The sequence below is a fragment of the Streptomyces sp. NPDC006332 genome, from assembly GCF_040612855.1.
In the GTDB taxonomy this organism is placed as follows: domain Bacteria; phylum Actinomycetota; class Actinomycetes; order Streptomycetales; family Streptomycetaceae; genus Streptomyces.
This window is the reverse complement of the sequence record NZ_JBEXRA010000023.1, coordinates 1-115343: the sequence shown is the minus strand read 5'-3', so window position 1 is coordinate 115343 and position 115343 is coordinate 1. Positions and strand designations below refer to the sequence as shown.

Here is a 115343-nt window from a genome sequence, read left to right as displayed (position 1 = left end):
GTTTCCCGTCGTACGGCATCTCAGTCCTTCACCTCCTCGACGGCGCCGGCGTGGCCCGTGACCTCGAAGGGGAAGCCGATCGAGCCCGGGAAGAGGACCGGGACCTGGAGCCGCACGGTGGCTTTGACGTAGCCGCCCTCGGTCACGCACTGCACCTCACCGCTCCACGCGTCCGGCAGCTGTTCCAGGCCCGCCTGGGCGCACGCCCCCTGCCGCTCCCCTGCCGGGACCTCGGTGCCAGCCCGCGCCGCCTCGTCCGCGGCGTTCCCCGCGAGCGTGAACGTGTATCCCAGCAGCACGAACTGCCACATCAGTACCAGGGTGATGAGGATCAGCGGGGTCATGCCGAGGAACTCGACGGTGACCTGGCCGTCGTCCCTCCGCAGCACGGCGTCCCTCCACCCCGGCCGGCGCATCGCTAGTTCCCCAGCTCACGGCGTCGCCGGAAGCCGACCGCGGCCCGGTCGCCGCCGCGCATCCGGCCTGCCCGGTGACCGGGGCTGTCCGGGCCCTTGACCAGGCCCAGTTCGGCCGCGAGGGCCCACAGGGCCTGCTTCACCGTGCTCTTGCCGTCGAGTTCGTGGACGCGGCCGGCGTCCACCGCGCTCTGGAGTTCCTTGAAGTTGGCGGGGATCGCGATGCCCGCGACCGCCGTGCCGGTGATCTTCTGGATCAGCGGGGGCTGGATCTCCGTACCGCGGGTGTGGCGGTTGACGACGACGGTCGTCTCCTCGGCCTTGCGGATCTGCAGCCGGTCCCACATCCGCACGGTCCGCTTGGCGCCGCGGACGGCGACCACGTCGGGTGTGGTGACCAGCAGGGCGGTGTCCGCCATCTCCACGGCGGCGGCGCCCGCGCCGCCGAGCTGGGCGCCGCAGTCCACGACGACGACCTCGTAGCGGGAGCGCAGGGCGCTGACGATCTGGCGGGCGGCGCGGTCGGTGACCTCCTCGCCGCGTTCCCCCTCACCGGGGGCGAGCAGCAGCGCGACGCCGGTGTCGTGGGGGAAGACGGCGTCGGCGAGGACGCGGGGCGAGATGTCGGTGATGGCGGCGAGGTCGACGACCGAGCGGCGGAACTGGACGTCCAGGTAGGACGCGATGTCCCCGGTCTGCAGATCCATGTCGAGCAGGGCCGTGCTGCGTCCCGACGCCTGGGCGGCGAGGGCGAGGTGGATGGCGGTGAGGGTCGACCCCACGCCTCCCTTCGCCCCGCTGACCGTGACGACGGTGCCGCCGACGCCGGTGAACACGTCCCCACCCGCACCCAGATGACGCCGGACGCCCACCGACCACTGGGCGACCGCCTGGACGCGGCTGGCCAGTTCCTCGTAGCCCAGCGGCAGGGCGATCAGGCCACGGGCGCCGTAGTCCATGGCGGCCTGGAAGAGGCCGGGGCTGGCGTCGGAGGTGACGAGGATGACCCCGACGGCGGGGAAGCGGAGGGCGACCTCGCGGATGAGTTCCAGGGCCGGGACCGGACCGATGCGTTCGTGTACGACCACCACTTCGGGCAGTTCGTCGATCGACTCGGTGGCGAGGCGGGCGAGGGTGTCGATGAGCTGGGTGGAGTCGACCACCGGGGAGAGCGGTTCGGCGTCCGGGAGCTGGCTGAGCAGTGTGGTGATGGACCGGGCCGCGTCCGCGTCGCCGACCGCCGGGAGGATCCTCGTGGGCATGACGGCCTCTCACTTGTCCTTGGCGAGTTCGTAGCTGCGTTCCTGCTCCGGGACGGTGGTGTCGGTGCCGGGTGCGACGAGCGCGAGCCGGACCTCCTTGGCGAACGACTCGGCATACGTGATGCGCTGGGCGTCGAGGGTGGTGAGCGCGAAGGTGATCGGGACGGCCTTGGTCTCCTGCCGGGTGCGGTCATCCGTGTCCGGCTTGAGCACGGGAATCTCGCCGACGTCGATGACCCGGGCGTTGGTCACGATGATCTTGGACTGGTCGGGATCGACCTCCCGCTGCCCCTCGAAGGTGGCGTACACGTTGACCGACGCACCCGCCGTGATCTTTCCCGCCACACCGGTCGCCGCGTCGATCATGATGGCGACCTCCTGCTGCCCCGGCCGCAGGGCGGGCTGGTCGACGATCATGTCGCTCTGCAGCAGCGAGCCTTCCCGCAGCGTGGTCACGGCGATCTTGCCGCGGATCCGGGAGAGGTCGGTGACCGCGGTGTCCGGCAGCCAGCGCTCGGGCATCTCGGTCTTCTCGAACTGGCTTGCGCTGAGGCTGGTGTAGGGCTTCACGTCGGACTTCAGCCGGTACGCGGTGACCTCGGGTCCGACCTTGGACTTCACGTCGTTGATGACGGACAGCACGCCGGCGAAGGCGCCGAGCGCGCACAGGACCGACAGAAGCAGGAGTATCACGCCGCGGCGCTGACGGGAGTTCATGAACCGTACGACCTCGTCGGGGGGTTGGGTCTGGCGGAGTGTGGGTCTGGCGGGGCGGGCGGTACGGGTCCGGGTCGGCCGGCCCGGATCACCCGGCGGGGAGTTGGTTCCCGTACACGGGTGATACGTGGGACAGCGAGGATCCGGATGACGCGGGCGTCGCGGATGCGGGTGTTGTGGGTGATCCGGGTGTCGCCGGCGACACGGGCGCCGTCGCGGAGCAGAAGACGCAGCGATCGCCGATGACCTCGATGCCGCACCAGTGGCAGGTGTTCTGCCGTACCGAGGTGACCAGTTGGTAGAGCACCGACAGGTCCGGCAGGAAGGTGCAGAACTCGATCAGTCGGCCGGTGCCCCACCACAGCGCGGACTCGGCGGGCAGCGGCGCCTCACGCAGCCCCTGGACGCTCCAGGACTTGGCCAGGGTCGCGCTGACCCAGTCGGACTGGAGCTGCCCCCGGGCGACCAGCATCGAGGTGGTGAACTCCGGTCCCGCGAGGGTCGCGCCCGGTCCGATGCGGACGAGCTGCGGCTGCGGGTGGGCGAGGACACCGAACTGACTGCCCGGCATCCAGGACTTGGCGTGCGACTTCAGGCCCACCGGGACGCGGTCGAGCTTGGCGACGGAGCCGAGCAGCGCCCCCGCGTGCAGGTAGTGGGTGAGCAGCCGGGCGGCCGAGGCGAGCACGCCGGGGCTCAGGTCGCAGGAGGCGAGCTGCCGCAACTGGCGGGCCAGGACGGCGAGTCCGAGGGGCGGCAGATCAGGCCGGAAAAGAGCAATCCGGTCGGTTTCCAGGAGGGAACGGACGGTGAGCAGTCGCCGCTCGACCTCCCGGGGCACGGCCTGCGAGCACACGACGATCACATGCCCGTGCTGTTCGATGAGCGTCTGCAGAGCGGCCAGCGACTGGTCGAGCGGCTGACGGTCCAGGTCCGGCAGCACGGCGGCAGGCATGGTTCGATCGTCCTGCGGCGGCAGCGCCATGTCGGCGCTGGTCACGGCAATGACAGTTGGCACGCGCAGCTCCCCGAATCCCATGCCCATGAGCCCGCCCGGCGTCACTCCGGCCCGCCCGGTTGACTTCACTGCGTGACTTCCTGAGCACTTTATCCACGCATGTGTGGCCGGAGAACAGCGTTTCCGTGACTTCTCGGTCCCCTTGAGGACCCAAAAGGGGCTTATTTCCGTGCAGATGGGGCGCACTTGCCACGACCTCTCGTGCACGTCGGGCGAGTTGACCCCGCCCTCGCGACGAAACCACCGAGATCGATGAGGCCACCGCCGAGATCGATGAGGCCGCCGCGACCGCCGGACCGCCGGAACCCTTGACAGGTGAATTGGTCTGGACCAACTTGTAGGCACAGCGGTGGCCACCGTCGTCCCATGCCCCTCTCCCCCACCGGAGGCACCAGTGCGCCGCGAAACAGGCATGCCCGGACATCGCCACGAACCCAGACGGTTACGGACCCTCGCCCGATCTCTGACCGCGATGCTCGCTTTCTCTGTCGCCATCGGACTCACGGTCGCCGTCGCGGGCCAGGCGTCCGCCGCGGACGTCAACAACGTGAAGAACGCCGGCTTCGAGTCGGGACTGGCCAACTGGGCCTGCTCCGCCGGGAGCGGTACGACCGTCACCTCCCCGGTACACGGCGGCTCGGCCGCGCTGCGGGCGACGCCGGCCGGCCAGGACAACGCACGGTGCACCCAGACGGTCGCGGTCAAGCCCAACTCGACGTACACCCTGAGCGCCTGGGTGCGGGGCGGGTACGCCTACCTGGGTGCCACCGGCACGGGCACGACCGACGTGTCGACCTGGACCCCGGACTCCTCCTCCTGGAAGCAGCTGTCGACTACCTTCACCACGGGCTCCTCGACGACCTCGGTGACGGTGTACACCCACGGCTGGTACGGACAGGCGGCGTACTACGCGGACGACGTGTCGCTGTACGGCCCGGACGGCGGCGGTGGCGGCGACCCCGACCCGACGATCCCGGCGACACCGACCGGACTCGCCGTGACCGGGACGGCTTCCGCGTCCATCTCCCTGTCCTGGAGCACGGTCTCCGGCGCCACCGGCTACACCGTCTACCGCAACGGCACGAAGGCCACGGCGGTGACCGGAACCTCGGCGACGGTGACCGGCCTCGCGGCCTCCACGTCGTACACCTTCCAGGTCACGGCGACGAACGCGGCGGGCGAGTCGGCGAAGTCGGCGACGGTGACGGGCCGCACGACGGCCTCCTCGGGCGGCGGGGGATCCCTGCCCAAGCACGCCGTGACGGGTTACTGGCAGAACTTCAACAACGGCGCCACGGTGCAGAAACTCTCGGACGTCCAGTCCCAGTACGACATCATCGCGGTGGCCTTCGCGGACGCCACCACGACGCCGGGCGCCGTCACCTTCACCCTCGACTCGGCCGGCCTCGGCGGCTACACCGTCGACCAGTTCAAGGCGGACGTGAAGGCGAAGCAGGCGGCGGGCAAGAAGGTCATCGTCTCGGTCGGCGGCGAGCGCGGCGCGGTGTCGGTGAACGACTCGACGTCCGCGACCAACTTCGCGAACTCGGTCCACGCCCTGATGCAGACGTACGGCTTCGACGGCGTCGACATCGACCTGGAGAACGGCCTCAACGCGACGTACATGACGCAGGCGTTGCGCTCTCTGTCGTCCAAGGCGGGCCCGTCCCTGGTCCTGACCATGGCCCCCCAGACGATCGACATGCAGTCGACGTCCAACGCCTACTTCCGGACCGCGCTGAACCTGAAGGACATCCTCACGGTCGTCAACATGCAGTACTACAACAGCGGTTCCATGCTCGGCTGCGACGGCAAGGTCTACAGCCAGGGCTCGGTCGACTTCCTCACGGCGTTGGCCTGCATCCAGCTGGAGGGCGGCCTCTCCCCGTCCCAGGTGGGCCTGGGCCTCCCGGCGTCACCGAGCGGCGCGGGCAGCGGGTATGTCTCCCCGTCCGTGGTGAACAACGCGCTGGACTGCCTGACGAAGGGGACGGGGTGCGGGTCGTTCAGGCCGTCGCGGACGTATCCGGAGCTGCGGGGGGCCATGACCTGGTCGACCAACTGGGATGCGCGGGCGGGGAACGCTTGGTCTGGGGCGGTGGGGCCGCACGTGCACGGTCTGCCGTAGGCCGGACGTGAGGCCGGGGCGGCGCTGGTGTGAGTGCGGCGCTGCCCTCGACTAGCGTGATGATCCCGGACGTGGTGGATCCAGATGCCAAGGTTTTTCGTCCAGTGACAGCCCGACATGTCTGTCAGTGTGGCCCTGGCCAGGGTGTTCGCCCCCCCGCCAGGGCCACGGTGCCACCCGCTCCGGCCGGACGCGTTCGCCGGCCGTCAGGCGATGTCGTCGCGACGGATCCGGGCGTCACCGCGTGCGAACACGGAATCGCCCGGCCGCTCGTTCGCGGTCAGTCTGCCGAGCCAGTGCCCGCGAACCAACGACTCGGCGGCCAACGCTCTTCGGTATTCAGTCCCTTGTCGATGAACACGATGTTGTGATGCGCGTGCACGCCGGTCACCAACCGCTCCGTGAGGAGGGGAGCGGGGCCGCCCTCCCGCATCTGTTCCTGGTGGTTCAAGCCGTCCAGCAGTGACTTGATCATGCTCATCGAGGTGCCGGAGGCCTTGGGGTCGGGATTCCCGCCCCAGTCCGGCCAATAGGAGGTCTGGAGGTCCTCAACCACGTACATCCCGCCGGGACGCACATGCGGGAGGAGCGCGTGGAACGAGGCGATGACATGGTCACTGATGTGGCTTCCGTCGTCGATCACGATGTCGAACGGCCCGTGCTCCCGGGCCAACGCCTCAAGGAATTGCTGATCGCCCTGGTCGCCCTGCAGGAGCTGGACGCGGGGTTCGGCAAGACCGCTCTTGTCGAAGAGATCGAGCCCGTAGATCATCCCGCGCCGGAAGTAGTGCTTCCACATGCGCAGCGACTCCCCACCGGCGTCAACGGCCTTGTAGCCGCCGACACCGATCTCCAGCACCTTCACCTGCTGCTCGCGGTAGGGCTCGAAGTACCGTTCGTACAGCGGGGTGTACCAGTGCGCGCCCCACTTGTCGGACCCGAATGCGACGGCCAGGTCGGTCAGGCTGCGACGGTGCTGCCCCAGGGCGTCCAGCAACTGCCGGAGTGCGGCGACAGTTTCGGCACGTCGGCGGGTCACCGGATCGGCCGGGTCCATGGCCGGGAAGGTCTCGCCCTCCCTGATCGACACCTCGCGTGTCGCGCCGTGGTTGCCCGCGGGGCCGAAGACCTCCCGCAGCAGATCGACCAGATCCTGCTTGATCGTGGCCTGGGCGTCCTCGCTACTGCCCGCCTCGATGGCGATCTTCTCCGGGCCGAGGTGGACGACGCAGTCGACTCGAGCCGAGCCGAAGGCGAAGTGGCACTGGATGAGTACCTGCTCGGTCGGCCCGGGCAGCAGGGCGGTACGGCCCGTCACCTCGGCCAGGACCACCTCCGCGACGGCAGCCGGACCCAGTTCGGCGACTCGCGCGGAGATCTCCGATGCGGGCGCCGCAGCGGCCGAGACGACGTTTTCGATCAGCAACTGATGATTCTTGTCGGGTGTGGTCACGAATACCTCCAGGGAACCGTCTCGCTGTCAATGAGCGACTTTCACTCTATCCAGGCGAGACCTCCATTCCCTCGAGGCGAGGGTCCCCTATTTCGCGGCCTCCACGGACGGCTGGAAGAAAAGGTTCGACCCTTTCTCTAAAGGCCGTGTGGCGGATTCTGAGCAGGTCTGCGAATCCGTTGATCAGATTAATCCAGGATTTCCTCCCCGGAATGGTGCCAGGAAACTGATCAGGGTCATTGCATGATCGAGATCTGTCTGGGTTCGTCACGTGAGACCGAGGGCTCGGAGGGGTCGGTGGTAGTCGCGGCTGGTGCGGCGGAGGTCGGCGGCGATGTTGGTCTGGCCGCGTCCTGGCGGAAGACGCTGATGGCGAGGTTGCGCAGGGAGGCCATGGCGCGCGGCAGGGTGCCGGTGCGGACCTTGGAGTCGTCCTCGCGGAACGCGCGGTCCCGCACGTGGTGCAGGAGGTTCTCGATCTTCCAGTGGCCTCTGATCCAGGTGGCGGGCTCGGTGCAGGTGGCGTCGAAGACACCCAGGCTGGTGATCAGGTAGACGCGCTCGATGGTCAGCTTCCCGGTGCTCAAGTCGCGTCGCCACCGCACGACTTGGATCGCCTGGCGGGCGTCGAGGGCCGGTGCGACGGGTGATCGCGGTCGATGGCAAGGTGGTTGGCTTTGGTGAGCCTGGCCCGCATCAACGGGCGGGGCTGGTGGGAGCGTTATCGCGGAGCCCTCGCCCCCGGACTCCTGGACATCGCCGAGTTGGAATCGCATGCCGTGCGCATGCGGACGGCCCACACCGCCGGACAGGTTCAGGAGAAGAAGGCGTACAGCCAGCGCTCGGTCGACATCCCAGGTGGGCCTGGGCCTGCCAGCCTCACCGAGCGGCGCGGGGCAGCGGGTACGTATCACCGTCCGTGGTGACGCGCTGGACTGCCTGACGAAGGGTACGGGCTGCGGGTCGTTCTAGCCGTCCCGGACGTATCCGGATCTGCGGGGCGCGGGTCCGTTTCGGCGCCACGCCCGCAGTTCGAGGCGCCGCTGCCCTCTCCTCCCATGCTCGGGAAAATCACCTGCCCACGGCCAAGACGTATCGCTAGGGTCTCCTGTCATGCAACTGACAGTTCTCGGTGGCTGCGGCGCGTGGCCCACAGCGGTCCAGGCATGCAGCGGCTACCTCGTCGAACACGCCGGATTCCGCCTGCTCATCGACCCCGGATACGCCACCCTGCCGCTCCTGCTCCAGCACAGCACCGTCGACGCGGTCGACGCCGTGCTCGTCAGCCATGGGCACCCCGACCACTGCGCCGACCTCAACCCCCTCTTACGGGCCCGGGGGCTGAGCGATGACCCGCCGCCCGCCCTGCCCCTCTACGCCCCGCACGGCGCGCTCGACGCCGTTCTGGCGCTCGACAAACCGAGCATGCTCGCCAAGGCGTACCACCTTCACGGGTTCGCCCCTGGCGACCGGTTCGACATCGGCCCCTTCACCACCGATACCTGGCTCCTGCCGCACTTCGTACCCAACGCGGGTATTCGGCTCACGACGCCCGAGGCCACCCTCGCCTACACCGGCGACACCGGCCCCAGCCCCGATATCTCGCGGCTCGCGCAAGGCGCCGACCTGTTCCTGTCGGAAGCCACGTACATCCACCAGGTACCGACCGCCGACGCCCCGTACCTGCTGACCGCCCGCCTGGCCGGCCAGTACGCCCACCAGGCGGACACCGCCCGGCTCATGCTCACCCACCTCTGGCCGGGCACGGATCCGACGAGCGCCAGAGAAGTAGCCGCGGCAGCCTTCGATCGCCGCATCGAGGTCGCCACCCCCGGCCTCGTCACCAGGCTTCGCGAGGACGGTCAGAGGCCCACCAGCGCGAGCAACACGACACCGGTCAGAGCAGGTGATCGGCCTTGCCCGCCTTGATGGGGCGCGCACTGGTGGAAGGGTTCCGGGGCGCCGCGTCGGATCACCCGGGTGAGCGGTGGTCGCGCTACACCCCACCTCCGCCGCCAAAAACGGACTGGCCAGCCGACACGGCGTAGTGAGCATTGAAGTGCTCTCCCTCGTGTAACGAGGGAGATTCCTGCCTACCTTGCGGTGGCGGGCTTGACGCCACGGGGACGCCTGACGACTGCCCTCCCGGGGCCTGGTCCTCCCGGCTGCCCGGCGTGGTGAAACCACAGGCTGAGCAGCGCAGGGAGGTGCCGGGGGCGGGAACCTTGTGCAAGGCGCCGCCACAGCGGGCGGTCTTGTACGTCAGCATCGTCACGGTGCGGCCCCATGCCTCCTGGCTGATGGAGCGGTTCAGGCCGGACTTCTGGGCGACGTTCTTCCCGGGTTCCCCGATGGTGCCCGGGCGGACTTGACCATGTTCTTGATGTTGAGCTGTTCGACCACGACGGTGCCGTACTGCCTGGCGATGGCGGTGGTGGTCTTGTGCTGCCAGTCAACGGCGCGGCGCTAGCGCTCGGACAGATTCGATCGTACGAGTCAAGGGTGACGGCCACTCGTTCGGCCGGTCAGGGCCCTTTCGCGCTGTCAGACTCCCGGCAGGGAACGCGCCGGTGGGGCGTGGGCGAGGCGGGAGCGGCGAGGCAGGGCGGGCGTGACCGAGCGCGGTACGACCGGTCGTGCCGCTCCGGACGGGGCGGGGCCGGGCGTGACGGACCACGGCGTGCCACGCGCACGCGCGGTGACAGAGGACCAGCCGGGCGGGCGACAGTGCGGTGGCGGACCCGGCGGGCAGCGGCGGGACGAGGGGACGGCGCGTGCGGGGCCGCAGCACGTGGCCTGCGTGATGGACGGCAACGGCCGTTGGGCGCAGCGGCGTTCGCTTCCCCGTACTGCGGGTCACCGGGCCGCGGAGACCGCCGTCATCGACGTCATCGAGGCGGCCCGGGCCGCCGGTGTGGAGTGGCTCAGCCTGTATGCCTTCTCCACCGAGAACTGGAACCGCCCTGGCACCGAGGTCGAATTCCTGATGCGTCTGGTGCGCCGGGTTGTGCGCAAGCATGCGCCGCTGCTGCTCGCGCGCGGCATCCGCTGCCGTTTCCTCGGGGTAGCCGACCCGCGCATTCCCCGTGAACTGGCCCAGGACTTCGACGACTTGGCGGTGCTGACCGCCGACAACCGGGGGATGACGCTGACCGTCGCCTTCGACCACGGCGGGCGCCGGGACATCGTCGAGGCCGCAAGGTCGCTGATCCGCAGCGGGACGCCCGCCGACGAGGTGACCGAGCGGCTTTTCGCGGACCACCTGCCTTTCCCCGACACCCCCGATGTGGATCTGGTCATCCGCACCTCCGGTGAGCAGCGCATCTCCAACTTCATGCTCTGGCAGGTCGCCTACGCCGAGTGGGTCTTCCCCCAAGTGCTCTGGCCGGACTTCCGGGCTCCCGACTTCCTCTCCTGCCTGCGCACCTACCGGCGCCGCGACCGCCGCTTCGGCGGCGTGCCCCACCGGACGAATGGAGACCCCTCATGACCACCGAATCCCCGGGAACGGCCGACGAGCCATCCCTGTTCGGCCCGAAATCGCAGTTCAGCGCCTTCTTCGACGACCCGCGCTGGGCCCTGGCCGTGATCCGCGCCACCGTACTGGAGGCCGCTCACCCGCAGATCGGCGCCGCCCTCATCGACAACTCCACCTTCGTCGCCCACCCCTGGCGCCGGCTGCGCAACACCTTCCTCAGCATGCGGCGCATGTTCGGCACCGACCCGGCGGTACGCGAACGGGAGGCCGCCCGACTCAACCGGCTGCACGCCCGCATGAGCGGCTCCGACTCCCGCGGCCGCGCCTACGACGCGATGGACCGCGCGACCCGCGCCTGGGTGGTCGCCACCCTCTTCGAGAGCGCCGTCACCATGTGCCGGCTGAGCGGCCAGCCGCTCGACCAGGACACGATGGATCGGATGTACGCGGAGTACCGCGTTTTCCTCGCCGCGCTCGACGGCGACGCCGCAGAACTCCCCAAGGACCTGAACGACTTCTGGCGATACTTCGACCGGGTTGTCGAAAACGAGCTGGAGAACACCGAGGCGGCCCGCGTCATCCTTTATCGGCTCTTCGACCACCTGCCCGCCCCTGCGCTGCTCGACGGCGCGCCGACACTGTGGGCGGCCGGCCGCGCTGTCGCCGGTCCGCTCCTCGGCGCGATCACCGTCGCCTCGCTCCCCGAGCCCTACCGGCGCCGGGCCGGCCTGCCCGAGATGCCCGGCGCCCCAATCCTCATGCAGGGCGCCTACCTCGCCGCCGGGCTCGCCCGATTCCTGCCCGAGGGCTGGATCAACGCCGAAAGCATCATCGAAGCCCTCTCACTCTCGCCGGACAGCGACGACCCCCGCGCCCGCACCGTAACCGCCCTGCGCGCCCGCCTGAAGCGGGCATCGGCCCTGCTCCGCCTCCTCACACCACTGAGCGGCGACACCACCCCCGACCCGGCCCCTTCGGCGGGCTCAGAAGAGAACCGACGCTCGGCGGAGGAGTTCTTCCGCCGAGTGCTGGACCAGACCGGCGACGGCCACCTCGACTGGCCTGACCTCGCCGCCATGGCACGCGAACTCTCCACCCGCCTCGACCTGGACGAACCCGAGGAGGCCCGGCTCTACGACGCCTTCGCCGCCTGGTGGCGCGAGCTCCAGGCCGCCCTCGACACGGACGGCGACGGCCGCGTCAGCGCCGAGGAGTACGCCACCGCCGTCCCGTCCCTCGCCGGACCCGCGCTCATCCGCGTTGCCGAGGTCCTCTTCGACGCCACCGACAAGGACGGCAACGGGAGCATCGACGCGGACGAGTACCGGACCCTCTTCCGCACCGCCTTCCACCGCGACCTCACAACCACCGACGGCGCCTACGGCCGGAGCGCCTTCGTGGGCGACTTCCTCTCCTTCATGGCGGGCCGCCGCACGGGCACCCTGTACGACCCCCTCCTCGCCGACGCCTAACGAGCTCGTGCATGGGTTGGCGGCCACGGCTGCACGCTCCTGCACCTACGTCCCTTCTTGCGACTCGGTACCTGCGAAACGCCCCTCAAGGGGTCATGCTGACCGCCGGATGGTCGAGGTCGAGGGCGGTGCGCTGGCTAACGAGCAAGTGGGGATCACTGACTTCGGCGTTTTAGGGTCAGTTCGGTCTGTCGAGGGTGTGGCCGGTGCCGGCGAGGAATCCGCTGAGGGTGTTGTGCCGGTACTGCAGCGCCTTGAGCCGCCTGCGGAGCAGGTTCTCCAGCTCGCTGCGGGTGCGGGCGGCAGGTTGGCCAGGCTCCGCTTGATCTTCGGGGCGCCCGTCTGCCGTAGCAGCGTCCAGATCAAGCTGAGCGGTCCCGCTCCCCCACTGCCTCGGCAGGAGAACGGGGCCGTCGACGACTTGGTCAGTCGATCCGCGCGCCGGCTGGTTCGGCGAAGGATCATGCCAGTTCACCAAGTCGGGCTGGGTCCCGTTCCAAGCCCTTCAGGCTCAGGCGAGGCGGGCTTAGCGGGCGGCGTCTAGGCGGCTGCTGCCGTCGATGACCACGTGGGTGGTGTCCGGCCCGGGTGAGTGTGACGGCTCACCCGGGCCCTGCTGTCGTCTCAGTAGCTGTAGAACGCCCGGTCCGACGAGTACAGGTCGTCGGCCACCGTGGCGAGCAGGTCATCGCTGGCGCCCCGGTCGCACGCATCGCTCAGGCCCTTCTCGAACGCCTCGATGCTGCTCGTCGCCGGGGCCCGGTCGCCCTCGGCGCCGTCCGTGCCCTTCGCGGCAGTCAGCAGCTCCTCGGCCGCGTCCCAGCGCCCGCTGTCGGCCAGGCGCCCTGTCCAGTCCGAGCAGCTCTGCGCCCCGTACGGCACCGCAGAGTCCTCGCCGCCGCCGGAGCCGCCGCACGCGGTGACGGTGGCCGCCAGCACGGCGACGGTCGCAATGATCAGGCCCGTCCTTCTCATCAGGTGTCCCCTCCCAGCCTGACCCTCCCCGGCCCGGCGCGGAGGCTATTGAAGCACCTGGGCCAGCGCGCGGCGGCATTCGGCGATGGCGGGGTCGGGGTCGGGGTCGGGGTCGGGGTCGGGGTCGGGGTCGGGGTCGGGCCAGCAGAACAGGCGGTCCACGCTGCTCAGTGAAGTTCGCGCACTCGACGCCGACCTGACAGCCGGATCCCGCCACGGCCGGTGATCTGCATTGCGTACGACAATATGCCAATGTGATGATCCTGGGCATGGCTGAAGAAGGGTGCAGGGGCCCGGAGATACCCAGGTCACGGCTGTACGACCTCCTGGAGACGGCCGACCCGGACGACACCGTCAGGCAGTCACCGCAGGACAGCGATGAACCGCCATCGTCCGGCGCACCGTTGAGCGCTACCGTGCCGCCGACCGCCGCAGCCCCCTCTCCACGCACCGCGGACGACGTCGCCCGCGCCCGCGCCCGCCAGGAGTTCGCCGCGCTACTCGGTGGGTTCCGCCGTACGCCCGTACTCGTCCCCCTCGACGACAACGAAGACCCCTTGGTCGGTGACTACCGCGGCGTGCGCTGGATCTACGCCTTCTCGGACGAGTCGGCGCTGGCCAGGTTCGCGATCGCGAGGGGTGAAGGTTCGCGGGAGTGGGCGTATCAGCGGGTGCTGGGAGCCCGGCTGCTGGATGCCGCGGTCCCGGCGGTGGGCGTGCCGTGCGGGGTGGCCCTGGACGTGGGGAGCGAGGACGACGGTGTGCTGTTCCCGCCGGTTGTGGGGATCGTGCCGGACGCGGTGGCTGTGGACGTGGAGACGGCGGACGTGGAGACGATGGACGGGGAGGAGCCGCGGTGAGCGGTGGTGGTGAGGGCGGCGGCAAGGACATCAAGGCGGCGGGCCTGGATGGCATCGCCAAGGGGATCAACCTCACGCTGGAGGAGTTGAAGGAACTCGGTACCGACAGCGTTGCCGGGCAGGGCCGGGGTTTCGCGGACCTGGCGCTGTCCGGGCTGGACTTGGGGCATGAGGATCTGACGTCGGCGTTGTCGTCGTTCTGTGAGCGCTGGGAGTGGGGTGTGCGGGCGCTGGTGGAGGAGGGCAACCTGTTCGCGCACCACGTGGGTCTTGCGGCCGGGACGTTGTACGAGACGGATCAGTACGTCGGGGGCACCCTGAAGATCGCCGCGAACTCGCTGGCGGGTAACCCGTATCTGTCCGAGGACGAGGCCGCGAAGCAGGACTGGAGCGACATCGCCACCAGCGGTCTCGACTCCATGAAGAACCCTGACTACAGCAAGGAGTCCTTCGAGCAGGCCTGGGACAACAGCAAGCAGGGCTGGAACGACGCGGCCCGGGACGTGATGACGTCCCAGGCGATGGCCGGGCCGATCCCGAGCCCGCTGAACTACCAGCAGGCCATAGGCGCCGACGATGAGCAGTACGAGGACCTGATGGACGCCGCCTTCACGCCCTCCGCCGAGGAGCGGGCCCAGGCGGCGGCCGGGCAGCCGGAACCGCAGCAGTCCCCGCGGGGCGGGGAGAACGGCTGATGGGCTTCGGTGATGTGGTCGACTCCGGCCTGGGCAAGCTCGAGGACGTCGGAAACGCCGCCACGAAACTCGTCGGCGAGGGCGTCGACAAGGGCTCGGACCTTCTCGCGGACGGTCTGGATTACGTCGGAGCCGACGGCGCGGCCAAGGTGGTCGAGTACGTCGGCGACCAACTCGCCTCCGACCTCGGTGCCACGCCCGGTGAGAAGCAGCTCGGCGAGAGTGACCTGGCCGCCCAGCTGGTCCACGGCAGTGTTTCGGCGATCCGGGCCTCCGCCTCCCACCTGAAGGACTTCCGCACGTCCTTCGACACGGTCGGCGAGGGAATGCGGAAGCTGGACTCCTCGCACTGGAAGGGCGAGGCCGCCGACACCTTCCGTGAGAAGTTCGCCATGCATCCCCCCAAGTGGCTGCATGCGGCGGACGCCTGCGACAAGGCGGGCAAGGCGCTGAGCGACTTCGCGGACACGGTCGCGTGGGCACAGGCCCAGGCACGGGACGCCATCGACCTGTATGCGAAGGGCACGAAGGCGTCCGAGCAGGCGGTGGCGGCGTACAACAAGCGCGTCGACGCCTACAACGCCCGGATCAAGGCGGACGAGGACCCCGGTCCGCGTCCGGAACCCTTCTCCGACCCCGGCGCGGCGGACATCAAGCGGGCCCAGGAGATCCTGGCAGAGGCCCGCCGCCAGCGAAACGACGCCGGCCGTACCGCCGCCGCCTCGGTCCGCGCCGCCCTCGCCCACGCCCCCGCTGAACCGTCGCGGCTCGACCAGATCGGGTCCAACCTCAAAGACGGCTACCTGGCGGTCAACACCGAGCTCACCCACGTCGTGGGCGGTGTGGTCAAGGGCACGGCCGGCGCGGTGACCTTCGTCCGCGGCCTCAACCCGGTCGACGGCTACAACCTCACCCACCCCGCGCAGTACCTCCAGAACGTCAGCATGACGATCACCGGCCTCGTCTCCACGGCCACCCATCCCGATCGCGTACTGAAGTCCGCGTGGGAGGGCTTCAAGAAGGACCCGGCCGAGGGCATCGGACGGCTGATCCCCGAACTGGTCGGGGGTAAGGGGCTGGGGCTGGCTCGGGGCGGGGTGAAGGAGGGGCTGGCGGAAGCGGCAGAGGCAGGGGCTCGCCGGACGGCGAAGGACGCCGCCGAGGACTCTGCCCGGAATTCAGTGTCCGATGGCCCCGAACGGAGGTCCCGCACGGAGGACGCTGTTGAGAAAAGGGGCTCGGACCCGATCGACTTCGCCACCGGCAAGATGTACCTGCCGCAGACGGACGTCACGCTCCCCGGTGCCCTCCCGCTCGAGCTCAAGAGGCGGGTGGAGTCCGGTTACCACCTTGGCCGCTGGTTCGGCCCATCTTGGTCCTCTACCTTCGACCAGCGCCTGGAAATCGACTCCGAGGGCGTCATATTCGTCACTCAGGACGGTTTGCTGCTCGCCTTTCCGCACCCGGCACCCGGTCTGCCCACCCTCCCCTCCCACGGCCCGCGCTGGCCGCTGAATCGCGAGGACGACGGGTATACGGTCACGGACCCGCTCACGCATCGCGTCTGGCACTTCGCCGACCGAGGCGACGACCTGGCGGTCCTGGAACAGATCGACGACCGCAACGGCAACTGGATCACCTTCGAGTACGACGCCGAGGGCACCCCACTCGCCGTTGTCTCCAGTGCTGGGCAGCACATTCGGGTCAGCACCGAGGCAGGCCGGGTCACCGCGTTCCATCTGGCAATTACAGGCGAGGAGCTGAAGCGCTACGCCTACACGAACGGCAACCTCACCGAGGTCATCAACTCATCGGGGCTGCCGCTGCGTTTCACGTACGACGACGCGGGGCGTGTCACTTCGTGGACGGACACCAACGACCGCAGCTACACCTACGAGTACGACGACCAGGACCGCTGCATCGCCGAAGGTGGCGCCGCCGGTCACATGAGCCTGCGCGTCACCTACGACGGCACCGACCCGGAAACCGGCCTTCGAGTCACGACGACCACGACCGGCGAGGGCCACACCAGCCGCTTCCTGATCAACGACTCGTGCCAAGTCGTCGCCGATGTCGACCCAATGGGCGCCGTCACCCGATACCAGCGTGACCGCTACAACCGTCTGCTGTCCCGGACGGATCCCCTCGGCCACACCACGACGTTCCGCTACGACGAGACGGGCAACCTCCTCACCCTGACCCGCCCGGACGGCCGCGAGGCGAAAGCCGAGTACAACGAGCTCGGCCTTCCGGTGAAGGTGGTGAACCCGGACGGCACGGTCATACGCCAGACGTACGACGACCGCGGCAACCGCACCTCGGTGACAGACCCGGCGGGTCTGACCACCCGGTTCACTCACAACGAGGCAGGCCATCTGACCTCGGTGACCGACCCGCTCGGCCACACCACAACGATCGACTGCGACGGCGCGGGTCTTCCGTTGGAGATCACGGACCCGCTCGGCAGGGTGACGCGCTACGAACGTGACGCTCTCGGCCGACCTGTCACGCTCACGGAACCGACGGGCGCCGTGACCCGCCTGGAGTGGACGGTCGAAGGCCACCTGACCCGCCGTACGACCGCCGACGGCACGAGCGAGTCACGGACGTACGACGGCGAGGGCAACTGCACCAGCCACACGGACCCGATGGGCCAGGTCTCACACTTCGAGTACACGCACTTCGACCTGCTGACAGCCCGGACCGACCCGGACGGGGTGCGCTACGAGTTCGACCACGACAAGGAACTGCGGCTGACGAAGGTCACCAACCCGCAGGGTCTGACGTGGACTTACGACTACGACGCGGCCGGACGCCTGATCACGGAGACGGACTTCGACGACCGCACCCTCACATACACGTACGACCCGGCAAACCGCCTCACCTCCCGGACCAACGCGCTCGGTGACATGGTGACCTTCGACCGGGACGAGTTGGGACGAACGGTCCGCAAGGACGCAGCCGGCCGGGTCACGACGTACGCGTACGACCTGACCGACCAGCTCGCCCAGGCGGCGGGACCGGACGGTACCTCACTCACCCTGCTGCGGGACCGCTTCGGCCGCCTGCGGTCGGAGACCGTCGACGGACGCGAACTGACGTACACCTACGACGAGTGGGGACGCCGAACGGGTCGTACGACCCCGACCGGGGCGACAACGACATGGACGTACGACAGCGCCGGGCGCCGCACCGGCATGACCGCCTCCGGCCGCTCCATCGGCTTCACCTACGACATGGCAGGCCGCGAACTGACCCGCCGCATAGGCGAGACGGTCACTCTGGAGCACGACTTCGACGAACTCGGCCGTCTGACCAACCAGTCGGTGACAGGCGCGACCGGCCGCACGGTCCAGTCCCGCACATACACCTACCGCGCCGACGGGAACCTGACCGGCATCGACGACCAGCTGACCGGCTCCCGCCGCTTCGACCTGGACGCGGCAGGCCGGGTCACAGCAGTGCACGCGGCGAACTGGACGGAGAGATACGCCTACGACGAGGCCGGCAACCAGACGTCAGCCTCCTGGCCGACAGCCCACCCCGGCGCGGAGGCAACCGGCGATCGCGCCTACACGGGCACCCGCATCACCAGCGCGGGCAACGTCCGCTACGAACACGATTCCCTCGGCCGCATCACCCTGCGCCAGAAGACCCGCCTGTCCCGCAAACCGGACACCTGGCGCTACGAATGGGACGCCGAGGACCGCCTGACATCGGTGACGACTCCGGACGGCACCCGCTGGCGCTACACCTACGACCCCTTGGGCCGCCGGACGGCGAAGCTTCGCCTGGCGCCGGACGGCGAAACCGTCGTCGAACGCGTCGACTTCACCTGGGACGGGACGACCCTGTGTGAACAGACGACAACGTCCCCGACACTGCCGAACCCCGTCACCCTCACCTGGGACCACCAAGGTCTGCGCCCCATCGCGCAAACGGAACGCATCACCGCGACCGCCGCCGCACAGGATGAGATCGACTCCCGCTTCTTCGCCATCGTCACCGACCTCGTCGGCACCCCGAACGAACTCATCGACGAGCAGGGCGACATCGCCTGGCACACCCGCAGCACCCTTTGGGGCACGACGGCCTGGGCGGCCAACAGCACCACGTACACCCCCCTGCGCTTCCCAGGCCAGTACTACGACCCCGAAACCGGCCTTCACTACAACTACTTCCGCCACTACGACCCCGAAACGGCCCGCTACCTCACCCCCGACCCACTGGGGCTCACCCCAGCCCCCAACCCAACCTCCTACGTTCACAACCCGCACATCGGATCCGATTCGCTCGGGCTTGCGCCAGATTATCCTGACGGCGAAAATTCTCGAGGGCCGTTCGACTTCCGAGAGGCTAACCCAAATTACCCTGCAGACGGAGCGGCAACCGAAGCCATGAGGTCCGCACCAATCGGCGGGAATATCGACTGTTCAGAGATCGCTGAGTACATCCTCAGAGAATCTGGCGGGCAAGGGAAAATAGTCAACTTCACCACACGCAATAGTCCCGCCATCAACATCCCCGAGAATTCAGGGAAGGTAGTTACGGAATATCGATACCACGACGTCTACACAGACGGGAGATATGTATACGACCCTGCAATGAGCCCCAATCCGATTCCGTACGGGGACTTCGAGCGAGCCATTCGACTACTCAACCCAGGAAAGAAACTCATTGTTCAAGATGGAGGGTACTCTGGACCCCTCTGGTGATACGCGAAACGGATTCCGACATGTCATATCGTAGTGAACAAGCGATGCAAACGCTCAGCAGATTCGGAGAACTTGCCTGGTTCGCGCTGCCCGCAGCCACCCATCCCATTTACGGATACCCCCAGGTGCCTTACATGGGGTGGCGCTTCAAGACTCCTGGGGAATTTGTCGGGCGGATTATGGAGGATGCAGTAACCGCGGCGCCGACCCAACTCGAGTGGACAATCGACAGGACAAGGAGAAATTGGCTCCTTCTGCCTACTCGAATCCTAAAAGAAGCGAAAGGAGTCGAGAATCCCGCATTTTCGAACGTCGTTCACTCTATCAATACCCAGGATCAGGAGTTCTGCACCAAAGCGCTATCAGATTTCGAACTGATCATTCACTCTCTCCAGGAATCATCATTCCCGGAAAGCTGATTCGCCTAAATGATGCAGCTATCGATGCCGTTTCGGGAATTCCACTCTCCTACCTGCGGACCCCTCGTTGTTAAATCTTGAAACAGTGTGCGGCCAGATTAGCTGCCGGGAGGCGGAGTGGAAGTCGTGGCCCTATGTCCGAGAAATATCGCGACACACGCCTCGTGAAGGATAGAAAACCTCATGTCATTCGGTCCACCACCTGCCAGTTTCGGGCCCACCAACCAGCCCGTCTGGACACCTCCGACAGAAATCGAGCAGGCATTGTTCGAGGCCAAGTCTCGAGAAGACTGGTCGGCGTACTTCACCACGCTCGCGGAGAACCGGCTGTACTTCGAGGTACGGCGCGACAGGACGGATGCCGAGCCAGGAAATACGTTTCCCGTTTTCGGGCAGGATCTGCGGACCGGTGGTGCGGTGTGGGCCGTGTACACCGAGGGGATGCTTCCCGCGCCCGACCGCGTGTTCGACTGGGACGAGCTCGGGTGGTTCGCGCGTGTCTGGACACCCACGTATCCACCGATGATCGTGGTCAATCCCGGAAGTCCGTACGAGGCGTTCCTTCCTTCCGCGCCCCCGCACTCAGGGGCCTGGGCCCAGCACTCCGAACGAGCGGGTTTCCCCTCGTTCAGGACGACGCTGCGGACACTGCGCGTGGGCGGCCCGCTGCACGGACCTGTCGCCCACGGGCTCGCCTGCGGTGCCCTTCTCTTCGTCAACAATGGCCTTCCCTGGAACGCCATGGCGTATCACGGCCAGGGCTATCCCCACGAGCGCAAGGCCCTACGCGAGTGGTGGGGTGTCACCAGTCGAGGCCAGTGGCAAGAGCAGCAGCGCGCCCTGCTCGCCCTCGACGGGGCCAACCCGGTGTGGGAGTTCGCGCTCAGCCTGCGCCGTACCATTGCCCGCGATTTCCGCGGCCATGTCGACACCGGGTACTGGCGGGACGCTGCCGCCCACGTTCTGCGTGATCGTGCGGCCGGCGAAACCGTCATCACGGCGGACGGTGTCACGAGGACCGAGCCCCGGCCAACAGCGGAGACCGAGGCCCGGATCAAGGGTGTGCAGCACCTCATCGGCCGTATCACGCGGTACGAAGCACGCTTCCGGGCCGACGGCATCCTCGACGAGAACCGGAACGTCAGCTCCGTCGATGCCTGGGATCTCGGTCGGGCCTCAGCCATGGCGCGGTGGGGCTTGGGCTCCCGCTACTGCGATCTGCCGGAGGCCGAGGCGGCGGTCGTCGAGGCCGGGCGAAGTGCTTCGCGGTCGTATCGCTCCTGGCAGGACTTCGCCGCGGGATACATCCTCGGGCGGTGCCTCCACTTCGACGACGAGGAATTCGGGGAGTGGTACACCGACGTGCGCGAAGCTCAGCGAATTTTGATGTCCGACCCAGGTAGCCCCTGGCTCAACATCCCCTTCCGGTAGGCGTTCCGTACATCGCCGCGCCCGCCCTCGGCAGCGTCGCCCACATCCTTGTTCCGCCGCCCGGTTCACGCGACTCACCGAAACCCCATGTGCCGTCGCAGGCGCGGCAGACGCAGGCGAGGAGGCGGAGGGCTGCTCGGCGGCGGGTGTCGCAGGCTGTGGCGAGGTGGGGGTGGGTGTGGCGCGGGTGGCTGTCGTAGGCGATCAGGCGGAGGGTGGCCGAGCGGTAGCGGAGGGAGAGGTAGAAGGTCGCGGACTCCGTGAACTGGGCCGCCGTCGCGGTGAGTTCGCTGACTGCCTGTAGGGCCGGGTCCAGCATGTCGTACAGGTTGTGGGTCCTCAGGACCTCTCGGGTGGCGGCTCGGGCGAGTGAGGGGCTGGCCAGGGCTGCGGGTAGCGTGAGGCTGTAGGACAGGGTTTCGGGGGTGGGGGCTGTCGGATCGGCCGTGAAGGTGGGGGCCACGGGGCAGCGGGAGATGGGCATGGGTAACTGACTCCTCGGGTGCGGGGGCTTTCTTGCGGTGGCGGTCGGTGGCCTGTCTCCCCGGCGCGGGCCCACCCCTCCCAGGGGAGGAGATTCCGGGCAGGCTCGCGCGATGCACTGCCAACTGCCTTATGTAGTCGATGCGTCACTGACTGTAGAGATGTGAGAGTCACTGTGTCCATCAGCTTGGAGGTAATTACCCCCTGAGTGTGTGGCGCACCACTTTCAGCTGCGGGCACACTGTCCGCATGCCAACCAGAACCACTCCAACTGAACGGCAGAAGCGCCTCGGCGCTGAGCTGCGCAAGATGCGACTGGCAGCAGGAGCGACCACGGAGTACGCGGCGAGCCTCTTGGGGATCGACAGGACGCGGCTGTCCAACATGGAGTCGGGTATCCGGCCCTTCTCGCCCGAGCGCATTCGCACCCTGGCCTGCAACTACGCCTGCGTGGAGGAGGGTTACGTCGACGCTCTGATCGACATGGCGGGCAAGAAGGAGCGTGGGTGGTGGGAGCGGCACCGCGGGACGCTGCCTTCCGGGCTCCTGGACATCGCCGAGTTGGAGTGGCATGCCGTCCGCGTCCGGACCGCTCAGGTCATGCACGTCCCGGGACTGCTCCAGACCGAGGAGTACGCCCGCGCCGTCTTCGCCGCCGTACTTCCGCCGCTGAGCCGACTGGAGATCGAGTTGCGGGTCGCCCACCGCATGGAGCGCCAGCAGGTCTTCGAGCGGCCGAGCCCGCTGCCGTATGTCGCCTACGTCCACGAAGCCGCCCTGCGCATGCCGTACGGAGGCACACGCGCGACCAGGCAGCAGCTTGAGCACATGGTTGCCCAGTCCGAACACGAGAACATTGATGTCCGTGTGATCCCCACGTCCAAAGGGGGCTTCCCCGGAGCGGGACACGCCCTGCTCTACGCGGACGGAGCCGTGCCCCAGCTCGACACCGTGCAGTTGGACTCGGCACACGGACCAGAATTCACGCATGCCGAGGCCCAGTTGACGAAGTACCGTGCGCATCTGGACTGGATGGACGCCGCTGCGCTGGACCCGGAAGCGTCACGCGACGTCATCCGCAACATCACCCGTGAGATGTAGGAGACGCCGTGACCGACAGCATCACCTGGGAAGAACCGTTCTGCGGCGAAGGGAACAACTGCTTCCGCCTCGGCACCGACCCCACCGGCAACGCCTACATCGCCATAGCCGGTGCCGAGGACACCTATCTCACCGACAGCCGTGAAGCGCTTCGCTCGCTCATCCTCGGGATCAAGGCGGGCGAAGCCGATCACCTGCTCTGATGCTCTGACCAGCCCTCACGTCGGCGACGCGACTGGCGTTTCCGCTACAGGTCCCGGAGATACGTCATGCCGTCCTTGAAGCCGGTTCGTGGGTCGATCCACGTCAGGCCGGCCTCGTGGATGACCGGCTGGCTGAACTCGTTCTCGGTACCGTCCGTGCGGCGCAGGCCGCGCCGCTCCTCCAGGGCGGACGCGAGCTCCTCGAGCCAGTCGGCGAGGGGCCAGCCGGTGGGTTCGCTCGCCTGGTCGACGGCCCAGGTGCCGACGTTGCCGTAGGTCGGCTCGTCCTTGCGCGCGTCGACGTAGTAGCCGTGCCAGCCGTCGCCCGGGGTGTAGGCGAAGGGGATCAAACCCGGCTCGCGCTCCCAGTGCTGAGTCATCAGCTCGTACTGGTCCCGGACGGACTGGAGAGGCAGCCAGCCCTTGCCGGCAGGCAGCCAGTCGACGTGTCCGTAACTTCCCACGGGGTCCGCGAGTGCGACGCCGGCGGAGCCGTCGTGAAGGCGGTACCAGGCGAGCAGGGCAGGGGGGAACGGGTACCCGATCGCGTCTTCGACCGCGGTGATCTGTTCGGCCGGGGCGGGCGAGCGCAGCAGCGCGGCGGAGGTCGGGGCGTGCTGGCGGAACCAGGTCTCGATCCGTTGCCACGCTTCCTGTGTCTTGAACTTGGCGGCGGCGATCGGCTGTATTGCGGCGTGCATCCGTCCCATGTCGTCCAGCGTCATGAGAGGCAGCGTAGTCAGGGAGGGCGGCTCCGACGCGGCGTTCTGCTGGTCGCCGCGTCGGCCATGACGCACGGGCTCGGCGGAGGCCGTCAGGCGGCCGTTTTCAGGATCTCCGCCGTGATGCGCGCGACGGACTCTCCGACCGCGCCCAGCGCAGCAGTTCGCTCCTGGTCGGTCATGCGGGCCGGGCCGTAGGTGATCACCGGGTCGAGGACCTGGAATCCGACGAACTCCAGCATTCCGCGGTGGATGTGGAAGAGGAAGTCGTCCATGGGGCCGAATTTGCCGCCGGGTTGGAACGACTCGCTTGCTCCGCCGGTCGTGACCAGCAGCATCGCTCGCTTCCCAGCGAGCGCCCCGTCGCCGAGGATCCCGTGGTCCCCGCCGAAGACGCCTCCCATCACGAAGACCCGGTCCACCCATCCCTTGAGGACGGCGGGCAGCGAGAACCACCACATCGGGAAGGAGAGTACGAGCAGATCAGCGGCGAGCAGCCGGTCGAGGTGGTTCCTGACGGCGGTGTCGAGCGTCCCTTCCTTGAGCGCGCGCATCTGCTCGGCCTGCGGTTTGAAGTGGCCGTCCACCGGTGCGAACTCGTCGCGGGCGAGGATCGGGGCCCATCGGTCGGCGTAGAGGTCGACGACGTCGACTCGGTACCCGGCCTCGCGCAGGGCCTGAGCCGCGGTGGTCATCTGGGCGGTGCTGAAGGAGTGGGGCTCGGGGTGGGCGTGGACGATCAGGGCGGTGGGCGCGGCAGCGAAGGTCGACATGAAGAGATCATATCGACGTATTGCGATACGTCAATCAGATGGTGGTGTCGATCACGTGCGCCAGCTGCGCCAACCGCTCCTCGTCGCGCCGGTAGTGGGTCCACTTGCCCACCCGGGTGGGGCGCACGAGCCCCGCCCGTTCGAGTGTGCTCATGTAGCTGGAGACCGTCGACTGGGCGAGCCCCGCCTTCGCCTGGATGTGCGTGACGCACACGCCGACCGACCGACGGTCCGCGATCGGCTCGTACTCGCCGAAGGACGCGTCGGGGTCCTTCAGCCACCGCATGATCTGCAGACGGGCAGGGTTGCCGAGGGCCTTGAACACCTCGATCAGATCAGCCGAGTCCCATCCCGCCGACGTGGCCACGCGTCACCTTCTTCCAGACAGTCCGATACACCACGATATCTCGATATTGGCTCCGTCATGCCTGGCCGGGGGCGGAGAGGCGGGCCCTGGAGGCCCTAGAAGAACTCCCCCCACGGCTGGTCCCAGATCTGCTTCACGCACAGGATCAGGAACAGCAGGCCCGCGATCGCCAGCATGGCGTTGCTGAGCAGGCCGTTGCGCCATTCGCGGGGCGTACGGGAGGAGTTCAGGAGCCACATCAACGTGCCGGCCAGGAAGGGGAGGAACGCGGCACCCAGGACGCCGTAGAGGATGATCAGGCGGAACGGCTGGCCCTGGAAGAGCAGGATGATCGGGGGGAAGGTCAGCCAGAGCAGGTAGGCGCGGAAGGGCCAGGACTTCTCCCGGCCGCCCGACGCGATCGCCTCGCCCGGCGCGACTCCCTCGCCCGACGCGGCCTGGGCGGCGTCGCCCGCCCCGCCCGTCCGGTATCGCGAGACGAAGTCGGCGAACATCAGGCTCACGCCGTGCCAGACGCCGATCAGGGAGGTGAAGGACGTGGCGAAGAAGCCGATCAGGAAGAACTTGGCCGTGGCCGTGCCGTACTTGTCCGCCAGGATGTCGCTCAGCTGGATCAGGCCCTTGTCGCCGCTCGCGATGGCCACGTTCGCGGAGTGCAGCAACTCCGCGCCGACGAACAGCATCGCGACCACGAAGATGCCCGTCGTGGCGTACGCGACCCGGTTGTCGAGCCGCATGACCTTCATCCAGCCGGTGTCGGTCCAGCCCTTCGCGTTCACCCAGTAGCCGTACGCGGCGAGCGTGATCGTGCCGCCGACGCCGCCGATCAGGCCGAGGGTGTTGAGGATCGAGTCCTTCTCGTCGGGCAGGACGGGGAGCAGGCCCGCGAAGGCGTCGCCCAGATTCGGGGTGACCCTGATCGCCAGGTAGACCGTGACGACGAACATGACGCCCACCAGGACCGTCATGACCTTCTCGAAGACCTCGTACTTGTTGAACCAGACGAAGACCAGGCCGACGAGTCCGCAGACGACGGCCCACGCCTTGAGGTCCATCACGTCCGGGAAGAGGGCCTGAAGGGGCAGAGCGCTCGATGACATCGCGGCGGCGCCGTAGACGAAGCCCCAGATCACGACGTAGACGACGAAGAACCAGGTGGTCCAACGGCCGAGGCTCGCCCAGCCGTCGAAGAGGGTGCGGCCGGTGGACAGGTGCCAGCGGCCCGCCGCCTCGGCCAGGGAGATCTTGACCAGGCAGCCGATGATGGCCGCCCACAGGAGGGTGTAACCGAAGTTGCTGCCCGCGATGAGCGTGGCGACGAGGTCGCCGGCGCCGACGCCGGTCGCCGCGACGACGATCCCGGGGCCGATGTACTTCCAACTGGACTTGCGGGGTGCTGAAGTGGGCGCCGTCCCTGTCGATGAGTTCTCCGTGATGTCCGCCATGCGGATCAAGAAAGCGTAAAGCGGACGAGGACACAAGGGGGCGTGCGGTGAGGGAACCGTAGGTCAGCCACACGGTTCTCTCCATCACAGCCCCATGCGGTCTTGACCTGCTCATGCCAGAAGCAGACGATGAGCGGCACATCCGCACCCGCACCCGCACCCACCAGCACGTCGCTGAACCACCCCCCGCTCCACTCCCCGCTTCCGGAGGACCCGGAACTCCCGGAGAAACTAGGAGACTTCATGCGACTTCGCACACGCGGCTCAGGCGCCCGCACCGGCAGACAACGCACCGGCGGACGACGCGCCGCCGTCGCCGCCCTCGCCTGCGTCGCGGCGCTCGCCCTCGCCGCCCCGCTCTCCGCGAACGCCGACAGCGCGCGGAAGGCGGCCCCGTCCGCCGACGACATCCGCCAGTACGAGGTGCACACGCGCTCCGACTCCGCGTCCCGCACGGCGATCCAGCGGGCCGGGGTGACGGTGGACGACGCCGACGACCACTCGGTGTTCGTCTCCGGACGCGCGGACCAGGTCAAGCAGTTGAGGCAACTGGGCTACGACGTCACGCTGACGGGCGCGGCACCGGACCGGTCGAACGGCGAGGACGACGTACGGCTCCTCGACTTCCCCTCGGCCGACTCGCGCTACCACAACTACGCCGAGATGAACACGGAGCTCAACACGCGGCTGGCGGCGTATCCGAACATCATGAGCAAGCGGGTGATCGGGAAGTCGTACCAGGGCCGGGACATCGTCGCCATCAAGATCAGCGACAACGTGGCGACGGACGAGGCCGAACCCGAGGTGCTGTTCACGCACCATCAGCACGCCCGTGAGCACCTGACGGTGGAGATGGCGCTGTACCTGATCCGTGAGCTGGGCGCCGGTTACGGATCCGACTCCCGGATCACCAGCATGGTGAACAACCGTGAGATCTGGATCGTGCCCGACCTCAACCCGGACGGCGGCGAGTACGACATCGCGACCGGCTCCTACCGTTCATGGCGCAAGAACCGGCAGCCCAACAGCGGTTCCTCGAACGTCGGTACGGACCTCAACCGCAACTGGAACTACCGCTGGGGCTGCTGCGGAGGCTCCTCGGGGTCGACCTCGTCCGAGACGTACCGGGGTTCGGCGGCCGAGTCGGCGCCGGAGGTCAAGGTCGTCGCCGACTTCGTGCGCAGCCGGGTCGTCGGCGGGAAGCAGCAGATCACGGCGGGCATCGACTTCCACACGTACAGCGAGTTGGTGCTGTGGCCCTTCGGGTACACCACCGCGGACACGACCACCGGCATGACGGCGGACGACCGGAACGCCTTCGCCACGATCGGCCGGAAGATGGCCGCGAGCAACGGCTACACCCCGGAGCAGTCGAGCGACCTGTACATCACGGACGGGTCGATCGACGACTACCTCTGGGGTACGCACAAGATCTTCAGCTACACCTTCGAGATGTACCCGTCGTCCAGCTCCGGCGGCGGCTTCTACCCGCCCGACGAGGTCATCGAGCGGGAGACCTCGCGCAACCGGGACGCGGTGCTGCAGCTGCTGGAGAACGCGGACTGTATGTACCGGTCCATCGGCAAGGAGTCGCAGTACTGCGGCTAGGGGCTGCAGTCGTACGCATGCACGCTGAGTCGGGGTCGGTCCTGGTCGGGACCGGCCCCGGTGTCACTCAGCCGGCATCCTTCTCGACGGGCACCGCCGCCGTCTTGGACTTCGCTGCGTCGGCCTCCACGGCGTCGGCCTCCCCAGCCGCGCCGTCCTCGACCGCGCTCTCCTCGTCGCCGTCCTCGAAGTACGCGTCGAGAACCGCGTCCAACTGCTCGTCCCACTCCGTGAAACGGCTCCTGGACGTGGCCTCGATCTCGATCGGGTACCAGCGGCGGTCGGGGGTGTGCACGGTGATGGTGAGCCGCTTGCCGAAACGGGGGACCTCCGTCTCCACGGCGCCGATCTCGTCCCAGCGGAACTCGCACTGCTGGTCGTCCAGGGAGAGCCGTACGCCCTTGTGGTCGGCGACTATTCTCGCGCGGCGGTCGGACGCCTCGAAGACCGGCCCGTCGGGCTCCTCGTCGGCGTCGGGCTCCGCCACGGAGTCTCCGGCGGCGGCCGAGGCCTCCGGAGCACCCGAGCGATCAGAGGCGTCAGACGCGACCTCCTCGGACTCGGAACCGGCCTCGTCCGAAACCGTCTCCTCCGGCTCCTCGGACTTGGCGTCCGCCGGTTCGCCGGACACGGGTGCGGTGAGCCCGGGGATGAAAGCCGGGTCGAATCCGGCGCCTTCCAGGGGCTGGCTGCTCGAACCTATGCGCTGCTCCACAGCGGGCAGTATGGTCGACGATCCTGTGGCGGACACAGCCAGCCCCCGATTTCGTTATCAGACGCCTACACGAGACGCCCGCACGAACACGTCGTTGTCAGACGCCTACACGAACACGCTGAGCACCGCCGCCACCACGAACCCCGCCACAGACAGGACCGACTCCAGCACCGTCCACGTCTTGAGCGTGTCCCGCTCGCTGATGCCGAAGTACTTCGCCACCATCCAGAAGCCGCCGTCGTTGACGTGCGAAGCGAAGATGGAGCCGGCCGAGATGGCCATGATGACGAGGGCGACGAAGGCCTGGGAGTGGTCGCCCTCGGCCAGCAGCGGCGCCACGATGCCCGCCGTCGTGACGATCGCGACCGTCGCCGAGCCCTGCGCGACCCGCAGGACGACCGAGATCAGGTACGCCAGCACCAGCACCGGCAGCCCGACGTCGTTGAAGGTGTCGGAGAGGGCCTGGGCGACACCGCTGGCCTTGAGGACCGCGCCGAAGATCCCGCCCGCGCCGACCACCAGCAGGATGTTGCCGACCGGCTTCAACGAGGCCGTGGACACGGTCTCCAGGGACTTGCGGGACCAGCCGCGGCGGATGCCCAGCAGGTAGTACGCGAGGAGCAGGGCGATCGTCAGCGCTACGAAGGGATGGCCGAAGAACTCGATCACCGAGCGGCCCGTGGAGGGGTCCAGGGCGATGGACGAGAAGGTGGCCGCGAGGATCAGGATCAGCGGCGTACCGATGATGCCGAGGACCGTGCCCAGCGGCACCGGCTCCTCGCGCGGTGCGACGCCCTGCTCGCGCTGCTCGTCGATCACCGCCTGCTTGGCCTCCTCCGCCGCCTCCACCATGTCCTGCGGTACGGCGACGAAGATGCGGCGGCCGATCCACGCGGAGAAGGCCCAGGCGGCCAGCACGGCCGGGATGCCGCAGATGACGCCCATCAGGATGACCCAGCCGAGGTCCACGTGCAGGAGACCGGCAGCCGCGACCGGGCCGGGGTGCGGCGGCAGGAACGCGTGGGTCATCGACAGACCCGCGAGTAGCGGCAGGCAGTACAGCAGGATCGACTTGCCGGAGCGCTTGGCGGCGGCGTACACGATCGGCGCGAGGACGAAGATGCCGACGTCGAAGAAGACCGGTATGCCGAAGATGAGGCCGGTCATGCCCATCGCGAGCGGGGCGCGCTTCTCCCCGAACAGGGTCAGCAGCCGGGACGCCAACACCTCGGCGCCGCCGCTGACTTCGAGGATCGCGCCGAGCATGGTGCCCAGGCCGATGATGATCGCGACATGGCCGAGGATGCCGCCCATGCCGGTCTCGATGGTGGACACCGCGTCCGATCGCTGGACGGTGCCGAAGAGTTCGGTGACCGACAGTCCGGCCAGCAGGCCGACGGCTATGGAGACCGCGAGCAGCGCGACGAACGGCTGGAGTCTCGCCTTGATGATGAGGAACAGCAGGAGCGCTATGCCGATGGCGGCGACGGTCAGGAGACCGGCCGTGCCGTCGAGGAGGAGGAGCAGACCGCCGGTGTGGGGTGGGGCCTCGGGGGCGGCGGCCGCGAACGGGAGGGACATGGGGGTCCTCTGGGTAAGTACACGGAACTTTCGGGCAGGGGGGATCGCGGCACGGCACCCCAAAAGGCGCCGTGCCGTGCTGTGTACGTCGTGCGGGAGTTACGGGAGTTGAGGGACCGTCAGCCGGGTTCAGCCCAGGACGGCGAGCGCGTCGATCTCGATGAGGAGTCCGGCGGGCAGGCCGACGTAGACCGTCGTGCGGGCGGCCGGGGGCGCGGTGAGGCCCTGCTCCTCGAAGTAGGTGTTGTAGATGCCGTTCATCTCGGCGAAGTGGTCGACGTCCGTCAGGTAGACGCGGATCATCATCACGTCGTCCCAGCTCGCGCCGCCCTCCTCCAGGATCGCCTTGACGTTGGCGAGGGTCTGCAGGGTCTGCTCGCGCAGGGTCGGACCGGCCGGCGTGGGCGGCTTGCCCTCCTCGGCGGGGAGGAAGCCGACCTGACCGGCGACCTGGAGGATGTTGCCCTTGCGCACGCCGTGGGAGAACTTCGCGGGCGGGGTGGTGTGGGTCTTGGGGGTGAGCGAGACCTTCTCGGTCTTCTTCTCGGTCATGAGGTGACTTCCTTGACGGGGGTCCTGCCGGAGTACTCGCCGCTGATGGCGTCCGCGGTACGGCGCACCAGCGGGAGCAGGGTGAGGAGTTCGTCGGCGGTCACGACGACGTTCGGCGCGGAGACCGACATCGCGGCGACCACGCGGCCGTCGGCGCCCCGGATGGGGGCCGCGACGCAGTTGATGGACTCCTCGTGGCCGCCGAGGTCGGTGGCCCAGCCCTGTTCGCGCACCTTCTCCAACTCGCGTACGAACGCGGCCGCGTTGGGTGTCGAACGGGACGTGTACAGGGGGTAGTCGAGCTTGTCCGCGATGGCGCGGCGCTCGGTTTCCGGGAGGTCGGCGAGGAGCAGTTTCGCCACGGCCGCGACGGTGATGGCGACGGGCTTGCCGATCCGCGAGTACATGCGCACCGGGTAGCGGCTCTCCACCTTGTCGATGTAGAGGACCTCGTCCTCCTCGTAGACGGCCAGGTGGACGGTGTGTCCGCACTGTTCGTTGAGGCCCGCGAGGTGGGGGTGGGCGATCTCGCGGATGTCGAGGTTCTCCATCGCTTCCTGGGCGAGGGCGATGAGGCGCGCGCCGAGGCGGTAGCGCTGGTCGGACTGGCGGTAGACCATGCCGTGTTCGTGCAGGGTGCGCAGGAGGCGCAGCGCGGTGGACTTGTGCACGCCGAGTCGCTCGGCGACCTGGCCCAGGTCGGCGGGGCCCTCGGCGAGCAGCGGCAGGATACTCAGCGCGCGGTCGACGGTCTGGCTCATGGCGTACGTACCTCCTCCTCGGCCCGCTGTGCGGCCTGTGTCCAGCCGGGGCCGAGTCGAAGTGTCCCCCACGCGTCGTCGTCCAGGGCGGACAGTCGGTCGGCGTGGTCGCGGGCGGGGGGCGGGGCGAGGTCACCGGGGGCGGTGAGGGCGGCGGCGGCCCACAGGTGGCCGTGCCGGAGGCGGTCTCGCAGGGGGAGGCCGCGGAGGGTGCCGGAGAGGAAGCCGGCGGCGAAGGCGTCGCCCGCGCCGATCGCCGCGGCGACGTCGACGTGGGGGGCCGGGACGAACGTGGTGGACTCCGCGGCGCCCGGGGGTATCGGGGAGAGGCCGGGCGCGTCGTGCGACTGCTCCCTCGCGAACGCCGTCGCTCCGCGCGCTCCCTCCTTCACCACCAGCACGGACGGCTCCGGCAGCAGCTCCCGGATCGCCCGCGCGCCGCCCGTGGCGGCCCAGGCCTCCTCCGCCTCGTCGGTCCCGACGAAGACGATGTCGGCGCGCCGGGCCAGGTCGAGCAGGATGAGCGGGCTGACGGTGTCCCGCCACAGTCCCGGGCGGAAGTTGATGTCGAAGGCGACCAGCGGCCGGCCGGGGCGGGGGGCGGTCAGCTCCCACAGGAGGTCGAGGCAGTCCTCGGACAGGGCCGCGGTGATCCCCGAGAGATGCAGGACGCGCGCCGTCCGCACGGCCGCCAGGTCGGTGTTCTCCACCGACATCGCCGAAGCGGCCGACCCGGCCCGGTAGTACGCCACCTCGTGCGCGTCCGTCGCCCGGTCCCCGGCCGTACGGAAGTACACGCCGGTCGGCCGCACCGGATCACGCCCCACCGACGAGACGTCGACGCCGTACCCCCCGATCGTCTCGACCAGGTGGTCACCGAACCCGTCGGCGCCGACCCGGCTGACCCACCTCACCGCGTGTCCGGCGGCGGCCAGCACGCACGCCACGTTCGACTCCGCGCCCCCGATCCCCCGGTCGAAGGAGGGAACATCGGCGAGACGGCCCGGCCGGGAGGGCAGGAAGGTCACCATGGACTCGCCGAGCGCGACGACGTCCACGACGTCGGGGGCGTTGCAGGGTCCGCTGGTGGTCACGATCGTCGTAGCTCCTTCGCCGGTGGCGGGTGGCGGCGGCTCCGTTGACCCCGCGTCGCCCGAGATGTTAGACAGCGGTAAGCGATATACGCAACGAGCGTTGCGCATACTGCAATCAAGCTGGCAATCAAGCTGATCAGGGAGGCTCCATGGCCATCGAAGCGCTCGCCGGCCTGGCGGCGGAACGGGTGGATCACCGCTTCAAGGGCCTCCCCCCGGACGCCGACGGCCTGACCGTCGGCGAGCTCGCCGCCCAGCGCCGCAACCTCTTCACCGACGGCTTCGCCACTCCCGTACTGGCCCTCTCCGCCGAGCGCCTGGAGCACAACCTGCGGCTCATGGAGACGTACGCGACCCGGCACGGCCTCGCCTTCGCCCCGCACGGCAAGACCTCCATGGCCCCCCAGCTCTTCCAGCGGCAGATCGAGCACGGGGCGTGGGGCGTCACCCTCGCGGTACCGCACCAGGTCCGGGTGGCGCACGCCTTCGGGATCCGGCGGATCTTCCTCGCCAACGAACTGGTCGACCCTGCCGCCCTGCGCTGGATCTCCGGCCGGCTCGACGCCGACGACGACTTCCACCTGGTCTGCTACGTCGACTCGGTGCGCGGGGTCGAGCTGATGGACGCGGCCCTGCGCGGCGCCCGCCGCCCGCTGGACGTCGTCGTCGAGCTCGCCGCCGGCGAGGGCGCGCGCACCGGCGTGCGTACCGAGGCGGAGTGCGCGGCGGTCGCGGACGCGGTGGCGGGGACCGGGACGCTGCGGCTGGTCGGCGTCGCGGGCTATGAGGGCGAGGTGCCGGGGGCCACTCCGGAGCGGGTGCACGCGTGGCTGCGACGGCTGGTGGCGCTCGCCGTCGACTTCGACAAGGCGGGGCGGTTCGCCGACGTGGAGGAGATCGTGGTCAGCGCGGGCGGCAGCGCCTGGTTCGACGCGGTGGCCGACGTCTTCGCCGAGATCCCCGAACTGTCCGCGCCCGCCCTGAAGCTGCTGCGCTCCGGCGCCTACGTCTCGCACGACGACGGCCACTACCGCAAGATCACACCCTTCAACCGGGTCCCGGAGGAGGGCGCCCTGGAGCCCGCGTTCCGGCTCTGGACGCAGGTGGTGTCCCGGCCGTCCGCCGAACAGGCGTTCCTGAACGCGGGCAAGCGGGACGCGGCCTACGATATCGACCTGCCCTTCGCCCAGGTGGTCCGCCGCGGCGGCGTCGAGCGCCCGGCCACCGGGATCGAGGTGACCGCCCTGTCCGACCAGCACGCCTGGCTGCGCACGGCACCCGAGGCGGACCTCGCCGTCGGGGACTGGGTGGGCCTCGGCCTCTCCCACCCGTGCACGTCCTTCGACAAGTGGCAGCTGATCCCCCTCGCGGAGGCGGACGGCACGGTAGTCGACTACATCCGTACGTTCTTCTAGGAGGCGGGACATGACAGAGCTGGCAGAGCTCGTCATCCGGGACGCGGACGTGGTGGACGGCTCGGGCGGCGCCTCGTACCGCGCCGATGTGGTGATCGACCGCGGCCGGATCGTGTCGATCGTCCAGGAGGCCGCCGCGGCGGGCTGCCAGCGCCCCAAGGCCCGCCGGGAACTGGACGCCGAGGGCCTCGCCTTGTCCCCCGGCTTCATCGACATGCACGCCCACAGCGACCTGGCGCTGCTGCGCGACCCCGACCACAGCGCCAAGGCCGCCCAGGGCGTCACGCTCGAAGTCCTCGGCCAGGACGGGCTGTCGTACGCGCCGGTCGACGACCGTACGCTCGCCGACGTCCGCCGCGCGATCACCGGCTGGAACGGCGACGGGGACGACATCGACTTCGACTGGCGGTCGGTCGGCGAGTACCTCGACCGGCTGGACTCCGGGTTCGACGGGCAGGGCATCGCGGTCAACGCCGCCTATCTCGTCCCCCAGGGCACGGTCCGCGCGCTCGCCGTCGGCTGGGAGGACCGCGAGGCCACGCCCGGGGAACTGGACCGGATGCGGCACCTGGTCGCCGAGGGCCTGGAGCAGGGCGCGGTCGGCCTGTCGTCGGGCCTCACCTACACCCCCGGCATGTACGCCAAGGACGCCGAACTGACCGAACTGTGCCGGGTGGTGGCGTCGTACGGCGGCTACTACTGCCCCCACCACCGTTCCTACGGGGCCGGGGCGCTGGAGGCGTACGAGGAGATGGTGGCCCTCACCCGCGAGGCGGGCTGCGCGCTCCATCTCGCCCACGCCACCATGAACTTCGGCGTCAACAAGGGCCGCGCGCCCGAGCTGCTGTCCCTGCTGGACGACGCGCTCGCCGCCGGAGCCGACATCAGCCTCGACACGTACCCCTACACGCCCGGCTCCACCACCCTCGCGGCCCTGCTGCCGAGCTGGGCGAGCGAGGGCGGGCCGGAGGAGGTCCTGCGGCGGCTGGAGGACGAGGGGACGGCCGAACGCGTCCGGCACGATCTGGAGGTGGTCGGCGCGGACGGCTGTCACGGGGTGCCCGTCGAGTGGGACACGATCGAGATCTCGGGCGTGCGGGACGCCGGGCTGGCGGACTTCGTCGGCCGCACCGTCCAGGAGTCGGCCGACCTGCGCGGCGAGGCCCCCTGGGTGACCGCCCGCCGGCTCCTGATCGACGACCGGCTCGGCTCGACGATCCTCCAGCACGTCGGCCACGAGGAGAACGTGCGGGCGATCATGCGCCACCCCGTCCACACCGGCGGCTCGGACGGCATCCTCCAGGGCGCCAAGCCGCACCCGCGCGCCTACGGCACCTTCCCCCGCTATCTCGGCCACTACGTACGGGAGTTGGGGGTGCTGACGCTGGAGGAGTGCGTCGCCCGTCTCACCGCACGCCCGGCGGCCCGGCTGCGACTGCCGGACCGCGGGCTGGTCCGCGAGGGCTACCGGGCGGACCTGGTGCTGTTCGACCCGGCCAGGGTGGCGGCGGGGTCGAGCTTCGAGAACCCGCGGGAGCTGCCGACGGGCATCCCGTACGTCCTGATCGACGGCCGTTTCGTGATCGAGGACGGCCGACGGACGGACGTACTGGCGGGGCGGGCGGTGCGCAGGACTCCGTAGGCGCCCAGGGCTCTCGCGGTGCTACGGCTTGGGCAGGGTGCAGCCGCTCCGGCTCAGGTCGAGCTTGTTGTCGAGGCCGAAACAGGCCGGGATCTGGTAGGTCTCCTGGGCGTAGTTGATGCCCTTGCGGACGGTGACGGTGCCGTCCGCGGCGACCTCGCAGGGGTTGTTGTCGGTGCAGCGGCCGCCGTCCTCGTTGCCGGTGTTGTTGACGGCGACGACCTTGCCGGTGGCGTTGTCGATGACCGGCGAGCCGGAGGTCCCGCCGATGGTCTGGCAGGCGGAGGTGTAGCGGACCGAGTCCTTCCAGGTCCACTCCCCCTCCTTGAGGCGGTAGGCGAAGCCGTCGACGTTGCAGGCGTAGGTGCGCTTCCAGTAGCCGGAGACGACGGTGATGGCGGTGCCGGCGGTGGGGTGCGTGTTGTTCAAAGTGAGCGCGGTGATTCCGTACGAGCTCTTGATCTGCGCGTACGTGGTGGTGAGCTGGTACAGCGAGACGTCCGTGTCGGTCATCGTCGCGTACGCGATCTTGCTGGCGCGCAGGGTGCCGAGCCGCGAGCCGGCGGAGTTGAGCAGGCCGAAGGTCCGGGTGGAGGGCTGGTCGACGACGACCTCGCCGGCGGCCGGGAACCCGGTCTCCAGGCAGTGACCGTTCGACATCACCATCGCCGGGTCGTCGTCCTCAGAACCCGGGAAGCGGATGACCGAACCGGAACAGTTGCTGAGCGAGACGGTGCCGGCGAAGGTGACGGCCCGGACCGCGGGAGCCGCGGTGTTCTCGGGCTGTGTGGTCTCCTTGGCGGACGCGGTCTTCTCGGCCTGCGGGGGCGCCGCGATCGCCGGTGCCGCGCCGGCCCCGGCGATCACCAGGGCGAGGAGCGCGGCGGCGAGAGGCTTTCTCATGTGGGGGGTCCCCTCCGTATGACGAGGGTGACCGGAGATCTTCCGGCCACCCACAGTTTTGTCATGCGCATTGTTAATGGAGGGGCGCGCGGGGGCAAGGAGCTGTTTTCGGACAGGAACCGAGAACGCCGGGAACGGCAGATCAGACCCTCACCGGCGATACCGGCTCAAACCGACGCGTCTCGCGTGGCGGAAAACACGACCCACCGAGCGTTACCGGGCCGTAAGCTCCCAGACATGCAGGTGATCCAGTCGACCAAGCTAGCCAACGTCTGTTACGAGATCCGGGGCCCGGTTCTCGAGGAGGCGATGCGCCTGGAAGCGGCAGGGCACCGCATCCTCAAACTGAACACCGGCAACCCGGCCGCGTTCGGCTTCGAGTGCCCGCCCGAGATCCTGGAGGACATCCTCCGCAACGTCTCCTCGGCGCACGGCTACGGCGACGCGAAGGGCCTGCTGGCCGCGCGCCGCGCGGTCGTCATGCACAACCAGACCCTCGGCATCGAGACCGACGTCGAGCACGTCTACATCGGCAACGGTGTCTCCGAGCTGATCGTGATGGCGATGCAGGGACTGCTGGACGACGGCGACGAGGTCCTCGTCCCGGCGCCCGACTATCCGCTGTGGACCGCCGCCGTGTCCCTCTCCGGCGGTACGGCCGTGCACTACCGGTGCGACGAGCAGGCCGACTGGATGCCCGACCTCGCCGACATCGAGCGGAACGTCACCGACCGCACCAAGGCGATCGTCATCATCAACCCGAACAACCCCACGGGCGCGGTGTACGACGAGGCGATGCTGCGCGGACTGACGGACATCGCCCGCCGGCACAACCTGCTGGTCTGCTCGGACGAGATCTACGACAAGATCCTCTACGACGACGCCACCCACACGCCGACCGCCAAGGTCGCCCCCGACCTGCTGACCCTCACCTTCAACGGGATGTCCAAGGCGTACCGGGTGGCCGGTTACCGGGTCGGCTGGATGTCGATCTCCGGGCCGCGCGCGCACGCCGAGTCCTACATCGAGGGTCTGACGATCCTGGCGAACATGCGGCTGTGCGCGAACATGCCGGGTCAGCACGGTGTGGTCGCCGCGCTCAGCGGCCGACAGACCATCAACGACCTGGTGCTGCCGGGCGGGCGACTGCGGGAACAGCGGGACGTGGCGTACGAGCTGCTGACGCAGATCCCGGGGGTGAGCTGCGTGAAGCCGAAGGGGGCGCTGTATCTCTTCCCGCGTCTCGACCCCAACGTCTTCAAGATCAAGGACGACCGGCGGATGGTCCTGGACCTGCTCCGACAGGAGAAGATCATGGTCGTCCAGGGCAGCGGCTTCAACTGGCCCGAACCGGACCACTTCCGGGTGGTGACCCTGCCCTCGGTCACCGACCTGCGCTCGGCGATCACCCGGATCGGCACCTTCCTCGACGGGTACGGCCAGCCGTGACATGACCCGGGCCCTCCGATGGAGGGGTCCGATTGCTACAAGGGTTTCAACTTTAGACGAGATCTAAGCTAGGATGGCTTCCTGACAGTCTCAGGAGGCCATCCCATGTACGAACCGATCCGCACCAAGTCGGTCCACAGCACGATGGCCGGCAGCGCTTCCGACTTCCCTCACCGTTCCCGTGAGGAGGAGCTGGACATCCAGCTGGCGGGGCATCTCGCCGCGCTTCTCGCCGCCACGGACGAGCTGCGCGCGGCGGCGCCCTCCGCCGACCTGGACCTGGCCGCCGACCGTCTCGCCGGGCAGGTGGCCCGGCTCCGCGGCCGTACGCCGGCCCGCGCGTCGGTGGCCGGTGACCGCGCTCCGCGCCTTGCGGCCCTGCACCGGCGGGCGCACGCGCTCGCGGGCCGGGCCCTGGTGGTGGCGGCTTCGCGTGCCGACACGGCGGCCGCGATCCTCGCCGCCGAGCGGATGGACGCGCACACGGCGGCCCTGGAGCCGCGCGAGGTGGCGTCCGCCTGAGCCCCGGGAGGGGCTCCCCCTGCGGCGTCGGTCCGCGTGCACCCGAAGCGGCGCGCGGACCGGCTGCCATGTTTGTCAGAGGATCTCTTTGCGTACATTCGGGTGGACCGCGCGCCCCACGTTCCCGCCAAGCGGCGGCACCGTCGGTATGGCCTCGTAACGTCCACGGACATGACTTCGACCGCGACACCCAGGTTCTCCGTCTTCACGCCCAGCCATCGACCCCGTTTCCTCGACGAGTGCCTGGCGACCCTGCAGGCGCAGACCTGTCCGGACTGGGAGTGGATCGTCCTGCTCAACAACGGCGCCCGGTGGCGGCCGGAGCGTCCCGACGACAGAGTCCGGGTGCAGATCGACGACGACGCCGTCGGCGTCGGAGCGGCGAAACGCAGAGCCTGTGAACTGGCGCGCGGCGAGATCCTGGTGGAACTCGACCACGACGACCTGCTGGCGAAGGCGTGCCTGGCGGAACTCGGCAAGGCCTTCGACGAGAACCCCGACGCCGTGTTCGTGTACAGCAACACCGCGCAGATCACCGAGGACGGCAAGCGGGACGACAGCCGCTTCAACGAGACGCACGGCTGGCACTACGAGGACGTGCGCGTCGACGGACGCAAGCTGCTTCAGGTCAGGTCGATGGCTCCGACTCCGCACAACGTCGCCTACATCTGGTACGCGCCGAACCACGTGCGGGCGTTCCGCAAGAACGCCTACGACAAGGCCGGGGGGTACGACGCGACCCGCACGGTCCTGGACGACCAGGACCTGATGTGCCGCCTGTACCACGTCGGCGACTTCCACCACATCCCCCGCTGTCTGTACCTCCAGCGGATGCACCCCGCGAACACCCAGCGCGACCCGGAGACCAACGCGCACATCCAGCGCGAGACGGTCGCCCTGTACGACAAGTACATCGAGGCCAACGCCCTCGCCTGGACCTACCGGAGGGAACTCGTCGCGCTGGACCTCGGCGCGGCCCACCGCAAGCCGCCCGGCTACGTGGGCGTGGACAAGTACCCGGCGGACGGCGTCGACATCGTCGCGACCCTGCCCGGCAAGCTGGATCTGCCCGACGACTCCGTGGGCCTGGTGCGGGCCGTGAGCTTCCTCGAGCACGTGCCCGCGAAGGTGCCGCTGATCAACGAGCTGTACCGGCTGCTGGCACCCGGCGGCATGCTCCTCACGACTACACCCAGCTCCGACGGCCGGGGCGCGTTCCAGGACCCGAATCACGTCGCGTACTACAACGAGAACTCGTTCTGGTACTACACGGACGACCAGTACCGCGCCTTCGTGCCCGACCTCGAGGCCCGCTTCCAGAGTTCGCGGCTCACCACCTGCTTCCCGTCCGAGTGGCACTCCGAGAAGAACATCTCGTACGTGATCGCCAACCTCATCGCGATGAAGGACGGGGCGGAAAGGTGCGGCGGGCCGCTGCTGGTCTAGGGGTGGCGAGCGACCCGCAGCGGTCGATGCGACGTGTCACCACTCGAACGGTGCCCCCGCGGCCGAAGCCTCGGGGGCACCACTCAGAGCGGAGTTACGGCACCAAGGCACAGACCACGTAGGCGGTGACGGGGGTGACCCCGAGGAGGCCCACGCCCTGCCATCCGTTGGGCGGCGTGATGGCGGAACCGCCGACCGGGACGCTCCCGGTGAGAGCGGTCGACAGAGCGCCGCCGCCGGTGGCGACGTCATTGTCCGAGCAGCTGGCAACAACGCTTCCCAGACCGGTGTTGGTGATGACGTAGGAACTGCCGATCGTGCCCTGGGCACCCTGAGCACCCTGAGCACCCTGGGCTCCCTGAGCACCCTGGGCTCCTTGCGCACCCTGAGCACCCTGGGCTCCCTGAGCACCCTGGGCTCCTTGCGCACCCTGAGCACCCTGGGCTCCCTGAGCACCCTGAGCACCCTGAGCACCCTGAGCACCCTGAGCACCCTGGGCACCCTGAGCACCCTGAGCACCCTGAGCACCCTGAGCACCCTGAGCACCCTGAGCACCCTGAGCACCCTGAGCACCCTGAGCACCCTGGGCTCCCTGAGCACCCTGAGCACCCTGCGGCCCCTGGGGGCCCTGGGGCCCCTGCTTGCCCGGCTTGCCCTGAGGGCCGCGAGGACCCTGCGGACCGCGGTCGCCCTTCTGGCCGCGGTCGTGGTCGTGGCGGTTGTCCTGGCCATACTCCCGGTCGGCCCCACCCGCACGCACCATCGCGCGCCCATCGGAGCCGGCCCTGCGGATCGCGTCGGCGATGGCGCCGGTGGGGGCGTTGTTCGCACGCAGGTGAGTCATGGCACGGTCGGAGCCGGACGCGTGCATCGCGTCGGCGGCGGCCATCGTGCTCGGGACGACGCTGAGGGCCACGGCGACCGCGCCGACCCCCACCATCGTGGCTGACCTCAAGCGCGAGATTCGAATCGTTCTACGGTTCAAGAGAACCTTCCTCACGGAAGAGGGATCAGACAGCACATACGCATGTCATGCGCTTCATTTCGCTTGCGTGCCTCATCCCCTACGGACACAGACGAGGCAGGCATTCCCTCTTCGTGAAAGAATGATTATCTATTAACCCGCTTTGTGGACAAGAATCACCCGGGCGGCGTCGATATCTTTGGCGCCCATTCGCCACACCGCCAAAAGGGTGACAGAGATTAAGGTCACCGCGGCCGGCCGTGACGATGCAGCTGGTCAGGGCACGATCGGAGCCGGCCGCGGCGTCTTCGTGGGGCGGTCAGCCCAGGCGCTTCACCAGCGCGTGGTACTCGTCCCACAGCTCCTTGGGCGTGTGGTCGCCGAAGGTGTTGAGGTGGTCGGGAACCAGGGCGGCCTCCTCGCGCCAGACCTCCTTGTCGACGGTGAGGAGGAAATCGAGGTCCTTCTCGTCCAGCTCGAGACCGCCCGTGTCGAGGGCCCCCTTGGCCGGCAGAATGCCGATCGGGGTCTCGACGCCCTCGGCCTTGCCCTCCAGGCGCTCCACTATCCACTTGAGGACCCGGGAGTTCTCGCCGAAGCCGGGCCAGACGAACTTGCCCTCGTCGTTCTTGCGGAACCAGTTGACGTAGTAGATCTTGGGGAGCTTCGCCTGGTCCTTGTCCTTGGCGACATCGACCCAGTGGCCCATGTAGTCGCCCATGTTGTAGCCGCAGAACGGCAGCATGGCGAACGGGTCGCGGCGCAGCTCGCCGACCTTGCCCTCGGCCGCGGCGGTCTTCTCGGAGGCCACATTGGCGCCGAGGAAGACGCCGTGGTTCCAGTCGAAGGACTCCGTGACCAGCGGGACGGCGCTGGCGCGGCGCCCGCCGAAGAGGATCGCCGAGATCGGCACGCCCCTGGGGTCCTCCCACTCCGGCGCGATGATCGGGCACTGCGCGGCGGGGGTGGTGAAGCGGGCGTTGGGGTGGGCGGCGGGAGTCTCCGAGGACGGAGTCCAGTCGTTGCCCTTCCAGTCCGTGAGGTGGGCCGGAGTCTCCTCCGTCATGCCCTCCCACCAGATGTCGTTGTCGTCGGTGAGCGCGACGTTGGTGAAGACGGAGTTGCCCCACAGCGTCTTCATCGCGTTGGCGTTGGTGTGCTCACCGGTGCCGGGCGCGACACCGAAGAAGCCGGCCTCGGGGTTGATGGCGTAGAGGCGGCCGTCCGCACCGAAGCGCATCCAGGCGATGTCGTCGCCGATCGTCTCGACCGTCCAGCCCGAGATGGTGGGCTCCAGCATGGCGAGGTTCGTCTTGCCGCAGGCACTCGGGAAGGCCGCGGCGACGTACTTGGACTCACCCTGCGGCGGGGTCAGCTTGAGGATGAGCATGTGCTCGGCCAGCCAGCCCTCGTCGCGGGCCATCACCGACGCGATGCGCAGGGCGTAGCACTTCTTGCCGAGCAGGGCGTTACCGCCGTAGCCAGAGCCGTAGGACCAGATCTCACGGGACTCCGGGAAGTGCGAGATGTACTTGGTGCTGTTGCACGGCCACGGAACGTCGTCCTCGCCCTCCGCGAGCGGGGCGCCGAGGGTGTGGACGGCCTTCACGAAGAAGCCGTCGGAGCCGAGCTCGTCCAGGACGGGCTGCCCCATGCGGGTCATGGTGCGCATGGACACGGCGACGTAGGCGGAGTCGGTGATCTCGACGCCGATCGCAGAGAGGTCGGAGCCGAGCGGGCCCATGCAGAACGGGACGACGTACATCGTCCGGCCCTTCATCGAGCCGCGGAAGACACCGCCCTCGCCGTTCTCACCCTGGAAGATCTCGCGCATCTCCGCAGGGGCCTTCCAGTGGTTGGTCGGGCCCGCGTCCTCCTCCTTCTCCGCACAGATGAAGGTGCGGTCCTCGACCCGGGCGACGTCGGTCGGGTCGGAGGCCGCGTAGTAGGAGTTCGGGCGCTTGATCGGATCGAGCCGTTTGAATGTGCCCTTGGCCACGAGCTCCTCGCACAGTCGCTCGTACTCGGCCTCTGATCCGTCACACCAGACCACGCTGTCCGGCTGCGTCAGTTCTGCGATCTCGTTCACCCACGAGATCAGTTCTTTGTGGGTGGTGGGGATGACGGGGAGAGCCGCGATGTCACGCGCCACGATCGCTCCTAAAATGAGGGATTTTGTCCTGGTGCCCCGTGGGGGCCTCGACCCGGATGCTTCGCAGCGTCGATTCCCTCTGGCGCTCATCCGGTGCCGACCGCACTCATTTGATCATCCGACGAGTCCGCCCATCTGTCCATAGGAGCGCCCAGGTGAGCAGAGTGAGGATCGCCACGTGTAGAGGCACCGCTTTGCGTCCACATGGGATTCAGATGGCGGTTCCTTGGAAAGACGCCCGAAGGACACCCGCACGAACCCGTGGCGCACGAACCCGTGGCGCACGGACCCGGTGAGACGATGGCCACTCTTCGTCGCCCAACGGGTCACACCGATCCGTGACTTACGGTTCCGTCGGTACGATGCCCCGTATGACTGCGTCCGTCCCCGACGCGCCCACGGACGACCCGGCCGCCGCCGGCCGCGGTCCCGTCGCGCTCTCCCTGCCGCATCCGGTCAAGCCCAAGCTCCGCGGCTGGTTGCATCTCGGAATGTTTCCGGCCGTACTCATCGCGGGCCTGGTGCTCACCGCCCTCGCCGACACCGCCAGAGCCCGTCTGGCCTGCGGAATCTTCGCCCTGACCGCCTGCCTGCTGTTCGGCGTCAGCGCGCTCTACCACCGGGGCGACTGGAGCCCCCGCATGGACGGGATCCTGCGACGGCTGGATCACGCCAACATCTTCCTGATCATCGCCGGCACCTACACCCCGCTGACCCTGCTGCTCCTGCCGGGCTCCAAGGGGCAGTGGCTGTTGTGGAGCATCTGGGCGGCGGCCGCGGCGGGCATCGTCTTCCGCGTCTTCTGGGTCGGCGCCCCACGCTGGCTCTACACGCCCTGCTACATCGCGATGGGGTGGGCGGCCGTCTTCTTCCTGCCCGACTTCATGCACTCCGGCGGCATCGCCGTCCTGGTGCTGGTGATCGTGGGCGGCGTGCTCTACAGCGCGGGGGGAGTGATCTACGGCATAAAGCGCCCGAACCCGTCACCGCGCTGGTTCGGCTTCCACGAGGTGTTCCACTCCCTCACGCTGGCGGCGTTCATCACGCACTACGTCGGGATCTCGCTGGTCGCGTACCAGCACGCGTAGTCACTGCCTCGGGAGGCTACCGTCGCGGCTTTCACTGAGTCTGGGCACCCCCATTGCGGAAGCAACGGGGTGCCCAGCTCACGCCGGGCGCCTTGATCCTCAGCGGCGCGTGACGTCACCCTTCCCGCAGGCGATCCCGTCCTTGTTCCGGTCGAGCCCCAGCGGGTCGTCCTTGCCGTTGATCTTCAGGCGGCCGTAGGCGTTCGCCTTCAGCCAGGTGCAGCGGGCGGCCGTCGTCCCCTTCACCTCGTCCGGGAAAACGGTCGGCACACAGACGTTGATCGAGCCGTAGTGCCGGTCGCAGCCGGAGACCGTGGGGCTGACCTTCTGCGAGGTCTTCTTCTTCCCGGGCGTGCTGACCGTGCCCTCCAGCGAGTCGGCGAAGGAGTGGACGTGCGCCGACGCGTCGGTGGCGCTGAGGGCCGACGGGCCTTGCAGGTGGACCCACTTGGCCACCGACGGCACCCCGTTGGCGTCGACCGCGAAGAGCATGTACCAGCCGGGCGGGGCCAGGTTGGGGTTGCTCGTCACGTTCAGGTCGACGTTGTTGCCGGAGACGGACAGGGGCAGGTCCACGAACCGCTGGTTCGGGTCCGAGGAGTGGGTGACGGCGGCCGGGCGGATCAGCTCGGCCTTGGCGATGGGCCGGTCGACGGTGATCCGCTGGGTGTCGCCGTAGTTCCACTCGGTGTCGATCACCGACGTGATCGACGGACGCGGGCCCTTGAGCAGATACGGCGGGGTGTAGATCGACACGTTGTGGTTCCAGGAGCCGTTGCCCGGGTTGTCGCCGGTCGACATCACCCGGCCGTCGGGAAGCAGGAACGACGACGAGTGGTAGCCGCGTGCCTGCGGGTCGGCGGCCACCGGGTCGAAGGTGTTCGACGCCGGGTCGTAGATCGACGATTCGAAGACCGGGTCGGCCCGGTTGTGCAGCGCACCGCCGGTCTCCAGCACCTTGCCGTCGGGCAGCAGTACGGCGGAGACGTACATCTTGCCCTGGTTGCCGGTCTCGGGGATCTTGCCGTTGCCGAGGTCGACGGTGCCCTGCGGCAGCGGCGGGCCGGCGACGTACGCCGGGTTGGCGGCCTTGAGGTCGATGACGTCGGTCAGCCGGTTGGCTTCGGGGTTGGAGTCGATGTTGCCGCCGCCGAGGGTGAGGACCCGCTGGTCCTGCGCCGGGGGCAGCAGCACGCTCGCCGACTGGTCGCGCTCGTCCTTGTTCCGCAGGCCCGGGATCTGCGTGACCGTGTTGGCGTCGTAGTCGTAGATCGCCGATCCGGTGCCGGGGATGTTGTTGCCGAAGACATGGCTGCCCGAGTAGAAGAGGCGGCCGTCCTGCATCAGGATCATCGACGGGTACAGACCCCAGTACGACCAGGTCTGGTTGACCTTCCACATCGGCTGCCACTGCTGCTCGGCGTCCGACCAGTACTCGGCGGTCACCGAACCGGTGGAGTCCTCGCGCAGACCGCCGAAGGAGATGACGTCACCGTTGCCGAGCTCGGTCGCCGACGGGTACCAGTGGCCGTCGTTCATGTTGTTGGTCTTGCTGTACGTCTCGGTCTTCGGGTCGAAGATGTACGAGTCCTTGTAGCCCTCGTACCCGTGCCCGCCCGCCACCGGATACGCCTTGTTGCCGCTCATCACCAGCACCCGGCCGTCCTGGAGCTGGACGTGCCCGGAGCAGAACATGTCCTTCGGCGTGGGGATGACCTTGTAGGTGCCCTTCACCGGGTCGTACACGGCGGAGGTGAAGGTGCCCGCGTTGAACTGCTCCTCGCTGTTTCCGGAGCCCGCGATCAGCAGCACCTTGCCGTTGTTGAGGACGACGGAGTGCATGGAACGGACCGGGTTCTGCGTGGGCAGCACGTCCCACCTGCCGTTGGCGCACTGCTCCGCGGTGCCGGTGCACTGCGGGGTCGGGACCGGGTCGGCGACCTGGTCCATCGTGTGGTCGTCGGTGGTCACCGAGCCCGTGCCGTACACGGAGACGCCCCACGTGATGCGGTCGGTGCCGGCCGGGACCTCGGGGGTGCGGACGCTCGCCTGGGACCACGTGGAGGACATCTCCAGCGTCTTGAGGTCGGTCCAGTACTGCCAGCCCGCGGTGGCGTCGTGCCGGAAGAGGGTGAGCGACGTGTCCGGGGTGGTCGACTTGTACCAGAGACCGAGGTCGTACTGCTTGCCCGCGGTCACGACCGGCGCGCAGTCGGTGGACTCGGTGATCAGCGCCTTGCGGTCACCGTCGACCCGGCGGGTGAGCGACACCTTCATGGCCTTGGCACCGCTGTGCGCGTCGCTCACGGTCGAGAAGGTGAAGTCGTTGTCGCCCCAGCCGGACTTCTCCCAGCAGAGCGGCATGTCACCGGTGCCGGCGGTCTCGAAGCCGGGGTTCTTGACGAGGTTGGCGGCGGACGCGGACTGGGGGGAGGCCAGCAGCAGGCCCCCGGTGAGGCCGGCCACAGCCAGCAGCGCGGATCTCCTACGGCGTCTTCTCACGGGCACTCCTCGCGGTACGGCCGCCATCGGGGCCCCCGCGGCCCCTGCGCGGCAGATACACCAACGCCTCGGTCCCCGCGAAGCGCAGGACGAAGGTCGTCACCAGGGCGAGCGCGGTCGCGGACAGCGCGCCCATCCCGAACCGGTGGACGAACAGAGCGATCAGCGGGATGCGCAGCACCAGGTCGGCGTTGGCGAGCAGCGCGAACCGTCCCGCGCGATCCCACCAGCGCCGGTGCCGCCGCCGGTCGCGGAACAGCAGATGCTCGATGAGTACGAAGTTCCAGGCCACGCCGAACTGGTTGGCGAGGATCTCGGCCGGGACGTAGTGCATGCCGGCCAGGGTGAGCGCCCACAGCCCGAGCAGGTTCGGCACGAAGCCGGTCGCGCCGATCAGGCCGAAGCCGACCATGCGGGCCACCGGCGACGCGGCACGCAGGCCCGCCAGGTGGCGCAGGAACCGTAACCCCTCCTGCGCGCTGGACTTGGACTCGCCCGCGAACCGGTCCTGGAAGACGAACGGGACCTCGGTGACCTGCCGGGGGCGGCTGCGTACGGCCAGCTCCAGCAGGATCTTGTAGCCGAGGGGCTGGAGCACGTCGGCGGTGACCGCGCTGCGGCGGATCGCGAAGAAGCCGCTCATCGGGTCACTGATGCCGCGCAGTCTGCGCGGGAAGAGCGACTTGGTCAGCCAGGTCGCGCCGCGCGAGACGGCGACCCGGTAGCTGCCGGCGAGTCCGGCCCGACTGCCGCCCTTGATGTAACGGGAGGCCACGACCAGACCGGCGCCTACCCGCTCCCCGGTGGCCACCAACTCCGGTACCAGGGACGGCGGGTGCTGGCAGTCGCCGTCCATCACGACGATCCAGTCGGAGGACGCCGCCCGGATGCCCTCGACGACCGCGCCGCCGAGTCCGCCGACCGGCTCGTCCCGGTGCAGGACGGTCACCGGGAAGGGGCAGTCCTTGGCGGCCTCCTGGATGACCTCGGGGGTGTCGTCGGTGGAGTCGTCCACGAAGACCACCTCGCAGGGCAGCCGGGCGGGCACCGAGTCGGTGATCAGGTGCAGGAGTTCGCGGACGTTGGCGGACTCGTTGAAGGTGGGGACGACGATGGTGACGGCACCGGGCTCGGCCACCTCCGCCGCCTGTACGGCCGGATCGCCGAGTTCTGAGGGGACTATGGATTCCTGGCTCATCGGACGCCTCCCGCGGCGGTGCCGGTGGTCTGGACCTGCCGGATCTCGATCCGGTCCGCACCGGTGCCGAAGGTGGCGACCGGGGTCGAATGCTGGATGGCCGCCTTGACGTTGGGCAGGTCGACCGCGTCCCGCCGCACCGTCGGCGAGGCGACCACGTAGTCGATGTCCTTCCAGCCGCGCGGCATCGTCTTCGTCACCGCGGGGTCGAGGTCGGCCTTGTAGAACCAGATCACGCCGAGTCCCGGCCGGTACCCGGCGTGCACCAGATCCAGCCAGAGCGCGTCGTCGACGAGCACCCGGGTGGATTCGGGCTTCTCCACCTCGCTGCTCAGCCACTTGGAGGCGGCCTTGTAGGGGGCGTTGGCGTCGAGGGTGACGGCGGTGCGGTCGCCGTCGTACCAGCGCGGTACGACATAGGCGCCGGCGGCGACGGCCAGAACGGCCGCGAGAGCGTAACGCCCACCGGTGAACAACCGTTTCTCCCCTTCGCTCCGCCATCTGCGCAGCACGCCATGCGCCACCGAGGCGGTGCCTCCGGCGAGCACCAGGGCGAGGAACGGCAGCGCCTGGATGACGTACATCGCGGGCAGGTAGCCGTTGGGCCGCAGGGCCAGTGCGGCGAGGACCGCCACCGTCAACGCCGGTCCGGCCAGGGCGCGGGCGGTGACCGACCAGCGCCAGGTGGCCAGCAGCAACAGGGCGCCCGCGAGGCCGCCGAGCGGCAGGATCCGGTCGTAGTACAGCCAGGACTCCAGGACCCCGTGGGAACCGGAGCCCGCGTCGAGGATGAATCCCGAACCGGGCCTGGTCATCTGGTACTTGACGCCGTCCCAGAGGGAGACATGGCCGCCGCCGGGCAGCAACTCGCCCTTCAGGAGGGCGAACAGCGGGTACGACATGCCGATCAGCAGGCAGGCCGTGACGGCGCCGGTGACCGCGAACTTCCGGGTGTCGCGGTGGCTGTGCCGCCACATCGTCACCAGGACCGCGGGCAGGACGATGAGGATCGTCTCCTTGGTCAGGACGGCCGTGGCGGCGGCGATGCCCGCCCCGAAGTGGTGCCAGAGGTGACGGCTCGGGGAGGCCGCGAGGGTGAACGCGAGCAGCGTCCACATCACCGCGAGGTTGTCGAGGAAGATCTCCCGCTGGAGGACCACGGACAGCGGCGAGAGCCCGAACAGGAGCATGCCGAATCCGGCGGCCCAGCGGGGCAGCGAGAGGCGACGGCCCAGGACGTAGACCAGGATCGCGCTGATGCCGCTGACGACCAGCATCATCACCCGCATCGAGCCCACGGTCATCGACTCGGGGCTGATCATCGAGGGGATCCAGGTCAGCAGGGCGATCTGGATCCAGCCGAACGGCGGGTGGTCGTACCAGTAGGTGTAGTGGGCGAGGCCGTTGCCCTCCTGTACCGCCCAGGCCTGGGCGAGGTAGGTGCCCTCGTCGTCGCTGAGCGTCGGGTAGTCGGCGATGTTCCAGCCCTGTACGACCAGGATCGCCACCAGCAGCAGGCCGCATAACAGGAGGTCGGAGCGGGAGGAACGCAGTCGGCTCGGCGGGGCCGTCCGGCCGGCCGGAGCGGGCGCGGGCAGCGGCGGGCCCTGCGCGGGGACCGTGGGAGTGGTCGCCGCGGGAAGGGTGGAAGTCACGCGGGGACGTCCTCTCGGGTCACTTCGGACGGTGTGAGATGCGCGCCTACATGTGAGGTCAGCTCCCAGTCGGTGCGGCCGCGTTGCTCACGCCACACGGCGCGGATCGCGGCGCCGGCGAGGAGCACCTGGTAGAAGGGGCCGCCCACGACGAGCTTGAGGTAGTGGACGAGGCGGACGCGAAGGCCGTACTGCCTGCCGAAGTCGTGCAGCCCGACGAGCTCGAAGACGAAGGTCACCATGGCGGTGACGAGCGGCAGGAAGGTGACGAAGGCGATGCCCACGGGCACGTCGAGGAAGAGTGCGATCGCCACGTTCAGCGGGATGATGACACCGGTGAAGGCCTGCATGAACGGCGTCATCAGGGTGTAGCGGGCGAGCAACCGCTGCCCGAGGCCCGGCAGTTGCTTCCAGTCCTTCTTCCGGTACACCTGGAGGAAGCCCTGGTTCCAGCGGGTGCGCTGCTTCAGCATCGACATCAGCGAACCGGGAGTCTCCTCCTTGGTCACCATGTCGGAGTCGTAGGCGACGACGACCTTCTTGCCGACGCTGGACAGCCGCACGCCCAGGTCACAGTCCTCGGCGAGGCACTCTGGGTCCCAGCCGCCGGCGTCCCGCAGGACGCCCGTGCGGACGAAGACGGTGTTGCCGCCGAGCGGGATGAACCCTTTCTGCGCGTGCAGATGCAGCCGGGACCGGAACCAGAAGAAGTACTCCAGGCAGTTACGCAGGCTGTACCAGCTGGAGTGGAAGTTGATGAGCTGCACCCCGCCCTGGACGACGTCCGCGCCGGTGGAGCGGAAGGCGTGGTCGACGTGCGCGAGGAGCTCCGGATGGACCTGGTCCTCCGCGTCGAAGACTCCGACGACGTCACCGCGGCAGTGCGGCAGCGCCGTGTTCATGGCCTTCGGCTTGTTCTTCTTCTCGTGGGTGTCGACGACGACCCGCACGCGCCGGTCGCGCTCCGCGGCGTCGCAGGCGACCGCCGTGGTCTCCGGGTCGTCGTGTCCGACGATCACGATGATCTCGAAGTCGGCGTGGCTGGACTCCAGCAGCCGCTGGATGGTGTGGTCCAGCACGGCCTGTTCGTGGCGAGCCGGAAGCAACAGCGAGAAGGACAGGTGTTCACCCCCCTCCGGACTGTTGAAGCGGGTGGAGGCGAGCACTTCGGGCGTACGCCACGCGTGCATCTGCCACCACAGGGTGAACGCCGCCATCCAGAATAAGGCAAGCGAAACGGCAGCGATAAGGACAGACGTAAGCAAAAGATCCCCCCAGATCCCAAAACCCCCTGCCGCGACGGCCGTGACACATCGATGTGCCACGGCCGCGCGTCACTGTGCCGAGATTAGGGGGGAACTGTGAAGCGCGGGAGGTGTTCCGATAAAGAGTGTGTATCCGAACGGGATATCGGCTACTGGGAGGTATACGCATACCTGGCCCATTTGGGCAGCCTGAACGAACCCCTCCGTTCCGGATATTCTCCGCTCAACACACCGTCATGCGCGACCGTCAGCCGCTCAGTTGCGTGCTCAGCCGGTCCGGATCGGTTGTCGGGGCGTCACAGGTGAAGTTACGGCAGACGTACGCCGTCGGTTCACCGTCGCGCAGCGGCCGGTCGGCGAGCAACGGGAACTCGCCACTGCCCTCGCTACCGAGGGCGACGACCGCGCCCGGCGCGGTACCCAGAAGTGCCGTGCGGTGCAAGGCCCTTGTGGCGTCGTCGTCGAGATCCGGACCGACGACGGCGACCTCGCGCGGCCCGTCCAGCAGAGCCTCACCGACGGCGAGCCCCCAGCCCACGAAGCGGGGGACGCGCGGGCCGAGGGCCTTGACGACGCCGAGCGCCTTCTCGGCGGCGGTGCGGTGCGGCTCTGAGCCGGTGTGGGCGGCGTAACTCAGCAGGGCGCCCGCCGCGGCGCTCCAGCCGGACGGGGTGGCGTTGTCGGTGGGGTCCTGCGGTCGGCGGATCAGCTTCTCGGCGTCGGCGGCGGTGTCGTAGAGGCTGCCGGACTCGTCGGCGAACCGGTCCAGGACGTGGTCCAGGAGGAAACCGGCGAACTCCAGCCAGACCCCCTCGCCGGTCACGGAGGCGAGCGCGAGGAAGCCCTCGGCGACGTCCGCGTAGTCCTCCAACACCCCCGCGTTGGCGCCGGCCTGGCCGTCCTTGCTGGTGCGGGCGAGACGGGCGTGGTCGTCCAGGTGCAGCCGGACCAGAAGGTCGGCGGCGCCGAGCGCGGCCTCGATCAGGTCGGGACGGTCGAAGTAGGCGCCCGTCTCGGCGAGCGCGGCGATCGCGAGGCCGTTCCAGGCGGCGACGACCTTGTCGTCACGGCCGGGAGCGGGCCGCCGGGACCGGGCCTCCAGCAGCCTGCGCTTCACGGAGTCGATACGTTCGGCGTCGAACTCGACGTCCTGACGCGGGAGTTGAAGGACGGAGGCGCCCTCCTCGAAGGTGCCCTCCTCGGTGACGCCGAAGTAGTGCGCGGCGAGTTCGGCGTCCGCCCCGAGCACCTCGTCGAGCTGCTCGGGCGTCCACACGTAGTAGGCGCCCTCGACATGCTTGCCGGTGCCGTCGTCGCTGTCGGCGTCCAGCGCGGACGCGAACCCGCCCTCGGCGGTGCGCAGTTCCCGCACCATGAAGTCGGCGGTCTCCAGGGCGACCCGGCGAGCGAGCTCGCGGTGTTCGTCGGAGGCCTGGTCGTGGGCGGTGGACCGCCAGAGGTGGGCGTAGGCCCGGCACAGCAGGGCATTGTCGTAGAGCATCTTCTCGAAGTGCGGCACGGTCCAGTCGCGGTCGACGGAGTAGCGGGCGAAGCCGCCGCCGAGCTGGTCGTAGATCCCGCCGCGGGCCATCCGCTCACAGGTGTCCCGGGCCATCTGGCGCGCGCCCTCGGCCCCGGTCCGGGCGTGGTGGCGCAGCAGGAACTCGATGACCATGGACGGCGGGAACTTGGGCGCCCCGCCGAATCCGCCGCGCTGCGGGTCGTAGTCCCGGGTCAGCCCGAGCAGTGCCTGGGCGAGCTCCTCCTCGCCGGGTGCCTGGCTGTCGCCGTAGGAGATCTCCCGGCCGGCCAGGTCCCGCACGATCTTCCCGGCCACCTCGGCGACCTCGTCCCGGCGCTCGGACCAGGCCTGCTGGACGCCCTGGAGGACCTGGCGGAAGGAGGGCATGCCCTGGCGCGGGGCGGGCGGGAAGTAGGTGCCGAAGTAGAAGGGCTCGGCGTCCGGGGTGAGGAACACGGTCATCGGCCAGCCGCCCTGGCCGGTGGCCGCCTGCACGGCCTCCATGTAGACGGCGTCGACGTCGGGACGCTCCTCGCGGTCGACCTTGACGCTGACGAAGTGCGCGTTGAGGTAGTCGGCGGTGTCCTGGTCCTCGAAGGACTCGTGGGCCATGACGTGACACCAGTGACAGCTGCTGTAGCCGACGCTCAGCAGGACCGGAACGTTCCGGTTCCGGGCCTCCTCGAAGGCACCGTCCGACCAGGGCCACCAGTCGACGGGGTTGTCGGCGTGCTGGAGGAGGTAGGGGGAGGTCTCATGGGCCAGTCGGTTCGGCATGGGGTCCATCCTGCCGCAGTACCCAGCCCGTCGGTCGGCAGGCGTGTCCCGGACGGGGGCTGGAGTCTTGGAGGGGCGCGCGTCGGCGGAACCGCCTCGTCCTCTTCCGTTTCCGTGATCACGACCATGGGCAGGACATCCCCCTGCACCCATCCCCGTGTGCCGCAAGGCGGTCGGAGATCGACCGCCCCCTCGCAACGACGCGCCGTCCGCAGCACACTTGACCAAGAAACGACCGGAAGCGTTGCCGCCGGAGGGGGACGTGACATGCGGGACAGTCATCGCGCTGAGGCCGAACGGCTGTTGGCGCGGGCCGTGGAGGAGGAGGTGCGGCGCTCCGGCGGACGTACCGACGGCGGCGTACTGCTGTCACGGGCGCGTGGCTCGCTGGACGCCATGGCCCAGACTGCCGCCGAGGAGTACGAGGCCTACACCCGCGCCCTGGAGGAGTCGGAGGCCGGCCGGCTCACCTTCGGACAGCGCTACGCACGCGAGGGCGGCACAACTCCGTTGCTGGTCGCGGGCGTCGCGGCGGTCACCGCCACCGTCGCCGACCTGGCTCTGGGGACCGGCACGGGCACGGCGCTGGGCGTCGGGGCCACCGTGGGGGTGCTGGGCGCGGCGGCGACCGTGGTGAAGGTGGCCGGATCCCATCTGCCCGCGGCGCATCACCGCGCGGGCGCCATGGGGCAGCCCGGCGGCCCCGAGCAGCTGAGGTTGCAATGGCTGACGGCGTTGGAGGTTCGCGGCATCCGCCCGTTCCTGGACCAGCAGCGGGTGCTCAGCGCGTCCACCGGGCCGAAGAAGGTGGGCCCGCGGCTGAAGGGCACGGACAAGAGCGCGGCGGCCCGCGGACGCAGCGTGCTGCAGCAGTCGTTCGGTCAGCTCCCGGAGCCGGCGGGCCCGTTCGCGGGCCGACGCCAGGAGATGGCACGGATCCGGCAGTGGGTGCAGGCCTCCCGGGCGAGCACCGAGACGCTGCCGACGGTGGTGGTGCTGCACGGGACGCCCGGCAGCGGCCGTACGACGCTCGCGGTGCGCGCCGCCCACGACCTGAAGGACTACTTCCGCGGCGCCTGCGTGGTGGACCTGCGCGGCGGCAGCCCGCAGGAGCAGCCACTGTCCACCCGGGACGCGCTGCTGCACCTGCTGAACCGGCTCGGCGCACCCCGTGAGCAACTGCTGTTCAGAGAGCGTTCCTCCGCCGACCAGCAGGTCAGACGGCTGAGTGAGCTGTACCACCAGCATCTGAGCGGGCTGCCGGTCACCATCGTCCTGGACGACGCCTGTGACCCCGAGCAGGTCCGCACGCTCGTGCCCGAACGCTCCGACAGCCTGGTCCTGGTCACCGCCCGCGAACCCCTCGACCTGCCCGCCGACCTCGCCGCCCGGGTGCACCGGCTGCCCGTTCAGACCCTGGACGCGCCCGGCGCGGAGGAACTGCTGAGCGCGGCCGCGCAGGACGACACCGGGCCCTACGACGCCGAGTCCACCGACCGGATCAGAGAACTGTGCGGTGGTCTGCCGTTGGCGCTGCGCGTCGCGGGCTCGTCGCTGGGGCCGCGCTCACCCCGCCAACTCGCCACCGACCTGGCCGCGTACGGACCGGTCGAACCCGCCGAGCGGGTCCTGTGGCTGCGCTACACCGACCAGTCCGACACGGCGCGCCGGCTGCTGCGCCGGCTCGCCCTGGCGGGCCGCGCCTCGCTCGGCGCCGCCGCGGCCGCCGCGTTGCTGGCCACGGGCGAGACGGAGGCGAACAGGCATCTGGAGGCACTGGCCCGGGCGGGCCTGATCGACCATGTCCGCGGCAACCGCTACCGCCTGCACGACGTGGTACGGACCTTCGCGCAGGCCCGCCTCCTCGACGAGGAGGAACCCGCCGAACGTACGGCGGCGCAGGAACGGCTGATCGTGAACTACGCCGACCTCGCGGACTCGGTGCTGCGTCTGGTCGACGGCAACATGTCGACCCGCTCGGACCGCTTCAGCCCGCACGGCTTCCACTCCCTGGACGACGCGCTGCGCTGGCTGGACGACGAGTCGAGCTTCATCACGGCGGCGCTGCGGCACGCGGAGGGCGTCAACCAGGCGGCCGTGCTCAATCTCCTGGGCGCCCTGTGCGACTACTGCCTGCTGCGCGGCGACCTCTACCGCCTGGGTGAGATCAGCGAGCTGGCGCAGGCGGTGGACCAGGGGCTGCTGGTCCGCTCGGTGCAGTGGCGCACGGGTATCGCGGCGCGGCAGCTCGGCGAGCTGGACAAGGCGCGCACGACCCTGACGTCGGTGGTGGACCTGTACATGGAGGCCAACCACGACGCGGGCGCCGCCCGCGCCCTGTGCTCGCTCGGCATCACCCTCCACCACCAGGGCAACCTGACCGAGGCCGCGGCGCGGCTGCGCGAGGCACTGGACCTCCAGGCCGCCCCCGAACTGGGCACCGACCGCGCCTGGACGATGCACGCGCTGGCGGCGGTGGAACGGGACCGGGCGAGGCTCGCGGAGGCCCTGGACCTGCTCACCGAGTCCCTGGTCCTGCACCGGGCCGGCGAGTCCGTGCACGGCGAGGCCTGGGCCCACTTCCAGCTCGGCCAGCTGGGCCTGAGGATGGGCGACGTGCCGCGCGCGGAACGGGAACTGCGCACCGCCCTCGATCTGTACGGCCGCACCCGCGACGCCCGTGGCGAGGCGTGGGCCCTGACTCAGCTGGCGCGGGCCCGGCTGGTCGACGGCGATGCCACGACCGCCCTGGACGCCCTACGCCAGGCCGCCGTCCGGCACCGCGACAACGAGGACGCGCGGGGTGAGGCCTGGACGGTGTACTACCTGGGCCAGGCCCTGGAGGAGACGGGCGACCTCGACCAGGCGGTCCGCGAGTTGGAACGCTCCCGCACGATGTTCTCCCGTATGCGCGACGTCTACGGCTTGGCCTGCGCCCGCCATCACTCGGCCCGGGCCACCCGCGACCAGCGCGCCGCGCAGACGGGGTCGCTGCGCAACTCGGGCTTCGCCCGCCAGCTGCTGGTGGACGCCCGCGCCGACTTCCAGCGGATCGGCGTCGCGCACGGCGAGGCGTGGACGTGTCTGGAACTGGTGGTGGTGGACGCGGGCAACGCACGCACCCAGCAGGCACTGGCCCTCTGCGACGAGGCCGTGGGTCTGTTCACCTCCTACGGCGACCGCCGCGGCGAGGACTGGGCCCGCTTCCTGCGCTGCACCCTGCTCCCCTACGCCGCGCCGGGCGGCGTGGAGATCGGCACGGCGGTCGCGCAGGAGGAACTCACCCAGCTGTCCCGATCCTCCCACCCGGCCCGCGACGAGAAACTGGACGACTACATCCAGGCGTACCAGCTGCTCCTGGAGCGTGGCATCAACCTGGAGGCAGGCTGGCAGGCCTGGCAGCTCGGCATGGTGCCGGGTCGGCACGCGCGGGAGGTCATGGGGGTGACGGTGGCCGCGGCGCGGTAGAAGCCACGCCGCCGCCGGTCTTCGTGGGCGGCGGGGTGCCGCTGCCCGCGTCCACACCCGTACTCACACGCGCTCCGCACCGCCCCCGCCGCTCCCCCTCGCCGATCCCGGCGGTGAGGAAGCCGCGGCGGGCGGTTCGACGCAGAGAGGCAGGGGGCAGCGGGTCAGCCCTGCTTGGCCCTGGGTCCGGCCGGGGCGTCCTCCGGCTGTGCCTTCGCGTCCGGGGACTCCTTGAAGTCGACCTTGTTCATGTGGCGGCTCATCGACCTCATCAGGCCCCACACCGCCAGGGCCATCACCGCGAAGACGATGAAGCCGAGGACGCCGGGGGTCACCTTGTCCTCGTCCACCTCCTTGGCGAGGGTGGCGAGGTGCGTCATTGCCAGGCTTGCGCTAGCGCTCATGTCAAGCATTGTCGCGGATGCCCGCAAAGAGGTCGTCCTCGGGGAGGGAGCTGTCGACGAGGGACTTCGCGAGCTCGTACTCCTCGGTCGGCCAGACCTCCTTCTGGATCTCCATCGGGACGCGGAACCAGCCGCCGTCGGGATCGATCTGCGTGGCGTGCGCGATCAGGGCCTTGTCGCGGATCTCGAAGAAGTCGGCGCACGGGACGTGCGTGGTGAGCGTGCGCTCGGCGCGCTGGATCTCCTTCCAGCGCTCCAGCCATTCCCCGTACGGCGACTCCAGGCCGCGGTCGAGCAGCGCCTGGTGCAGCGCCTCGGTACGGGGGCGGTTGAAGCCCTGGTTGTAGTAGAGCTTCTGCGGCTGGTACGCCGGTCCGAACTCCGCCTCCGGGTACTTCTCGGTGTCCGCCGCGCCCTCGAACGCCACCATCGAGATCTTGTGGGTCATGATGTGGTCGGGGTGCGGGTAGCCGCCGTTCTCGTCGTAGGTGGTGATCACCTGCGGGCGGAACGAGCGGATCTTCCTCACCAGCTCCCCGGCCGCCACATCGACGTCCTCCAGGGCGAAGCAGCCCTCCGGCAGGGGCGGCAGCGGGTCGCCCTCGGGCAGGCCGGAGTCGACGAAGCCGAGCCACTCCTGCTTGACGCCCAGGATCTCGCGGGCTTCGTCCATCTCCTTCTTGCGTACCTCGTGGATGTGCTCCTCGATGTACGCGTCACCCTGCAGCTTCGGGTTGAGGATGGACCCGCGCTCCCCGCCCGTGCAGGTCACGACCAGCACGTCCACCCCCTCGGACACGTACTTCGCCATGGTGGCCGCGCCCTTGCTCGACTCGTCGTCGGGGTGGGCGTGTACGGCCATCAGTCGCAACTGATCAGTCAAGACTCAATCCTCGTAAGTCGGCGCCCGGTGTGAACGGGTGCAATTCGATAGGTGCCGTCCCGCAGGAACGTCGTTGAGGGGTGGCAGTCGGGCGGCGGGCGGGAGGCTTCTATAGTGACCGAATCCGGGGACCAATAATTCCGGGGCCCGGCCTTGCCGAGAGGATGATCATGAGTACGGCGAGCACGCGACTGCCCGAGGGCCGCTACGGCCACTCCTCGGACGAGCGCGCCGACCACAAACTCAAGATCGCCGGAGCCGTCCTCGCGGCCCTGCTGCTCGCCCTCGTCGGCTACTTCGCGTACCACTACGTCGCCCAGAACAAGATCAGCGCCGAGGTGATCACGTTCGAGCCGGGCAAGACCGCGGTCCAGGTCCATCTGGAGGTCCGCAAGGACGCCGGCGCGAGCGGCTACTGCACCCTGCGCTCCCAGGCGGCGGACGGCGCCGTGGTGGGCCGCGCCGACTTCCGCTTCACCGGGGACGCCACCCGCATCGACAAGGTGGTCTCGCTGCGCACGACGTCTCCGGGCACCACGGCCGAGCTCCTGGGCTGTCACGCCGACTGACGGCCCCGCCAATACGCGGGCGATGACCTGCCCCGATGTGATTCTGATGGCTTATGTCCTCCCCCTGGCGCCCTTGAATTGTTAGGCTCGTGGTTTCGCCCTTCCATGAAGGAACATTCTTCTGGGTAGGGCGATGCTTTGTATTCCCAGTACCTACGAGGAGCACCTGTGACCCAGACCAGCGAGAACGTCACCTGGCTGACCCAGGAGGCGTACAACCAGCTCAGGGCCGAGCTGGAGCACCTGTCTGGTCCCGCGCGCACGGAGATCGCCGCCAAGATCGCGGCCGCGCGCGAGGAGGGCGACCTGCGCGAGAACGGCGGGTACCACGCTGCCAAGGAGGAGCAGGGCAAGCAGGAGCTCCGTGTGCGCCAGCTGACCCAGCTCCTGGAGAACGCGAAGGTCGGCGAGGCACCTACGTCCACCGACGGCACGGTGGCGCCCGGCATGGTGGTGACGATCGCGTTCGACGGCGACGAGGACGACACGCTCACCTTCCTGCTCGCCTCGCGTGAGTACGCCAGTTCCGACATCGAGACCTACTCGCCGCAGTCCCCGCTGGGCTCCGGCGTGATCGGCCACAAGGTCGGCGAGGACGCGGACTACGAACTGCCCAACGGCAAGAAGGCCTCGGTGAAGATCCTGAAGGCCGAGCCGTACAGCGGCTGAGCACGACCGCCCCGGTTGCGACCTACCCCCGGCGTCTCGCTGACGCCGGGGGCATTGTCATGCGGTCGCGGATCTGTACTTGCGGACGGCCAGCGTCCTGAACACCAGGACGATCAGGACCGAGTAGATCAACGAGGCCCAGACCGGGTGCTGCATGGGCCAGGCGTCGGACTGCGACTGCCCCGGGTTGGCGAACAGGACGCGGCAGGCCTGGACCGTGGCGCTGAAGGGGTTCCACTCGGCGATGTGGCGCAGCCAGGGCGTCATGTTGGACGTGTCCACGAAGGCGCTCGAGATGAACGTCACCGGGAAGAGCCAGATCAGCCCGCCGGACGTGGCCGCCTCGGGTGTCCGCACGGACAGGCCGATCAGGGCCCCGATCCAGGTGAAGGCATAGCCGAGCAGGAGCAGCAGTCCGAAGGCGCCGAGGACCTTGCCGGCGTTGGTGTCGCCGAACGACCCCACCCGCCAGCCGACCAGGAGGGCGACCACGGCGAGGACCAGGAGCGTCAGCGCCGTCTGCACCAGGTCGGCGAGGGTGCGCCCGGTCAGGACCGCGCCGCGCGCCATGGGCAGCGAGCGGAAGCGGTCGATCAGGCCCTTGTGCATGTCGTCGGCGATTCCGGCGCCCGCGCCCGCGGTGGCGAAGGTGACGGTCTGCGCGAAGATGCCCGCCATCAGGAAGTTCTTGTAGTCGGCTGGACTGGTGCTGCCGCCGACCTGCATGGAGCCGCCGAACACGTAGCTGAACAGCACCACGAACATGATCGGCTGGATGAGTCCGAAGATCACCATCTCCGGGATCCGGGACATCCGGATCAGGTTGCGCTTGGCCACGACCAGGGAGTCGCGCACCGACTGGCCGAAGGGGTTGGAGGGTGCCGCGATCCGTGCGGCATCGGTCACGGCGCTCACTCGGAGGCCTCCTTCTGCTGCTTGGTGTCCGCCGTCGCACCCTTGTCCTCGGACCCGGCCTCGGCCACATGGCCGGTCAGGGACAGGAAGACGTCGTCCAGGGTGGGGCGGCGCAGGCCGATGTCGTCTATCTCGATGCCTCGGACGTCGAGTTCCCGGATGACCTCGGCGAGGAGCTTGGCACCGCCGGAGACCGGCACGGTGATCCTGCGCATGTGGTCCTCGACGGTGGCCTCGCCCTTGCCGAAGCCGACCAGCACCTCCCGGGCGATCGCGATGTGCTCGCGTTCGTGCACCACCACTTCCACCCGCTCGCCGCCGGTGCGGGCCTTGAGCTGGTCGGAGGTGCCGCGCGCGATGACGTGGCCGTGGTCGACCACGGCGATGTCGTGCGCGAGGTGGTCGGCCTCCTCGAGGTACTGGGTGGTCAGCAGCAGCGTCGTACCGCCGGAGACCAGCTGTTTGATGACCTCCCACAGCTGCTGCCGGTTGCGCGGGTCGAGACCGGTCGTCGGTTCGTCCATGAACATCACCGGTGGTGAGACGACCAGGGCGGCGGCCAGGTCGAGTCGGCGGCGCATACCGCCGGAGTAGGTCTTCGCGGGCCGGTCGGCGGCGTCCGCGAGGTGGAACTGGTCGAGCAGCTCACCGGCCCGGACCTTCGCGGCCCTGGCCTTCATCTGGTAGAGCTGGCCGACCATCTGGAGGTTCTCGCGGCCGGTCAGGTATTCGTCGACGGCGGCGAACTGACCGGACAGGCCGATCGAGCGCCGTACCTCGTTGGGTTGCTTGAGCACGTCGAGGCCGGCGACGACGGCCTTTCCGCTGTCGGGGCGCAGCAGGGTCGTCAGGCAGCGGACCGCGGTCGTCTTGCCCGCGCCGTTCGGTCCGAGCAGGCCGAGGACCGTGCCCTCGGGGACATCGAGGTCGACGCCGTCCAGAGCCTTTACGTCACCGAAGGTCTTGACCAGACCTTCGGCATAGATGGCGCCTGGCATATGAGTCTCCACGTCTTCGGGGATTCTTGGGAAAGCTGTGTTTCATGCCGTGATTCGTGCCGTGATTCATGCCTGTTCTTCCGCCCCAGTGGGCGAGTGAGCGATACCACGACACACACCATAACGCGATATATCGCGTCTCTAAGGGCCCTGAGCTGGGGTTCTGCGGCGCGAAAGGCCTCAGTCGATGACCGTGTAACCCGCCTCGCGGAGGGCTCGGCCGACTTCCACGCAGTGCGCCGGCCCCTTCGTCTCCAGGTGCAGCTCGACCTCCGCCTCCGTGAGCCCGAGCCGTGGGTCGGTCCGTACGTGGCTCACATCGAGGACATTAGCGTCCACCACTGACAACACACCCAGAAGTGTCGCGAGTGCGCCCGGCCGGTCCGTCAGCCTGAGGCGTACGGCCAGGTAGCGGCCCTGCGCGGACATGCCGTGCCGCAGGATGCGCTGGAGCAGCAGCGGATCCACGTTGCCGCCGGACAGCAGCGCCACCACCGGTCCCTCGAAGGAACCCGGGTCGCTCAGCAGGGCCGCGACCGGGCTCGCGCCGGCCGGCTCGACCACCAGCTTGGCCCGTTCCAGGCACAGCAGCAGCGCGGCGGACAGCTCGTCCTCCGTCACCGTGCGGACCTCGTCGACCAGCTCGCCGATGATGCCGAACGGCACGTCGCCCGGCCGTCCGACCTTCATGCCGTCGGCCATCGTCGCGGGGTTCTCGATGGAGACCGGGCGTCCGGCCGCCAGCGAGGGCGGGTACGCGGCCGCGCCCGCCGCCTGCACGCCCACGATCCGCACGTCCGGCCTCAGTGCCTTCACCGCGATCGCGACGCCGGCCGCGAGACCTCCGCCGCCGATGCCGACGACGATGGTGCGCACCTGCGGGCACTGCTCCAGGATCTCCAGGCCGACCGTGCCCTGACCTGCGATGATGTCGGGATGGTCGAAGGGGTGGATGAACACCGCGCCGGTCTCGTGCGCGTACTCCCGCGCCGCTGCCAGCGTCTCGTCGACGACCTGGCCGTGCAGCCGTACCTGAGCGCCATACTCCTTCGTGGCGCTGATCTTCGGCAGCGGGGCGCCCTTCGGCATGAACACCGTGGAACCCACCCCGAGCAGCGAGGACGCGAGGGCCACGCCCTGCGCGTGGTTGCCGGCGCTGGCGGCGACCACACCGGCCGCCCGCTCCTCGGGCAGCAGCCCGGCGATACGGACGTAGGCGCCGCGCAGCTTGAAGGAGCCCGTCCGCTGGAGGTTCTCGCACTTGAAGTGGACCGGTGCCCCCACCAGCTGGGTCAGGTGCCGGCTGCCCTCCACCGCGGTCACCCGCGACACGCCCGAGAGCATCTTCTGGGCTCCGCGCACGTCATCGAGCGTGACCGGCGACACGGACTGGGCCTCGCGGTAGTTCATGACCTCAGTCTCGCAGTTCACACCCGCGAGGAGCCGCTGTGACCAACCTCCGAGACCGGTTTCCCCACCGTCGGTACGGCCCGCCCCCCGGCCGCGTACCCTGTCCCCCAACCCAGCACCCCTTTCATGAAGTGAGCCTCCGGCCATGCCCACAACACCTGAAATGTCGATGGACATGACGACACTCGGTGACACCGGTCTCCTCGACACGCTGCAGCACGAGGTGGCGGTGTTCGCCCGCCGTGCCGAACAGACCCGGCTCGGCGGGGTGGGGCAGGTGCGCAACTCCATGGACCGGGCCGCGTACCTGCTGCTCAACCGGCTCGACAAGGAAGGCCCGATGGGCGTCAAGGCGCTCGCCGCGAGCATGGGCATCGACTCGTCGACGGTCACCCGCCAGGTGGCGCCGCTCGTCGACACCGGACTCGTCAAGCGGACCTCGCACCCCGAGGACGGACGTGCGGTGGTGCTCCAGTTGTCGCCGCGCGGCCAATCGCGTCTGGACGAAGTGCGCTCGTCGAGGCGTCAGTTGATGGCCGAGCTGACACACGACTGGGCGCCGGAGGAGCGCGTGGCGTTCTGCACGCTCCTGACGCGCTTCAACAGCGCGCTGTCCTCCCGGATGGCCGCCCAGGGGGTACCGGGCGTACCGGGTGCGGAGCCGCCGTCGGCCTCCTGAACGTCCCTCACGGGCGCGTGACGGGCGCGCCCGGGCTTGGGTGCCGACTCGGGTCCCGCGCTCCGGTCACGGGCTCCGTTCCCGGGCTCCCCGGCTCCGTTCCTGGGTCTCGGTCGTGCTCGGCCGTGCGCGGCTCTTGACCGACAGGCCGGGCCTGCCCTCAGATGAGACGGGGACCTCAGTCGTACGCGGTCGCGTGGTCCGCACGCCATGTGCCGCCCACGCGATGTCCGTACGCGACCGAGTCCCGGACCTCGACAGGATTCTCCCTCAGGCGCGGGAGGTGCGGTGCGAGAACGGCATGCGGCTCAGGACGCCCGCCGGGCCCGGGAGTTCGAAGCGTTCGTCTCGGGCGCGGCGGGGCGGCTGCTGCGCGCCGCCACGCTCCTCACGGCGGAGGACCCGCGCGACAACCCACACGCGCGGCGCCTTCTGACATCGGCCCTCGCCCATACGTACGCGTGCTGGGACACCTCGCGCGGCGACGACCCCTACGACCGCGCGCGCCAGTACCTGGCCGCCCGGTTCGCCCACGGGGCATGGCACCACCACCGCGCCCTCGGCCGGCCCCGTCCGCTCCGCCCCGGCGCACTGGCCCGGCTCAGCCCGCAGGAACGCCTGATCCTGGTCCTGCGCCTGTACGAGGGGGTCGCCGAGGAACAGGTGGCGGCGCTGCTCGGGCTCTCCCGGGAACGCGTCCGCGCGATCTGCGACCGCGCGATCACGACCCTCCTCCACCCACCCCGGGCCCCGGCCGCCAGGACGGTCGGCGCGAAGGTGGTCCCGTCGTGAACCAGCCGAGGCGGGAGTCGGCCGTGCGGCAGATGCTGGAGGGGCCGACGGCGCAGGTGTCACCGGAGCTGTACGCGGACGTCCTGCGGCGCGGCGGGCGGATGCTGCGCCGCCGGAGGGCCGCCCGCCGTCTGCTGTGGCTGCTGCTGCTCGCCGGGACCGTGGCGTTCGTCGTGTGGGCGCTCACGGTCCAGCCCTGGGTGGAGCCGCCCTCCGAGACGACCCCACCCCTCACGGGCTGGTGAGCACCGCGACGCACGGCACGCGGCACGCGGCTCTCTAGCCAAGCGCCTGACGCAGGTCCTCCAGGAGGTCCTCGACGTTCTCGATGCCCACGGACAGGCGTACGAGATCGGCGGGCACCTCCAGGGCCGAACCGGCCGCGGACGCGTGCGTCATGCGTCCGGGGTGCTCGATCAGCGACTCGACGCCGCCCAGGGACTCGCCGAGGGTGAACACCTTGGCGCGGTTGCAGACCTCGACGGCCGCCTCCTCGCCGCCCTCGACCTGGAAGGAGACCATGCCGCCGAACGCACGCATCTGCTTGGCGGCGACCTCGTGGCCAGGGTGCTCCGGAAGGCCCGGGTAGAGGACCTTCGACACGCGCGCGTGCCGGGTCAGCATGTCGGCGACCTTCGTGGCGTTCTCGCTGTGCCGGTCCATCCGTACCGACAGCGTCTTCGTGCCGCGCAGCACCAGCCAGGAGTCGAAGGGCCCGGCGACCGCGCCCATCGAGTTCTGGTGGTACGCCAGTTCCTCCCCGAGCTCCGGGTCACTGACGATCAGGGCGCCGCCGACGACGTCCGAGTGGCCGCCCATGTACTTGGTCAGGGAGTGCACGACGACGTCCGCGCCGAGCGACAGCGGCTGCTGCAGGTACGGCGTGGCGAAGGTGTTGTCGACGACCAGCCGGGCGCCCGCGTCGTGCGCGACCTGCGCGACGGCGGCGATGTCGGTGATGCCGAGCAGCGGGTTGGAGGGGGTCTCCACCCACACGGCCTTCGTCTTCGGGGTGATCGCGGCCCGTACGGCGGCCGGATCGGCGGAGTCGGCGACGGACCACTCCACGCCCCACCGGGAGACGACCTTCGCGAACAGACGGAACGTGCCGCCGTACGCGTCGTTGGGGATGACCACGTGATCACCGGGGTTGAGGAGCGTACGCAGCAGGCAGTCCTCGGCCGCCAGCCCGGACGCGAACGCGAGGCCTCGGCGCCCGCCCTCCAGGGCGGCGAGGTTCTCCTCCAGGGCGGTGCGCGTCGGGTTCGCGCTGCGGCTGTACTCGTAGCCGCCGCGCAGACCGCCGACGCCGTCCTGCTTGTAGGTCGAGACCTGGTAGATCGGCGGGACGACCGCGCCGGTGAGGGGATCCGCGGTGTTGCCCGCGTGGATCGCGAGGGTCTCGAAGTGCTGACTGGTGTGGCTGTCGCTCATGGGCACCGAGGGTAGTGCGCCACGGACCTGATGGCGGACCGCGGGACGGCGGAGCCCCTCGCCGCGGGCGGGCGGACTGGGGTTTTCCACAGGCCGCCGACCGCGGTGGCCAATTGTCCGAGGCGTCTGGAACCCTTGAGGCATGGAAATTCTCTGGGTCCTGATGGCGCTGGTCATGTTCGGCTTCGTGCTGCTTCCCTTCCTGCGGCGCAGGCGCGGCGCGATCGAGCAGGTCCACCCGGGTCACCCCGATGCCGCGGATCCCGCGAACTACGGGTTCGCGCAGCAGGAGGAGCTCGACATCCGGATGCCCGGCCCCGACCAGGACCTGGTGGACGTCCTGGAGGTCGTGCAGCGCAGCCAGGACCACCCCGCGGCCGCCCAGCTCCTGGCGGGCACCGAGACGGAGGGCGAACTGCGCTGGCAGCGTGTGCAGGCCTTCGCGGGCGCCGCGTCCCTGGAGCTGCGGCAGCGGCCCGGCGGGGTCAGTGAGACACCGGGCGGTCAGTGGCTGCGGGTGTGGCGGACGCAGGCGCCCAAGGACCCGGGCGGCGCTGCGGTGCACGCGGAGTTCCTGGTCCAGCAGGCGTGGCGGACGTCGACCCCCGGCACGGACGAGTTCCGGATCATCATGGAGGAGGCCAGGGCCGCGTGCGGCGACGCGGCCCTGCTGGCTCCGGGTGACCCGATCCCGTACATCGTCGAACTGTCCGTGGCGCGCGGACTGGGCTATTCCCAGGGGGAGTTCGAGCAGCTGTGGCTGAAGATCCTGGACCGCGCGCCGAACCACATGGGGGCGCATCTCGCCGCCCTGCACTACTGGTGCGAGAAGTGGCACGGCTCGCGCGAGCAGGCGTACGGCTTCGCCGAAGCGGCGGCCGCCCGTGCTCCCCGGGGCTCACTGCTGGCCGCCATGCCCCTCTTCGCGGTCTTCGAGCACCTGCCCGAGGTGAACCTGGTCAGCAACTTCTACCGGAGCGAGGTCGTCACGAAGGCGGTCCACGGAGCACTGCACGCCGTGCACTCGTCCCGCCCGGACGACCCGATGCTGGCGCACGTCCGCCATCTCCTGGTCTTCTTCCTGGTCCGCTCCGAACGCTGGGCCGAGGCGATGAGCCAGCTCATACACATCGACGGCCACGTCGGCGCCCTCCCCTGGACCCTGTCCGCCGACCCGGCCGCGGAGTTCGCGGTCTACCGGGCGCTGGCGGTCGCGGGCTACGAGGCGAACGGCGGCAGCCCGGCGACACTGCCGCACTGAGGGCGGCCGCACTGAGGGTCCAGCCGCCCTTCCGCCCTGCCGCCTCGCGGTCCCGTCAGCCGTCCCGCGCGGTCAGCCCTCCGCGCGGGCGGGCAGGCGCCATCCGGGGCGCGGGAAGTGGCAGGTGTAGCCGTCCGGGTAACGCTGCAGGTAGTCCTGGTGCTCGGGCTCGGCCTCCCAGAAGGGGCCGACCGGCTCCACCTCGGTGACGACCTTCCCGGGCCACAGTCCGGAGGCGTCCACGTCCGCGATGGTGTCCTCGGCGACGCGCTTCTGCTCGTCATCCACGTAGTAGATCGCCGAGCGGTAGCTGAGGCCGATGTCGTTGCCCTGGCGGTCCTTGGTGCTCGGGTCGTGGATCTGGAAGAAGAACTCCAGAAGCGCGCGGAAATCCGTCTGCGCGGGGTCGAAAAGGATCTCGATGGCCTCCGCGTGCGTCCCGTGGTTACGGTACGTCGCGTTCGGCACGTCACCCCCGGTGTAGCCGACCCGGGTCGCCGTCACGCCCGGGAGTCGACGGATCAGCTCCTCCATCCCCCAGAAGCACCCGCCGGCCAGCACGGCCCTCTGCGTCTGCGCCGCCATCACGACCCTCCAATGTCTCTCAGCTCGGTCACTCGGGCTGCCCGGCTCGCACACCACCGGCGTCCCACGCCCACTGTCCTCAACGCGCGAGGGTTCCACGCGATTCCGTGCCCGCCCAACCCGCCCCAGGGCCGCCGCCGGCCACCCGCCACGAGCGCGCCGACCCAGCCCGCGCCGGTGGCCTCACCCGCGGAGCCCTCGAAAATCAGTGGCCGCCCGAACCGGCCGACTCCCACGCTGTACACCATGGAAGAACCGCACCGCAGGATCCGTGCGGCGCACTCGGAATCCACGATCACCGTCTACCAGGCGTACGCCCCGGAAATCGGCCTGCCCGCCGTCCGCGACGGCCGTTTCCCCCGCCGCCTGGAAGCGCGACAGGATGACGTGGGTCATCAAGCCGTTTTCATGGACCTCAACCATGCTGTCGGCATGACCGTGAACGGCTGCCGGCGTGTTGCTGGTCAGGGCCGCAGGTGGGCGAGCAGTTCGTCACCGGCGGAGTATCGCTGTTCCTGGGGAAGCAGTTGTGTCGCGGAGTCCAGATCGCCGCGATTGACAAGTGTGCGGATTTCTCGGGCCAGTGGAGTCACGTCTCTGATGGACACGATCCACTCGTTCGCGTAACGCGACGATGCCTCGCCCGAGAGCCCCAGTTGCAGCGAGCGGTGCGGCAGGGGACGCAGGTGCAGGTCGCGTTCGGGGTCCCACTGGACACGGGCCGGTGCGCGCTTGAGTTCACGCTGCCAGGCGCCGCGATCGGGATGCAGGCCGCAAACGTAGCTCGACAGGCAGGCGTGGCGCAGCGCCCAGTCGAAGCCGTCGCGAGTGATCTCGACGGCAAGGACGGTCTCCTGCCCGGTGCTCGTGCCCCAGGTGGAGCGGTACATCATCCACATGAAACTGGGCTTGATCCACGTCATGCGGTCAGGCTTCCACGCGGCGGGGAAACGGCCGTCGCGGACGGCGGGCACTCCGATTTCAGGGGCGTAGGCCTGGTAAACGGTGATCGTGGATGCCGTGTGGAGCGCGCGGATCCCGCGGTGCGGTTCTTCCATGGCGTACAGCGTGAGGTCGGCCGGCTCAGGTGGCCACCGATTTTCGACTGCTGCTCGCTACGACGGAGTACGCCGTCTCGACGACGGCCGCAGCACCGTGCGAGTTGCTAGGGGCTGTCGTTTGGATCACGCCGCAGACGCGGGGTCTGGCACGCTCTCCCCCACTCTCGGCTGCGCTCGAGCGGGAGGGACCCCCACCCGCGTTGTGGTCGGTTGCCGACTCCCCCACGCTCGGCTTCGCTCGCGCGGGGGGACCCCCATGACCCCACTCACCGGCATCGACCAGCACCGTCAGTTTCCTGCGGCCTGATCCAAACGACAGGCCCTAGTCCGGATGGCGGGAGTCCGCTGAAATGAGAGCCTCTGCGTGGTCAGTCGAACGCCACGACCAGGCGGACGCCGTCATCACCGAAGCGGTCTGCCAGGGCCTTCATCACGGCGAATACATGCGGCCAGTGTGTTTCCGGTCCCAGGACGGCGCCAACGGTCAGCGGTTCGTATGCGCACATCACTTCGTCGGTGGTCCACTCCACGCGTCCCGTCGCACTGCGCAAGTCCGCGGGCGGCGCCCCTACCGCGGAAAGAGCTTCCGACGGCCAGGAATCGGAAACGAGTTGTTGATGCAGTGTCGACGGCAGCGATTTCGTGCACCAGGTCAGCCGGCCGATGAAGTGATCAGGCGCGGTCGCGCGACCCATCGAAGCAAGCTCCGCCCAGCTGACCCAGGTCGCGCCGTACAGGTCACCCGCTGCAACCCGGGGCCCCAACTGCGAACGCATCCCGCTCGACAGATCGACGGGAAGGCCGCGGTCTGATGCGAGCGGTTGAAAGCCCGCGTAGTTGCGCACTCCGAAAAGACAGCCGAAGGCCGCGTAGTCGGTCTCGTCGTACAGCGGCCAGAGATCCATGGCGGCCACCCATGGCTCACCGTCGTAGTAGTCGGTGCCGACGCCGGGATGCCGAAACTCGATGCCGCCGTGGATGTCCGTACTCACGATGCGGCACCGTAACAGTGCAGGCCTGGACAGGCACGCGCCTTTATCGGCCGATCGGCAACGGAGACGGGCCGTATCCCCGTAGATGCGCAGGATGCGGTCTTTGAAGAGGCCCAGGGGCGCGCTCCCGTCCGAGGGGTGCAGGGTCAGCCACCAGAGCCATCAAAGGCGGATGGCCTTCGCGTGCCGGCTCCCATCGGGTTGGGGCCCTGTACGGCCGCCCACGCCTCGAACAGCGCACTGACGGGCTCCCAGCCCGGCCGGGCAGGAAGTGGCTGGGCCGGTTCTCCGTGGACCGGCCAAAGCTGTCTATTGACATGTACACAATCCTTCCTTATGGTCCAGGCCAATCTTTCTTCATTCGGAACTGTGTTCTCATTCGTGAACAGAAGAGGTCATCGGATGACACGAACCAGAACCGCCCTGCTGAGTGTTCTCGCCCTACTGGCCGGCCTGCTGAGCCTTCAGCTCACCGGCCCGGCCCCACGGGCAACGGCCGCACCGACAACCTTCACCCACCCCGGCGTGCTCGTGAGCCGTGCCCAACTCGACTACGCCCGGTCAAAGGCGCAGGCCGGCCAACAGCCATGGAAGGCCGCGTACGACAGCATGATGGCCAGCTCCTACGCTTCACTGTCGCGTACCGCCAAGCCGCGGGCCGTCGTGGAGTGCGGGTCGTCGTCCAACCCCAACCGCGGCTGCACCGACGAGCGTCAGGACGCCATCGCGGCCTACACCCAAGCGCTCGCGTGGTACTTCACCAGGGACGCCAGGTACGCCCAGAAGTCGATCGAGATCATGGACGCCTGGTCCGCGACCATCACCGATCACACCAACAGCAACGCCCCGCTGCAGACCGGCTGGGCCGGATCGACCTGGCCGCGCGCCGCCGAGATCATCAAGTACACCTACGGCTCCGGCTGGCCGGGCGCGGGCCGCTTCGCGACCATGCTTCGCACCGTCTACCTGCCCGAGGTGATCAACGGCGCAGCGACCAAGAACGGCAACTGGGAACTGGTCATGACCGAGGCGGCGATCGGTATCTCGGTCTTCATCGAGGACCGCGCCAGCTACGACAAGGCGGTCAGCACCTACCTCGCCCGGGTTCCCGCGTACATCTACCTGACCAGTGACGGCGCCCTTCCGAAGCCGCCGGCGGGCAGCAGCATCGACACCAGCGCCGAGATCATCAAGTACTGGCAGGGCCAGAGCACCTTCGCCAACGGCCTCTCGCAGGAGACCTGCCGGGACTTCGGGCACACCGGCTGGGGCATCGCTTCCATAGCCGACATCGCGGAGACCAGCCGCATCCAGGGCCAGGACCTCTATCCGAGGATCCAGGACCGGCTGCGCTACGCGCTGGGCTTCCACACCTCCTACGAGAACGGCACCGCCGTACCTTCCTGGTTGTGCGGCGGCTCGGTCAACAAGGGCCTCGACCAGGTCACGGAGGTCGGGTTCAACGCCCTCCAGAACCGTCTCGGGAACAGCATGTCCAACACCCAGAAGTACACCGAGGAACACCGGCCCTCCGGCACGGACAACTACTTCAACGCCTGGACGACCCTCACGCACGCCGACAACCCCAGCTAATGACCACCGCCGACCCGCCCGGCCGCGCAGGGGCAGCACCTCGGCAGGATCCCTGCCGACCCCTGCGGGCTGGGCGGTACCGGGCTGACGGGCGTGCGCGTCGGCGGTTTGACGGAACTTCGGACGCTGGGCAACCGAGCACGGCGTCCACGGGGTGCACCCCGACCGGGCCACCTGGCAGCGTCAGTTGAAGCGCCCGCCCGCCCGTGTGCAGTGGGACCCGGAGCGCGACCTGCGCCTGAGCCCCTTGCCGTACCGGTTCCTGCAACTCGGCCTCTCCGGTGAGGCCCCACGGCGCTACGCGGACGAGTGGACGGTCGCCATCCGCGACGCGACTCCGCTCGCCCACGAGATCCACGCCCTCGTCAGCAGTGGGGACCTGGACTCCGCCGCCCGACTGCTGCCCGAGGAACGCCCCTGTCCGGCGGGAGACGAGCTTCTCGCCCACCTACGCGGATGACGGGCTGCCGGGGCGGGCCGGCCCGCCCCGGCCCGTGGGGGACGGGACAGTTGTGAGCGGCGGTGCCGGTGTGGTGGGCGTACCCATAGGGTGCATCCGTGACTGCCACCTTGAGTTCCACGAAAGCCCGCGCCGCGCTCCGTACGTCGGCGCGGGTCTCCGTGGAGTCGCTGCTCATAATCCTGATGCTCGCGGTGACCCTGTGGGTCCTGGGACGGATGTGGTCGGTCGTCTGGCCACTGGTGGTCGGCCTGCTGCTGACCACCCTGACCTGGCCACCGACCCGTTTCCTGCGTCGCCGCGGGTGGAGACCCGCTCTCGCCGCGTCGGTCGTGACGGTGCTGTTCCTCCTGGTCACCGTGGGCGTCGTGGCACTGATCGCGGTGCCCGTGGCCTCTCAGTCCGGTCAGCTGACCGACGGCGTGGTCGAGGGGATCCAGAGGGTGCGCGAGTGGGCCGCCGGGCCACCGTTGAACATCGGTGACGCCCAGATCGACAAGGCCTTCGACACGGCGGTCTCCCGCGCGCAGGACGGTGTCGGCAGCATGGTCGGCACGGTCGTCACGGGAGTGACCACCGTGGTGAACGGCTTGGTCACCGGCGTCCTGGCCCTGTTCCTGATGTTCTTCTTCCTCAAGGACGGCCCGCGGTTCCTGCCGTGGCTCGCCCGTCAGCTGCCCGGTCGGCTCGCCACCGACGTCCCGACCGTGGCGGCACGTGGCTGGGACACCCTGGGAGCGTTCGTGCGCTCGCAGGCGGCGGTCGGCCTGCTCGACGCCGTCCTGATCGGCCTGGGCCTGTGGATCGTGGGGGTACCGCTGGTGCTCCCGCTGGCGGTGCTGACCTTCGTCTCCGCGTTCGTGCCGATCATCGGTGCCCTGTTCGCCGGTTTCGTCGCGGTTCTCATCGCGCTGGTCTCCAACGGGCTGACGGACGCGCTGATCGTGCTGGCCGTCATCGTCGTGGTGCAGCAGCTCGAGGGCAACGTGTTCCAGCCCATGATCCAGAGCCGTGGGCTCGGTCTCCACGCGGCGGTGGTCCTGCTGGCGGTGACGCTGGGCGGCAATCTGGCCGGCATCGTGGGCAGCCTGCTCGCGGTACCGGTCGCCGCGCTGATCGCGGTGGTCTGGAACTACGTGCGCGAGCAGCTCCGCGAACCCTCACCGGATCCGGGCGCCGACGAGTCGGACGCCGGCGTCGCCGTGCCGTCGTAGGGCCTCTCATCTGGATCACGCCGTGCCCGCGCCCGGCACTCGCACCATGTAGACGTCGACCGGGTCCTGGGCTTCCACAGTGAACCCGTGGCGCTCGTACAGCCGCCGGGCGGCGCTGCCCCGCAGGACGTTCAGGCGGACGGTCAGGCCGTCGGCGTCGGTCCGGTCCAGCAGCGTTCGCAGGACGGCCGAACCGAGCCCCCGGCCTTGGACGTGCGGGGCGAGGTAGAAGTGCTCCAGCCAGTGCCCGTCCTCGGCCGGCCGCAACGCGACACAGCCCGCCAACGTGCCATCCGCCAGGACGACCGACGTGTGCCGCGAGGAGAAGGCGTCCCGCAGCCGCTGCCGGACCCGATGCTCGTCGAACCGGCCCAGCCGCTCCAGGTCCGGACGCATCACGACGGCCCGGATCTCCACGAGCGCCTCGACGTCCGCCGACTCCGCGGGACGCATGGCCCATTCCATGGGCCGGTCCGGCGCGGTGGAGCGTGACACCGCCCGCACCTCCGGTATCTCGTCCCGCCCCGCCGTTATCTCGTCCGCCTTCGCACTCGCGTTCACGGCTGGATGGTATGACGGCGGCCACTGCGCCGACATACGTGTCAGCCCGCGACGCCCGCCCGCCGTGCGCACGGCGAAACGGCGACCGCTCACCCGGCGGAAAGGGGGGCGCGACCGGCGCCGCCAGGGAACCAGCCCAGGCCGCTCCCTCCCGGCCCCCACGTTCCCCGCGCGCCAAGCACCGCGGTCACGTAGGGTAGCGGTGTCACTACGACAGGACGGGCGGCGCGGCGTGGCCCGGGCGTCCCGCACTTGCACTCGGGCGCGAGGCGGTTCCCTCTCGCCCTCGTGATGCGGCGGGCGTCCGCGGAGGGTGGCGCGCGGGCCCGTCGCGGCTCGCATCCTCAGGAGGGTCCGTGTCAGGACAGTTCGAAGCGACGGTCGAGGTCGACCGGCCCGTCGAGGAGGTGTTCGCCTACCTCGCCGACGGACGCAACGATCCGCAGTTCAGCCCCCGGGTGCTCAGGATCGAGCGGGACCCCGACGCCCCGACCACCGTGGGAACCGTCTTCCGGAGCACGGTCAAGGACGCCGGGATGAAGACCGCCAGGGAGTTCCGGATCACCGCCCTCGAAGCGCCGACGAAGATCCGCTGGGCCGAGGTGTCGAAGAACAGCGTGACGGCACGCGAGGGCGGCTACGACGTGGAGCCGCTGCCCGACGGCCGGACCCGGGTCCGTATCTTCAACGTGCTGGAGGGCCACGGGCTGGGCAAGCTCCTCGTCGGCCTGGCGCTCGCCGCCGCCCGCAAGGACGCCGCCGGCTTCGGCGCCCGGATCAAGGCGGCAGCGGAGGCGGCGATCAATCCCCGCTGACGCCCCGCGGACCGACGGGCGGGCAGCCGGCCGACGGCTGCCGTTCGGATCACCCGGGGCGGCCCTTCAGGTGATTGCCGGACGCCCCGCGAGCCACACGGCCGCCGCGAGGGTACGACGTCTCAGCAGACGTCTCGCCAGAAGTCCGGGCAGACGTCCAAGCAGACGTCTCAGCAGCGTCCCAGCAGAGGACGAGCCCAGAACGCCGTGAGGAGCTTGGGGATGTACGCAGCAGTCCGGCGGTACGAAGGGGTGACCGATGCGGCCGAGGCGGCACGTGTCGTGAACGAGGGGTTCGTGCCGCTCATGCGCCGGGTCTCCGGATTCGTGGCCTACTTCTGGATCGACGCCGGGGACGGAGTGATGGTCTCGACCAGCGTCTTCCAGGACCAGGCCGGTGCCGATGAATCGATCTTGAGGGCGGCGGACTTCGTGCGGGACAACCTCGCGCCCCTGCTTCCCAACCCTCCCCAGGTCATGGCCGGCGAGGTGGTGGCTTCCGCCTGAGGACGGCGTACCGCACGCGGGTTCACAGTGAAGAGCTGGCCCGTATGCGGAATCCGCGCGGGCCGCCGACCGGAGCCTCTATCGTCGGAACGTGATGGACGCACCACGGCGGAACGCCGGACGTGGGGGTGGGTGGCCGCGAGGAAGTTTCCTCGCCAGGCTGGCCGACGCGGCGCTCCAGGACCTGTTGGCGCTGGGACGCCCGCGGGTCTTCGAGGCGAAGGAGGTCCTGGTCCGCCAAGGAGACGTCGACCGCCACGCGCTGTTGCTGCTGTCCGGGTTCACCAAGGTCACGGCCACCGTGGAGAACGGCCGGGAGTCCCTGCTGGCCATCCGGCTCGGCGGGGACATCGTCGGCGAGATGGCGGCGATCGCGGACATGCCGCGTACGGCGACCGTCACCGCGTGCGGCAGGGTGCGGGCCCGGGCCGTGTCCCACGAGGCGTTGCGCGCGTTCCTGCTGCGCTGCCCGGACGCGGCCGTGGTGATGACGGGCATCCTCTCCGAGCGGCTGCGCTGGGCGAACAACCGTCGGCTCGAGTTCCGTGGCTACAACGTCAAGGAACGGCTGGCGAGGATCCTGGTCGACCTCGCGTCGATCCACGGCGTCCAGGGGCGCAAGGGCGTGGAGCTCGGATTCACCCTGACCCAGCCGGAGATGGCGGCCCTGACGGGCGCCGCCGAGCCGACCGTGCACAAGGCGCTCAAGGACTTGCGTGACGCGGAGCTGATCGGCACCGGATACCGGACCACGACCATCCGGGACCTCGACCGGCTGCGCGTCGAGGCGCGGCTGCCCGCACCGGATATCTGCTGAGGCCTCACCCGGGGAACGCCCTCAGCAGCAGGCACAGGCCCGCCGCCGCGGCCATCACGGCGGTGCAGACGACGGCGGCCGTCGCGTAGCGGCACTTGGTCACCGTGACCGCGGCGAGGAACCGGCACGCCTCCCACAACTCCGCCCGTGCGCGCGCCGCGGGGTCCTCACCCGGCGCACCCTGCGGGACGGCGCTCGCGGCCCTGGACAGCACGTGGACGCTGTACCTGTTGAAGGACGCGGGACGCCACAGCCGCGGCCGGAGCACCAGAGCCAGGCAGGTCACCCCCGACAGGAAAGCCACGGCGAACAGGACGACCAGCGTGTCCAGCAGCACCACACCGAACGCCTCGTGCGCCCAGGTGTCCCGCGCGGAACGCACCCAGGACCCGAAGGAGACGACCAGCGCCGCCTGGACGCCGGCGAGGACACCCGCCTTGCCGTCGGCGAGTTGATGGGTCGTCTGCAGCGAGGCCAGCATCGCGGCCGGGTCACCTGACTGGTCGGGCCGCGGAGATCCGCCGCCGTCCGGCGCGTGTGCCATACCGACTCCTTCACCACCGGGGCGGCCTCTTCGGCCGGATGTCACCCAGTAACGCTCCGCCGGTGCCGGAAGACCACCTACTTCTACGGCTTCCCGGAAAGACGTGAATCCCGTATTTCCATGGGTTTCCGCTCGGCGAGGGTCTGATACGACAGTCCCCCGCACTGTGTGAAAGTCAAGAGCCCGAGGCCTTCTTGTCTCATTTCTGCAACAGCGGCACGTGGCAGCGCTCCCGCCTGTGATGCTGCTTTTCCCTTCTCGATCACCGTGCACAGCACCAGGGATTCGACCACGATTTCGAAGGAATAGAACGTGAATCGAATGAAAGGCTTTTCCCGCCGTCCGCTCCTGGCAGTGGACGCCCAGGGATACGGGCGCAGCAGCCCACGCCGTCAGCACTGGATCCAGCAGTCGATACCCCACGTCCTCGACGAGGCGGCTGAAGAAGTGGGCTTCGTGAGAGGCGCCTGGCAGACGCAGGTCGCCGGGGACTCCGCGCTGTCCGTGCTCCCCGTCGAGGAGTCGGAGCCGCTGCTCGTGGACGACTTCATGCGCCATCTGGACAACGCGCTGCGGGCCGTGAACGACGGCCGGGAGCCCGACGCCTGGCTGACGTTGCGCGCCGCGGTGCACCACGGGCCGGCCGTTCCCGCGGCCGGCGGCTTCTCCGACAGCGGGCCGGTGGAGGTGTCGAGGATCCTCAACTGCAAGCAGCTGAAGGAGGCCCTGCGCCTCAGCGCCGGGGCGCGGCTGGCGGTAGCGGTGTCCCGCGAGGTGTTCAACACCGTCGTGGTCCGCGAGTACACGACGCTGCGCACCAGCGAGTTCCGTGAGATCCGGGTCCGGGAGAAGGAGTTCGACGACGCGGTCTGGATCAGGGTGCTGGGCGGTGACATCCACGCACTGGGCGACCTGGAGGGAGACACTCCGCCGCCCGAGGACCCCCCGGCGCCGCCCTCCGGCCCCGCGCCCTCCAACCCCACGCCGGCCGGCCCGACCGGTCAGCACTCGGTCCAGGTGTTCGAGGCCCCGGTGCACGGATCCGTCATCGGAATCGTGAACAACAACCGCCTATGAACGGCGAGAAGTCACACCCCGAGAACCCACAGCACGCGGTGGGACCCGATAACACACAAAACCCTCCGGGCTCACACGTCCCAGAGGAACGAAACCAGGAAGCGGTGCAGTCGGGTCTGGACCAACAATCGACGGACGCTATTCCTGGGACGCCTGAGACCGGTGAGGAGAAACCGCACCGGAAAACACCCGAACCTGAGAAGCCGGGAGTTCCCGAGCCGGAAAAGGGAAAGGCATCGCCACCCGCGAGCGGAAATGCACCCGACGGGGAAACAGCCCCGCCCGACGCGAGGGATCCGTCCCCCCGCGCGAACACGAAGCCCCCCACCGAGGCCAGCGATCAGGTGTCCGCCGTCCACACCACCTACACGACGGTCCACCAGAACCTGTACGGCCCCGTGGGTCCGGGCGGAGTCACGGGTGTCGCCGGGGCCGCCCCTCTCCCCCAGGGCGCGGCGACCGGCCCCGTGCGGAAGGAGGAGATCGACCTCCTGGTGCGGCGCTACGCGGAACCCGACGCGTTCGCCCAGGCCCTCGAAGCGCTGCGGGCCGACAAGGTGGTGACCCTGATCGGCGAACCCGGGACGGGCAAGCGGTCGGGAGCTGTCGCCCTGCTCAAGAAGGCGATGCGCGGCAAGGGCCGCATGATCGTGCTGTCCCCGGACATCACCCTGGAACAGCTGGCGGAGCGGGTCTTCGACACCGGCAACGGCTACGTCGTCCTCGACCGGGTCGACGACGGTGTCACCGGGGTCGAGCAGGCGGACTTCGCCTGGCGGCGCGTGCAGGAACGGGTCCACAAGTGCAAGGCCCACCTCGTCGTCACCACGCGCCCGCGCATGGAACGCACGCTCCCCACGGCGGTCCGCCATTTCTGCTGGGAGGCGCCCGCCACCGAGGAACTGCTGCGCCTGCGGCTCAGTCTGGGCGGCTGCTCCGACGACACGATCCACCAGGCGATCCAGCTGATCCGGCCCAACTGCCCCGTGAGCAAGGCGGTCGAGATCGCCGACAGCATCTGTGAGGGGGGCGAGCCGGAACAGGTCTGGAAGGAGTACGACACCAACACCTACGAGACCGTCCAGCGGTGGTTCAACGCCCCGGGCCGCACCATGCGGGAGATCCTCCAGGTGACCACCGTGGCCTTCGCCGCCGGCGGCGGCATCAGGGCCTGCGAGCAGTTGTTCTCCTTGCTCGACCACCATGTGAGCCGCGCCTACGCGGGCGGAACCAACACACAGGCCAGGAGCAACGCCCTCTCCCCCTCCCTCACCGCGCCCGCCGCCGTTCCCGCCACGGCGGGCAAGGACAAGAACGTCCCGGGGAAACGAACCGGCGGCGTGGAGGCGTCCCTGTTCGACCACCGGCGGGCCATGCTCGACATCGACCTGCTGACCACCAAGCGGATCCCGATGGGCTCCGTCACCCGCGAGGTCGTGGTCTTCGGTACGCCTTCCCACCGGCGCTGGGTCTTCACCGAGCTGTGCGCGCGCTTCGGAATGGAGTTCTGGGACGCGGTGCAGCAGTGGCTGACCACCGTACTGAGCGACCCGGACGCGCCCTGCCCACCCGGCACGATCTCCGGGGACGAGTTCGAGGTCTCGATGGCCGCCGGGCTCGCCATGCTGGCCGTCACCGACTTCGAGGAGGTCGTGCGCAACTACCTGGTGCCGTGGGCCACGGGCCAGGCCGGCCGGCGGGGCCAGGCCATGGCCGTCTACGTGCTGTGGGACATGTGCCACAGCGGCCTGGGCCTCGACACCGCCGCCCTCTCCATAGCCCGGGACTGGGCCAGGTCCGGTTCGGCGGAACTGCGCGGGACCGCGGCACTGGCGTTCAGCGGATGGCTCGGGGTGCGCTTCCCCTCCGACGCCGTGAAGTGGCTGTGGCACCTGATCGCGTCCGAGCACGGCCAGGGGATGGGGACGGCGGCACTGGCCAGGTTCTTCGCGCTGCTCGTCTACCACGACGAGGACCCCTCACGGGTCCTGGGGCTGCTGACCTACCGACTGGGCAAGCACGCCTCGACGGTCGGCCGGACCCCGTTGAAATCGGTGACCTTCGCGGTGGTGGTGACGATCCTCAGCATCCGGGACGCCTCCGGCAGACCGGTCGCCCTGCGCTACTTCGTCCTCCACCCCGACCGCGGTGACGCGCTCCTGGAACTGTGGGCCACCGCCTTCCGCTACCGGCCGATGCGCCAGATGGCGTTGCAGACCTTCGCCGAACACCTCACGGCGCTGCCGGTCCTCACCAAGGAGACCGTGAAGGCGGGCCGGGCCCTCGGCAAGGGCCTGCGCGCGCAGACGCACACCGAGACCGAGAGGAACGCGCTCCGCGCCGCCCTGGTGCGGCTGACCCGTGGCAAGGGCCCGGCGGAGGCGATCCGTGCCCTGCTCGACGAACTGTGAAAGGTGTACCGATGCGCGACGATTCGCACCCCTCCTACCCCGTCGTGTCGAGCCGGCCGCTCGAACCTCCGGTCGCCCGCGGGTGGCGCGCCATCGGCTCGCCCCGACGCGAGCCGTCGGACCTGCCCCGGCTCAGCACCCACCAGGTCGCCGTGTACCGGGTCGGTGAGATGTGGGTCGAGAATCACGGCAGCCTCGACCTCCGATCGGACACGGCGGTGTCGGCCACCTCGGTGACCGTCGTGGACAAGCAGAGGAACGTCCCGGTCGAGGCCATGGTGACGGTGCCCTCCGCCGACTCCTCCGACTTCGCGGTACGGGTCCGCTTCCGGTGCACGGTGGACGACAGCGTCGCCCTGGTGCGTGAGGGGCCGGCGGACGCGGTCTCGGCCCTCACCTCCTACCTGCACGCATGCCCCGGGCTGGTCGAGGAGTGCCTGGACCACGGCGTCGCCCAGGTCACCGAGGTGCGCAAGCGGCTGTCCGCCCGGGTCTCCGCCTTCTCCATCGCTCAGCCGCCCCGGCTGCCCGGGATGACGGCCGAGCTGGTGAGCGTGGACGTCCTCACGCCGTCCGAACTGCGCGACTTCCAGGCCAAGTTGGAGGAACTGGAGCGTCGCCGCAGGCAGGACGAGGTGGAGCAGGCGGTCGAACAGGACCGCAAGGTGCGGGAACGCGAGCACCAGCAGCAACTGGAGCTGATGACCAAGCAGCACCAGGAGGAGATCCAACGGCGCGAACAGGAGGTCGAGCTCCAACTCGCCGAACAGCGGGCCGCGTACGAGCGGGAGCAGGAGGAGCTGGACTCCGGTCAGACGGCGAAGCTGGGCTCGCGCTGGGCCCTGCTGCGGGCCTACCGCCGGAAGGAACTGACGGCCGAGCAGCTGGCGGAACGCCTCGGCGTGGCCGAACGGGAGGCCCGGGAGGCCGCGGAACGCCGGGACGAGACCGAACGGGCCCTGGTGGAGCGGCTGTCCACCCTGTGGCGTGAGGACCTGGTGCGCGACACCGAACGGGCCGACCGCCGCTGGGAGCTGAGGTGGCAGGAGAAGACCCGGATGCTCAACGCCAGGCGTGAGGAACTCCTGACCAAGAGCCAGGAGGAGCGCGAGGACCGGCTGCGTCGCGAACAGCATCAGCGCGAGGACACCCTGCGCAAGGAGCGCGACGAGCGGACGCGGGGCGATCGGCAGCAGGAGATGTACTACGAGCTGTACAAGCAGCTCATCCGCGAGGGCTACACCGACATGACTCCCGTGGACATTCGCGCGCTGCTGGACCGCATCATCGGCGCCAACCTCGAGCCAGGCGCCGAGGGCCCGGACAAGCAGCTGGAGTCCGTGCCGCCGCAGGGGGAGGCGCAGTCGTCGACCGCGGCGTCCGCGCCGGGCAGCGGCACCCGCGCGGACGGGACCGCGGAGGACCGCGAGGACGACGCCGCGTTCGGCGAGGACGACGAGAGCGACACCTTCGACATCGGCGACGTGGGCAGGGAAGAGCATGGGTACTGAACGACGCACACCCCGGGCCCGCGCGGAAGCCGGGAGCACCGACCGCGACGCCGCGCCCCCGCGTCGCGGACCGGGACGTCTGCTGCGGGGGCAGATCGGCGTGCACGAGCCGATCCTGGACCGGGTACCGGCCGAGCGCGTCCTCTACAGCCGCTACGGCGGGATCGTCCTCGCGACGTCCCTGATCGGCGGGGTGTCGGTGTGTCTGGCCCTCGACTCCCTGCTCGGCGGGGCGCCGGTCTGGGCGCTGCTGGTGACCGGGACGATCTGGACCGTGTTCGTCTTCCTCGTCGACAGCTGGCTGGTCTCCGGCACGCACGGCAAGGTCACCGGCAACAGGCGCCGTGCCCTGCTGCCCCGCTTCCTGCTGTCGCTCCTGCTGGGGCTGGCCCTGGCCGAGCCGCTGCTGTTCCAGGTGTTCGCCCCGGAGATGGACAAGTACCTGGCCGAGGACCGGGAGGAGACCGCGCAGGTCTACTACCGGAACCTGCTGCGCTGCAATCCCGCCGACGGCACCTCCACCGAGAACCGACCGGACTGCGCGAAGGCCCAGTTGGGGGTTCACGGCTCACCCGCGACGCTGCGGACCCAGATCTCGGCGGTCGAGGAGCAGCTGGCGAAGCTGAGCGGGCACATCAACGCGGTCGACAAGCAGCAGGCGAAGCTGGAAGCCACGTCCAACGAGCTGTGCAGCCGGAAGAACTACATCTACGTCAACGGCGGCCGGGACATCACCCAGCAGTGCCGGATCGCCCGCGAGGACGCCCGGATCTATCGGGACGGCAACAACGTCGACGAGGACCGGACGACCGCCACGAGCCTGCGGTCCCGGATCGACACGCTGACGAGCGGGGTGAAACCGGCCACGGAGGAGTACCGGGCCAAGGTCCTGGACGCGGCGCAGGCCAAACGCGAGGCCAAGGAACGGGAACTGCGCGCGACCGGCCTGCTCGACCGGGCGGAGGCCCTGTGGGCGGTCATGACCAGCGCCTTCTACCCGTGCTTCCTCGGCGTCGTGCTGCACCTGCTGCTGCTCGTGCTGGACTCTCTGCCGGTCCTGGCGAAGCTGATGGGCGGCGTCACCCGGTACGACCGTCTGCTGCACCGCCATCTGGAGAGCGTGGAGCGCATGTACGAGGTGGAGCGACGCGCGGTCGAGGACCGGCACCGTGAGGATCTGGAGCACCAGCTGGCCGTCGAGCGAGCGCGCAACGCCGAGGACCGGGAGGCGGTCGAACACGAACTCGCCCGGGCCCGGGCCCGCCGTGAGTCCGAGCGCCGCGCCCTGATCGACAACCTGACCGCACAACTGGCCGGTGAGGACATCACCATGGCCCCGACGATCCCCGCCCCTGGTTTCGCCGGACGGGGACGCGGCTGAGCCGAGGTCTACCACCTGGGCCGAAGAGCCGTATCCGCTGTGGCTGCTGCGGCTGCCGTGTCCGCTGCGGCAGCTGCGGCAGCTGCGGCAGCTGCGACTGCGGCGACTGCGGCGACTGCGGCGACTGCGGCGACTGCGGCGGCGGCGTACGGCGGCACGCTGAAGGCCCCGGCACACCGCCGGGGCCCTTCAGTCGAGGTACGGCTCAGATGGTCGCCGTGTCGATCACGAACCGGTAGCGCACGTCACTCGCCACGACCCGCTCGTACGCCTCGTTGATCTCGGACGCGGCGATCAGCTCGATCTCGGCGCCGATGCCGTGCTCGGCGCAGAAGTCCAGCATCTCCTGGGTCTCCGGGATGCCGCCGATCATCGAACCGGCGAGGGTCTTGCTGCCGCCGATGAGGGAGAACAGGTTGAGGGCGACGGGCTCCTCCGGGGCGCCCACGTTCACGAGGGCACCGTGCGCCTTGAGCAGGCCCAGGTACGCGCCGAAGTCCAGCGGCGCCGAGACCGTGGAGACGATGAGGTCGAAGGAGCCGGCCAGCTCCTTGAAGGTGTTCTCGTCGCTGGTGGCGTAGTAGTGGTCGGCGCCCAGCTTCAGGCCGTCGTCCTTCTTACGCAGGGACTGCGAGAGGACGGTCACCTCGGCGCCCAGCGCGTGCGCGATCTTGACGCCCATGTGGCCGAGGCCGCCCAGGCCGATCACGGCGACCTTCTTGCCGGGACCCGCGCCCCACCGCTTGAGCGGGGAGTACGTAGTGATGCCGGCGCACAGGAGCGGGGCGGCCTCGTCGAGGGCCAGGCCCTCGGGAATGCGGACGACGAAGTTCTCGTCGACGACGACCTTCTCGGAGTAGCCGCCGTAGGTGGGCTCGCCGTCACGGCCGATGGCGTTGTACGTCTGGATGTTGCCCTTGAGGCAGTGCTGCTCCAGACCGGCCTTGCAGTTCTCGCACTCACGGCAGGAGTCGACCATGCAGCCGACGCCCACGCGGTCGCCGACCTTGTACTTGGTGACGCCGGGACCGACCTCGGACACGATGCCCGCGATCTCGTGGCCCGGGACCATCGGGAAGATCGCCTCACCCCAGCCCTCCCGGGCCTGGTGGATGTCGGAGTGACATATACCGGCGAACTTGATGTCGATCAGTACATCGAACTCGCGGACCGCGCGGCGCTCGATGGTGGTGCGCTCCAGCGGAGCCTTGGCGGCTGGGGCGGCGTACGCAGCAACAGTGGTCATGCCGGGGTTTCTCCTTGCGAGGGTTCCGTGCCCGGCTGCCTTTCGGCCGGGCACGACATCCAGCGTGCCCGATCGCGCGCCGTCCACCCAGGCCTCCGTTTTGCGTACGTCCACCGGTCCTACTACTGAGGGGGTCAGGCTGGTGTGCGTACGACCGGGAATACTTGAGGCATGGACAAACACCCCGACCCCGCTGCGGAGCCCGTGGGCGGGACGCCCGGCGGGGCGCTGGACCGTCGTGCCGAGCTCAGCGAGTTCCTGCGTACCCGGCGGGCCCGGCTGAAGCCGCAGGACGTGGGGCTGCCGGACTTCGGGCGCCACCGGCGGGTGCCGGGGCTGCGCCGGGAGGAGCTGGCGCAGCTGGCCGGCGTGTCCGTGGCGTACTACACACGCCTGGAGCAGGGCAACGGACGAAACGTTTCGGCGGAGGTCCTCGACGCCATCGCCCGCGCACTGCGGCTCACCGACGCCGAGCACGCGCACCTCACGCATCTGGCGAAGCCGAAGCAGTACAAGAAGAAGCCGGCCGCCCGTACCCAGCAGGTCCGGGCCGCCCTGCGGACGCTGCTGGACTCGATGGACGGCGTTCCGGCGTACATCGTGGGACGGCACTCGGACATCCTGGTCTGGAACCGGATGGCCGCGGCCGTGTTCGGCGACTGGGCGGAGCTGCCGCCGCAGGAGCGGAACTGGGCGCGGCTGGTGTTCCTGCGACCCGAGTACCGCGATCTGTACGAGGACTGGGAGCAGAAGGCGATCGACATCGTCTGCGCGCTGCGCATGGACGCCGGCCGTCATCCGGATGATCCCCGGCTGTCCGCGCTGGTGGGCGAGCTCTCCGTGAAGAGCGAGGAGTTCCGGCGGCTGTGGGCCACCCACGACGTCAAGGAGAAGAGCCACGGCGTCAAGCGACTGCGGCATCCGCTCGTCGGGAGCCTCGATCTCAACTTCGAGACGTTCCGCCTGACCGACGACCAGGAACAGGGTCTGGTGACGTACCACGCCGAGCCGGGCTCCCCGTCGGCGGAGGCGCTACGGCTCCTCGCGAGCTGGGGCACGGACGCGACACGCGCCGGGACGGGGTCGTCGGCACCGTCGGCCTGAAGGCGCGGCGCCCCCTGTCACCGGGCGCCGCGACCGGCCCGGCCCGGCCGGCCCCAGCGGTCCGCGTCACCCCTGGTACGGCGGTGCCGCCCCCCACGTCCACTTCGGTACCGGCTGTTCGGCCGGCGGCTTGGCGTCCGGGCCGGAGAAGTGCACCGCGAGGCGGGTTCCCCACTCCACGTAGGCCAGGAAGGCGGAGCGGAACTCGGCGTCGGTCGGCAGGCCCGCCTCGTCCGCCGCGTCCTGGATCAGGTTCACCCAGCGCCGCCGCTGGGCCTCGGTGATGCCCCGGCCCATGTGTTTGGCGACCATGTGGCCGTGGCCGCCCTGCGTCTCGGAGTAGCCGGGCGGGCCGCCGAAGACCTCGGCGAGCCACAGGGCCACGTGCTGGGCGTGCTCGGGGGCGAGGTCCTCGAACATCGGCGCGAGGAGTTCGTCCTGCAGGACCTTTTCGTAGAAGACCGTGGTCAGGCGGGCGAAGGCGTCCGGACCGCCCGCCCAGGCGTAGAGGGTGGGGACCGCGGAGCCGGTGCCGCGGACCGTGGTGGGGGTGTAGTGGCGCATCTCCTGGATGTTCGGGATGTACGGGCGGATCTCGGCGAGGAAGTCGGCAAACAGTTCGGACTCGCGGAAACCCTTGAGGTGGTCCTCGGTGGAGGTCCAGGTGATGCGCAGCACGAAGTGCTCGAAGTCCTCCTCGCAGCGCGCCAGTTCGTAGTCGACGCATTGGGGCGCCGCCGCCAGCTGGGCCGCGGCGCGGGTGTAGGCGGACAGGAACTCCGCCGACTGCTCTTCGGGGATGCGGTACCGGATGTACTCGACCGTCTGAGTCGTCATGCGCACACAGAAACACGAAAGCCTGCCGGACGCTTCCCCTCCGGCGACACTGCAGCGGCGGCGCGTCAGCCGCATGACCGGGGTTCGTGGCCAGCAGTTCGCTATGTCGTCCGGATAACCGCTCGCCTCAGCGTGCCGACTTGACATGTAGACCACTCACCATCGAGGCCCCCAGTAACGAGTTGCGAGCCCACGGCGCTGGATTACAAGAGAGGGAGCAGTCGAGAAACTTCCACCAGAGCACGCGCTTTCTCCGCGCGAGCCGGGGCATCACAAATGGAGCCGCGAATTCCTGGGCCGAAAATCGGCCACGCCAAATACGCGCACACCCTCCGGCGTCAATGACTCACACCCCGTAAAACCAAAGGGTTTTGGCCCGGAAGTCAGCTCCGCAGTCTTGAGGTGTTTCGGTCAAGCTTCATGATCTCCTTGCCCGTGATCAGCCTGCCCCGTAACTTTCTCGCGAACCCGGCGCCGGCCGGGATGCGGACACCACTCCATCGCACGCGGTTTCCAGGCCATCAATGTGCGCTGAAGGGTGCCCGCACCGTCTTACCCGAAAGGTCATGTTAATGACTCGCAAGCAGATCCGCATAGGTGTGGCCACCGCTCTCGTGGCTGTGACGGTTGGCATGGCCGCTCCCAGCGCCATGGCGGTAGAAGGCCAGACCACGGCCGCCCGCTCCGTCTCAGCAAGCCTTGTCGCCTCCGCAGCCGAACCCACCAACCACGCCGAGTTCGTCAGCTACCTCAACTCCGCGGAGGGACAGGCCCTCCTGGCCGAAGCCGAGCTGACCAGCGCCGAGCGCGGTGCGCTCTACTCCAGCGACACGACCACCGAAGCCGTGGTCCAGAGCAGACTCTCCGGCATCATCAAAGTCCTCAAGAGGGTCAGGGGTTGGGCCGCGGCCGCCAGGGCCAGCTACAACAAGTTCAAGGACTGGTACGGCGACAAGGTGCCCGCCGCGATCCGCTGGGTCATCCGCTGGGCCTACGACCTTTACACGATCTACACGATCCTGAAGGCTGCCGCGTCGTAATCGGGACCCGAGGTGGTGGCCGCCCAATACTCGACCGCCGGGCGGCCACCACCCGTACATCTCTGGGGAAACTCATGTTCACGATGCGCCATGAAGGTAAGGACACCAGCACCTACGTCGGCACGCTCGACTGGCTTGTGGCCGGCGTTCTCTTCGCCATCCCGCTCTTCCTCGACCATGCCTTCGGAGCCAGGGGTTGGGCCGCGTTCGTCGGCTGGCCCATCTGGACCCTGGCTCTCGGTCTTCTGTTTTTCCACTGGTCGACCGCGCTGCGCTCGTTACGCGGCGGAGAGGTCGAGGTGTGGGGCTGGTGGGCCGCTGCCCTGACCCATGTCATCGCCGCATGGCACGTCATCGCCGTCATTAAGGGTGTGCAATGAAACTGACCATCGCAGCAGCAGTCGCCACAGCCGCCTGCCTGGCAGCAGGGGCTCTGGTCGCCTCGACCGCCCCTGCGTCTGCCCAAGCCGGCACCCCCTGCTTCAAGATGCCCAACCCGCAGCCGGTCTACGGCAAGTGGTACCGGTGCACCGACCCCGCTAATAGCACAACACGTTACTTCGGCACGCTCAGCGCCACGAATAGGCCGGTGGTCTTCTTCTTCCCCGGGGGGGTGCGCGTCACCGTATGCTTGGACACAGAGTTCGACACCGGCTACCAGACAGGTACCTCCTACGGCTACAGGCCGGGACCCGACAGCCTCTGTAGGTAGCTGGCTTCCATCGCCGCAGAACAGTGAGTGGCATGCCGGGAATTACTGTCCGGCATGCCACTCAGTTGCGAACTACTTGTTCGTAGTACGCGTTGTAGATCGAGATCGTCGACTTGTTGCCCTTCTTGTCGGCGATCTTGGCGTGGAAGCAGATGGCCTTCCCCTTCGCCGGGTTCTTCACGGTGATCTTGCCGCCCGTGACCGTGACCTTCTTCCAGGTCTGGCCGTAGTCGTACGACACGTACACCGGGAGCGACTTGAGGTTGCTGCCCTTGGCCGCGCCCTCGATCACCGGGATCTTGACCGTCTTGCCGGCCTCGACCTTGCTGTCCAGGCCGGTGGTTGCCGCGAAGCGGGCCGTGGACACTGGGCAGCTTCGCCCTGTTCGTGGTCTTCTTCGAGCGGAGCATGAAGCTCGTGTCGATGCGGGTGGAGGCGTCCGGGCCGCCCGCCCAGGCGTAGAGGGTGGGGACCGCGGAGCCGGTGCCGAGGACCGTGGTGGGGGTGTAGTGGCGCATCTCCTGGATGTTCGGGATGTACGGGCGGATCTCGGCGAGGAAGTCGGGAAACAGTTCGGACTCGCGGAAGCCTTCGAGGTGGTCCTCGGTGGAGGTCCAGGTGATGCGCAGGACGAAGTGCTCGAAGTCCTCCTCGCAACGTGCCAGTTCGTAGTCGACGCACTGGGGCGCCGCCGCCAGCAGGGCCGCGGCTCAGGTGTAGGCGGACAGTAACTCCGCCGACTGCTCTTCGGGGATGCGGTACCGGATGTACTCGACCGTCTGAGTCGTCATGCGCCCACAGAAACACGAGAGGCCCGCCGGGGGCTGCAACCCCGGCGGGCCTTTCGCTCAGCGCTCAACGAGCCCGCGAGCTACTCCGTAGTACGAGAGTACGAGATCTACTTCCCGTAGTACGCGTTGTAGATCGAGATCGTCGCCTTGTTGCCCTTCTTGTCGGCGATCTTGGCGTGGAAGGAGATGGCCTTCCCCTTCGCCGGGTTCTTCGCGGTGATCTTGCCGTGCTTGACCTCGAGCTTCTTCCAGGTCTGGCCGTAGTCGTACGACACGTACACCGCCAGGGACTTGAGGTTGGAGCCCTTGGCCGCGCCCTCGACGGTGACCGGGATCGTCATCGTCTGGCCGGCCTTGACCCTGCTGTCCAGACCCGTCTTGGCGTTGAAGCGTGCGGTGGAGGCCGCCAGCTTGGTGATGTCGTTGCCGGACGGCTTCTTCGAGCGGAAGGTCCAGCTCGCGTCGATCCGGGTGGAGGCGGCGGCGACCTTGACGCTCCGCTTGACCGAGGAGGTCAGTTTGTACTCGGCGTCACCGGCCGGGACGGTGAAGCCCGAGCCGGTCAGCGGGTCGTCGTTGGTGCCGATCTTGGTGCCGTTGCGGTACAGGGAGGTGGCCGCTGAGGTGAAGACCGACGCGCCGTCGTGCCCGGCCCCGTCGGCGAACAGCGACAGCGCGCCGTAGATGGTGTTGCCCTCGCGGTAGAGACCGTTGTCCGCCCTCAGCGTCGGACCGAAGACCGCCGTGTTGAAGGTCTTGGTGTACTTCTGGCCCTTCTTGAAGGTCTGCGGGTCGCCCAGCGAGTAGTACGCGTCGGTGATCGGGAAGCCGTCCGCGTCCTTGCCCGCGTACTGCTCGAAGTCGAAGCCCCACTTGATCTTGTCGGCGGTCGAGACGTACACGGTGCGCGACCCCGGCAGCTTCTGCTCCACCGGCTCACCGATGACCATGTCATCGGGGAAGAGCCCCCAGGGGGTGACCGCGCCGGTCTTGCCGGAGGCGGCGGCGCCCAGGTTGTTCTTCACCGTGGCGAGTTCGCTCGCCTTGAAGTGACGGACCTTGTCGCCCTGGATCTTCTTGACCTTGGCGGTGGTGGCCACGTCGTACTCGGCGTTCGCGCCCTTGGTCCACTGGCCGTTCCAGGTCTGGGTGAGACCGGTGGCGACCTCGGGGCCCAGGTGGGCCATCCGCACATCGGCGAAGGACGGGGCGGGGCCGAAGCTGAAGCCGACGTCTGCGGGCTCATAGAAGTAGCCGCTCATCGCGCTGATCTGCTTGGCCTGCGCGTCCGGCACCGTGATGTCGGCCGACTTGGTCTTGCGAGCGTCGACCGTCACAGTGACGTTCTTGGTGACGCTCAGCTTCGGCTGGATCAGCCAGTCGATGCCGCCCTTGAAGTCCACGAAGTCCTTCGCGATCCCCGCGTCCATCAGGTAGGTGCCCTTGGGCAGCCGCAGGGTGGTGGTGCCGGAGGCGGCCACCGGGACCTGGAAGCTGCGGCCGTTGGCGAGGCCCGAGTAGGCGAAGAACGCGGTGTTGTAGCCGTCCGTCGCCTTCCCGTCCCGGCCGATGTGCTTGACCTTGACGTCGTACGACTCCGCCTCACGGTTGACCGCCGCGGCCGTACGGATGCTCTGCCCGTCGCCGGTCGCCGTCACGTACGCGGAGTACGCGCCGTCGGTCGTGCCGCCCAGCTTGGTGTTGACGGTGACGTTCACGGACGCCGTGCCGCCCGCCGGGACGGTCACCTTGGTCGCGCCGAGCTTGAAGAAGCCCGCCGGAGCCGCCTGGCCCTTGGGGTTGGTGGCGGTGATGCCGAGGGTGAGCGTGACGTCCTTGGTGCCGAGGTTGCGGTACGTCAGCGGCTTGGTGTCCGGCTTGTCGTCGGTGTGCGGCCACTGCTGCGTGGCGAAGCCCACCGACACCGGGTCGGCGATCACGGTCTGCTTGATGGCCTTGTCGACCTGGATCCGGCCCGAACCCTGCTGGAAGGGGGTGTACTTGCCGCCCTTGGTGGACGCGGTCAGCGCGCCCTTCAGTTCGGCGTACTTCCAGTCCGGGTGCTGCTGCTTGAGGATCGCGGCGGCGCCCGCGACATGCGGGGTCGCCATCGACGTACCGGAGATGGTCAGGTAGCCGGCCGGCTTCTCGCCGACCTCCTGCTCGATCACGCTGCCCTTGGCGGACGCGGCCGCGATGTCCACGCCAGGCGCGGTGACGTCCGGCTTGATCGCGCCGTCGCCGACCCGCGGGCCGGTCGAGGAGAACTCGGCGAGCTTGTCCTTGTCGTCGACGGCGCCGACGGTGAGCGCGGCGTCCGCGCTGCCCGGCGAACCGACCGATTCGGGGCCGGAGTTACCCGCGGCGATCGCGAAGAGGATCCCCTTCTCGGCGGAGAGCTTGTTGACCTCCGCCTCCAGCGGGTCGATCTCCGGCGTGTCCCCGCCGCCGAGGCTGAGGTTGACGACGTCGGCGCCCTGCGCGGCCGCCCACTCCATGCCGGCGAGGATGCCGGAGTCGTCGCCGGAGCCGGAGTCGTCGAGGACCTTGCCGCTGAGGATCCGCGCGCCGGGCGCGACGCCCTTGTACTTGCCGCCGGACTTGGCTCCGGTGCCCGCCGCGATGGACGCGACATGGGTGCCGTGGCCGAAGTGGTCCTTGGCGTCGGCGGCCGTGGAGAAGTTCTTGGACTCGATCACCTGGTTCTTCAGGTCCGGGTGGGTCGCGTCGACACCCGTGTCCAGGACGGCGATCTTGACGCCCTTGCCGTCGTACCCGGCCGCCCACGCCTTGGGGGCGCCGATCTGCGGCACGGACTTGTCGAGGCTGGCCTTACGGACGCCGTCGAGCCAGACGTGCGCGACACCGGAGGCCGTCTTGTCGCCGTTGGTGACCGCGTCCCACAGTTCGGGCGTGTCCTGGTGCGGCGTCTGCACGGCGTCCGCGTTCAGGGACTTCAGGGTCCGGCGCAGGGTGCCCGCGTCCCGCACCTCGGCCTTGGCGTCGGCCGCGGCTCCCCGGTAGCCGACGATGACCTTCAGGCCGTTCTTCTGGGAGGCGCGGGTCGTCGACTTGTTGAGCTCGGTGATGTCGAAGAGCCGCTGGTCGAGCTTGCCGGTCGCGATCAGCCGGGCCGCGTCGGCCGGTATCACGAGCGTGTGCCCGAAGGCCTTGCGGATCTGGACGGGTATGTGGCCGCGCCCCTTCGCCCGCTCCAGGCCGACCACGCGGCCCTTGGAGTCGACGGAGACACGGTCACCCGTGATGAGAGTGATGCGGTGGTGGGACGAGAGCGAGGCAGCGCCGGTCGCGCGCTGCTCGGGCTCCGCCGACGCCGGGCTGGTCATGCCCGCGGCGAGAGCGACGGCCGCAGCCGTGGCGACCGTGGCCGCGCACGCTCTTTTCACTTGTCTGTGCAAGATTCCCCCTTGCAGAAGATCCGGATGAATTCCCCGATTCATCCGGGCGGGGGAAATCTCGCACCCATGTGCGTACGCCCCCCGGAACACGCAGTATGCCGGGGGGCGTTCAGAGGGCTCAATACACAGGTGGCCGACAGGAACGCTCTGTTACACGATCGTCGGGAAAGCGAACGTCCTCGGCCACACAGAACGAGCCTGCCCGAACTCCCGCACAAGGAGAGGCGTTCAGGGGGCCGCGTTCTTCTTCACCTGGTTCTTGCGAGGAGACCCCGGTGTTCACGCCGGGGAGGAATCGCAGCCGGGTGTCGCGACGCGAAGCGTCGCCGTATCCAGTTCAGGGCGCGGAGCACCCGTACCGCTGCCTGTATCGCCGAAGTGATCCGAACGTGTGTCCCTACGATCGCTGGTCGGGGTGGTGGCTGTGGGATCAGGGTGCATGTGTGCGGAGGTCGTTCATATGGTCCTTCGCAAGGGTTCGGGACGGCACCGTATCTGGGCCAGGACACTTTGAGGGGGCGAGATGGCACGCGTGGAGGTGGCTGCGGAGGTCGGGCATGCCCGGTACACGTACCGGCTACGCGTGTCATCCACTGCTCGCACCGCCCTGGAGGCGGAGTGGGACCGGTGCCGCTGGCTGTGGAACGAATGTGTCGCCAAGTCCAGGGCCGCGCATCTGCACAACAAGGCGACTGGTCAGAAGGCCACGTGTGGTCCGGCGCAGCTCGACAGGATGCTGACCGAGGCCCGCGCCCGGACGCCGTGGCTGCGTGAGGGTTCGTCGGTTGTCCAGCAGCAGGTCATCCGTGACTTCGGCCGCTCCCGTGCCAAGGCGCACAAGGACATCCGCGAGCGCCTGCCCATGGCGCGCCGGGCCGGGATGCCCACGTACAAGAAGAAGCGCGAGGCACTGCCGACCCTCAACTACACCCGGCGCGGGTTCCGGTTGAAGGACGGCCGGCTGCACCTGGCCGGGGGCCTCGTCCTGACCGTGGTGTGGTCGCGGGAACTGCCGTCCGAGCCGTCCTCGGTGCGCGTGTACCAGGACAGCCTCGGGCACTGGTACGCCTCGCTCGTCGTGCCCGCCCAAGTCCAGCTCCTGCCGGGGACCGGTCGGGCACTGGGTGTCGACTGGGGCGTGAAGGAGACTGCGACCACCACGTCCGACGCGCACGATCTGCCGTACGTCGGGCATGGCAGGAAGGCCCAGGGGAAGCTGGGTCGGTATGACCGGATGATGGCCTGCCGCAGGCCGAAGAAGGGACAACCGGCGTCGAAGGGCTACCGCGAGGCGAAGAAGCTGCGGGCGAAGGCGTACAAGAAGGTTGCCAGGCAGCGTGAGGACACCGGCCGTAAGTGGGCCAAGAAGGTGGTCCGCGACCACGACGCCGTCGCTGTGGAGGATTTCCGTCCGAAGTTCCTTACCAGGTCCACCATGGCCCGCAAGGCCGCTGACGCCGCCATCGGCGCCACCAAAGCTGCCCTGATCGAGATGGGCCGCAAGCACGGGCGGGACATCCGCCTCGTACACCCCGCGCACACCACGATGGACTGCGCGCACTGCGATGCGAGAGCCAAGCATCGCCTGCCGCTGGGTGAGCGCACCTACACCTGCACTGCATGTGGAGCCGTGTCCCCGCGGGACAAGAACTCCGCACGCGTCATGCTCAACCGGGCTGGTCTCAACCCGGCTGGTGCCGATGGCGGAAGACCTCCTGGAGCGCCGCTCCAAGAGGCAGCCTGAGCCAGGAATCACCTCCCTTCAGGGAGAGGAGGATTCAACGTGATGCGTCCCTTGCGGATCGTGGCCACCCGGGGGGCCTTCCTGGCGATCGCGGAGTCATGGGTGACCATGACGAAGGTCAGCCCGAGCTCCTTCCACATGCGTTCCAGTACGTCCATGATCTCGTCGCGCATCGACTCGTCGAGGTTGCCCGTGGGTTCGTCGGCGAGCAGCACCTTCGGCTGCTTGACCAGCGCGCGGGCGATGGCGACCCGCTGCTGCTGGCCGCCGGACATCTCGCCGGGCAGATGCCCGAGCCGTTCGCCGAGCCCGACCGACCGGAGCGCCTCGGCGGCCTTCTCGCGCCGCTCCTTCGCCTTCACCCCCAGGGGTACGAGGGCGGTCTCGACGTTCTCCTGCGCGGTGAGCGTCGGGATCAGGTTGAAGCTCTGGAAGACGAAGCCGATGTTCTCGCTGCGGACCTTGGTCAGGCGGGTCTCGGAGAGCCTGGCCATGTCGGTGCCGTCGAGGACGACTTCGCCGGAGGTCGGCCGGTCCAGACCGCCGAGCATCTGCAGGAGGGTGGACTTGCCGCCGCCGGTGGGCCCCTGGATGACGAGGCGGTCGCCGTCCGCGATGGTGAGGTCGACTCCGTCGAGGGCGTCGACGGTCTCCTTGCCCCGGGTGTAGCGCTTGGTGACGCTTCTGAGTTCGTACATGGTGGCTCCTGGGAGGGTTCGAGGTGGTGCGCTTCGTCTTTGGCTGCCGGTGAGTGGGGGCTGGTCGCTCCCCCACTCTCGGCTTCGCTCGAGCCGGGGGACCCCCATCGCGGCGGAGCCGCATATCGATACGGCCCAGCGCCCCTCAAGTCGGCAGGCGCTCCGGAGGTGGCCGGGCCTCGGCTACTCCACGCGTCGCAGGGCGTCCGCCGGGCGCAGCCGGGACGCGCGCCAGCCGCCGAACGCGCCCGCGATCAGGCCGCCCGCGACCGCCAGGGCCACCGCGATCGCCACCGTGGTGGCGTTCACCGGTGCGGTCAGGGCCACGTCGAGGGTCTTCTCCGCCGCCCGCCGGCCGGGACCACCGAAGGCGCCGCCTCCGAAGCCGCCCCCGCCCGTGCCGCCCCCGCCGCCCCCGCCCAACTGCGCCTGCAGCGTGGGGCTGATGGCCGTCACCACATACGCGCCCGCCAGGCCCAGCGCGATACCCAGCGCACCGCCCAGCAGCCCGTTGACCATCGCCTCACCGACGACCTGCCGGGTCACCCGGCCGGACTTCCAGCCCAGCGCCTTCAACGTGCCGAACTCCCGCACCCGGCGCGACACCGCCGAGGAGGTCAGCAGCCCGGCCACCAGGAACGCGGCGATCAGCACGGCGATGGAGAGCCACTTGCCCACGCTCGTCGCCAGCGAGGACGCCGTGGACAGCGAGCCGGACACGGTGTCCGCGAGATCCGCCGAGGTCGTCACGGTCGTACCGGAGATGTTCTTCTGGATCTCGGACTTGACGCTGTCGATCCGCTGCGAGTCGGTCGCCTGCACATAGATGGTGGTGACCTTGTTCTTCGAGTCGCTGAGCGTCTGCGCCTGCTGGAGCGGGAGGTAGACGTTCGCGGCGGAGTCCCCGCTGTCGGCGGTGGCGATGCCGATGACCTTGTACTTGACGCCCTTGACGGTGAGCGTGCCACCGACCTTGAGCTTCTTCTCCTTGGCGTAGGCCGAGTCGAGGACGGCGACCTTGGCGTTCGTCTCGCCCGCCGTGAACGTACGCCCGCTGGTGATCTTGGACGAGGTCAGCGGGCCCAGCGCCGGCTTGGTGACGTCGGTGCCGTAGACGGAGTAGCTGTTGACGTCGAAGTCGGCGCCGCCGCCCCGCACCTCGCCCTGCGGCACACCGCCGCCGGCACCCGGCGTCCCGCCCTGCCGTTCGCCGCCCTCGCCGTTCTGCTGGAACTGGCCGCGGGTGAACTGGCCGCTGACCTTGACGACCTGGAGGCTCAGGCCGCCGACCGCGTCCGAGACGCCGCTCTGCCGGCCGACCTTGGTGACGGTGGCCGTCGACAGGGTCTGGAAGCCCTGCACCAGCACGCGGTCGGTGCTCTGCTCGGCACCGGAGTCGTCGTTCTGCGCGTCGAACCGGAAGCGCGGCCGGTCGGAGGCGCTCGCCTGCGGCTGGGCGGCCTTGGTGACCGTCATGTCCGTGCCCAGCCCGTACAGCGACTGGAGGACCTTGTCCTGCGCCTTCCCCATGCCGGACGACACGGAGTTGACGACGATGACCAGCGCGATACCCAGCGCGAGTCCGGAGGCGACGACGAGGGCCGCTTTTCTGCGGCGGCGCAGCTCGCGCCTCAGGTAGGTGAAGAACATGGCCGCAAGTTAGGTACAGCGCGTGATGACTGGATAAGGCGGCGATAAGAGAAGGATGAGAAGGCGTGGGGCGGCCCCGGAAACACCGATGCCGCCCCTGGGGGCGGCATCGGAAAAGCTGTGGACTCCGGGTCGGTCAGACCGCCGAACCGGCCTTCCAGTCGGCCCAGCTCATGTTCCAGCCGTTGAGGCCGTTGTCCGGGGCGACGGTCTTGTCGCCGGTGTTCTGGACGACCACGACGTCACCGAGGATCGAGTTGTTGTACATCCAGGCGGCGGGCGTGTTCGGGTCGTTGGCACCCTTGGTGTCCGACAGACCCACACAACCGTGGCTGGTGTTGACGCTGCCGAAGATGGACTTGGCGCCCCAGTAGTTGCCGTGCAGGAAGGTGCCGGAGCTGGTCAGCCGGATGGCGTGCGGCACGTCCTTGATGTCGTACTCGCCCTTGCCGTCGTCGTCGGTGAAGCCCACGGTCGCGCCGTTCATGCGCGTCTCCTTGAACTTCTCGGACATCACCATGATGCCTTCGTACGTCTTGTTGTCCGGCGAACCGGCCGAGATCGGGATGGTCTTGATGGTCTCGCCGTTGTGCGTGATCTTCATCTGCTTGGACTTGGCGTCGACGTACGAGACCTGGTTGCGGCCGATCTTGAAGGTGACCGTCTTCTGCTGGACGCCGTAGACACCGGAGGCACCCTCGACGCCGTCGAGCGCGAGCTTCAGCGTGACGGTGGAGTTCTCCTTCCAGTACTCGTCGGGCCGGCAGTCCATGCGCTGGGTGTTGAACCAGTGGCAGACGACTTCCTGGCCGCTGGTGGTGGAGACGGTGATGCCCTTCTGGACGGCCGCCTTGTTGGTGATCGCCTTGTCGAAGTTGATCGACACGGGCATACCGACGCCGACGGTGGAGCCGTCGTCCGGGGTGAAGGTGCCGATGAAGCTGTTCTTCGGGGACACCGTGGTGAAGGAGGCGTTCTCGTGGGCGACCCGCCCGTCGGAGTCCTTCGCCTCCGCCGTCAGCTTGTAGGTGGTGGACCGCTCCAGCTGGACGCTGGGCTTCCAGCTCGTCTTGTCCGCAGATATCTGGCCACTGACCTCGGTGCCCTCGGAGGTCGTCATCGCCACGTCGGTGAGCGTGCCCTTGCTCACCTTGACGGCCGCGGAGTTGTTGATGGACGCGTTGTCCGAGCCGTCCTTGGGCGTGATGGTGATCTGGGCCTCGGAGGTCTTCTTGGCCGCCGCCTCGTCGACCTTGGACTGCGAACTGTCGCTGCCGCCGTCGCTCCCCGAGGCGTCGTCGCCGCCACTGGAACACGCCGAGAGCACGAGCACTCCGCCGAGCAGCGCGGAGGCCACCGTCAGGCCCCTGCGCCGCTTGCTGACCGTCATCACACGCTTCTCCATCGCTGCCGAATCCCCTGAACCCCGAGAGTCCCCGTCAATCAAACTTCAACGCTACGACCGGTTCGTCCCGTTCCACATTCCTCGCAGGTGTGGGGCACGCCACGTCTGCCGTGACAGCTGGTGCGGGTGTCGGTCCGTGCGCCCCGTGAGACGAGAAAACCCCGGACGGCGGTTGCCGCCCGGAGCCATATTTCCCCAAGCGCGCTCAGGCTGTCGCCTCCGCGTCCTCGTCGCCATCATCCTCGTCGAGGTCCCAGTCCGGCGAATCGGGGTCGTAGTCGATCTCCTCGCTGGACCAGGAGGCCTGCGCGAGTTCCACCCCCGGCACCTCCTTGACCAGGTCGAACGGGTCCACGAGATAGGCGAGGGCCTCCGCGGTGTCCTCCGTCACAGCGCTTTCGGCGTGCGCCCGCTCCTCGGCCGGCATGTCGGGGTCGGCCGAGATCCGCCCCAGCGCGGCCCCGGTGACCGCGCCGGCGTCACCGACTTCGAGGACAAGTTCCACCTGAAGGCGTACAAACCGTGATGTCTCTGCAGTGCTCATGCCCGGAGAGTACGACTCAATCCTCCCGTGACTTTCCTGTGACCCGCGACTTTCACTAACATCGCTCCACACGGCCAATTCGCCAGCACCACAAGGGGATCGATATTCCGTGTCATCCGTTCGCCGTCCGTTGCTGACCGCCACCGCCGCGGGGACCCTGCTGGGTGCCCTCTGGTTCGTCCCGTCCGCGAACGCGACAGACGACCTCCCGGCCAGAACGGAGCCTTCGGCCACCCCGAGCTCCCAGGTCACCACCCAGGCGCGAGCGGCCACCGAGGCCTCGTCGACAGCCGTCGAGGGCGCCCGGCTCGCCGACACCGGCAGCTTCGACACCACGCCCTACGTCATCGGGGGCACGGCCTCCCTCGCCCTGGGCGCCGGGTTCGTGGTGTATTCGGTACGTCGGGAACGCCTCGACCTTTGACGGTGGCTTGACGTGTTCTTGACGATGCCTTCATAGTCCGCCCCATGAAGAGATCATCGAGGGCGCGCTTAGGCGCCACAGCGGCCGTGTGCGCGCTGTCCATCGCCCTCATCACCGGTTGCGGCGGGAGTTCGGACGACTCGGACGCCTCCGAGAGCTCGAACAAGCCCTCCTCCTCGCCCGCGAAGACCACGAAGACGCTCACCTCGGCCGAACTGAAGAAGCTGATCGTCACGAAGGCCGACCTCGACGGCTACGACGTCGACTCCGCCGACACCGGGGACCGGTTCGCCGAGTCCAAGGACGAGGTGACGGTGGCGGACGCCAAGTGCGAGCCGATCGCGTACGTACTCACCGGGTTCGCGCCGGGTGAGGAGAGCGCGTTCGTCAGCCGGATGGCCAGCCCCGCGGCCCAAGTGATCACGAGCAAGCCGGAAGAGGGCTCCACCGACCCGCTCGAGGACGCGCTGGGCGCCACGATGACCATCGTCTCCCTCTCCTCCTACGAGGGCGACGGCGCCGAGCGGACCATGAGGGCCCTCGGCGAAGCCGTCGCCGGCTGCACGGGCGGCTTCACCGCGTCGGCAAAGGGCCAGGACACCGAGAAGTTCACCAAGGTCGACACGGAGAAGTCCGTCGCGACCAGTGGCGAGTCGATGGCGTTCGCGGTGACCGGCGCGACCGAGGGCGGCGGCGAGCCGACCGTGCACGCGGAGGTGGTGCGCCACGGCTCCACCATCGCCACGTACTACTCGATCAACCTGGCCGCTCTGGGCGGCGGCAAACAGACGAAGTACAGCGTCCCCGCCGCGATCGTGAAGGCCCAGGCGGCCAAGCTCGCGTGACCCGCCGGGGCCCCGTCGCAGGTACGACGGGGCCCCGCACGTCCTGTCGCCCTCCCGCCTACCGCAGCGGTCCGGTGACCGTCTCCGCCGCGGCGACCAGCCGCCCGTCCCGTACGAAGGCGTCCACCGCGGCCAGGTCGGGCGCCAGGAACCGGTCGGGGCCGGGACCTTGCACCCCCGCCTTCCGTACGGCGTCGATGACCGCCCGGGAGGCGGGCGCCGGGGCCAGTCCCTCGCGCAGCTCCACGGCGCGGGTGGCGGCGTACAGCTCCACGGCGACGACCCGGGTGAGGTTGTCGACGGCGGTGCGCAGCTTGCGGGCGGCCGACCAGCCCATGGAGACGTGGTCCTCCTGCATAGCGGAGGACGGGATCGAGTCCGCCGACGCCGGTACGGCCAGCCGCTTCAGCTCGCTGACCAGCGCGGCCTGCGTGTACTGGGCGATCATCAGCCCGGAGTCCACGCCCGGGTCGTCGGCGAGGAACGGCGGCAGACCGTGGCTGCGGTTCTTGTCGAGCAGCCGGTCGGTACGGCGCTCGGCGATGGAGGCGAGGTCGGCGGCCGCGATGGCGAGGAAGTCGAGGACGTAGGCCACCGGGGCGCCGTGGAAGTTGCCGTTGGACTCCACCCTGCCGTCGGGCAGGACCACGGGGTTGTCCACCGCCGACGCCAGCTCACGCTCGGCGACCAGGCGGGCGTGGGCCATGGTGTCCCGTCCGGCGCCGGCGACCTGCGGGGCGCAGCGCACGGAGTAGGCGTCCTGGACGCGGGGGGCGTCGTCCTGGTGGTGGCCGGTGAGCTGCGAACCCTCCAGCACGGCCAGCATGTTGGCGGCGGCGGCGGCCTGTCCGGGGTGCGGGCGGATGGCGTGCAGCTCGGGGGCGAGGACCTTGTCGGTGCCGAGCAGGGCCTCCAGCGACAGCGCCGCGGTGATGTCGGCGGACTTGTAGAGCGTGTCCAGGTCGGCGAGGGCCATGACCAGCATGCCGAGCATGCCGTCGGTGCCGTTGAGGAGGGCGAGGCCCTCCTTCTCGCGCAGTTCGACGGGCGCGATGCCGTGCTCGGCGAGCAGCTCACCGGCGGGGCGCACGACCCCGTCCGGGCCCTCGGCGTCCCCTTCACCCAGCAGGGTCAGGGCGCAGTGGGACAGCGGGGCCAGGTCGCCGGAGCAGCCGAGGGAGCCGTACTCGTGGACGACCGGGGTGATGCCGGCGTTGAGGACGTCGGCCATGGTCTGTGCGACCTCGGGGCGGACGCCGGTGTGTCCGGAGCAGACGGTCTTCAGCCGCAGGAACATCAGAGCGCGCACGACCTCGCGTTCGACCCGCGGCCCCATCCCGGCGGCGTGCGAGCGGACGATGTTGCGCTGCAGCTGGGCCCGCAGGTCCTGGCTGATGTGCCGGGTCGCCAGCGCGCCGAAGCCGGTGCTCACGCCGTAGACGGGGTCGGGCTTGGCCGCGAGCTGGTCCACGATCCCGCGAGCGGCGGCGAGGGCAAGCACCGCCTCCTCGGAGAGCTCGATCCGGGCATCGGCTCGCGCCACGGCGAGAACGTCGGACGCGGTCACCCCGGACGTCCCCACCACCACAGTGTGCATATCCATATTCAGGAGCGTACGCAGTGAATTCGACGATGTCACCAGTGGAGGCTGGGTTCACCCCTTACCGATGCGTCACACCCGCCGACGACACCCCCCACGCCGACGGACCCCGGAGAGCCGCGTCAGGGACCCGCTGAGGACAATCGCGTCAGGGCCGCCCCCGGAACCGGCGGCGTTCGACGGTCCGCTCGGCGGCGGGGGGCTCGTCGGCCAGCCGTACGACCGGATCGTCGGCGCCCCCGCGCCCGGCGACCACCGGCCGGGTGGCCCGGTCCGCCTTGGCCCGGTACTGGGCCGCGTCGGCGAGCCTGAACAGCCTGCGGGCGGACAGCACGGGCCCGATGGGGTCCTCGGTGGACGCGACCCCGCAGGCCACCCCCTCGCCCAGCTCCAACTCGGCGGCCCGGCGGCAGAGTTCCCTGGCGGCCATGACCACCTCGTCGGCGGGTGACCCGACCGCGAGCAGACAGAACTCGTCGCCGCCCAGACGCGCGGCGAGGGCCCCGGGCAGCATGGCGCCGCACAGCGACAGCACGGACCCGAAGCGTTCGAGGAGCCGATCCCCGACGGCGTGCCCGCGGGTGTCGTTGACGCGCTTGAGCCCGTTCAGATCACAGACGACGAGACTGACGACGATCCCTTCCGTACGGTGCCGCTCCACCGCCTCCTCCAGCCGGACGTCGACCGCGCGGCGGTTGGCGAGGCCGGTGAGGGCGTCGGTGAACGCCAGTCGCCGCACCTCCTCCAGCCGCTCGGTCTGGGCGATACCCGCGGCGACCACGGCGGCCAGGACGGTGGCGAAGTCCGCGTCGCCGCGGTCGAAGACGGGAGCGCCGACCGGGCGGGCCACATACAGCTCCCCCCACGCCAGCCCGTGCAGCACGATCGGCGCCACGACACAGCAGCCGCGCCCCCGGTGGCGCAGGGCGGCGACGCGCTGATGGACGTAACCGGGCCGGCGCCCGGCGGCGGGCCCCTCGGCGGTCTCCACCCAGGCGTGGGGCTCACCGCCCCCCGCCCACCGCTCGTGCAGGAACTCGGTGATCTCGGCGAACTGGTGCACCGGATAGGCCTCGCTCTCCGGGAACTCCTCCTCCCCCGCGGCCCGCTCCCCGACGTTCACCAGCACCCGCAGCCGTCCGAGCTCCCGCTCCCACACCGACAGCGCGGCGAAACTCCCGCCGAGCGCGCGGCGCCCCCCGTTCGCGGCGGCCCGCCACACCTCCCGCGAGCTGTGCGCGGCGGCCATGCCCTGCGCCAACGCGACGACACCCGCGAGCCGACTGTCCTCACCCATCACTCCAGGCTAAGGAGGTTCGGGACGAACAGGACAGTTGATGCGGCGGTGGGGTGAGCGGGGCGCGGCGGGCATCGCGGGGGTGAACCCACGCTCCCCGGCCACCGCGACTCCGCCGCTCGTCGCCGTAGGGGCGGCCCCCCTTGCGCTCCTCGTCGCCGCGGGGGCGGTCGCCCGTCACTCCCCCGGCCACTCCGGCTTGCGCTTCTCGTTGAACGCCGCCACGCCCTCGGCCCGGTCCCCCGAGAACGCCACCGAGCGCCATGCCGCGTCCTCCACCTCCAGCCCGGCCCGAAGATCCAGCCCGTGCCCCAGCCGCAGCGCCCGCTTCGCCGCCCGCAGCCCCACCGGGGAGTTCGCCGCGATCCGCGCCGCCGTCGCCAGCGCTTCCTCCCGGTCCCGCCCCGCCTCCACCAACTGGTCCACCAGCCCCAACGCGTGCGCCTCCTCGGCCTCCACCCGCCGGGCCGTGAAGATCAACTCGGCCGCCCGGGCGGCCCCCACCCGCCGCGGCAGCAGCTGGGTGCCGCCGCCGCCCGGGATGACCCCGACCGACACCTCCGGCAGCCCCACCACGGCCGTGCGGTCCGCCACGATCAGGTCGCAGGCCAGGGCCATCTCGAAGCCGCCGCCCAGCGCGAACCCGTGCACCGCCGCGATCACCGGCACCGGCAGCTGGAGGACGCCGGTGTACGCGCCCCGGGTCACCGGTCGCTGCCGTACCAGATCGGCGTCGGAGAAGGAGTTGCGCTCCTTGAGGTCGGCGCCGACGCAGAACGCACGCTCATGGGTCGAGGTCAGCACGACCACACGTACGTCCCGGTCCTCGGCCAGCGCCGTACAGGCCGCCGTGAGGGACCGGGCCATCCCGGTCGAGACCGCGTTCATGGCCTTGGGCCGGTCCAGGGCCAGCTCCGCGACATGCCCCTGCTCGTGCCGCCGCACCAGCACGAACTCCCCGAACCGTTCCTCGCTCATGACACCCTCCCGGTTAACGACGGTTAACATCCCGTGTCCCGATCATCGCAGCCCGGCCCCCCGGGGGAAAGAGCGGGCGCGGCAGCAGGCTCCCGCGACCCGGCCCGACACCCCGTTCGAGTGAACATCCCTGCCAATCCCCACCGCACCGCCCACAGGAGCGCATAACGTGCGTCCGCCACTGCGCACCGGGGGCGTGAGCGCATGGGGAGGGATCGGGATGACGACGACGTACCGGCCGGCCGAGCCGAAAAGCACCGCGCCACGGGCGGCGACCGCACCACATGCGGCCACCGGGCCTCCCGAGGCGTACGGCACCGACGACCACACCCGCACCGGTACGGGTACGGACGCCGGCCCCGGACCCCGGCTCTGGGCGCCCCGGGGCCGTCACCGCAGGCCCCGCCCCCGCAAGGTGCTGCTAGTCGCGGGAGGTATGGCGCTGGCTGCCGGTGTGCTGAGTCTCGTACGAATGACGCCCGAGTCGGGGGTCGCCGGTCTCGGCACCGCGGAGGCCGAACCCCGCCCGGACACCCCGGCCGGCGACACCGGCACCGGTACGGACCGGGCGACCACGGCCGCCGCAACCGTCTTCCCCGAGGCCAGTCCTTCGGCGACCGTCGCCCTGGGCGGGGCGAGCGCGAACCCGTTACGGGCGGCGCCCACGTCGTCCACGTCGTCCACGTCGTCCACGACCACCGCACCACCGCCGACACCCGCGCCGAGCACCACGACCATCCCAGGCAGCACCAGCATCCCGGACGCCCCGAACCCGACCGGACCCCCGGCACCCGCCGACACTCCCCGGCCGTCGGCCCCCGTCGACACCACCACCCCTCGACCGGCCCGGACACCGTCCCTGAAACCGGCCCCGAGCCGCACCCCGGCGCCCCAGCAGTCCGGGCAGGGGCAGGAGCGGCCCCACCGGCCGGGCGTGTGCGTGCCGATCATCGGCGTGTGCGTCGACCCACTGAACCCCTGAGACAGCGGCGCCCCCGCACGCTCAGGGCGTCGTCCCGTCCCGGCGCGTGAGCAGCCACGGCTCGACCACGCCGAGCCCTCGCACCGGCCGCTGCCACATCGGCTGCAGAGCGAAGCGGTACGTCGGCGGCTCCTCGCCCTCCTTCTCGGCGGTCGCCGCGGCCTCGGCCGCCTCCGCCTCCGAGGCCGGGGCCTCAGCGGTACGGATCAGCTCCTCCGCGAGGGCGCTGTCGACGAGAACGGCGTCACGCGGAGCTATCGACGTCAACCGGGAGGCGAGGTTCACCGTCGTACCGAAGACATCGCCCATTCGGGTGGTCACGGTGCCGAAGGCGATGCCGACCCGCAGCTCGGGCATGGTCTCGTCGTTCGCCATGGTCTCGATCAGGCGCAGCGCGATCTCGGCGGCCACGCCCGCGTCGTCGGCGGCGTACAGCACCTCGTCACCGAGCGTCTTGATGAGCCGTCCGCCGTTCGCCGCGACCAGGTCGGCGGCGGTGGTCTCGAAGGCCTCGACGAGTTCGCCGAGCTCCTCCTCCTCCATCCGCCGGGTCAGCCGCGTGAACCCGACGAGGTCGGCGAAGCCGACGGCGAGACGCCGGTCGACCATCTCCTCGTCGTCGGCGGCCTGGACGACCCGCCCGGCCGAGGCGGCGAGCTGCCGGCGCCAGACGTAGACGAGGAACTCCTCCAGCTCGGGCAGGAGCAGCTCGACGATGGGGTACGTCACCTCGGTGCGCGTCATCCCCGGCTCGGGCGGCTCGGTCAGCCCCTCCAGGAAGGAGTCCATCTGCCACTCGGCGAGCCGGGCCGTGGTCTGGCCGGTGGACCGGGCCACCTGCACGGCCATCGCCTCGCTCAGCAGTCCGGCCTCGACCAGACCGGCGAGCCGGCGCAGCGCCAGCACGTCCGCCTCGGTGAGCGCCTTGGCCTGGCCGATGTCGGCGAAGCCCATCGCCCGCCAGAAGCGCGAGGCCAGCTCCATGGAGACACCCGCGCTTCGGGCCGCCTGGAAGGGGGTGTAGCGCCGCTCGGCGCCCAGGATCAGGTGTTCGAGGCGCAGGGCGAGCGGGTCCCCACCGGGGTCGGAGGCGTCGGGGTCTACCCCCTCGAACGGCGTCGCGTGCGGGGGAGGGTCCACCGGGCCGTCCGCGTCCGCGCCGGAGCCCGTGTCGTCGACGGTCACGCCTGTTGCCCTTCCGATCTGCCACGGTCAGGTATCGACCGGCCTTCACTTTACGGTAGGTGTGCCGCAGCTCACTCCGTCAGGTCGGATGACGGTTCACACGGCCGTCCGGTACCTGGCCGGACGGGCCGTATGTCCTGAGAACCCCTTACGCCGGCCGCAGGTGCACGATGTCTCCCGCCCCCACCGGCTGCTGCACGCCCTCCCCGGTCGCGATCACGAGTCTGCCGTCCCCGTCGACCGCGACCGCCTCGCCCACGATCGACCGGTCCCCCGGCAGCTGGGCCCGTACCGTCCGGCCGAGCGTCGCGCAGCCCGCCGCGTAGGCCTCCTGCAAGCCGCTGAGGCCCGGGTCCCCGCCCGCCTCCCGCCACTTCCCGTACCACTGCTCCAGGGAACGGAGCACGCCCCGCAGCAGTGGATCCCGGTCCGTGCTCACCGCGTCGGCCAGCAGCAGGGACCCGGCCTGCGGCACCGGCAGTTCCTCCGCGCGCAGGGTGACGTTGATGCCGACGCCGACGACGACCCCGTCGTCCGCGGCCCGCTCCGCGAGGATCCCGCCGGCCTTGCGTTCCTCACCGCCCACGGTGACCAGCAGGTCGTTCGGCCACTTCAGGGCCGTGTCCACCCCGGCCGCCCGCGCCAGCCCGGTCGCCACCGCCACCCCGGTCAGCAGCGGCAGCCAGCCCCAGCGGGCCACCGGCACCTCACTCGGCCTCAGCAGCACGGAGAAGAACAGGCCCGAGCGGGCCGGTGCCGTCCACTGCCGGTCGAGGCGACCCCGCCCGGCCGACTGCTCCTCGGCGACCAGGACCGCGCCCTCGCTCGCCTCGCCCGCCGCCGCCCGGGCCACCAGGTCGGAGTTGGTGGAGCCGGTCCGCTCCACCACGTCCACCGACGACCAGAGCCCGCCCTCCCGCACCAGCCCGCGCCGCAGCGCGGCACCGTTGAGGGGCGGCCGGTCCAGGTCCGCCCACCGGCTGTCGTTCGCGTCAGAACCATCTCGCGGCGTCATGCAACCCACCCTAGGTGTGGGAAACGCCGCACTGCCGAACGAGAGGCACCCCACTACTCTACGGATGAGTAACCGTCCCCCCTTCTGAGCAGGCAGGGAGCGCCATCCCGATGTCCGAGCCGGCAGAGCGTCAAGAGATCCCAGGGATCGACATCCACACCACCGCGGGCAAGCTCGCGGATCTCCAGCGCCGTATCGAGGAAGCGACGCACGCCGGCTCCGCACGCGCCGTCGAGAAACAGCACGCCAAGGGCAAGTTGACCGCTCGCGAGCGGATCGACCTGCTGCTCGACGAGGGGTCGTTCGTCGAACTCGACGAGTTCGCCCGGCACCGCTCCACCAACTTCGGCCTGGACGCCAACCGCCCGTACGGGGACGGCGTCGTCACCGGGTACGGCACCGTCGACGGCCGTCCGGTCGCCGTGTTCTCCCAGGACTTCACCGTCTTCGGCGGCGCGCTCGGCGAGGTCTACGGCCAGAAGATCGTCAAGGTGATGGACTTCGCGCTGAAGACCGGTTGTCCGGTCATCGGCATCAACGACTCCGGCGGTGCCCGCATCCAGGAAGGCGTGGCCTCGCTCGGCGCGTACGGCGAGATCTTCCGCCGCAACACCCACGCGAGCGGTGTGATCCCGCAGATCAGCCTGGTCGTCGGGCCCTGCGCCGGCGGAGCCGTGTACTCCCCCGCCATCACCGACTTCACGGTCATGGTCGACCAGACCTCGCACATGTTCATCACCGGCCCGGACGTCATCAAGACGGTCACCGGCGAGGACGTCGGGATGGAGGAGCTCGGCGGCGCCCGTACCCACAACTCCACCTCCGGCGTGGCCCACCACATGGCCGGGGACGAGAAGGACGCCGTCGACTACATCAAGCAACTGCTGTCGTACCTGCCGTCCAACAACCTCTCCGAGGCCCCGGCCTTCCCGGAGGAGGCGGACCTCACCGTCACCGACGAGGACCGCGAGCTGGACGCGATCGTCCCGGACAGCGCGAACCAGCCGTACGACATGCACACGGTGATCGAGCACGTCCTGGACGACACCGAGTTCTTCGAGACCCAGCCGCTGTACGCGCCGAACATCATCACCGGGTACGGGCGGGTCGAGGGCCACCCGGTCGGCATCGTCGCCAACCAGCCGATGCAGTTCGCCGGGTGCCTCGACATCAAGGCCAGCGAGAAGGCGGCCCGATTCGTGCGGACCTGCGACGCCTTCAACATCCCGGTGATCACCTTCGTGGACGTGCCCGGCTTCCTGCCCGGTGTCGACCAGGAGCACGACGGCATCATCCGGCGCGGCGCCAAGCTCATCTACGCCTACGCCGAGGCCACCGTCCCGCTCATCACCGTCATCACCCGCAAGGCCTTCGGCGGCGCCTACGACGTCATGGGCTCCAAGCACCTGGGCGCCGACCTCAACCTGGCCTGGCCCACCGCCCAGATCGCCGTGATGGGCGCCCAGGGCGCGGTCAACATCCTGCACCGCCGCACGATCGCCGAGGCGGCCACCGCGGGCGACCCGGAGGCGACCCGGGCCCAGCTCATCCAGGAGTACGAGGACGCCCTCCTCAACCCCTACATCGCCGCCGAGCGTGGTTACGTCGACGCCGTCATCATGCCGTCGGACACCCGCCGGCACGTCGTACGGGGCCTGCGTCAGCTGCGTACCAAACGCGAGTCGCTGCCGCCCAAGAAGCACGGCAACATCCCCCTCTAGGACCTTCCAGGACCTTCCAGGACGACAGGGAGCCGTCATGAACATCAAGGTCGTACGGGGCAACCCGACCCCCGAGGAGCTGGCCGCCGCCCTGGCGGTGGTCCGAGCCCGCGCCGCGGCGGCGGCCTCGGTGCCGCCGCGCGCGGCGCGGGACAGGGACTCCTGGTCGGACCCGGCCAGGATCGCGTCCCACCGCCTGCCCCAGCCGGGGTCGACGTCCTGGGCCCGCACCTACTGGCCGGGCTGAGCGAGACGTCCCCCGGGGGCGCACGTTCGCAGGGGCGCGCGGGGCCGTGACCGGCGCACGGCCCCACCCGCCCGCCGCCGATTCACCACCACCGCGGGTACCAACTTGAGTACGCGTACTCAGGCGCCCTGCGAGCGGGCACCGCACGCTGGTAACCATGCTGTGGTCCGACCCCGAGAACGAACCGCCCAAGGAACTGCGTGACACGCAGGCCATGCTCCGGCGGCTGGGCGTTCTCGTGGCACTGGCCATGGTGCTGGCGATGATCGTCATCGGACTGCGGTGAGACCCCGGCCCGCCGGGCCGCCGATACGCTGACCGCATGAATGCTCAGCCACGCCGCCGACTTGTGCTCGCCTCCCAGTCCCCCGCCCGGCTCGGACTGCTGCGTCAGGCCGGACTCGACCCCGAGGTGATCGTCAGCGGTGTCGACGAGGACGCCGTCACCGCGCCGACCCCCGCCGAACTGGCGCTCGCCCTGGCCGAGGCGAAGGCCTCCGTGGTCGCGGCGAAGCCCGAGGTACGGGGCGCCCTGGTGATCGGCTGCGACTCGGTGCTCGACCTGGACGGTCAGGCGCTCGGCAAACCGGCGGACGCCGAGGAGGCCACCGCCCGCTGGAAGGCGATGCGCGGACGCGCCGGGACCCTCCAGACGGGCCACTGCGTCTACGACACGAGCAGCGGCCGCCATGTCTCCGCCACCGCCTCCACCGTCGTCCGCTTCGGCGAGCCGACCGACGACGAGGTCGCCGCTTACGTCGCCTCGGGCGAACCGCTGTACGTCGCCGGGGCGTTCACCCTGGACGGCCGCTCGGCCCCGTTCATCGACGGCATCGAGGGCGACCACGGCAACGTGATCGGCCTCAGCCTGCCGCTCGTCCGCCGGCTGCTGGCCGAACTGGGCGTCGGAATCACGCAGCTGTGGGCGCCGCCGGAGAAGTGACCGGCGCCGCGAGGCGGGTGGCGGGCGTACTCAGTACGTGCTGGGCGCCGGGGGCGGGGGGATCGGGGAGCCCCCGTCGCCCTTGGCCCCGTTCGGGGTACCGCCCGCGGGCGGCGTGTCGGCGGGCGCGCCGGGGCTGTCGTACGTCATCAGCAGCAGCACGACCAGGCCCAGCATCAGGACCATGAACAGGAACTCGGGCCAGCCCATCAGTCCCCACGCGAACGCGCCGAGCAGCCCGTGCACCACCGCCACGCTGATCAGCAGGACGCGTCCGAGGCCGGCGGGCGCACGGTCACGCACGGCCACCAGCAGCGCGACCAGGCCGCAGAAGGCGAAGTAGAGACCGAAGACGATCCCGCCGATCTTCGACGAGGTGGACATCGTGTCGGGGTCGAGACCGGCCAGGGACATGTCCTGCCGGTCGACGACGATCCCGAGAAACCAGTTCAGCGCGGCGACACCGAGCGCCTCCACGAAGAGCACGACCGCCACGACCCACGCCACCGGCCTGCGCACCACCACCGGTCCACCCACCTTCGACTGCGACCCGAGCACGGCTGCTGTGGCCTGAAGTACGTTCGAGACAGCATGAACGCTACTAACCGGTAAACGTGGGGACAAGAGTCCGGCGGCGGGCAAAGAACCATTGGGCCATTCGTAGGGACTCCACAAAGAAACGTAGTGGGCCGCAGCACGCCACCACAGAGACCTTGACCACATGGGAGGGCTAGGGTTTCCCGGAGGAGTCCCGCGTACCAAGGTGTGACAAGGGATTTCGTCGGTCGAGCAAGCCTCGTATAACGCTCCGTGTGGGCAAGCTCACCAAAGGGGACGGGTCGAAGTGTCGTGTTGGCTGTCCCTAAACTCGGCTTGTTTCAAGGAGGGAGCCTCAATCGTGCGCAAGGTGCTCATCGCCAACCGTGGCGAAATCGCTGTCCGCGTGGCCCGGGCCTGCCGGGATGCCGGTATCGCGAGCGTGGCCGTATACGCCGACCCGGACCGGGACGCTCTGCATGTCCGCGCTGCGGATGAGGCGTTCGCCCTGGGCGGTGACACTCCCGCGACCAGCTACCTCGACATCGAGAAGGTGCTGAACGCCGCGCGCGAGTCCGGCGCCGACGCCATCCACCCCGGATACGGCTTCCTCTCGGAGAACGCCGAGTTCGCGCAGGCGGTCCTGGACGCGGACCTGATCTGGATCGGCCCGCCGCCGCAGGCCATCCGTGACCTCGGTGACAAGGTCGCCGCCCGGCACATCGCCCACCGGGCCGGCGCGCCCCTGGTCGCCGGTACGCCCGACCCGGTGTCCGGTTCCGAGGAGGTCGTCGCCTTCGCTCAGGAGCACGGCCTGCCCATCGCGATCAAGGCCGCCTTCGGCGGTGGCGGCCGCGGTCTGAAGGTCGCCCGGACGCTGGAAGAAGTCCCCGAGCTCTACGACTCGGCCGTCCGCGAGGCGGTCGCCGCCTTCGGCCGGGGCGAGTGCTTCGTCGAGCGCTACCTGGACAAGCCCCGGCACGTGGAGACCCAGTGCCTGGCCGACCAGCACGGCAACGTGGTCGTCGTCTCCACCCGTGACTGCTCCCTCCAGCGTCGCCACCAGAAGCTGGTCGAGGAGGCCCCGGCGCCGTTCCTCTCCGAGGCGCAGGTCGCCGAGCTGTACTCCTCCTCGAAGGCGATCCTGAAGGAGGCCGGCTACGTCGGCGCCGGCACCGTCGAGTTCCTGGTCGGCCTCGACGGCACGATCTCCTTCCTGGAGGTCAACACCCGCCTCCAGGTGGAGCACCCGGTCACCGAGGAGGTCGCCGGCATCGACCTGGTGCGCGAGATGTTCCGTATCGCGGACGGCGAGGAGCTGGGCTACGGCGATCCCGAGCTGCGCGGCCACTCCTTCGAGTTCCGCATCAACGGCGAGGACCCGGGCCGCAACTTCCTGCCCGCCCCCGGCACCGTCACCAAGTTCGAGGGGCCCTCCGGTCCCGGCGTGCGCCTGGACGCCGGCGTCGAGTCCGGCTCGGTCATCGGCCCGGCCTGGGACTCCCTGCTCGCCAAGCTGATCGTCACCGGCGCCACCCGCGCGCAGGCCCTTCAGCGTGCCGCCCGCGCCCTGGAGGAGTTCCAGGTCGAGGGCATGGCCACCGCCATCCCGTTCCACCGAGCGGTCGTCAAGGACCCGGCATTCGCCCCCGAACTGACCGGCTCCACCGACCCCTTCACGGTCCACACCCGCTGGATCGAGACCGAGTTCGTCAACGAGATCAAGCCCTTCGCCGCTCCCGCCGACGCGGACACGGACGAGGAGCCGGGCCGCGAGACGGTCGTCGTCGAGGTCGGGGGCAAGCGCCTCGAGGTCTCCCTGCCGGTCTCGCTCGGCATGTCGCTGGCCCGCACCGGCCTCGCCGCGGGTGCCAAGCCCAAGCGCCGCGCGGCCAAGAAGTCCGGCCCCGCGGCCTCCGGCGACACCCTCGCCTCCCCGATGCAGGGCACCATCGTCAAGGTCGCCGTCGAGGAGGGCCAGGAGGTCCAGGAGGGCGACCTGATCGTCGTCCTCGAAGCAATGAAGATGGAACAGCCGCTGAACGCGCACAAGTCCGGCACCATCAAGGGCCTGTCCGCGGACGTCGGCGCGTCCCTCACGTCCGGCGCGCCCATCTGCGAGATCAAGGACTGACACCAACCGAATCGACGCGCCCGGCGGACTGATTTCCCCAGTCCGCCGGGCGCGTTCGTGTGCGACCGCCCCGTCAGCGGCGGCGGAGGTCCGCCACCCGAGCCCGTTCCGCGCCGGGGGCCTGCTCCCCAAGAGCCGTGGCCGAACCCGCCGTACGCAACCCCGGTCCGCCGGGAACCTGACCGCGGCGCGGGCCCGGGACCGGCACGTCCCGACGCTGCCCGCGGCGCGCCGGGACCTGATCACCCCCCGGGTTCTCCGACGCCCCGGTCACGGCGATCTGCACCCCCTGGTCGGCGAGGGCCTGGAGCTCGGTGGCCGCACGGTCGTCGTGGGCGGGCGGTTCGTCCGTGACGAGGCGGGTGATGAAATCGGTCGGCACGGTCTGGAACATGGTGTCGGTGCCGAGCTTGGTGTGGTCGGCGAGGACGACGACCTCGGCGGCGGCCTGCACCAGCGCCCGGTCCACGGACGCCGACAGCATGTTGGACGTGGACAGCCCACGCTCGGCGGTCAGCCCGCTCCCGGACAGGAAGGCCCGGGAGACTCTGAGTCCCTGCAGGGACTGCTCGGCCCCGCTGCCGACGAGGGCGTAGTTGGAGCCACGCAGGGTGCCGCCGGTCATCACGACTTCCACCCGGTTGGCATGGGCCAACGCCTGGGCCACCAGGAGTGAGTTGGTGACGACGGTCAGCCCGGGCACCCGCGCGAGCCGACGGGCCAGCTCCTGCGTGGTGGTACCCGCCCCGACCACGATGGCCTCGCCCTCTTCGACGAAGCTCGCGGCGAGATCGGCGATGGCCGTCTTCTCGGCGGTCGCGAGATGAGATTTCTGCGGAAAACCGGACTCCCGCGTGAACCCGCCCGGTAATACCGCACCGCCATGCCGGCGGTCGAGGAGTCCTTCTGCCTCCAGTGCGCGCACGTCCCGCCGTACGGTCACTTCGGAGGTCTGGACGACGCGGGCGAGTTCACGGAGCGACACGGCCCCGTTCGCTCGCACCATTTCGAGGATCAATTGGCGACGTTCTGCAGCGAACACGAAACTGACAGTAACCCCAACGACCGTCTGGTTTCAGCAGTTTGCGCCGGATAACCGAAGTTGTTCGTACAGCAGGACCGCAAGTGGTATAGGGCCCATTCCTCCCGACTATGCCGCACGCATGCTCGACAACTCGCTGTGACCAGCGAGGAATCGCTTTCGGCCGTCAGCCTCCGTCGTCCGCCTTACGGGTGTGCAACTGGCGGGCGACCTCGGCGATCGAGCCCGACAGGGAGGGATAGACAGTGAACGCGTTCGCGATCTGCTCGACGGTCAGATTGTTGTCGACGGCGAGCGAGATGGGATGGATCAGTTCCGAGGCGCGGGGCGCCACGACGACACCGCCCACCACGATCCCGGTCCCGGGGCGGCAGAAGATCTTGACGAAGCCGTCCCGGATGCCCTGCATCTTCGCCCGCGGGTTGCGCAGCAGGGGCAGCTTCACGACCCGGGCGTCGATCTTCCCGCCGTCGACGTCGGCCTGGCTGTAGCCGACGGTGGCGATCTCGGGGTCGGTGAAGACGTTGGACGAGACGGTCTTCAGGTTCAGCGGGGCCACCGCGTCGCCCAGGAAGTGGTACATGGCGATACGCCCCTGCATGGCCGCCACCGAGGCGAGCGCGAACACCCCGGTCACGTCACCGGCCGCGTACACCCCCGGCGCCGTGGTCCGGGAGACCTTGTCGGTCCAGATGTGACCGGACTCCCGCAGCCTGACCCCGGCCTCCTCCAGCCCCATCCCGGCACTGTTCGGAATGGCGCCGACGGCCATCAGACAGTGCGAGCCGCTGATCACCCGGCCGTCCGCCAGCGTGACCTCGACCCGGTCCCCCACCCGCTTCGCGGACTGGGCCCGGGAGCGCGCCATGACGTTCATGCCCCGGCGCCGGAAGACGTCCTCCAGCACGGCCGCGGCGTCCGGGTCCTCACCCGGCAGCACCCGGTCCCGCGACGACACCAGCGTGACCTTCGACCCGAGCGCCTGGTAGGCCCCGGCGAACTCGGCACCGGTCACACCGGAGCCGACCACTATGAGCTCTTCGGGCAGCTCGGTCAGGTCGTACACCTGGGTCCAGTTCAGGATCCGCTCACCGTCGGGCTGGGCGTCGGGCAGCTCGCGGGGATGACCCCCGGTGGCGATGAGCACCGCGTCCGCGGCGAGCGTCTCCTCGCTCCCGTCCGCGGCCCGCACGATCACCTTCCGCGACCCGTCGAGGGCCTGCATGCCCTCCAGCCGCCCGCGCCCCCGCAGCACCCGGGCGCCGGCCCGGGTCACGGACGCGGTGATGTCGTGCGACTGAGCCAGCGCGAGCCGCTTCACACGCCGGTTGACCTTCCCCAGATCGACCCCCACCACCCGAGCGGCCTGCTCCATGGGCGGGGTGTCGTCGGCGACGATGATGCCCAGTTCCTCGTACGACGAGTCGAAGGTGGTCATCACCTCGGCCGTGGCGATCAGGGTCTTCGACGGCACGCAGTCCGTGAGGACCGACGCCCCGCCCAGACCGTCGCAGTCGACGACGGTCACCTCCGCGCCGAGCTGAGCGGCCACCAGGGCCGCTTCGTATCCGCCGGGTCCGCCACCGATGATCACGATCCGAGTCACATACCCCATTGTCCCGCACGCCCCACCGCACCACCGCCCCGGGGCCCCACCCAAGATGAGCACCGCAACGCACGAGACGGCTGAGGCGCCCGATCCCCCCTGCCGTACCCTCGACCCATGTCGCTCTACGCCGCGTACGCCAGCAACCTCGACGCGCGGCTCATGACGCGCCGTGCCCCGCACTCCCCGCTGCGCGCGACGGGCTGGCTGAACGACTGGCGACTGACCTTCGGCGGCGAGCACATGGGCTGGGAGGGCGCGCTGGCGACGATCGTGGAGGCCCCCGGCGCCCAGGTCTTCGTCGCGCTGTACGACCTCGCGCCCCTCGACGAGGACTCCATGGACCGCTGGGAGGGCGTGGGCCTGGACATCTACCGCCGGATGCGGATGCGCGTGCACACCCTGGAGGGCGAGGAACCCGCCTGGGTCTACGTCCTCAACGGCTACGAGGGCGGCCTTCCCTCGGCCCGCTACCTAGGGGAGATCGCCGACGCCGCCGAGTCCGCAGGCGCCCCCCACGACTACGTGATGGAGCTGCGCAAGCGCCCCTGCTGACGGCCGCCCCCCGCTGGAATCGGAAACGACAAGGCAACGATCGCCCTCCCACAGACCCACTCATCTACGCGCGTAGGCCCAGACCGGCTACTCTCAGGCGCGTGAACGCATCTCTTCTTCCGGACGACATCCAGGGCGACCCGCACGCCGCCGCCGACGCCGCCGCCGCGCGCCTGCGCGCACTGACCGGCGCCGAGACCCACGACGTCGCCCTCGTGATGGGCTCCGGCTGGGCACCGGCCGTGGACGCCCTCGGTGCTCCCGATGCCGAGTTCCTGGTCACCGAGCTGCCCGGATTCCCGCCCCCGGCGGTGGAGGGCCACGGAGGCAAGATCCGCTCGTACACCATCGGCGACAAGCGCGCCTTGGTCTTCCTGGGCCGCACGCACTACTACGAGGGCCGAGGCGTGGCCGCCGTGGCGCACGGAGTCCGCACGGCCGCCGCCGCCGGAAGCAAGACGATCATCCTGACCAACGGCTGCGGCGGCCTCCGCGAGGGCATGCGCCCCGGCCAGCCGGTCCTGATCAGCGACCACATCAACCTGACGGCCACCAGCCCCATCGTCGGCGCCAACTTCGTCGACCTCACCGACCTCTACTCCCCCCGCCTGCGCGCCCTGTGCAAGGAGGTCGACCCGACGCTGGAGGAGGGCGTCTACGCCCAGTTCCCCGGCCCGCACTACGAGACCCCGGCCGAGATCCGCATGGCCCGCGTCATCGGCGCGGACCTGGTGGGCATGTCGACGGTCCTGGAGGCCATCGCCGCACGCGAGGCGGGCGCCGAGGTACTGGGCATCTCCCTGGTGACCAACCTCGCCGCAGGCATGACAGGCGAACCCCTCAACCACGAGGAGGTCCTCCAGGCCGGCCGAGACAGCGCAACCCGCATGGGCTCCCTGCTGGCCCAGCTACTGAACCGCCTGTAAGGCCCCCCGCGTACGGGCAGCCGCACCCGCCCACGGCACGCAGGGAGCGGATCGCCGCACCCGCGCACGGCGCGAAGGGGACGGGTCGGGGGTGTCCGCCCGCAGCGGTTGTCGCGTCAACACCGCCAAGTCGGTGAGAAACCGATTCCGCGACGTTCCGA

100 protein-coding genes and 5 pseudogenes (1 of these 105 running past the window's edge) are annotated in these 115343 nt (G+C 69.5%); 52 read left to right on the top strand and 53 right to left on the bottom strand.

Annotated features, from left to right (window positions below):
- From ABZ027_RS21905 to ABZ027_RS21885, 5 genes are all read right to left on the bottom strand, one after another.
- Positions 1-19, bottom strand: the start of a protein-coding gene (locus tag ABZ027_RS21905) for a TadE/TadG family type IV pilus assembly protein (RefSeq protein ID WP_356770769.1). The gene continues 365 nt to the left of window position 1, outside the view; the window shows 19 of its 384 coding nt (coding positions 1-19); its start codon is at positions 17-19; its stop codon lies beyond the left edge, outside the window.
- Position 20: 1 nt separating this feature from the next.
- Positions 21-416 carry a TadE family protein gene (locus ABZ027_RS21900; protein ID WP_356770767.1) on the bottom strand — a complete coding sequence of 132 codons (396 nt, stop codon included), beginning with the start codon at positions 414-416 and terminating at the stop codon, positions 21-23.
- 2 nt (positions 417-418) lie between these two features.
- Positions 419-1678 (bottom strand): AAA family ATPase, encoded by a 1260-nt coding sequence (locus tag ABZ027_RS21895; protein WP_356770765.1) that lies wholly within the window; start codon positions 1676-1678, stop codon positions 419-421.
- A gap of 9 nt (positions 1679-1687) precedes the next feature.
- Entirely contained in the window at positions 1688-2395 is a 708-nt protein-coding gene (gene cpaB / locus ABZ027_RS21890) for a Flp pilus assembly protein CpaB (RefSeq protein WP_356770763.1), read from the bottom strand.
- 88 nt (positions 2396-2483) lie between these two features.
- The gene (locus ABZ027_RS21885; RefSeq protein ID WP_356770840.1) at positions 2484-3434 is read right to left on the bottom strand and encodes a hypothetical protein; all 951 of its coding nucleotides are present in this window, start codon (positions 3432-3434) and stop codon (positions 2484-2486) included.
- 451 nt (positions 3435-3885) lie between these two features.
- Between ABZ027_RS21885 and ABZ027_RS21880 the strand changes: the two genes are divergently transcribed.
- Positions 3886-5541, top strand: a complete 1656-nt coding sequence (locus ABZ027_RS21880; RefSeq protein WP_356770761.1) for a glycoside hydrolase family 18 protein — start codon at positions 3886-3888, stop codon at positions 5539-5541.
- A gap of 280 nt (positions 5542-5821) precedes the next feature.
- On the opposite strand, the gene ABZ027_RS21875 is transcribed toward ABZ027_RS21880, so the two are convergent.
- Entirely contained in the window at positions 5822-6994 is a 1173-nt protein-coding gene (locus ABZ027_RS21875) for a class I SAM-dependent methyltransferase (protein WP_356770759.1), read from the bottom strand.
- A 236-nt stretch (positions 6995-7230) separates the two neighbouring features.
- Positions 7231-7581 carry a hypothetical protein gene (locus tag ABZ027_RS21870; RefSeq protein ID WP_356770758.1) on the bottom strand — a complete coding sequence of 117 codons (351 nt, stop codon included), beginning with the start codon at positions 7579-7581 and terminating at the stop codon, positions 7231-7233.
- Positions 7582-7668: 87 nt separating this feature from the next.
- On the opposite strand from ABZ027_RS21870, the pseudogene ABZ027_RS21865 reads away from it, so the two are divergent.
- The 4 genes and pseudogenes from ABZ027_RS21865 to ABZ027_RS21850 all read left to right on the top strand — a co-directional run.
- Positions 7669-7797: pseudogene (locus ABZ027_RS21865) on the top strand (transcriptional regulator); the annotation flags it as partial.
- Positions 7798-8107: 310 nt separating this feature from the next.
- Positions 8108-8923: an MBL fold metallo-hydrolase gene (locus ABZ027_RS21860; protein ID WP_356770756.1), complete on the top strand. Its 816-nt coding sequence runs from the start codon at positions 8108-8110 to the stop codon at positions 8921-8923.
- An 862-nt stretch (positions 8924-9785) separates the two neighbouring features.
- Positions 9786-10484: a polyprenyl diphosphate synthase gene (gene uppS / locus ABZ027_RS21855; protein WP_356770838.1), complete on the top strand. Its 699-nt coding sequence runs from the start codon at positions 9786-9788 to the stop codon at positions 10482-10484.
- Positions 10481-11944: an oxygenase MpaB family protein gene (locus tag ABZ027_RS21850; RefSeq protein WP_356770754.1), complete on the top strand. Its 1464-nt coding sequence runs from the start codon at positions 10481-10483 to the stop codon at positions 11942-11944. Before uppS ends, ABZ027_RS21850 begins: the two co-directional genes overlap by 4 nt.
- A 624-nt stretch (positions 11945-12568) precedes the next feature.
- Here ABZ027_RS21850 and ABZ027_RS21845 read toward each other — a convergent pair.
- Positions 12569-12919 (bottom strand): hypothetical protein, encoded by a 351-nt coding sequence (locus ABZ027_RS21845; RefSeq protein WP_356770752.1) that lies wholly within the window; start codon positions 12917-12919, stop codon positions 12569-12571.
- Between the two features lie 269 nt (positions 12920-13188).
- Here ABZ027_RS21845 and ABZ027_RS21840 point away from each other — a divergent pair, with 269 nt between their 5' ends.
- From ABZ027_RS21840 to ABZ027_RS21820, 5 genes are all read left to right on the top strand, one after another.
- Entirely contained in the window at positions 13189-13779 is a 591-nt protein-coding gene (locus tag ABZ027_RS21840) for a hypothetical protein (RefSeq protein WP_356770750.1), read from the top strand.
- Positions 13776-14474 carry a hypothetical protein gene (locus ABZ027_RS21835; RefSeq protein ID WP_356770748.1) on the top strand — a complete coding sequence of 233 codons (699 nt, stop codon included), beginning with the start codon at positions 13776-13778 and terminating at the stop codon, positions 14472-14474. The genes ABZ027_RS21840 and ABZ027_RS21835 overlap by 4 nt, the downstream gene beginning before the upstream one ends.
- Positions 14474-19189: a putative T7SS-secreted protein gene (locus ABZ027_RS21830; RefSeq protein ID WP_356770746.1), complete on the top strand. Its 4716-nt coding sequence runs from the start codon at positions 14474-14476 to the stop codon at positions 19187-19189. Before ABZ027_RS21835 ends, ABZ027_RS21830 begins: the two co-directional genes overlap by 1 nt.
- A gap of 20 nt (positions 19190-19209) precedes the next feature.
- Complete coding sequence (locus ABZ027_RS21825) at positions 19210-19608, top strand: hypothetical protein (protein ID WP_356770744.1); 399 nt, start codon at positions 19210-19212, stop codon at positions 19606-19608.
- Between the two features lie 183 nt (positions 19609-19791).
- Complete coding sequence (locus tag ABZ027_RS21820) at positions 19792-21039, top strand: DUF1266 domain-containing protein (protein ID WP_356770742.1); 1248 nt, start codon at positions 19792-19794, stop codon at positions 21037-21039.
- Here ABZ027_RS21820 and ABZ027_RS21815 read toward each other — a convergent pair.
- On the bottom strand, positions 21020-21523 hold the full coding sequence (locus tag ABZ027_RS21815; RefSeq protein WP_356770740.1) for an ATP-binding protein: 504 nt from the start codon (positions 21521-21523) through the stop codon (positions 21020-21022). The genes ABZ027_RS21820 and ABZ027_RS21815 overlap by 20 nt on opposite strands.
- A gap of 248 nt (positions 21524-21771) precedes the next feature.
- Here ABZ027_RS21815 and ABZ027_RS21810 point away from each other — a divergent pair, with 248 nt between their 5' ends.
- Positions 21772-22623, top strand: a complete 852-nt coding sequence (locus ABZ027_RS21810; protein ID WP_356770738.1) for a helix-turn-helix transcriptional regulator — start codon at positions 21772-21774, stop codon at positions 22621-22623.
- A gap of 8 nt (positions 22624-22631) precedes the next feature.
- Positions 22632-22826, top strand: a complete 195-nt coding sequence (locus ABZ027_RS21805; RefSeq protein ID WP_356770736.1) for a hypothetical protein — start codon at positions 22632-22634, stop codon at positions 22824-22826.
- A 44-nt stretch (positions 22827-22870) separates the two neighbouring features.
- Here the strand turns inward: ABZ027_RS21805 and ABZ027_RS21800 are convergent, their stop codons facing one another.
- From ABZ027_RS21800 to ABZ027_RS21785, 4 genes are all read right to left on the bottom strand, one after another.
- Positions 22871-23551, bottom strand: a complete 681-nt coding sequence (locus tag ABZ027_RS21800) for an SMI1/KNR4 family protein (protein WP_356770734.1) — start codon at positions 23549-23551, stop codon at positions 22871-22873.
- A gap of 89 nt (positions 23552-23640) precedes the next feature.
- Positions 23641-24321, bottom strand: coding sequence for an NAD(P)H-dependent oxidoreductase (locus ABZ027_RS21795; protein ID WP_356770732.1), 681 nt, complete (start codon positions 24319-24321; stop codon positions 23641-23643).
- Positions 24322-24355: 34 nt separating this feature from the next.
- Complete coding sequence (locus tag ABZ027_RS21790) at positions 24356-24688, bottom strand: metalloregulator ArsR/SmtB family transcription factor (RefSeq protein ID WP_356770730.1); 333 nt, start codon at positions 24686-24688, stop codon at positions 24356-24358.
- Positions 24689-24783: 95 nt separating this feature from the next.
- Positions 24784-26133: an Nramp family divalent metal transporter gene (locus ABZ027_RS21785; RefSeq protein ID WP_356770728.1), complete on the bottom strand. Its 1350-nt coding sequence runs from the start codon at positions 26131-26133 to the stop codon at positions 24784-24786.
- Between the two features lie 243 nt (positions 26134-26376).
- On the opposite strand from ABZ027_RS21785, the gene ABZ027_RS21780 reads away from it, so the two are divergent.
- Positions 26377-27741: a M14 family metallopeptidase gene (locus tag ABZ027_RS21780; protein WP_356770726.1), complete on the top strand. Its 1365-nt coding sequence runs from the start codon at positions 26377-26379 to the stop codon at positions 27739-27741.
- A gap of 67 nt (positions 27742-27808) precedes the next feature.
- On the opposite strand, the gene ABZ027_RS21775 is transcribed toward ABZ027_RS21780, so the two are convergent.
- The 5 genes from ABZ027_RS21775 to ABZ027_RS21755 all read right to left on the bottom strand — a co-directional run bounded on the left by ABZ027_RS21775 (position 27809) and on the right by ABZ027_RS21755 (position 32444).
- Positions 27809-28456, bottom strand: coding sequence for a hypothetical protein (locus ABZ027_RS21775; RefSeq protein WP_356770725.1), 648 nt, complete (start codon positions 28454-28456; stop codon positions 27809-27811).
- Positions 28457-28561: 105 nt separating this feature from the next.
- On the bottom strand, positions 28562-30037 hold the full coding sequence (locus tag ABZ027_RS21770; protein WP_356770723.1) for a gluconate:H+ symporter: 1476 nt from the start codon (positions 30035-30037) through the stop codon (positions 28562-28564).
- 129 nt (positions 30038-30166) lie between these two features.
- A complete protein-coding gene (locus ABZ027_RS21765; RefSeq protein WP_356770721.1) occupies positions 30167-30589 on the bottom strand; it encodes a RidA family protein in 423 nt (140 codons plus the stop codon).
- Positions 30586-31350 (bottom strand): IclR family transcriptional regulator, encoded by a 765-nt coding sequence (locus ABZ027_RS21760; RefSeq protein ID WP_356770719.1) that lies wholly within the window; start codon positions 31348-31350, stop codon positions 30586-30588. The genes ABZ027_RS21765 and ABZ027_RS21760 overlap by 4 nt, the downstream gene beginning before the upstream one ends.
- Positions 31347-32444: a sugar kinase gene (locus ABZ027_RS21755; protein ID WP_356770717.1), complete on the bottom strand. Its 1098-nt coding sequence runs from the start codon at positions 32442-32444 to the stop codon at positions 31347-31349. Before ABZ027_RS21755 ends, ABZ027_RS21760 begins: the two co-directional genes overlap by 4 nt.
- Before the next feature lie 149 nt (positions 32445-32593).
- Here ABZ027_RS21755 and ABZ027_RS21750 point away from each other — a divergent pair, with 149 nt between their 5' ends.
- Both ABZ027_RS21750 and ABZ027_RS21745 read left to right on the top strand, forming a co-directional pair.
- Positions 32594-33859 (top strand): amino acid deaminase, encoded by a 1266-nt coding sequence (locus ABZ027_RS21750; RefSeq protein WP_356770715.1) that lies wholly within the window; start codon positions 32594-32596, stop codon positions 33857-33859.
- Positions 33860-33878: 19 nt separating this feature from the next.
- Positions 33879-35501, top strand: coding sequence for a D-aminoacylase (locus tag ABZ027_RS21745; protein ID WP_356770836.1), 1623 nt, complete (start codon positions 33879-33881; stop codon positions 35499-35501).
- Positions 35502-35522: 21 nt separating this feature from the next.
- Here the strand turns inward: ABZ027_RS21745 and ABZ027_RS21740 are convergent, their stop codons facing one another.
- Entirely contained in the window at positions 35523-36404 is an 882-nt protein-coding gene (locus tag ABZ027_RS21740) for a serine protease (protein ID WP_356770713.1), read from the bottom strand.
- 237 nt (positions 36405-36641) lie between these two features.
- Between ABZ027_RS21740 and ABZ027_RS21735 the strand changes: the two genes are divergently transcribed.
- From ABZ027_RS21735 to ABZ027_RS21720, 4 genes are all read left to right on the top strand, one after another.
- The gene (locus ABZ027_RS21735; RefSeq protein ID WP_356770711.1) at positions 36642-37853 is read left to right on the top strand and encodes a pyridoxal phosphate-dependent aminotransferase; all 1212 of its coding nucleotides are present in this window, start codon (positions 36642-36644) and stop codon (positions 37851-37853) included.
- Between the two features lie 105 nt (positions 37854-37958).
- The gene (locus ABZ027_RS21730; RefSeq protein ID WP_356770709.1) at positions 37959-38375 is read left to right on the top strand and encodes a hypothetical protein; all 417 of its coding nucleotides are present in this window, start codon (positions 37959-37961) and stop codon (positions 38373-38375) included.
- Positions 38376-38546: 171 nt separating this feature from the next.
- Positions 38547-39821: a glycosyltransferase gene (locus ABZ027_RS21725; protein ID WP_356770707.1), complete on the top strand. Its 1275-nt coding sequence runs from the start codon at positions 38547-38549 to the stop codon at positions 39819-39821.
- A 376-nt stretch (positions 39822-40197) separates the two neighbouring features.
- On the top strand, positions 40198-40770 hold the full coding sequence (locus ABZ027_RS21720) for a hypothetical protein (protein WP_356770705.1): 573 nt from the start codon (positions 40198-40200) through the stop codon (positions 40768-40770).
- 334 nt (positions 40771-41104) lie between these two features.
- Here the strand turns inward: ABZ027_RS21720 and ABZ027_RS21715 are convergent, their stop codons facing one another.
- Positions 41105-42937 (bottom strand): phosphoenolpyruvate carboxykinase (GTP), encoded by a 1833-nt coding sequence (locus ABZ027_RS21715; protein WP_356770703.1) that lies wholly within the window; start codon positions 42935-42937, stop codon positions 41105-41107.
- 371 nt (positions 42938-43308) lie between these two features.
- Between ABZ027_RS21715 and ABZ027_RS21710 the strand changes: the two genes are divergently transcribed.
- Positions 43309-44025 (top strand): hemolysin III family protein, encoded by a 717-nt coding sequence (locus ABZ027_RS21710; protein WP_356770701.1) that lies wholly within the window; start codon positions 43309-43311, stop codon positions 44023-44025.
- A 99-nt stretch (positions 44026-44124) separates the two neighbouring features.
- Here ABZ027_RS21710 and ABZ027_RS21705 read toward each other — a convergent pair whose 3' ends face one another.
- The 5 genes from ABZ027_RS21705 to ABZ027_RS21685 form a co-directional block, all read right to left on the bottom strand.
- Positions 44125-46554 (bottom strand): galactose oxidase-like domain-containing protein, encoded by a 2430-nt coding sequence (locus ABZ027_RS21705; protein WP_356770699.1) that lies wholly within the window; start codon positions 46552-46554, stop codon positions 44125-44127.
- Positions 46511-47725, bottom strand: a complete 1215-nt coding sequence (locus tag ABZ027_RS21700; protein ID WP_356770697.1) for a glycosyltransferase family 2 protein — start codon at positions 47723-47725, stop codon at positions 46511-46513. The genes ABZ027_RS21705 and ABZ027_RS21700 overlap by 44 nt, the downstream gene beginning before the upstream one ends.
- Positions 47722-49380 (bottom strand): phospholipid carrier-dependent glycosyltransferase, encoded by a 1659-nt coding sequence (locus ABZ027_RS21695; RefSeq protein WP_356770695.1) that lies wholly within the window; start codon positions 49378-49380, stop codon positions 47722-47724. Before ABZ027_RS21695 ends, ABZ027_RS21700 begins: the two co-directional genes overlap by 4 nt.
- On the bottom strand, positions 49377-50645 hold the full coding sequence (locus tag ABZ027_RS21690) for a glycosyltransferase (protein ID WP_356770693.1): 1269 nt from the start codon (positions 50643-50645) through the stop codon (positions 49377-49379). The genes ABZ027_RS21695 and ABZ027_RS21690 overlap by 4 nt, the downstream gene beginning before the upstream one ends.
- Positions 50646-50892: 247 nt before the next feature.
- Positions 50893-52944, bottom strand: coding sequence for a thioredoxin domain-containing protein (locus ABZ027_RS21685; protein ID WP_356770691.1), 2052 nt, complete (start codon positions 52942-52944; stop codon positions 50893-50895).
- 267 nt (positions 52945-53211) lie between these two features.
- Here ABZ027_RS21685 and ABZ027_RS21680 point away from each other — a divergent pair, with 267 nt between their 5' ends.
- Complete coding sequence (locus ABZ027_RS21680; RefSeq protein WP_356770689.1) at positions 53212-56412, top strand: tetratricopeptide repeat protein; 3201 nt, start codon at positions 53212-53214, stop codon at positions 56410-56412.
- 164 nt (positions 56413-56576) lie between these two features.
- Here the strand turns inward: ABZ027_RS21680 and ABZ027_RS21675 are convergent, their stop codons facing one another.
- Positions 56577-56825 carry a hypothetical protein gene (locus ABZ027_RS21675; protein WP_356770687.1) on the bottom strand — a complete coding sequence of 83 codons (249 nt, stop codon included), beginning with the start codon at positions 56823-56825 and terminating at the stop codon, positions 56577-56579.
- Positions 56818-57699, bottom strand: a complete 882-nt coding sequence (gene mca, locus ABZ027_RS21670) for a mycothiol conjugate amidase Mca (RefSeq protein WP_356770685.1) — start codon at positions 57697-57699, stop codon at positions 56818-56820. The genes ABZ027_RS21675 and mca overlap by 8 nt, the downstream gene beginning before the upstream one ends.
- Positions 57700-57869: 170 nt before the next feature.
- Here mca and ABZ027_RS21665 point away from each other — a divergent pair, with 170 nt between their 5' ends.
- Positions 57870-58268 carry a DUF4307 domain-containing protein gene (locus ABZ027_RS21665; protein WP_356770683.1) on the top strand — a complete coding sequence of 133 codons (399 nt, stop codon included), beginning with the start codon at positions 57870-57872 and terminating at the stop codon, positions 58266-58268.
- Between the two features lie 168 nt (positions 58269-58436).
- Positions 58437-58937 (top strand): transcription elongation factor GreA, encoded by a 501-nt coding sequence (greA, locus tag ABZ027_RS21660; protein ID WP_356770681.1) that lies wholly within the window; start codon positions 58437-58439, stop codon positions 58935-58937.
- A gap of 57 nt (positions 58938-58994) precedes the next feature.
- Here greA and ABZ027_RS21655 read toward each other — a convergent pair whose 3' ends face one another.
- The 3 genes from ABZ027_RS21655 to ilvA all read right to left on the bottom strand — a co-directional run bounded on the left by ABZ027_RS21655 (position 58995) and on the right by ilvA (position 62260).
- Positions 58995-59852 (bottom strand): ABC transporter permease, encoded by an 858-nt coding sequence (locus ABZ027_RS21655; RefSeq protein WP_356770679.1) that lies wholly within the window; start codon positions 59850-59852, stop codon positions 58995-58997.
- Positions 59849-60850 (bottom strand): ATP-binding cassette domain-containing protein, encoded by a 1002-nt coding sequence (locus ABZ027_RS21650; protein ID WP_356770677.1) that lies wholly within the window; start codon positions 60848-60850, stop codon positions 59849-59851. The genes ABZ027_RS21655 and ABZ027_RS21650 overlap by 4 nt, the downstream gene beginning before the upstream one ends.
- Positions 60851-61030: 180 nt before the next feature.
- Positions 61031-62260 carry a threonine ammonia-lyase gene (gene ilvA / locus ABZ027_RS21645; protein WP_356770675.1) on the bottom strand — a complete coding sequence of 410 codons (1230 nt, stop codon included), beginning with the start codon at positions 62258-62260 and terminating at the stop codon, positions 61031-61033.
- 163 nt (positions 62261-62423) lie between these two features.
- Between ilvA and ABZ027_RS21640 the strand changes: the two genes are divergently transcribed.
- The 3 genes from ABZ027_RS21640 (at position 62424) to ABZ027_RS21630 (ending at position 63976) form a co-directional block, all read left to right on the top strand.
- Entirely contained in the window at positions 62424-62939 is a 516-nt protein-coding gene (locus ABZ027_RS21640; RefSeq protein WP_356770834.1) for a MarR family transcriptional regulator, read from the top strand.
- A 288-nt stretch (positions 62940-63227) separates the two neighbouring features.
- Complete coding sequence (locus tag ABZ027_RS21635; RefSeq protein WP_356770673.1) at positions 63228-63731, top strand: sigma factor-like helix-turn-helix DNA-binding protein; 504 nt, start codon at positions 63228-63230, stop codon at positions 63729-63731.
- Positions 63728-63976 carry a hypothetical protein gene (locus ABZ027_RS21630; protein WP_356770671.1) on the top strand — a complete coding sequence of 83 codons (249 nt, stop codon included), beginning with the start codon at positions 63728-63730 and terminating at the stop codon, positions 63974-63976. The genes ABZ027_RS21635 and ABZ027_RS21630 overlap by 4 nt, the downstream gene beginning before the upstream one ends.
- Positions 63977-64010: 34 nt before the next feature.
- On the opposite strand, the gene ABZ027_RS21625 is transcribed toward ABZ027_RS21630, so the two are convergent.
- Positions 64011-65165, bottom strand: a complete 1155-nt coding sequence (locus tag ABZ027_RS21625; RefSeq protein WP_356770669.1) for a cystathionine gamma-synthase — start codon at positions 65163-65165, stop codon at positions 64011-64013.
- 142 nt (positions 65166-65307) lie between these two features.
- On the opposite strand from ABZ027_RS21625, the gene ABZ027_RS21620 reads away from it, so the two are divergent.
- Positions 65308-66426 (top strand): hypothetical protein, encoded by a 1119-nt coding sequence (locus ABZ027_RS21620; RefSeq protein ID WP_356770667.1) that lies wholly within the window; start codon positions 65308-65310, stop codon positions 66424-66426.
- 72 nt (positions 66427-66498) lie between these two features.
- Here the strand turns inward: ABZ027_RS21620 and msrA are convergent, their stop codons facing one another.
- On the bottom strand, positions 66499-67011 hold the full coding sequence (msrA, locus tag ABZ027_RS21615; protein ID WP_356770665.1) for a peptide-methionine (S)-S-oxide reductase MsrA: 513 nt from the start codon (positions 67009-67011) through the stop codon (positions 66499-66501).
- A 246-nt stretch (positions 67012-67257) separates the two neighbouring features.
- On the opposite strand from msrA, the pseudogene ABZ027_RS21610 reads away from it, so the two are divergent.
- A pseudogene (locus tag ABZ027_RS21610) lies at positions 67258-67405 on the top strand (DUF4291 family protein); the annotation flags it as partial.
- Between the two features lie 70 nt (positions 67406-67475).
- Here ABZ027_RS21610 and ABZ027_RS21605 read toward each other — a convergent pair.
- On the bottom strand, positions 67476-68069 hold the full coding sequence (locus tag ABZ027_RS21605) for a DUF4291 domain-containing protein (protein WP_356770663.1): 594 nt from the start codon (positions 68067-68069) through the stop codon (positions 67476-67478).
- 371 nt (positions 68070-68440) lie between these two features.
- Positions 68441-69064, bottom strand: a complete 624-nt coding sequence (locus ABZ027_RS21600) for a hypothetical protein (protein ID WP_356770661.1) — start codon at positions 69062-69064, stop codon at positions 68441-68443.
- Between the two features lie 402 nt (positions 69065-69466).
- On the opposite strand from ABZ027_RS21600, the gene ABZ027_RS21595 reads away from it, so the two are divergent.
- From ABZ027_RS21595 to ABZ027_RS21585, 3 genes and pseudogenes are all read left to right on the top strand, one after another.
- A complete protein-coding gene (locus ABZ027_RS21595) occupies positions 69467-70657 on the top strand; it encodes an alginate lyase family protein (protein WP_356770659.1) in 1191 nt (396 codons plus the stop codon).
- Between the two features lie 151 nt (positions 70658-70808).
- Positions 70809-71117: pseudogene (locus tag ABZ027_RS21590) on the top strand (DUF4291 family protein); the annotation flags it as partial.
- A gap of 98 nt (positions 71118-71215) precedes the next feature.
- Positions 71216-72331 (top strand): AI-2E family transporter, encoded by a 1116-nt coding sequence (locus tag ABZ027_RS21585; protein WP_356770657.1) that lies wholly within the window; start codon positions 71216-71218, stop codon positions 72329-72331.
- Between the two features lie 15 nt (positions 72332-72346).
- Here the strand turns inward: ABZ027_RS21585 and ABZ027_RS21580 are convergent, their stop codons facing one another.
- Positions 72347-72784 (bottom strand): GNAT family N-acetyltransferase, encoded by a 438-nt coding sequence (locus ABZ027_RS21580; RefSeq protein WP_356770832.1) that lies wholly within the window; start codon positions 72782-72784, stop codon positions 72347-72349.
- A gap of 464 nt (positions 72785-73248) precedes the next feature.
- Between ABZ027_RS21580 and ABZ027_RS21575 the strand changes: the two genes are divergently transcribed.
- The 3 genes from ABZ027_RS21575 to ABZ027_RS21565 all read left to right on the top strand — a co-directional run bounded on the left by ABZ027_RS21575 (position 73249) and on the right by ABZ027_RS21565 (position 75031).
- Complete coding sequence (locus ABZ027_RS21575) at positions 73249-73707, top strand: SRPBCC family protein (RefSeq protein ID WP_356770655.1); 459 nt, start codon at positions 73249-73251, stop codon at positions 73705-73707.
- Between the two features lie 222 nt (positions 73708-73929).
- Positions 73930-74214 (top strand): hypothetical protein, encoded by a 285-nt coding sequence (locus ABZ027_RS21570; protein ID WP_356770653.1) that lies wholly within the window; start codon positions 73930-73932, stop codon positions 74212-74214.
- A 94-nt stretch (positions 74215-74308) separates the two neighbouring features.
- The gene (locus ABZ027_RS21565) at positions 74309-75031 is read left to right on the top strand and encodes a Crp/Fnr family transcriptional regulator (protein WP_356770830.1); all 723 of its coding nucleotides are present in this window, start codon (positions 74309-74311) and stop codon (positions 75029-75031) included.
- A 4-nt stretch (positions 75032-75035) separates the two neighbouring features.
- Here ABZ027_RS21565 and ABZ027_RS21560 read toward each other — a convergent pair whose 3' ends face one another.
- Complete coding sequence (locus ABZ027_RS21560; protein ID WP_356770651.1) at positions 75036-75575, bottom strand: hypothetical protein; 540 nt, start codon at positions 75573-75575, stop codon at positions 75036-75038.
- 321 nt (positions 75576-75896) lie between these two features.
- Between ABZ027_RS21560 and ABZ027_RS21555 the strand changes: the two genes are divergently transcribed.
- From ABZ027_RS21555 to ABZ027_RS21540, 4 genes are all read left to right on the top strand, one after another.
- Positions 75897-76652 carry a hypothetical protein gene (locus ABZ027_RS21555; protein ID WP_356770649.1) on the top strand — a complete coding sequence of 252 codons (756 nt, stop codon included), beginning with the start codon at positions 75897-75899 and terminating at the stop codon, positions 76650-76652.
- A gap of 344 nt (positions 76653-76996) precedes the next feature.
- A complete protein-coding gene (locus tag ABZ027_RS21550) occupies positions 76997-79063 on the top strand; it encodes a hypothetical protein (protein WP_356770647.1) in 2067 nt (688 codons plus the stop codon).
- An 11-nt stretch (positions 79064-79074) separates the two neighbouring features.
- On the top strand, positions 79075-80574 hold the full coding sequence (locus ABZ027_RS21545) for a hypothetical protein (protein WP_356770645.1): 1500 nt from the start codon (positions 79075-79077) through the stop codon (positions 80572-80574).
- Entirely contained in the window at positions 80564-81955 is a 1392-nt protein-coding gene (locus tag ABZ027_RS21540; protein ID WP_356770643.1) for a DUF4407 domain-containing protein, read from the top strand. The genes ABZ027_RS21545 and ABZ027_RS21540 overlap by 11 nt, the downstream gene beginning before the upstream one ends.
- 205 nt (positions 81956-82160) lie before the next feature.
- Here ABZ027_RS21540 and ABZ027_RS21535 read toward each other — a convergent pair whose 3' ends face one another.
- Entirely contained in the window at positions 82161-83201 is a 1041-nt protein-coding gene (locus ABZ027_RS21535) for an NAD(P)-dependent alcohol dehydrogenase (RefSeq protein ID WP_356770641.1), read from the bottom strand.
- Positions 83202-83372: 171 nt separating this feature from the next.
- Between ABZ027_RS21535 and ABZ027_RS21530 the strand changes: the two genes are divergently transcribed.
- Positions 83373-84305 carry a helix-turn-helix transcriptional regulator gene (locus tag ABZ027_RS21530; protein WP_356770639.1) on the top strand — a complete coding sequence of 311 codons (933 nt, stop codon included), beginning with the start codon at positions 83373-83375 and terminating at the stop codon, positions 84303-84305.
- Positions 84306-84371: 66 nt separating this feature from the next.
- On the opposite strand, the gene ABZ027_RS21525 is transcribed toward ABZ027_RS21530, so the two are convergent.
- The gene (locus ABZ027_RS21525; RefSeq protein WP_356770637.1) at positions 84372-85142 is read right to left on the bottom strand and encodes an antibiotic biosynthesis monooxygenase; all 771 of its coding nucleotides are present in this window, start codon (positions 85140-85142) and stop codon (positions 84372-84374) included.
- Positions 85143-85714: 572 nt separating this feature from the next.
- On the opposite strand from ABZ027_RS21525, the gene ABZ027_RS21520 reads away from it, so the two are divergent.
- Both ABZ027_RS21520 and ABZ027_RS21515 read left to right on the top strand, forming a co-directional pair.
- The gene (locus ABZ027_RS21520; RefSeq protein ID WP_356770635.1) at positions 85715-86182 is read left to right on the top strand and encodes a hypothetical protein; all 468 of its coding nucleotides are present in this window, start codon (positions 85715-85717) and stop codon (positions 86180-86182) included.
- Between the two features lie 74 nt (positions 86183-86256).
- Entirely contained in the window at positions 86257-86562 is a 306-nt protein-coding gene (locus tag ABZ027_RS21515; RefSeq protein WP_356770633.1) for a hypothetical protein, read from the top strand.
- A 393-nt stretch (positions 86563-86955) separates the two neighbouring features.
- Here the strand turns inward: ABZ027_RS21515 and ABZ027_RS21510 are convergent.
- From ABZ027_RS21510 to ABZ027_RS21500, 3 genes and pseudogenes are all read right to left on the bottom strand, one after another.
- Positions 86956-87331, bottom strand: a pseudogene (locus tag ABZ027_RS21510) (peptidase S8); the annotation flags it as partial.
- Positions 87305-87685 (bottom strand): annotated as a pseudogene (locus tag ABZ027_RS21505) (antibiotic biosynthesis monooxygenase); the annotation flags it as partial. The pseudogenes ABZ027_RS21505 and ABZ027_RS21510, both read right to left, overlap by 27 nt.
- Before the next feature lie 107 nt (positions 87686-87792).
- The gene (locus ABZ027_RS21500) at positions 87793-91146 is read right to left on the bottom strand and encodes a S8 family serine peptidase (protein ID WP_356770631.1); all 3354 of its coding nucleotides are present in this window, start codon (positions 91144-91146) and stop codon (positions 87793-87795) included.
- Between the two features lie 481 nt (positions 91147-91627).
- Between ABZ027_RS21500 and ABZ027_RS21495 the strand changes: the two genes are divergently transcribed.
- The gene (locus ABZ027_RS21495; protein ID WP_356770629.1) at positions 91628-92848 is read left to right on the top strand and encodes a transposase; all 1221 of its coding nucleotides are present in this window, start codon (positions 91628-91630) and stop codon (positions 92846-92848) included.
- An 8-nt stretch (positions 92849-92856) separates the two neighbouring features.
- Here the strand turns inward: ABZ027_RS21495 and ABZ027_RS21490 are convergent, their stop codons facing one another.
- The 4 genes from ABZ027_RS21490 to ABZ027_RS21475 form a co-directional block, all read right to left on the bottom strand.
- Entirely contained in the window at positions 92857-93546 is a 690-nt protein-coding gene (locus tag ABZ027_RS21490; protein ID WP_356770627.1) for an ABC transporter ATP-binding protein, read from the bottom strand.
- Positions 93547-93729: 183 nt separating this feature from the next.
- Positions 93730-95196, bottom strand: a complete 1467-nt coding sequence (locus ABZ027_RS21485) for an ABC transporter permease (RefSeq protein ID WP_356770625.1) — start codon at positions 95194-95196, stop codon at positions 93730-93732.
- Between the two features lie 136 nt (positions 95197-95332).
- The gene (locus tag ABZ027_RS21480; protein ID WP_356770623.1) at positions 95333-96601 is read right to left on the bottom strand and encodes an Ig-like domain-containing protein; all 1269 of its coding nucleotides are present in this window, start codon (positions 96599-96601) and stop codon (positions 95333-95335) included.
- A gap of 205 nt (positions 96602-96806) precedes the next feature.
- Positions 96807-97145, bottom strand: a complete 339-nt coding sequence (locus ABZ027_RS21475; protein WP_356770621.1) for a hypothetical protein — start codon at positions 97143-97145, stop codon at positions 96807-96809.
- A 109-nt stretch (positions 97146-97254) separates the two neighbouring features.
- Here ABZ027_RS21475 and ABZ027_RS21470 point away from each other — a divergent pair, with 109 nt between their 5' ends.
- Together ABZ027_RS21470 and ABZ027_RS21465 are read left to right on the top strand one after the other, a co-directional pair.
- Complete coding sequence (locus ABZ027_RS21470) at positions 97255-97569, top strand: LPXTG cell wall anchor domain-containing protein (RefSeq protein ID WP_356770619.1); 315 nt, start codon at positions 97255-97257, stop codon at positions 97567-97569.
- A 44-nt stretch (positions 97570-97613) separates the two neighbouring features.
- Complete coding sequence (locus tag ABZ027_RS21465) at positions 97614-98414, top strand: hypothetical protein (protein ID WP_356770617.1); 801 nt, start codon at positions 97614-97616, stop codon at positions 98412-98414.
- A 58-nt stretch (positions 98415-98472) separates the two neighbouring features.
- On the opposite strand, the gene hutH is transcribed toward ABZ027_RS21465, so the two are convergent.
- From hutH to ABZ027_RS21450, 3 genes are all read right to left on the bottom strand, one after another.
- Entirely contained in the window at positions 98473-100011 is a 1539-nt protein-coding gene (hutH, locus tag ABZ027_RS21460; protein ID WP_356770828.1) for a histidine ammonia-lyase, read from the bottom strand.
- 151 nt (positions 100012-100162) lie between these two features.
- The gene (locus ABZ027_RS21455) at positions 100163-101311 is read right to left on the bottom strand and encodes a GGDEF domain-containing protein (protein ID WP_356770615.1); all 1149 of its coding nucleotides are present in this window, start codon (positions 101309-101311) and stop codon (positions 100163-100165) included.
- 177 nt (positions 101312-101488) lie between these two features.
- A complete protein-coding gene (locus tag ABZ027_RS21450; protein ID WP_356770613.1) occupies positions 101489-102289 on the bottom strand; it encodes an enoyl-CoA hydratase-related protein in 801 nt (266 codons plus the stop codon).
- Between the two features lie 220 nt (positions 102290-102509).
- Here ABZ027_RS21450 and ABZ027_RS21445 point away from each other — a divergent pair, with 220 nt between their 5' ends.
- Positions 102510-103271 (top strand): hypothetical protein, encoded by a 762-nt coding sequence (locus tag ABZ027_RS21445; RefSeq protein WP_356770611.1) that lies wholly within the window; start codon positions 102510-102512, stop codon positions 103269-103271.
- A 21-nt stretch (positions 103272-103292) separates the two neighbouring features.
- Here ABZ027_RS21445 and ABZ027_RS21440 read toward each other — a convergent pair whose 3' ends face one another.
- Positions 103293-104456: an adenylate/guanylate cyclase domain-containing protein gene (locus ABZ027_RS21440; protein WP_356770609.1), complete on the bottom strand. Its 1164-nt coding sequence runs from the start codon at positions 104454-104456 to the stop codon at positions 103293-103295.
- Between the two features lie 148 nt (positions 104457-104604).
- On the bottom strand, positions 104605-105471 hold the full coding sequence (locus ABZ027_RS21435) for a biotin--[acetyl-CoA-carboxylase] ligase (protein WP_356770607.1): 867 nt from the start codon (positions 105469-105471) through the stop codon (positions 104605-104607).
- Between the two features lie 110 nt (positions 105472-105581).
- On the opposite strand from ABZ027_RS21435, the gene ABZ027_RS21430 reads away from it, so the two are divergent.
- The 4 genes from ABZ027_RS21430 to ABZ027_RS21415 all read left to right on the top strand — a co-directional run bounded on the left by ABZ027_RS21430 (position 105582) and on the right by ABZ027_RS21415 (position 108382).
- Positions 105582-107192 carry an acyl-CoA carboxylase subunit beta gene (locus ABZ027_RS21430; RefSeq protein ID WP_356770605.1) on the top strand — a complete coding sequence of 537 codons (1611 nt, stop codon included), beginning with the start codon at positions 105582-105584 and terminating at the stop codon, positions 107190-107192.
- Between the two features lie 37 nt (positions 107193-107229).
- Complete coding sequence (locus tag ABZ027_RS21425) at positions 107230-107439, top strand: acyl-CoA carboxylase epsilon subunit (RefSeq protein WP_356770603.1); 210 nt, start codon at positions 107230-107232, stop codon at positions 107437-107439.
- A gap of 157 nt (positions 107440-107596) precedes the next feature.
- Positions 107597-107725, top strand: coding sequence for a hypothetical protein (locus ABZ027_RS21420; RefSeq protein WP_356770601.1), 129 nt, complete (start codon positions 107597-107599; stop codon positions 107723-107725).
- 36 nt (positions 107726-107761) lie between these two features.
- Entirely contained in the window at positions 107762-108382 is a 621-nt protein-coding gene (locus tag ABZ027_RS21415) for a nucleoside triphosphate pyrophosphatase (RefSeq protein WP_356770599.1), read from the top strand.
- A 30-nt stretch (positions 108383-108412) separates the two neighbouring features.
- Here the strand turns inward: ABZ027_RS21415 and ABZ027_RS21410 are convergent, their stop codons facing one another.
- The gene (locus ABZ027_RS21410; protein WP_356770597.1) at positions 108413-108907 is read right to left on the bottom strand and encodes a hypothetical protein; all 495 of its coding nucleotides are present in this window, start codon (positions 108905-108907) and stop codon (positions 108413-108415) included.
- A 373-nt stretch (positions 108908-109280) separates the two neighbouring features.
- Between ABZ027_RS21410 and ABZ027_RS21405 the strand changes: the two genes are divergently transcribed.
- Positions 109281-111053 carry a biotin carboxylase N-terminal domain-containing protein gene (locus ABZ027_RS21405; RefSeq protein WP_356770595.1) on the top strand — a complete coding sequence of 591 codons (1773 nt, stop codon included), beginning with the start codon at positions 109281-109283 and terminating at the stop codon, positions 111051-111053.
- A gap of 73 nt (positions 111054-111126) precedes the next feature.
- Here ABZ027_RS21405 and ABZ027_RS21400 read toward each other — a convergent pair whose 3' ends face one another.
- Together ABZ027_RS21400 and ABZ027_RS21395 are read right to left on the bottom strand one after the other, a co-directional pair.
- Positions 111127-112095 carry a DeoR/GlpR family DNA-binding transcription regulator gene (locus ABZ027_RS21400; RefSeq protein ID WP_356770593.1) on the bottom strand — a complete coding sequence of 323 codons (969 nt, stop codon included), beginning with the start codon at positions 112093-112095 and terminating at the stop codon, positions 111127-111129.
- 166 nt (positions 112096-112261) lie between these two features.
- Positions 112262-113710: an NAD(P)H-quinone dehydrogenase gene (locus ABZ027_RS21395; RefSeq protein ID WP_356770591.1), complete on the bottom strand. Its 1449-nt coding sequence runs from the start codon at positions 113708-113710 to the stop codon at positions 112262-112264.
- A 108-nt stretch (positions 113711-113818) separates the two neighbouring features.
- On the opposite strand from ABZ027_RS21395, the gene ABZ027_RS21390 reads away from it, so the two are divergent.
- Positions 113819-114256, top strand: coding sequence for a gamma-glutamylcyclotransferase (locus tag ABZ027_RS21390; protein WP_356770589.1), 438 nt, complete (start codon positions 113819-113821; stop codon positions 114254-114256).
- A gap of 101 nt (positions 114257-114357) precedes the next feature.
- Positions 114358-115182 carry a purine-nucleoside phosphorylase gene (locus ABZ027_RS21385; protein ID WP_356770587.1) on the top strand — a complete coding sequence of 275 codons (825 nt, stop codon included), beginning with the start codon at positions 114358-114360 and terminating at the stop codon, positions 115180-115182.
- The last annotated feature ends 161 nt before the right edge of the window (positions 115183-115343 follow it).

Bases quoted from the DNA above. Each gene is read 5' to 3' on its own strand.
- ABZ027_RS21515 (WP_356770633.1), top strand. From the start codon at position 86,257: ATGTTCACGATGCGCCATGAAGGTAAGGACACCAGCACCTACGTCGGC.
- ABZ027_RS21395 (WP_356770591.1), bottom strand. From the start codon at position 113,710: ATGGGGTATGTGACTCGGATCGTGATCATCGGTGGCGGACCCGGCGGA.
- ABZ027_RS21760 (WP_356770719.1), bottom strand. From the start codon at position 31,350: ATGAGCCAGACCGTCGACCGCGCGCTGAGTATCCTGCCGCTGCTCGCC.
- ABZ027_RS21595 (WP_356770659.1), top strand. From the start codon at position 69,467: ATGACACGAACCAGAACCGCCCTGCTGAGTGTTCTCGCCCTACTGGCC.
- ABZ027_RS21490 (WP_356770627.1), bottom strand. From the start codon at position 93,546: ATGTACGAACTCAGAAGCGTCACCAAGCGCTACACCCGGGGCAAGGAG.
- ABZ027_RS21435 (WP_356770607.1), bottom strand. From the start codon at position 105,471: ATGACGCCGCGAGATGGTTCTGACGCGAACGACAGCCGGTGGGCGGAC.
- ABZ027_RS21465 (WP_356770617.1), top strand. From the start codon at position 97,614: ATGAAGAGATCATCGAGGGCGCGCTTAGGCGCCACAGCGGCCGTGTGC.
- ABZ027_RS21605 (WP_356770663.1), bottom strand. From the start codon at position 68,069: ATGGAAGAACCGCACCGCGGGATCCGCGCGCTCCACACGGCATCCACG.
- ABZ027_RS21650 (WP_356770677.1), bottom strand. From the start codon at position 60,850: ATGCCAGGCGCCATCTATGCCGAAGGTCTGGTCAAGACCTTCGGTGAC.
- ABZ027_RS21420 (WP_356770601.1), top strand. From the start codon at position 107,597: ATGCTGTGGTCCGACCCCGAGAACGAACCGCCCAAGGAACTGCGTGAC.
- ABZ027_RS21450 (WP_356770613.1), bottom strand. From the start codon at position 102,289: ATGAGCGAGGAACGGTTCGGGGAGTTCGTGCTGGTGCGGCGGCACGAG.
- ABZ027_RS21815 (WP_356770740.1), bottom strand. From the start codon at position 21,523: ATGCCCATCTCCCGCTGCCCCGTGGCCCCCACCTTCACGGCCGATCCG.
- ABZ027_RS21700 (WP_356770697.1), bottom strand. From the start codon at position 47,725: ATGAGCCAGGAATCCATAGTCCCCTCAGAACTCGGCGATCCGGCCGTA.
- ABZ027_RS21730 (WP_356770709.1), top strand. From the start codon at position 37,959: ATGTACGAACCGATCCGCACCAAGTCGGTCCACAGCACGATGGCCGGC.
- ABZ027_RS21765 (WP_356770721.1), bottom strand. From the start codon at position 30,589: ATGACCGAGAAGAAGACCGAGAAGGTCTCGCTCACCCCCAAGACCCAC.
- ABZ027_RS21570 (WP_356770653.1), top strand. From the start codon at position 73,930: ATGTACGCAGCAGTCCGGCGGTACGAAGGGGTGACCGATGCGGCCGAG.
- ilvA (WP_356770675.1), bottom strand. From the start codon at position 62,260: ATGAACTACCGCGAGGCCCAGTCCGTGTCGCCGGTCACGCTCGATGAC.
- ABZ027_RS21430 (WP_356770605.1), top strand. From the start codon at position 105,582: ATGTCCGAGCCGGCAGAGCGTCAAGAGATCCCAGGGATCGACATCCAC.
- ABZ027_RS21800 (WP_356770734.1), bottom strand. From the start codon at position 23,551: ATGACGCTGGACGACATGGGACGGATGCACGCCGCAATACAGCCGATC.
- ABZ027_RS21725 (WP_356770707.1), top strand. From the start codon at position 38,547: ATGACTTCGACCGCGACACCCAGGTTCTCCGTCTTCACGCCCAGCCAT.
- ABZ027_RS21810 (WP_356770738.1), top strand. From the start codon at position 21,772: ATGCCAACCAGAACCACTCCAACTGAACGGCAGAAGCGCCTCGGCGCT.
- ABZ027_RS21665 (WP_356770683.1), top strand. From the start codon at position 57,870: ATGAGTACGGCGAGCACGCGACTGCCCGAGGGCCGCTACGGCCACTCC.
- ABZ027_RS21390 (WP_356770589.1), top strand. From the start codon at position 113,819: ATGTCGCTCTACGCCGCGTACGCCAGCAACCTCGACGCGCGGCTCATG.
- ABZ027_RS21680 (WP_356770689.1), top strand. From the start codon at position 53,212: ATGCGGGACAGTCATCGCGCTGAGGCCGAACGGCTGTTGGCGCGGGCC.
- ABZ027_RS21825 (WP_356770744.1), top strand. From the start codon at position 19,210: ATGTCATATCGTAGTGAACAAGCGATGCAAACGCTCAGCAGATTCGGA.
- ABZ027_RS21565 (WP_356770830.1), top strand. From the start codon at position 74,309: ATGGACGCACCACGGCGGAACGCCGGACGTGGGGGTGGGTGGCCGCGA.
- ABZ027_RS21535 (WP_356770641.1), bottom strand. From the start codon at position 83,201: ATGACCACTGTTGCTGCGTACGCCGCCCCAGCCGCCAAGGCTCCGCTG.
- ABZ027_RS21445 (WP_356770611.1), top strand. From the start codon at position 102,510: ATGACGACGACGTACCGGCCGGCCGAGCCGAAAAGCACCGCGCCACGG.
- ABZ027_RS21785 (WP_356770728.1), bottom strand. From the start codon at position 26,133: ATGGCGGACATCACGGAGAACTCATCGACAGGGACGGCGCCCACTTCA.
- ABZ027_RS21735 (WP_356770711.1), top strand. From the start codon at position 36,642: ATGCAGGTGATCCAGTCGACCAAGCTAGCCAACGTCTGTTACGAGATC.
- ABZ027_RS21425 (WP_356770603.1), top strand. From the start codon at position 107,230: ATGAACATCAAGGTCGTACGGGGCAACCCGACCCCCGAGGAGCTGGCC.
- ABZ027_RS21740 (WP_356770713.1), bottom strand. From the start codon at position 36,404: ATGAGAAAGCCTCTCGCCGCCGCGCTCCTCGCCCTGGTGATCGCCGGG.
- ABZ027_RS21525 (WP_356770637.1), bottom strand. From the start codon at position 85,142: ATGACGACTCAGACGGTCGAGTACATCCGGTACCGCATCCCCGAAGAG.
- ABZ027_RS21685 (WP_356770691.1), bottom strand. From the start codon at position 52,944: ATGCCGAACCGACTGGCCCATGAGACCTCCCCCTACCTCCTCCAGCAC.
- ABZ027_RS21500 (WP_356770631.1), bottom strand. From the start codon at position 91,146: ATGAATCGGGGAATTCATCCGGATCTTCTGCAAGGGGGAATCTTGCAC.
- ABZ027_RS21840 (WP_356770750.1), top strand. From the start codon at position 13,189: ATGGCTGAAGAAGGGTGCAGGGGCCCGGAGATACCCAGGTCACGGCTG.
- hutH (WP_356770828.1), bottom strand. From the start codon at position 100,011: ATGCACACTGTGGTGGTGGGGACGTCCGGGGTGACCGCGTCCGACGTT.
- ABZ027_RS21850 (WP_356770754.1), top strand. From the start codon at position 10,481: ATGACCACCGAATCCCCGGGAACGGCCGACGAGCCATCCCTGTTCGGC.
- ABZ027_RS21830 (WP_356770746.1), top strand. From the start codon at position 14,474: ATGGGCTTCGGTGATGTGGTCGACTCCGGCCTGGGCAAGCTCGAGGAC.
- ABZ027_RS21895 (WP_356770765.1), bottom strand. From the start codon at position 1,678: ATGCCCACGAGGATCCTCCCGGCGGTCGGCGACGCGGACGCGGCCCGG.
- ABZ027_RS21770 (WP_356770723.1), bottom strand. From the start codon at position 30,037: ATGTCCCTCCCGTTCGCGGCCGCCGCCCCCGAGGCCCCACCCCACACC.
- ABZ027_RS21475 (WP_356770621.1), bottom strand. From the start codon at position 97,145: ATGAGCACTGCAGAGACATCACGGTTTGTACGCCTTCAGGTGGAACTT.
- ABZ027_RS21555 (WP_356770649.1), top strand. From the start codon at position 75,897: ATGAAAGGCTTTTCCCGCCGTCCGCTCCTGGCAGTGGACGCCCAGGGA.
- ABZ027_RS21705 (WP_356770699.1), bottom strand. From the start codon at position 46,554: ATGGCGGCCGTACCGCGAGGAGTGCCCGTGAGAAGACGCCGTAGGAGA.
- ABZ027_RS21640 (WP_356770834.1), top strand. From the start codon at position 62,424: ATGTCGATGGACATGACGACACTCGGTGACACCGGTCTCCTCGACACG.
- ABZ027_RS21845 (WP_356770752.1), bottom strand. From the start codon at position 12,919: ATGAGAAGGACGGGCCTGATCATTGCGACCGTCGCCGTGCTGGCGGCC.
- ABZ027_RS21480 (WP_356770623.1), bottom strand. From the start codon at position 96,601: ATGGAGAAGCGTGTGATGACGGTCAGCAAGCGGCGCAGGGGCCTGACG.
- ABZ027_RS21545 (WP_356770645.1), top strand. From the start codon at position 79,075: ATGCGCGACGATTCGCACCCCTCCTACCCCGTCGTGTCGAGCCGGCCG.
- ABZ027_RS21795 (WP_356770732.1), bottom strand. From the start codon at position 24,321: ATGTCGACCTTCGCTGCCGCGCCCACCGCCCTGATCGTCCACGCCCAC.
- msrA (WP_356770665.1), bottom strand. From the start codon at position 67,011: ATGGCGGCGCAGACGCAGAGGGCCGTGCTGGCCGGCGGGTGCTTCTGG.
- ABZ027_RS21560 (WP_356770651.1), bottom strand. From the start codon at position 75,575: ATGGCACACGCGCCGGACGGCGGCGGATCTCCGCGGCCCGACCAGTCA.
- ABZ027_RS21625 (WP_356770669.1), bottom strand. From the start codon at position 65,165: ATGAGCGACAGCCACACCAGTCAGCACTTCGAGACCCTCGCGATCCAC.
- ABZ027_RS21530 (WP_356770639.1), top strand. From the start codon at position 83,373: ATGGACAAACACCCCGACCCCGCTGCGGAGCCCGTGGGCGGGACGCCC.
- ABZ027_RS21620 (WP_356770667.1), top strand. From the start codon at position 65,308: ATGGAAATTCTCTGGGTCCTGATGGCGCTGGTCATGTTCGGCTTCGTG.
- ABZ027_RS21750 (WP_356770715.1), top strand. From the start codon at position 32,594: ATGGCCATCGAAGCGCTCGCCGGCCTGGCGGCGGAACGGGTGGATCAC.
- ABZ027_RS21900 (WP_356770767.1), bottom strand. From the start codon at position 416: ATGCGCCGGCCGGGGTGGAGGGACGCCGTGCTGCGGAGGGACGACGGC.
- ABZ027_RS21880 (WP_356770761.1), top strand. From the start codon at position 3,886: ATGCTCGCTTTCTCTGTCGCCATCGGACTCACGGTCGCCGTCGCGGGC.
- ABZ027_RS21860 (WP_356770756.1), top strand. From the start codon at position 8,108: ATGCAACTGACAGTTCTCGGTGGCTGCGGCGCGTGGCCCACAGCGGTC.
- ABZ027_RS21885 (WP_356770840.1), bottom strand. From the start codon at position 3,434: ATGGGATTCGGGGAGCTGCGCGTGCCAACTGTCATTGCCGTGACCAGC.
- cpaB (WP_356770763.1), bottom strand. From the start codon at position 2,395: ATGAACTCCCGTCAGCGCCGCGGCGTGATACTCCTGCTTCTGTCGGTC.
- ABZ027_RS21675 (WP_356770687.1), bottom strand. From the start codon at position 56,825: ATGCTTGACATGAGCGCTAGCGCAAGCCTGGCAATGACGCACCTCGCC.
- ABZ027_RS21520 (WP_356770635.1), top strand. From the start codon at position 85,715: ATGACTCGCAAGCAGATCCGCATAGGTGTGGCCACCGCTCTCGTGGCT.
- ABZ027_RS21540 (WP_356770643.1), top strand. From the start codon at position 80,564: ATGGGTACTGAACGACGCACACCCCGGGCCCGCGCGGAAGCCGGGAGC.
- ABZ027_RS21820 (WP_356770742.1), top strand. From the start codon at position 19,792: ATGTCATTCGGTCCACCACCTGCCAGTTTCGGGCCCACCAACCAGCCC.
- ABZ027_RS21415 (WP_356770599.1), top strand. From the start codon at position 107,762: ATGAATGCTCAGCCACGCCGCCGACTTGTGCTCGCCTCCCAGTCCCCC.
- ABZ027_RS21580 (WP_356770832.1), bottom strand. From the start codon at position 72,784: ATGCGTCCCGCGGAGTCGGCGGACGTCGAGGCGCTCGTGGAGATCCGG.
- ABZ027_RS21780 (WP_356770726.1), top strand. From the start codon at position 26,377: ATGCGACTTCGCACACGCGGCTCAGGCGCCCGCACCGGCAGACAACGC.
- ABZ027_RS21710 (WP_356770701.1), top strand. From the start codon at position 43,309: ATGACTGCGTCCGTCCCCGACGCGCCCACGGACGACCCGGCCGCCGCC.
- ABZ027_RS21485 (WP_356770625.1), bottom strand. From the start codon at position 95,196: ATGTTCTTCACCTACCTGAGGCGCGAGCTGCGCCGCCGCAGAAAAGCG.
- ABZ027_RS21495 (WP_356770629.1), top strand. From the start codon at position 91,628: ATGGCACGCGTGGAGGTGGCTGCGGAGGTCGGGCATGCCCGGTACACG.
- ABZ027_RS21455 (WP_356770615.1), bottom strand. From the start codon at position 101,311: ATGGGTGAGGACAGTCGGCTCGCGGGTGTCGTCGCGTTGGCGCAGGGC.